This window comes from Aquisalimonas asiatica (assembly GCF_900110585.1).
GTDB lineage: Bacteria > Pseudomonadota > Gammaproteobacteria > Nitrococcales > Aquisalimonadaceae > Aquisalimonas > Aquisalimonas asiatica.
Map to the genome: position 1 here is coordinate 230687 of NZ_FOEG01000003.1, position 115343 is coordinate 346029.

Sequence of the window (115343 nt, forward strand, 5' to 3'; positions counted from 1 at the left end):
CGGGAAGAACAGTTCTGCTTCAGTCACGCGGTCGGTATCCGGATCCATGAAAACGCCCCCGGCAACGGCAACCCCGAGATCACGCTCAGCGGCGTCGGCAAGCGTCCACTTCCCGGCAATGCCCACCAGGTCGTGGTCAGCCCCGTCAACGCGTTCCCGTTCCCCTTCCAGGGCGATCTCGACGCCGGGGTGGACGCCGTAGGCGAGCACGGCGGCGCGGCGGTCGTTGCCGCCGGACTGCCGGCTATACCAGCCTTCCACGTCGACGGTACCGGGAGCTGCCACACCCGTGTCATCCACCACGTAGTGCCCTCCGGCAGCGGACCCGGTGACGGGGACAAGCCCCAGAATGGCCAGCAGCCAGCCGTTGCGCCGTGTTGTGGTCATGCGTCCCCCATCCCGATCCCAACGTCGATGCACAAGCATACCGCGATCTGCAAGCGGCCCGGCCCATCGGAACACCATGACCGAACGTGAACCATTCATCAAAACGGGAACAATATGTCCATTAATTGTATACAGTGCTTGTGGCCATGCTATAGGGTTTCGGCAGACACGGCTCGATGCTCCGAAGCAACGATGGATCAGTGCCATGCGCTTTACCAGCACGCTCACGCAACGCTCAATGACCTGGAAACTGGTGCTCGCGATGGGTGCGGTCATCGTCATTACCGTGGCGATGGCCGTTGCCATGCAGTACCGGCTGTTCGGCACCATGCTGGAAGACCGGGTCACCGATACGGAACTCCCCGCCATCCTCGACAGCGTCAGCAACGACGTGGGACGCCAGCTGGAGGGGCCGCTCGGCGTGGCCCGGGGCATGGCCGAGAACACCTTCATTCGGCAGTGGCTGCGCGACGGCGAACCGGAATCCGGGCGCGAAGCGATCACCGACTACCTGGGCCACCTCCAGGACGACCTGGGCGCGGTGAGCGTCAACATCGCCTCCAAAGAGACCGGGCACTACCTGGAGTCGGAGGGGATTACGCGCCAACTGGAGCGGGGCGACCCGGACCACAGCTGGTTCTATGACTTCATCGACAGCGGGGCGTTTGAACGCCTGAGCATCGATGTGGACCTCAATACCGGCGTATACACCCTCTACGTGAACTACCGCATCGACTTTGACGGCGAGCCCGGCGGCAACGCCTCGGTGGGCTATCGCCTCGACGAGATGACGGATCTGGTCGCCGACACCCGGGTCGGTGACACCGGCCGGGCATTCCTCGTCGACGGCAGCGGCGACGTGTCCGTACACCCCGATGGTCGCGAGGCGTCCGGGATTCCTCTCGCCGAGCAACTGGGCATTTCCGACGCCGATGCCCGCAGCCTGCTCGACGGCGACGGTTTCCGCTCCATCGAGGTGACCGACAGCGCCGGCGAACGGCAGATCATTGCGGCGCGCACCCTGCCGGGCATCGACTGGATGGCGGTGGCGCGCATTCCGGCGTCCGAACTCTACAGCGAACTCAACCAGGCAGTATCGTGGGTCGCCCTCATGGGCGTGGCCATCATCAGCGCCGGCCTGCTTGCCGTGGCGGTTCTGATCCGGCGCATGGTGGGCCCACTCCGGCAGCTGGCGGGGACCCTGCGGCAACTGGGCGGCCAGGGCGGTGATCTGCGCACGCGGCTGGATGACAGCCGCACGGACGAGATCGGCGACCTGGCGCGCGGGTTCAACGCCTTTGTCGCGGACCTGCAGGGCATCGTCGACCGGGTGGCACAACGCAGTGACGATCTGCAACAGGCCGTCGCCACCGTGTCGGACCAGATCAATCAGGCCGCAGACCACGCCGCCCGGCAGGCTGAGCAGACCAACGAAGTGGCCACGGCGGTCAACGAAATGGGCAGTACGGTCCAGGAGATCGCCCGCAACACCAGTGAGGTGGCGCAGCTGGCCACGGAGACCAACCAAACCGGCGAGCAGGGACGACAGACCGTCGCCGAGAACGTGGCGTCCATTCAGGCACTCTCCAGCACCATGCAGGACGCCGGTCAGGCCATGAACGGGCTCGCCACCGAGGTGGACTCCATCACCACCGTGCTGGACGCCATCAGCGGCATCTCCGAGCAGACCAATCTGCTGGCTCTGAACGCGGCCATCGAAGCAGCCCGCGCCGGTGATCAGGGCCGCGGCTTCGCGGTCGTCGCCGACGAGGTCCGCACCCTGGCCCGGCGCACCCAGGAATCCACCGGGGAGATCCGTGGCACCATCGAGCGCCTGCAGTCCAGCGCCAAGTCGGTGTCACGCTCCATGGACGACGGCCACACCATGACCACGCGCTGCGTGGACCAGAGCGAGCGCAGCGGGGAAGCACTCAGGCAGATCGGCGACCGCGTGGGCACCATCAACGACATGACCCACCAGGTGGCATCGGCAACGGAAGAGCAGACCTCCGCCACGGAAGAGATCAACCGCACCATTACCAGCATTGCGGATCTGGGGCGCCGCACCAGCACCGTCAGCGAGACGTGCCGCAGCGAGTGCGAACGCATGCAGGCCCTGGCATCGGAACTGGAGCAACTGATGCGGCGGTTCCGGACATGACCCGCGGACGGGGTAGCGGTCGCCGTCAACCGCGGCAGGCGCTATCATGGCGCCCATGACAGGCACCAGCCCCGAACACTGCACGGCCTGCGGCCTGTGCGAGACACGGACACAGGTCGTGCTGCCCGACGGCCCGGCCCACGGCCTGCTGGCCGTGGGCGAGGCGCCCGGACATCAGGAAGACGTCACCGGGGTGGGCTTTGCCGGCAGCGCCGGGCGCACACTGGACCGGGTTCTCGCGGAACACGGCCTCGGCCGCGATGCCTACGCACGCACCAATATCGTACGCTGCCGCCCGCCGGACAACCGCCGACCTCGCCGCGCCGAAATCGATGCCTGCAGCCCCTGGCTCACGGACACGCTGCGGACGTTCACGCCCGGCGTGCTGCTGGCCGTGGGCCACACCGCCACGAAACATCTGCTGCCGCACTGGAAGGACAATCACCTGGGCCGCATACGCGCGCTGCTGGCACAGCAGCCTTCCGCGGACGCACTGCCGTGCTACCAGGGGGTGCCGGTGGTGCCCATGCCTCATACGTCGGGGCTGTCGTGGAACCAGAAGCAGCCGGACGGCACACCGGTCAGCCACCTGGGCCGGTCGGCGGTGGCACTGGCGGTGACACTCGCCTCCCGGTCCGGGCGCTGAGTCCGGGGTATCAGACCGCCGCGCCGTAGAGTTCCCACGGAAAGGTGCGATCGCTCAGCACGGCGCCGCTCGCGGTGGTGAACCGCGCGGCGATGGCTGCACCGCTTTCGTCATCCGCATCAAACGCCTGGCGCGGCGGTGTCCGGGGGGCGTCCTGTTCGGGGAGTTTCATGCCCCACATTTCGGGCTGGAAAAAGCCGTTTACGAAGCTCATATCGATACCTCCTTTCATCGACGGCGTACCGTTTGCCAATACGTGTCGAAGGGTGTTGATGCGATCCACATCAAATGGCCCTTTTGGGGCCTTTCCGTGTCTCCTCCGAATCCGGTGAAGACAGGAACAAAGATACCGATGACCAACCTTTTCGGAAACGGCCTTTATCGAAAATCATTTATGCCGAAAAGGGTAAAAGGTTAGTAACTCTGCACGACTGCGGTCGGGTTACTGATGCGGGACTGCTCCTGCTCCCAGGGCGGCACCGGCTTGAATTCCTCCACAAGAAAATCCACGAACGCACGAATCTTGCGGGCCAGATGCCGCCCCTGGGGAAACAGCACGTAATAGGATGAATTCTCCTGCACGTAATCCGGCAGCACCTGAACCAACCGACCACTGCGGATGTCCGGCGCCACCAGCCAGGTGGACAGGCGCGCCACCCCGACACCGGCCAGTGCGGCCTCGTACAGGGCGCTGGCGGTGCTGGCGCGGAAGTTGCCGTCCACATGGATACGGCGCGGACGTCCATCCTCGCCGTCGAAATCCCAGTCGTTGAAACTGGAGACGTGGTAGAGGGTGAGGCAGTTGTGATCCTCCAGGTCCTCCGGGCTCGAGGGCAGCCCACGGCGCTCGATGTAGTCAGGCGACGCCACGATGACGCGGCGGTTCACCGCCAATTGACGGACCACCAGCGACGGGTCGTCCACCTGCTCCTGGAGCATGATGGCCACGTCGACGCCCTCTTCAAGCATGTTCACCGGGCGGTCCGTGAGCTCCAGCTCGATGTTGACGTCCGGATTCTCGCGCAGGAACCGGTTGATGCGCGGCAGCACCTGAACGCGCGCAAACGCCGCGGTGGCGGTCACCCGCAGCGTGCCGCGCACTTCGCCCTGGAGCGACCCCACCACCTCCTCCGCCTCCTGGATGGAGGCCATGATCTCCGAACAGCGCGTGTAGAAATCGCGCCCCACCTCGGTAAGACTGATACGCCGGGTGGTGCGATTGAACAGGCGGGCACCGAGCCGGTCTTCCAGGCGTCGAATCTGCTTGCTGACCGCGGACGGTGTCATGTGAAGATCCCGCGCAGCCGCCGAGAAGCTTCCCTGCTCGACGCAGCGGACGAAGATCATCATTTCCGATGACTGGTCCATGAACTTCTCCTCCAGATTTATTCTCTCAGTTCACGCCATTTTTTCTATGGTCGCTATTCCTGGCGCACTTCCGGCAATGCTAATCTGGGCCCATGCAATCGAGGCGAGAAACAGGACGAGTTCCGCCACGTAATTTTCTCGCTCCTGACAACAGGCTTCAACATCGCGGGCGTCAACGCGCCGCGATGCCTCCCCCTGCTTCGCCCGATGGCGAAGCACTCTTCAAGAGCCCACCCGGGCTCTTTTTTTTGCCCGGGACCGCGTCAATCGGACACGGTCATGGGACAGGGAAGATCCCGCTCGTCACAATTATTGCCGTCTCCGGCACGGTCCACCACCAGGAAATCGCCAACGCGGTCCAGCGCCAGCATGGGATGATGCCACACGCCAGCGTGGAAATTGACACCCTGCTGGCCGTTGGTCACGAACGCGCGAACATCCTCGGCGCGGATGCACTCTCCCGCCGGCGCCACCACCACCACGAATCGATCGCCATTGATGGGCATGAATGCCTGACTGCCCTGGGGGTGGCGCTCCAGTAGCTCGAGACTGATGGGAAAGCGATAGGGCTGGCTGCGGAAGATGCTGATGATCGGCCGCGCGTTGTCGCCGAGGATCTGCACCTGCGCCTGGTCGTGATAGCGCTGCGTGTTGCCTCCATTGATGGGAAAGGACTCCACGCGGTCATCCACCTGGATGACGTCGCCAAACGGCGCGAACGCCTCCCGGGTCAGTGGTGCAGCGGTGAGCGTCAGCATGCCAGCCTCCTCAACTGCCGGATTCCACGGCCCTGGCCGCGTTGTCGGCGGCAGCACCGGCAGTGCCCGCATGGGGATGCACGGAGGCCCAGTGGCGGGCGATGTCGACCCGGCGACTGACCCAGACCCGGTCGTGGGCTTCGACATGATCCAGGAACCGCTGCAACGCCCGGAAGCGTCCGGGCCGGCCGATCAGCCGCGGATGCAGGCCGATGGAGAGCATTTTCGGCGCTTCGGCGCCCTCGTCGTAGAGCACGTCGAAGGCGTCGCGGATATAGCTGAAGAACTGGTCGCCGGAGTTGAAACCCTGGTTGGTGGCGAAACGCATGTCGTTGGTATCCAGGGTATAGGGCACCACCAGATGCGGCTTGCGCTCACCCGCGCTGGTCTCGACTTCGGTCCAGAACGGCAGGTCGTCGCCGTAGTAGTCGGAATCGTAGAGAAAGCTGCCGTTCTCCACCACCAGCCGGCGGGTGTTGGGGCTGTCGCGCCCGGTGTACCAGCCCAGGGGTGTCTCGCCGGTGAGCCGGCGCAGGGCCTCGATGCCGCGCTCCATGTGGGCGCGCTCCGTGGCCTCGTCCATGTCCTGGTAGTGGATCCAGCGCCAGCCGTGGCAGGCGATCTCGTGGCCCAGTTTGACGCAGGCGTCCGCCACTTCGGGGTTGCGCTCCAGGGCCATGCCTACACCGAACAGGGTCAGCGGCAGGTTACGCCGCTCGAACTCCCGCAACACCCGCCACACGCCGACCCGGGAGCCATACTCGTAAATGGACTCCATGCTCATGTGGCGGTCGGCGTAGGGCTGCGCGCCGATGATCTCGGAGAGGAAGATCTCGGAGTAAGGGTCGCCATGGAGCACGTTGCTCTCGCCCCCCTCCTCGTAGTTCAGCACGAACTGCACGGCCACACGGGCCTGCCCGGGCCACTGGGCGTGGGGCGGGTTACCGGCGTACCCGCGCATGTCGCGCGGGTAGGTGTCGCTGTTGCTCGCGTTGGCCATGCCTGTCTTCTCCTCCTGCGCGTTCAAGCGGTCGCCGCCGCAGGCCCCGGGCAACGGTCGTCAGCCGTCTCCGGCGCCACTTTGCGCACGCCGCTGGAAAATCGATTTGAAATCCGGTGTGCCCTCGCTGCCGCTCTCGAACCGCAGCGAGCGCTCAATGTGTTCAAGATGGCCGGCCATCCACTTGCGGGCCTTGTCCTTTTCCCCGGCCTCCAGAAGATCCAGCACTTCGCCATGATCACCGCAGTCGCAGCCGATGCTGTCGGTGGAGCCATACACGGCGATCACCAGCGACGAGCGCAGGGCGAGCTGGCCGATGAACTCGCTCATGGGCTCGTTGCGCGCCACCCGCGACAGCCGCGTGTGAAAGGCTGCCGAGAGCTGAATGGCCTGGCGCTGCTCGCCCCGACCCTGGGCGTGGCGCTCGTCACGCACCAGCTGGCGCAGCTCGGCCAGGTCTTCTTCCGTCATGTTGTCGGCCACGGCGTCCATGAGCGCACACTCGACCATGCGCCGGGCACCGAAGACGTCCCGGGCCTCCCCCGGCGACGGCCGCGCGACGCTGGCACCGCGGTTCGCCTGGATGGTCACCAGGCGCTCCAGTGCCAGCCGCTGCAGCACCTTGCGGATGCCGGTGCGGCTGACATCGAACGCCTCCGCCAGCGCGTCTTCCGGCAGGCGGTCACCGGGCGACAGACGATGCTCAACGATCGCCTCGCTCATGGCGCGGTAGATCTCCTCGTCGCGCCGGCTGTCCCGTGACTTTGCTTTGCGGCGATTGCCCATGGCGGTGATATTGTCTCTGGACATGGTGGCCTCCCTTGTAACACCTTGTCTGGCTGCCCGATTTCCTCCCGCGAGGATACCCGGACTACTCACTGAAGTATACTTAACATGTATACAATACACCAGTTAAACACCAGGGCCACCGTGTCGCCTCGCGGTGCGCCAGGCACCTGTTCGCCCGGCGGTGAGCGCACGGGGCGCGGCGGAAACGACGCCGCGCCCCGTACCGTCAGGCGCCGCGTCAGAAGCGCAGCTGCATGCCCGCCCCCACGTTGTGACCCTCGTCATCGATGTCGTCGATGTCATCCATGAAATAGGTGGCGTAGGCGGTGGCCATGTCACCCACCGGCAGCTCGTAGCCTACGGCCCAGGTGTTGCGGTCGCCGCCGTCGTTGACTTCTCCGTCACCAGGCTCCTCACCCCCACCACCAAGGCGCGAGCCGTCAGAGAACGCGTAAGAGGCAAGCACCTGCCCCGGCCCGGCGTCCACACTGACGCCAGCGGTGACCGTGTTCATGGAGAAGTCGTCCGTGTCCAGGTCATTGTCGATGTGCTGGTACTGCCCGTAGAGCTGGAAGGTGCCGAAGTCGTACATGCCACCAAGCAGTGCAGCGTACTGCGTGCCGCCCTCACCTGAAGAGTTGAAGTCCAGGCCGTAATCAATGGCATGGGCCGCTGCCGTGCCGGTGAAACCGCCATCGCGATACACCAGGTTGGCGCCGACCCGATCATCACCCCGGGAGTCACTCTCCTCGTCCCCGAAGCCGTACATCACGGTGAAGGTCATGCCGTTCACGGTCGGTGCCGTGTACTGGACGGTGTCGCTCCAGCCCGAGTCGCCAACCAGGTGTGCAAACTCGGGGCCACCCGCGTAGGTGTGGTAGTTGGCCGGGGAGAACTCGAACGAGCCGCCGAACGGGTTGGTGAACGCCATGGGCAGGAACAACGGCGCGGTCACGCGGCCGCCGCGCACCGTGCCGTACTCCGTCTCCACGCCGACGTTGGCGTTGCGGGCGAAAAAGACGTCGCCGTCGAACCGGCCCTGCTCGGCGGAGTCGGGGCGGAAGAAGGCTTCCAGGTCACCCACCACGGCCACGTTGTCGTTGACCTGGTGCCGGGCGGAGATGCCCCAGTAGGAGGTGTCCTTGCCGCCCGCGCTGAGTTTGCCGGTCCAGCGGTCTTCATCCAGCGGGTTCTGGGCACCACCGTAAACGTCGATGATGCCGTGGACCTCCACTTCCGTGTCGGCCTTGGCCATGCCCGCGGCCAGCACCAGCGCCGCGGCGCCGGAGTAGCGAACCAGTGTGTTTGTTGTCGTCATTGTGTGCTCCTCCCGAAGTCTCTCGTTGTGGTGTGCCCGGTTCGCCGCACGGCGGCGGGTGTTGCCGCCATGTTTTGCGAACCGCAATGGTATTCGATCATGTATACAACTTTGGGCGCAATACTTAACGACACTCGGTTGCGATGCATCGCACCATGGTCCCGGGGCGTACGCACTACCCGCCCCGGCACGGGCCACTTACTGCTCCTGAAGATCCCGGTACCAGCGCTCCACCTTGGCGCGCTCCTCTTCACTCATGTCGGTGGGGTTGCCGGGAGGCATGCTGTGGTTACCCACGGCCCGCGCGATGCTGCGGGCCTGGCGCTCCAGGTCCTCCTCGTCCTCGAAGGCAATACCACCGCTCGAGGCATCGACTGCATGGCAGGCCAGGCAATGATTCTCGGCGATCTCCCACACCACGTCGGTCTCCACCGGCCCGTCCACTTCGACGCTGTCGTCGGTATCCGGCGCGGTACGCTGCTCGGGCATGGTGAGGAAGAACGCGCCCAGCAACAGGACGAAGCCGACCGGCAGAATCCAGACCTTCTTCTCCGGCAGGTGGCGCACGTTGAAGTAGTGCCGGATGGCCACGCCGCCCGCCATGATCAGCGCCAGCACCACCCAGTTCCACTCGTGGGCGTAGGTGCCCGGGTAGTGGTTGCTGATCATGATGAACAACACCGGCAGGGTGAGGTAGTTGTTGTGCCGCGAGCGGGTCAGGCCGGCTTTGCCCTTGGCCCCGTCCGGCGCCCGCCCCTCCTTCATGGCATCCACCAGGTCGCGCTGGTTGGGGATGATGACGAAGAAGACGTTGGCCACCATGATGGTGCCGATGGCCGCACCCACGTGGATGAACGCGCCACGGCCGCCGTAGATCTGCGTCATGGCGAAGCTGAGCAGCACCAGCAACACGGCGATCACACCCGCCAGTAGCGCCGGCCGGTCCCCCAGCGGCGACTTGCAGAGCTGATCGTAGACAACCCACGACAACACCAGCGTGGCGATACCGATGCCGATGGCCACCGGCACGCTCAGGTCAGCGACGCGGCTGTCGATGAGATAGGACTCGGCGCCCATGTAGTAGACCAGCACCAGCAGCACGAAGCCGGAGACCCAGGTCATGTAGGCTTCCCACTTGAACCAGTGCAGTGTCTCGGGGAGCTTGTCCGGGGCGACCTTGAACTTCTCCAGGTAGTAGAACCCGCCTCCGTGCACGGCCCAGAGATGGCCGGCGATATTGTCGCGATTGCGCTGCGCGGCCCGGTCCAGATGGTTCTCGAGCCAGTTGAAGTAGAACGAGGCACCGATCCAGGCGATGCCGGTGATGAAGTGCGCCCAGCGAACCAGCAGTTCCAGCCAGGTATGAATATGGCTTTCCATTCTCTCTCCTCCACCCGGGGCCGCGGGCCGGCACCGGCAGCCCCGGGCGGGCCGTCCGGCGACGGAGCGCGGATGCGGGTCAGCTGCCCCGGTACGTGCTGTAGCTGTAGGGGGACACCAGAAGCGGAACGTGGTAGTGCTCGCCGGGACTGGCGATGCCGAAGCGCACGACCACGTCATCAAGGAATGCCGGCTCGGGCAGCTCCACACCGCGGGCGCGGAAGTAGGCGCCGGCGTGGAACTCCAGCTCGTACTGCCCGGCGGTGAAGGCCTCGCCTTCCAGCACCGGGGCATCGCTGCGGCCGTCGGCGTTGGTGGTCACCGTCTTGAGGTGCTGCCGCTCGCCCGCGCTGATGCGGTAGACGTCGATCCGCATGTTGGCGCCCGGGGCCCCGTGGGCGGTGTCGAGTACGTGTGTTGTCAGGCGTCCCATAACGTTCTCTCCGAGATCGTTGGCAAAAGTGACAGAGGCCAATATATCCACGTTTGTATCCAATCGCAATATACAATCGATACTGCACCGCACCGGGGCGTGGCGCCCCATCGCGGCGCACGAGCCAGGGCATGGCACTTGATACAATGTACACAGTTACGTATACATACATTCAGACACATGACGCAGACAGCGAGGACGCAGACCATGGCCACGGACTCCACCCCCTTCCCGACGCCGCCGCGCGATCTGGACTACGACACGTTCATGGAGCGCTTTGCCGGTGTGTACGAACACACCCCCTGGATCGCGCAGGCACTCTGGCAGCGGGGCCTGGATGACCGCCACGACACGGTGGACGGGCTTGCCAGCGCCATGGCCGAGATGCTCGACGAGGCCGCGGACGCCGACAAGCTGAAACTGCTGCGCGCCCACCCGGAGCTGGCCGGCAAGGCCGCCGTGCGCAAGGAGCTCACCGAGGAATCCACGGGCGAGCAGGCCGGCGCGGGGCTCGATGAGTGCACGGAAGAGGAATTCCAGCGGTTCATGACGCTCAACGAGCAGTACAACGCGCGCTTCGGCTTTCCCTTCATCATGGCCGTGAAGGGCTACCACCGCACGGACATCCTGGCGGCGTTCGAGCAGCGGGTGAACAATGACCAGGACACGGAGTTCCGCACCGCCGTGGACCAGGTGAACCGCATCGCCCGCCTGCGGCTGCAGGCGATTGCCGAGGAAGGGTAAGCTGAGGCGGAGGCGTCGACCCACAAGTGACGATCGGCTCGCCCAGAGCCGGAGAGGTCGCCACAGGTGCCGGTCGGGTGCGCCGGTCACGGACCGTCCGCGGCCTGGACGATTCGGCTGTTCGGGCTTCGATCCGGGGGGGCCGATCGGGTACGCCGGTCACGGACACGCTGTGAACCCATCCATGGGCGCTTGACCGCGGCCGTCCGGGCCGCGGACAGTCCGTGACCGGCGTACCCGATCGGCACCGGGGGCACAGGAGGCACATGTGCGACATCTCAGTCACCGCCGACACGCTCGCTTAGAGGGAACACCAGCCATGCGCATCCAGGTCATCAACCCGAACACCAGCGCCCACATGACCGATGCCATCGGCGATGCGGCGCGCGCGGTGGCCGGTCCCGGCACGGAGATCCTGGCCGTGAACCCCGCCGACGGGCCGCCCTCCATCGAGGGGCACTACGACGAGGCCATGGCCGTGCCGGGCATGCTGGCGAAGGTGCACGACGGGGAACAGGCCGGCGTCGACGGCCACGTGATCGCCTGCTTCGGCGACCCCGGACTCATGGCGGCCCGTGAGGTTGCGGCCGGCCCGGTCATCGGCATTGCCGAGGCGGCCATGCACATGGCCAGCCTGATCGCGCCGCGGTTCGCCGTGGTCACCACCCTGGATCGCACCCGCATCATTGCCGCCCACCTGGCGGAGCAATACGGCATGGCGCGGCACTGCTGCGCCATCCGCGCCACCGAGATTGCCGTGCTGGAGCTGGATGATCCCGCCTCCGACGCCCGCGCCCGCATCACCGCCGAGTGTCGCGCCGCCATCGAGCAGGACCGGGCCGAGGCGCTGGTGCTGGGCTGCGCCGGTATGGCGGATCTGCCGCGGGCACTGTCTGATGAGCTGGGCGTGCCGGTGATCGATGGCGTGGGCGCCGCCGTCAAGCTGGTGGAGAGTCTGGTGGGCATGGGGCTTGGGACCAGCAAGGCGGGGGATCTGGCGTACCCGGTGGCGAAGACGTATACGGGCGATCTTGGGCGGTTTTCGCCTTAGAGCCGGGATGGATGGTGGACCTGAAGGTCCACCCTACGTGGGGCGCGGCGTCGGGTGGGGCCTGGATGCGACCGGGTTGGTGGACCTGAAGGTCCACCCTACGGTCAACGGTCACCGCGGTGTTGCGGGTGGGCCGTAGGGTGGATGTTTACATCCACCGATACCGATGCCTACGGATGCCGATACGCGGCGGCGGCGCGGCGACGCCGGGCGGGGGTCATGCCCCAGTAGCAGGCGACGGCCACCACCTGCAGTGCAATCAGCAGCGCCCAGATCCCCACGTGGGCCTCCTCCGGCGTCCTGCCCGCCGCCTGTCCCAGATCCAGCAGCCACCCGTAGGCCGCCTGCAGCAGGAACGTACCCAGGAACACGCCCAGGGTGTAGGTGGTGCTGAGACGCCCCAACATGGACCCGGGGAACGTGCGCGCGAACACGGCATACAGCACCATGCCCGAACCACCGGTGACACCGAACAGGAACCAGGTCGCCTGGGTCACCGCCTCACCCTGCAACAGCACCCACGTCTGGACGAGCGGAAACAGCGACATGGCGATACCGGCGGTCACCGCCACCTCAATGCGGAAGCGCAGCATCCAGCTCGCCAGCGCGCCGAGCCCCACCCCGCCGAAGATCAGGGCGACGCCCACCACCGACACGCTCATGGCCGCTTCACCACGGCTGTAGTCCATGGTCTGGCGCAGAAACGGCATCAGCCACAGGGTCTGCATGGCCAGGAACATGGACTGATTGAGAATACCCAGAGGCAGGATCGACCAGTAGCGCGGGTCGGCCATATAGCCGAAGAGACCCGGCCCGTCCGCACTCTCCTGCCCCGCCGGCGTCCTTGGCGGCTCGGGCACCAGCAGCCAGAGCAGCACCGTCAGCACCAGGGCGATGGCACCCAGCACGCCCATGATCTGCCGCCAGTCCAGCACATACAGAAGCGCATCCAGCGGCGTCCCCACCAGGACGACACCGAGACTCCCCACGGAGGCGAGCAGCCCGTTGAACAGCGGCACCTGCGCCGCCGGGAAGACCTCGGCGATGGCCTTGTAGCCGGCGGTCAGGCTGGCAGCCAGACCGATTCCCAGCAGCACGCGCCCGGTCATGAGCCCCGCCAGCCCCGCCGCCAGGGCGAAGACCGCTGCGCCCACGGCCGCGACAATCAGCAACAGACTCTGGGTGCGGCGGGGGCCAATCCGGTCAAGGAGGTAGCCGACCAGGGGCTGGACCAGCGCGAACGCCAGAAAGAAGCTGGCGGTGACCGCCCCCACTGCCGCGGACTCCAGCCCGAACCCGCTGGCCAGCTTCTCCTCGAAGGCGACGTTGACCCCGCGAAGGACGTAGGACAGCAGGAATCCCGCCGCGAACAACGCGAACACCAGATACCGGCGGGGATGCGCGGCGCGCCCCGTTGTCACGAGCCCCCCACCCTGGTGGACGCCCGGTTCCGGGCTGGTTGTAACGGCGTCGTATACATTGACATCCCTTCCTGCTCTGCATGAATAGTGGCGTTTCCATGCGGTCAGCCGCAACCCCGTGGACCGGCTCGGGGCCGTCCGGCGTGCCCTGGACAGGAGCACGGAAGGGGTTGCATGTGTACTCAACTTTGTTAAATTTCTAGATACTATTTTGTATACAGTTTGCGAAAGCCGGCATGCCGACCGGTGACACAACAATGCCAGGAGGAGACGTCATGCCTGACCAGGACGAGACGCAGCACCGGTCCGACAGCACCACCGCCGACCCCGCCACGGAGCAGGTTCGCGACCCGGACGTAACCCCACCGCTCAGCAAAGCCATTCCCCTCGGCCTGCAGCACGTCATGGCGATGTTCGCCGGCAACGTGACCCCACCCATCATCATCGCCGGCGTCATCGGCGCCACTACCGGCGAGACGGTGTTCCTGATTCAGGTGGCGCTGTTCGTCGCCGGTGTCTGCACCCTGCTGCAGACCCTGGGTGCCGGCCCCATCGGCGCACGCCTGCCCATCGTGCAGGGCACCAGCTTCGGGTTCATGCCGGTGGCCCTGCCAATGGCCAGCACCTTCGGCTTGCCCACCGTCCTCGGGGCGGCCTTCATCGCGGGGCTGTTCCAGATCGGCCTGGGGGCCATTCTCAAGAAAATACGCCACTGGTTCTCACCCGTGGTCACCGGCATTGTCGTGCTGCTGATCGGTATTTCGCTCATGCCGGTGGGCCTCAACTATGCCGCGGGTGGCGGTGACGGCTCGGCATCCGACTACGCCTCTCCGGCCAACCTGGGCATGGCGCTGTTCGTGCTGGTGGTCACCGTCATCGTGCACCAGTACGGCAAGGGCATTTTCAAGGCGGCATCCGTTCTGGTCGGTCTGGCCGTGGGGTATGTCACCGCCATCGCCCTGGGCATGGTGGACTTCTCCCCGGTGGCCGAGGCGAGCTGGTTCGCCCTGCCCCAGCCCTTCGTCTACGGCATGCAGTTCGAGCTGGCGGCCATCGTCGGCATGGTGCTGATCATGTTCGTGGTGGGGCTGGAGACCATTGGCAACATCACGGCCATCACCGTGGGCGGTGCCGGCCGGCAGCCCAAGGGGCGCGAGCTATCCGGCGGCGTGATGGCGGACGGCGCCGCCACGTCGTTCGCCGCAATCTTCAACACCCTGCCGAACACGGCCTTCGCCCAGAATGTGGGCCTGGTGACCCTCACCGGCGTTGTCAGCCGCCACGTGGTCACCATCGGCGGCCTGTTCCTGATCGCCCTGGGGCTCGTTCCCAAGCTTGGCGGGGTGGTCTCGGCCATGCCGGAACCGGTGCTGGGCGGTGCGGCCGTGGTGATGTTCGGCATGATCGCCTCCGCGGGCCTGAAGATCCTGCAGCGCTGCGAACTGGACCAGCGCAACCTGCTCATCATCGCGGTCGCCATCGGCCTCGGCGTCGGCCTCCCGGCCACCGAGGAGATCGCCGACACGCTGCCCGGCCAGGTGGGCGTGCTGCTGAAGTCCGGGCTCGTGCCGGCCGCCATCGCCGCCCTGTTCCTGGATGCGGTGCTGCCCCGGGCCAAGGGGCAGGGGTATGAAGCACCGGAGGCGGAGCAGGCATCGGACGACGACGCCCCGGCCGACGATGCACCCGCCGGTAGCGAAAACCGCTGATCCGCCAACGCGCCCGGCGCCTGCGCGCCGGGTGAACTCCCCTTGATCCACGATCCGCACGGCGCGCCTCAAGCGTGCCGTGCGGGCAACCGTATGCAACACCCGCCTGAACAGGGAGACCGAACATGTCCGACCAACTGCGTGACAGCGCGATCGAATACCACCGCCAGCCCCGCCCCGGAAAGCTGGAGGTCACCCCCACCAAACCCCTCGCCACCCAGCGGGACCTGGCGCTGGCCTACTCCCCGGGGGTGGCGTCGGCGTGCGAACTGATCGTGGAGGACGCCAGGGAAGCGGCATCTGTCACCGCCCGGGGCAACCTGGTCGGTGTGGTCAGTAACGGCACCGCGGTGCTCGGGCTGGGCAACATCGGCCCGCTGGCCTCCAAGCCGGTGATGGAGGGCAAGGGCGTGCTGTTCAAGAAGTTCTCCGGCATCGATGTGTTCGACGTGGAAGTGGACGAAGCCGACCCCGACCGGCTGGTGGACATCATCGCCAGCCTGGAGCCCACCTTTGGCGGCATCAACCTGGAAGACATCAAGTCGCCGGAGTGCTTCGAGGTGGAAGAGCGCCTGAAGGAGCGCATGAACATCCCGGTGTTCCACGACGATCAGCACGGCACCGCCATCATTACCGCCGCCGCCGTGCGCAACGGGCTGCGCCTGGTGGAAAAGGACGTCGGCGAGGTCAAGCTGGTGTGCTCCGGCGCCGGCGCGGCCGCCGTGGCCTGCCTGGAGTTGCTGGTGGGCATGGGTATCCGGCAGGACAACATACTGATGCTGGACTCCCGCGGTGTCGTGCACACGGGCCGCGAGGGCCTGCACCCGCGGCAGCGGGCGTTCGCCAGGGACGTGGACGCGCGCACCCTGGCCGAGGCGATTCCGGATGCGGACATCTTCCTGGGGCTGTCGGCACCGGGCGTGCTGAGCCGGGAGATGGTCGCCGGCATGGCCCGTGACCCGCTGATTCTGGCCATGTCCAACCCGATCCCGGAGATCCTGCCGGAAGACGCCCAGGCCGAGCGGCCGGACTGCATCATGGCCACGGGTCGCTCCGACTACCCGAACCAGGTCAACAACGTCCTGTGCTTCCCGTTCATCTTCCGCGGCGCCCTGGACGTGGGTGCGACCACCATCAACGAAGCCATGAAACTGGCCTGTGTCGAGGCCATCGCCGATCTGGCCATGGAGGAGTCGTCCGACATCGTCGCCAACGCCTACGGCGATACCAGTCTGCACTTCGGCCCGGACTACCTGATCCCGAAGCCCTTCGACCCGCGCCTGATCGTCCGGGTCGCTCCGGCCGTGGCCCGCGCCGCCATGGAAACCGGTGTCGCGGCGCGGCCGATTACCGACTTCAACGCCTACCGGCGCCAGCTGAATACCTTCGTGTTCCGTTCCGGCCTGGTGATGAAGCCGGTACTGGAGCAGGCGCGCCAGAAGCCGCGGCGGATCGTGTACGCCGAAGGCGAGCAGGACCGCGTGCTGCGCGCGGTGCAGGTGGTCGTGGACGACGGTCTGGGCGAGCCCATCCTGGTGGGGCGACGCAAGGTGGTGGAGATGCGCATCGAGCGCCTGGGCCTGCGCCTGAAGATGGACAAGGACTTCGAGCTGGTGGATCCGGAGGACGACCCGCGCTACCGGGACTACTGGACCCTCTACCACGGCATCATGGAGCGCAACGGCGTCACCCCCGACCAGGCCCGCACCATCGTGCGCACCCGCAACACGGTGATTGCCGCGCTCATGGTCCGCCGCAATGAGGCCGACGCCATGATCAGCGGCGTGGTCGGGCGCTACCACCAGCACCTCTACCACATCGAATCGGTGCTCGGCCGGCAGGCGGGCTGCAACAACATTGCCGCCATGAACGCGCTGATCCTGCGCAAGGGGACGTTCTTCCTCTGCGACACCTACGTGAACAGCAACCCCGGCGCCGAGCAGATCGCGGAGATGGCCGTGCTGGCGGCGGAAGAAGTCCAGCGTTTCGGCATGACACCGAAGCTCGCCCTGCTGTCCCACTCCAGCTTCGGCTCCTCCGACGCCGACTCCGCGGACAAGATGCGCACGGCGCTGTCGCTGATCCGGGAGCGGGCCCCGGCCCTGGAGGTGGAAGGCGAAATGCACGGTGATGCGGCGCTCTCGGAGGAGATCCGCGAACGCATCTTCCCCAACTCCACACTCAAGGGCACGGCCAATCTGCTGATCCTGCCCACGCTGGACGCGGCGAACATCGCCTTCAATCTGCTCAAGGGCGCCAGCGACGGCGTCTCCATCGGGCCGATCCTGCTGGGCGCCGCCGAGCCGGCGCATATCCTCACGCCGTCGGTGACCGTGCGGGGCATCATCAACATGAGCGCCGTCGCCTGCGTCGAGGCCGGAATGCGCGACGCCGCACCTGCCTGACATCCAGCTCCCCCCGCCTCGCCGGGCGGGGGTCGAGTCGCCCGATGCTGGTGCGGATGCACCAGGATGCGGCACCATCCCCGTGCTCCCGGGCCGCCCCCTCCCGCGCAATCGCTGGCTGAAGCTGAGCGTCAGTTTGTGAACGATCGTGGCCCGATTTGTGCACACAGGAAGTCGGTACAGCGTCTGGCTACACTCAGGGCCGGGGGCATGATCCACACACTGCGGGGGCACACATGAATCAATGGCTGGATAAACAGTTCGGTTTCACGGAACAGGGCAGCAACTGGCGCCAGGAGACGGTGGCGGGGGTCACCACATTCCTGGCCATGGCCTACATCCTCTTCGTCAACGCATCCATCCTGTCGGTCGCCGGTATGGACTCGGGCGCGGTATTCGTCGCCACCGCCCTGTCCGCGGCACTGGCGTGCATCATCATGGGCCTGTGGGCCAACTATCCCATCGCGCTGGCACCCGGTATGGGGCTGAACGCGTTTTTTGTATACACCGTTGTACTGGGAATGGACGTTCCGTGGGAAACCGCGCTGGCCGGGGTGCTGGTCTCCGGCATCCTCTTCCTGATCCTGACCCTCAGCAAGGTGCGGGAGAAGATGATCAACGCCATCCCGCTGCAGCTGAAGATGGCGGCGGGCGCGGGCATCGGGCTGTTCATCGCCTTCATCGGCCTGCAGAACGCCGAGATCGTGGTGGAGTACGAAGCAACGCTGGTCACTCTCGGCGATCTCGGTGAACCGGCGCCGTTGCTCGCCATTGCCGGGGTCATCATTACCGCCGCGCTCCTGGTCCGCCGCCTGAACGGCGCGGTGTTCTACGGCATTATCATCACCTCGGTCCTCGGCATGCTCATCGGCTTCGTAGCACCGCCCGAAGCCATCGTGGACTCGATCCCGAGCCTTGCGCCCACCTTCGGCGTGGCCATCGTTCACCTGCCGGATATTCTGCTGGCACCGGAGCTCTGGCTGGTGGTGTTCACCTTCCTGTTCGTGGACATCTTCGACACCGCCGGCACGCTGATGGCGGTGGCGAACCAGGCGGGCTTCATCAAGGACAACAAGCTGCCGCGGGCCAGCCGCGCCATGGGCGCCGACTCCACGGCCACGGTGGTGGGCGCGGTGCTCGGCACCTCCACCACCACGGCCTATATCGAGTCGGCGGCGGGCGTGTCAGCAGGCGGACGCACCGGGTTCACCTCGCTGGTGGTGGCGGCGCTGTTCCTGATCAGCCTGTTCTTCTCGCCGCTGCTGGAGATTTTCCTGGAGCACCCGGAGCTCACGGCCCCGGCACTGATCATCGTCGGCGTGCTCATGGCATCCGCGCTGGGCAATATCGACTGGAAGGCGCCGGAGTTCGCCATCCCGGCGTTCGTGACCGTGGTCGCCATGCCGCTGACGTTCAGCATTGCCACCGGGCTTGCCATGGGCTTCGTGCTCTACCCGATCACCATGATCTGCTGCGGGCGCGCGAAAGAAGTGCACCCGCTGGTGTACGTGCTGTCGGTGGTCTGCCTGATCTACTTCATCTGGGGCGCCTGAGTCAGCCCACGGGCTGACAGGCACCGGCCGCCGGATCGAACAGATACCGGCGGCTTTCCACCTCCAGCAACAGCCGGCCGTCGTACCAGACCAGGGGCTCCTGGTACGGCGGCCGCTCCGTCTGCTGGGCGTCGTCATCGGCGACGCAGCGGTCCACCGGCAATGCCGTGGTTTTCACCGTCTCATCCAGGCCATTACGGTCAACGATGCTGATGGTCTGGCCTTCTGCCGGCCCTTCCAGAATGAACGCCACGTAGCGGCTTTCATCACTCCACTGCCACAGCCCCACGGAGCCGCCGTACTGGAACGCCGCCGGGTACCAGTGGCCCTCCTCCAGTGACTTCAGCCAGCCAGCGCCGTGGGCGGCGCCGGAGGTGGTCACCGCCAGCCACTCGCCATCGGCGGACAGGGCGGCATCGAGAATGCGCTCCGACGCGCCGAAGGACGCGTCCGCGTCCACGTTGATCTGCGACGGGATACTGGCGCGCTCCGCCAGGGTCTCACCGGCAGCCGTCTGTACCCGCTCTTCATCCACGGACAGGGGCGCCTGCCGCTGACTCTCCTCGTCGGCCGTGACGCTGTCGCCACGGTCCTGGCCTGCACAGGCCGCCAGCCCGAGGGCTGCAAGCATGGCCGCACCGGCCCCGATTGTTCGTCCTCTGATCACAGCAGCTCTCCCGTTCAGTCTGTTGCCATGCGCGCGGGCAGCAGCCCGCCGATGTTGTCGGTCACCTCGTCCGCGGCGTCCCGCACCAGCGGGCCGAGCGTATCCAGCACCGTGTCCGGCAGTCGTACGGCCAGCCCGGAGATGGAGATGCCCGCGATCGCCTCACCGTACTCGTTGAAGACCGGTGCTGCCAGGCAGCGCATGCCGGTGGTGCTCTCCTCGTCGTCCACGGCCCAGCCCCGCTCGCGGGTTCGCGCCAGATCCGCGAACAGCGCATCCGCCGTGGTCAGCGTAGTGTCCGTGAACGCCGGCAGCCCCTTTTCCGTGATGATGGCGCGCACGTCCTGCTCGCTGCGCTCGGCCAGCAGCGCCTTGCCAATACCGGAGGCGTGCATGTGACCACGGGTCCCCGGGCGGAAGAACGCGCGGATCGGCTTGTGGGTCTCGATCTGGGACACGAACACCACGTCGCTGCCGTCCTGGATGGCCATGTTGGAAGTCTCGCCGCTGGCTTCCATGAGCCGTCGCATGACCGGGCGCCCGGCCTCCAGGTAGTTGGTCCGGCGCAGGAAGGCACTGCCGATGCGGAATGTCTCCACGCCGATGGACCAGGTCTGCGCCTCCTCGTCGAAGGTCACCATGTCGCGCTGCTGCAGGGTGACCAGCAGGCGGTAGGCGGTGGTCGGGGCGATACCGGCATCCAGTCCGATTTCGGTCAGGGTCATCTCGTCCTGCTCGGCCAGCAGCGCCAACAGGCGCAGGCCGCGATCCAGGGCCTGCACCGTGCCGGTGGCGTCCTGTGGCCGGTCGCTTCGCGGACGGCCGCGCTTGCGTCGGCGTTCCCGATCGTCAGCCATGGTCATGTCCCCCTTTCATGTGGAACGGGATTTTTCGCGGACCATCAGCAGCGCGGCCCCGAAAAACGCGTTTTTCTCGTTGGTTCAACACTCTACTCATTTTCTTGCTTTATTGAAATAGTTTTCCGAAAAAATTGGAAATCTTTTCCATTCCTCTAACATGGAGTCAGAAACAGATCGGAGGAGACGTCATGGAAAACCAGAACCCCGTATTCATCCCGGGGCCGACGAATATCCCGGAGCGCCTGCGCAAGGCGATGAGCGTGCCCACCTGGGATCACCGCTCGCCGGAGTTCGGCCGCATGTTCGTGCCGCTGCTGCAGGACCTCAAGCAGCCCTTCGGCACCACCCGGGGCGACGTGGCCGTATTCACCGCCAGCGGCACCGGCGGCTGGGAGACGGCCATCACCAACACCCTCTCCCCCGGCGATACGGTCCTGGCGGCGCGCTACGGCATGTTCTCCCACCGCTGGATCGATCTATGCGAACGCCACGGCCTGGACGTGAAGGTGATCGACTGCGGGTGGGGTGAAGGCGCCCCCATCGCCGCCTATCGCGACGCGCTGGCGGCGGACACCGATCACCGCATCAAGGCGGTGCTCAGCGTCCACAACGAGACGGCCACCGGCGTGCGCAGCGACGTGGGCGCCGTGCGCGAGGCCATGGATGCAGCGGACCACCCGGCCATGCTGTTCGTCGACGGCGTCAGCTCCATCGGCTCCATGGAATTCCGCATGGACGACTGGGGCGTGGACATGGCGGTGGCCGGCTCCCAGAAGGGCTTCATGCTCGCCACCGGGCTCGCCATCGTCGCCGCCAGCCCGAAGGCCCAGGCGGCCATGGAGACGGCGCAGCTGCCACGTTGCTACTTCGACCTGCGCGACATGCTCGCCGCCGGCGGCAAGGGCTCTTACCCCTACACCCCGGCCATCGGCCTCATCGAAGGGCTGCGCGAGAGCGTGAACATGCTGCTTGCCGAAGGCCTGGACAACGTTCATGCCCGCCACTTCCGCATCGCCGAAGGGGTCCGCCGCGCCGTGGCCGCCTGGGGCATGGAAGTCTGTGCGCGGCACCCGGAGCTCAACTCCGACACGGTCACCGCGATCATGGTCCCGGACGGGTTCGACAGCACCGAGCTGGTCAACTATGCCAACGAGACCTACGGCGTGAGCTTCGGCATCGGCCTTGGCCAGGTCGCAGGGCAGCTGTTCCGGATCGGCCACCTGGGACAGATGAGCGACGTCATGGCCCTGTCCGGCATCGCCACCGCCGAGATGGCCATGAAGGACCTGGGCTACCCCATCGAGCTGGGCAGCGGCGTGGCCGCAGCTCAGGAGTACTACCGGGCGAACAGCGCGGTGGCCCAGCGCAAGACCGCCTGATCCGGGCCCGTCCACGGGCGACAACCAGGGAGTTGCCAGCCATGTACATACCCAGTTTCGACGATGCCAGGGTTGCCCACGAGCGTATCAAGCCGTGGATCCACCGCACGCCGGTGCTCACCAGCGAGACGCTGGACCGCATGAGCGGCGCCCGGCTGTTGTTCAAGTGCGAGAACCTGCAGAAAGCGGGGGCGTTCAAGGTGCGCGGCGCCACCAACGCGGTGTTCAGCCTCACGGACGAGGAAGCCGCCCGCGGCGTGGCCACGCACTCCTCCGGCAACCACGCCCTGTCGCTGAGCCGCGCCGCCGGCTGCCGCGGCATCCCGGGCACCGTGATCATGCCCGAGACGGCGAGCCGCGCGAAGATGCGCGCGGTGGAGGGCTACGGCGGCGAGATCATCACCTGCAAGCCCAGCCTGGAGGCGCGCGAGCGGACGCTGAACGACCTGGTGGAGCGTACCGGTGCCAACTTCGTGCACCCGTACAACGACCACCGCGTCATCGCCGGCCAGGCCACCTGCTCACTGGAGCTGAACGAGGACGCCGGCCCCCTGGATGCCGTGGTCGCACCCATCGGTGGCGGCGGCATGATCAGCGGCACGTCGCTGACCCTCTCCAGCATCGCGCCGGATACGCGCATCTACGCCGCCGAACCGAAGAACGCGGACGACGCCTACCGCTCCTTCAAGGCGGGCCACATCATCGAGGACGACGCCCCGGACACCGTTGCCGACGGGCTCAAGGTCTCTCTGCGCGACCTGAGCTGGCACTTCGTCTCCAGCTACGTCACCGACATCCTGCTGACCACCGAGGAGGAGATCATCGACGCCATGCGGCTGGTATGGGAGCGCATGAAGATCGTCATCGAGCCCTCCAGCGCGGTTGCGGTGGCCGCCATTCTCAAGAACCCCGACGTATTCCGCGGCCAGCGGGTGGGCGTGATCCTCACCGGCGGCAACGTGGACATGTACAAGCTGCCCTGGCTCGCGAAGTGAGCCCCGCGGCATCCCCATAAGGAAGAGGAGAAACGCCATGAGCACCAATGTCCCCGCCCTCGTGGGCACCCCTGTTGAAGACGTTCTCACCCCCTGCCTGCTGGTGGATCTGGACGCCTACGAACGCAACGTCGAACGGATGGCGAACTACATCAACGGCCAGGGGCTGCGCCACCGGGCGCACGCCAAGACGCACAAGTCCCCCAACATCGCCCTGGACCAGATCGCCCACGGCGCGGTGGGCGTGTGCTGCCAGAAGGTCAGCGAGGCCGAGGCCATGGTCAACGGCGGCGTGCGCGACGTGCTGGTCTCGAACCAGGTCATCCAGCCCGCCATGATCGACCGTCTGGCTGCCCTCGCCCGCCAGGCACGCGTGCTGGTGTGCGTGGACGACATGGACAACATCGACCAGATCAACGCCGCCGCCCTGCGTTACAAGGCCCCCATCGAGGTGCTGGTTGAGGTGGACGTGGGCGCCGGCCGCTGTGGCGTGGCCCCCGGCGAAGCCGCGGTGCCCCTGGCCAAGCGCATTGCCGCCTCCGAGGGGCTGCGCTTTGCCGGCCTGCAGGCCTATCAGGGCAAGGCGCAGCACGTGCACGACTTTGACGAGCGCAAGGGCAGGATCGACGAGGCCATTGCCGCGGTGAAGCACACCGTGGAACTGCTCGAAGCCGAAGACCTGGCCTGCGACATCGTTGCCGGGGCCGGCACCGGCACCTACACCTTCGAGGGCGAGAGCGGCGTCTACAACGAGCTCCAGTGCGGCTCCTACGTCTTCATGGACGCCGACTACCAACGCATCAAGATGCAGGACGGCCGCCACATCGACGACTTCGAGAACAGCCTGTTCATCTACTCCACGGTGATGAGCAAGACCAAGGCGGACAAGGCGATCTGCGACGCCGGCCTCAAGGCCCAGAGCGTGGACTCCGGCGTGGCAGTGGTGTTCGGGCGGGACGACATCGAGTACATCGGCGCCTCGGACGAGCACGGCGTCATCAAGGACCAGGACAACGTCCTGCGCCTGGGCGAGAAGCTCAAGCTGGTGCCCGGCCACTGCGACCCGACGGTCAACATCTACGACTGGTACGTGGGCGTGCGCAACGGTCGCGTGGAGTGCCTGTGGCCCATTACTGGCCGCGGCATGTGCCTGTAACGGCAAGGAGCGAGACCATGCAGATTGTATCCGAAAAGGCGGTAAAGGCGGCGGTGAGCCGTGCCGACGCCTTTACCGCGGTGGAATCCGTCTTCGCCGCCATGGCCACGGGGCAGGCCTGGAACTTCCCCGTGGTCCGCGAGGCCATCGGCCATGCCGACGCCCTGTACGGCTTCAAGTCCGGGTTCGATCGCGACCACATGGCGCTGGGCGTGAAATCCGGCGGCTACTGGCCCGGCAACGCGGCCCGGGGGCTGACCAACCACCAGTCCACCGTGCTGCTGTTCGACCCGGACACCGGCCAGCCCCGTGCCCTGGTGGGCGGCAACTATCTCACCGCCGTGCGCACGGCAGCGGCCAGTGCCGTCTCCATCCAGCACCTGGCACGCCCGGATGCGAAGACCCTGGGCATCGTCGGCGCCGGCCACCAGGCGCCCTTCCAGCTCCGTGCCGCCGTGGAGCAGCGCCCCATCGAGCGGGTGGTGGCCTGGAACCGCAGCCCGGAACGGCTGGAAAGCCTGCGCGAGGCGGCCCAGGCCATGGGCCTGCCCTTCGAGGCGGTGGACCGGGACACCCTGTGTGAGCAGGCGGACGTGATCATCACCATCACTTCCTGCTTCGAACCCCTGCTCACCAGGGAGCAGATCCGCCCCGGCACACACATCGCGTGCATGGGCACGGACACCGCCGGCAAGCAGGAGATCGACCCGGCCATCCTCGCCAGCGCCGAGGTGTTCACAGACGACCCGACCCAGGCCGCCACCATCGGCGAGTGCCAGCACGCGGTGGCTCAGGGGCACATCCACCGGGATGCCATCCGGCCCGTCGGCGGCGTCATTGGCGAGCCCGGCAGCTTCCGCCGCAGTGCCGAGGCCATCACCGTGTTCGACGGCACCGGCGTCGGCCTGCAGGACCTCGCCGTGGCGCGGGTGGCCTTGGAGCGCGCCGTGGAAGCCGGCACCGCAGTACGGATCGACCTGTAACACCCGGAAACACCCTTCCCCTTGGCACAGGGACGTGCCGCCTGTTTCCCACCTCCCTTGTATACCGGCCCCTGGCCGGTCGCAACCGCGTGCCTGCACCGGACGCCCCCTCGGAAACCACCCCGTACCACCCCTGTGATCCGGCGGCAAAAACCGCTCGTCGGTCATGCCAAACCGTCGTTGTAAAGGGGTTGCCTGTGCCTGTGTATACATGCTTTTATGACAATTTAGTACACAATTAAAAGCATCGACTGTGAACGATGCGAACCGAAGACAGACAATACCTCGGAGGAGAGCCATGAGTTCCCCGGATAGCGCAACACAGACGGCCGCGGACGGTCGACCGGCACAGGGCGGGCTGGACACTTTTTTCGGCCTGACCGAGAACGGCACCACGGTCCGCACCGAGATCATGGCGGGCATCGCCACGTTCCTCGCCGGCATGTACATCATCGTCGTCAACCCGACCATTCTCAGTGACGCCGGCATTCCCTTCTCCGCGGGGCTCACGGCCACGGTCATCATCAGCTTCCTGGGCAGCCTTGCCATGGGGCTGTACGCCCGCAACCCGATTCTCATCGCGCCCGGCATGGGCATGAACGCGCTGTTCACCTATACCCTGGTGGAGGGCGCCGGCGTGCCGCTGGAGATCGCACTGGGCTGCGTGTTCTGGTCGGGGGTGATCTTCGTGATCCTGGCGGTGTTCAACGTACGCCAGATCATTGTCGACGCCATCCCGGCGAACATGCGCTACGCCATCACCTGCGGCATCGGCCTGTTCATCACCTTTATCGGGCTGAAGAACGCCGGCTTCATCGTCAGCGACCCGGCAACGCTGGTGAGCATGGCGGATCTCGGCCCGCCCGTCCTGACCTTTCTTGCCGGGCTGGCGCTGACCGGGGTGTTCGTCGCGCGCAAGATGCCGGGAGCATTGGTGCTCGGGATCATCGCCACCACGCTGCTGGCCATTCCGCTCGGTCGCGCCTGGGGGGAAGACACGGCCGTTGTCTGGGACGGCCTGGTCGCCGGCCCGGACTTCAGTTTCATGTTCCAGGTGGACGTCATCGGCGCGCTGAACTACGCCTTCTGGCCGTTCATCTTCGTGATGCTGTTCACCAACTTCTTCGACGCCCTGTCCTGCTTCATGGGGTTGTCCGAAGCGGCCGGGCTCAAGGACAAGGACGGCAACCCGCGTAACCTGAAGCAGTCCATGTCCGTGGATGCCTTCTCATCGATCATTGCCGCCCCGCTCGGCACCAGCGCGGCGCAGACGTTCATCGAGTCCGGGGCCGGCGTGGCCCAGGGCGGCCGGACCGGGCTGGTGGCCGTGACCATTGCGCTCCTGTTCCTGCCGTTCCTGTTCCTGCCGTTCCTGTTCCTGTCGCCGCTGCTGGAGCTGGTTCCGGCCATTGCCACCTCCACGGTGCTGGTGCTGGTGGGCCTGTTCATGCTGGCGCCGGTGAAGAAGGTGGAGTGGGAGCGCTACGACGAGGCCATTCCGGCGTTCCTGGCGGTGATTCTGATGCCGCTGACGTACTCCATCACCATGGGCATCGCCTACGGCTTTCTCAGCTACGTGGTGATCAAGGTACTCACCGGCCGCATCAGCGACGTGAAACCGGCCATGCTGGTCGTTGCAGCATTGTGTGTACTGATGCTGGCAACGGTGTAACACTGGAACGGAACTTGTATACAGAAACCCTGTGCGGTTTGCGGCAGTCAACACTGTGAGTGCCGCAAACCGTGGGAGCAACGGGAGAGTCATGAACACCGCAAGCCACAACCCGTACGCCCTGCGCGGCACCCTCATCGACTGCGACGCCGTCGCCGGTACCGCGGTGGGCAATGAGACCCTGCGTGTCATCGAGGACGGGGCACTGATCATCGAAGGCGGCCGCGTCACCGCGCGCGGCCCGGCCGCGGACGTGCTGACCGGCGACCGGGCGCATCTGCCTGTACACGACTACAGCGGCCGCTGGCTGCTGCCTGGCTTCATCGACAGCCATATCCACTACCCGCAGACGGACATCATCGCCAGCTTCGGCTCCCAGCTGCTGGAGTGGCTGGAGCGCTATACCTTCCCGGCGGAGGCAAGCTTTGCCGACCCCGACGTGGCCCGGGAGACGGCGGATTTCTTCCTGCAGGAGCTGTTTCGCAACGGCACCACCAGTGCCAACGTGCTGGGCACGGTGCACGCCCATTCGGCCGACGCCATATTCGAGGCGGCCCGGCGCCAGGGCATGCGGCTGATTGCAGGCAAGGTGATGATGGACCGCAACTGCCCGGAGGCCATTCAGGACACCCCCGAGAGCGGCTACCGCGACTCCCGCGAGCTGCTGGAGCGCTGGCACGGCGTGGACCGCCTGCGCTACGCCATCACCCCGCGGTTTGCGCCAACCTCCAGCGACGAGCAGCTGCGCAGAACGGCGGAGCTGGCCCGTGAATTCCCGGACGCCTACTTGCACACGCACCTGGCGGAGAACCGCAACGAGGTGGCCTGGGTCAGCGAACTGTTCCCCTGGGCGCGGAGCTACATGGACGTGTACGACCAGTACGGCCTGGTGCGCGAGCGTTCCGTGTTCGCCCACTGCATCTACCTGGATGACGCCGACCGCCGGCGCATGGCGGATACCGGCGCCGCCATCGCCTTCTCGCCCACGTCGAACACCTTCCTGGGCAGCGGCCTGCTGGAGTACCGGGACGCCCGCGCCACGGGTATCCGCGTGGGCCTGGCCACGGACGTGGGCGGTGGCAGCAGTTTCAGCATGTTCCGCACCGCCAGCGAGGCGTACAAGGTGTCGTGCCTGAACGGCACGCCGCTGTCCGCCGCCAGCCTGCTGCACCTGGCCACCCGCGGTAGCGCCGAGGCGCTGGATATCGCCGACCGGGTGGGCAGCCTGGACGCGGACAAGGAGGCGGACATCATCGTCGTGGACCCGGCCGCCACGCCGCTCACGGCGCGGCGCACCGCCCCGGCGACCCTGGAAGAGAGCCTGTTCGCCCTGCTGATGCTGGGCGACGACCGCCATATCGAGACCACCTACGTGGGCGGCCGCATCGTCCACGAACGGAACTAGGGCCTGCCCGGGTTCACCCCGGGCAGGCGCTATAATGCATTGAAGTGCGAGGAAACCCCCATGTCAGATCCGATCCGCTTCCTGCTCGGCACCGATGAACGGGCCATCCGCGACGCCGACCCGAACATGACGGTGCTGCAGTGGCTGCGCACCCGCGCGGCGCAGCCCGGCACCAAGGAAGGCTGCGCCGAGGGCGACTGCGGCGCCTGCACTGTGGTGGTGGGCGAACCCGCCGCCGACGGCCGCATGCGGTACCGTGCCGTCAACGGCTGCATCCTGTTCCTGCCGGCCCTGCACGGCAAGCAGCTCATCACCGTGGAGCACCTGCGCCAGCCCGATGGCGCCCTGCACCCGGCGCAGCAGGCGCTGGTGGAGTGCCACGGCTCCCAGTGCGGGTTCTGCACCCCGGGCTTCGTGATGTCCATGTTCGCCATGTACCACAACGAGGACCGGCCCAGCCGCCAGCGTATCCAGGACGTGCTCGCCGGCAACCTCTGCCGCTGCACCGGCTACCGCCCCATTCTCGACGCCGCCGAGCACATGTACGACCTGGGCAATGGTGATGCCTTCAGCGCCCATGAAGCGGACACCGCGCAACGTCTGACCGCCCTGCGCGGCGACGCCACGCTGCACGTCACCGGCTCCGGGCGCGATTACTACGCGCCCCGCACCACGGATGCCCTGGCGGACCTGCTGGCGGGCCTGCCGGATGCCACCATTCTGGCCGGCGGCACCGACGTGGGGCTGTGGGTCACCAAGCAGCATCGCAAGCTCGATACCCTGCTCTACACCGGCGACGTGGACGAGATGAAGACCGTGCGCGAGGATGACGACTGGATCGACATCGGCGCCGCCGTCACCCACACCGACGCCATGGACCTGATCGGCCGGCACTACCCGGACTTCGGCGAGCTGCTCCGGCGCTTCGCCTCGGTGCAGATCCGCAACTCCGGCACCCTGGGCGGCAACATCGCCAACGCCTCCCCCATCGGCGACTCCATGCCGGTGCTGATCGCCCTGAACGCCGAACTCGTCCTGCGCCAGGGCAGCGGCCGGCGCACCCTGCCCATCGACCAGTTCTTTCTGGACTACCGCAAGACGGCCATGGCCGCGGGCGAGTTCGTCGAGCGCATCCGCGTTCCGAAACCGGCAGCGGGCTGGCAGCTGCGCTGCTACAAGCTCTCGAAGCGCTTCGACCAGGACATCTCCGCGGTGTGCGCGGCGCTCAACCTGCGGCTGGACGGCGACACGGTGCAGGACGTGCGCATCGGCTTCGGCGGCATGGCGGCCATTCCCGCCCGGGCCGTGCAGACGGAAGCGGCACTGCGCGGTCAGCCCTGGAGCGAGGCCTCCGTGGCCGCCGCCGGCGCCGCACTGGAGGCCGAATTCAAGCCCATGTCCGACATGCGGGCCAGCGCCGACTACCGCATGCTCACGGCCAGGAACCTGCTGCGCAAGTGCCACCTGGAGACCACGAATCACCCGGCACCGACACGGGTGCTCGACCATGAGGAGGCGCAGGCATGAACGGGCGCACCTTTCCCGAGTTCGACAACGCCAGCCGCACGGTGCACAAGCCGCACCCCCACGACAGTGCCCACAAGCACGTCACCGGCGAGGCGGTGTATACCGACGACATCCCCGAGCCGCGCAACCTGCTGCACGCCTACGTCCGGCTGAGCAACACGGCCCATGCGCGCATCACCGCCATGGACGTCTCCGCCTGCCGCGAGGTGCCCGGCGTCGCCGCGGTCATGACCGCCGACGACCTGCCGGCGAAACGGGACGTGGGGCCGGTCTTCCCGGGCGATCTCGTCTTCGCCGAGGACACCATCAACTACTGGGGCCAGGCGCTGTTCGCCGTGGCCGCCGAGGACCTGGACACCGCCATCACGGCGGCGAAACAGGCCACGGTGGAGTATGACGAGCTGGAACCGGTGCTCAGCATCGACGACGCGCTGGAGAAGGAGTCGTTCGTGCTCGACACCAAACGGTTCGACAAGGGCGACACCGACTCGGCCCTGGCACAGGCAGCCCACCGGCTGGACGGCGAGTTCGGCATCGGCGGGCAGGACCACTTCTACCTGGAAGGTCAGATCGCCATGGCCGTGCCCCAGGAAGACGGCGACATGCTGGTCTACAGCTCCACCCAGCACCCCTCGGAGGTACAGCACCTGGTGGCAGCCGTGCTGGGCATCCCCGACCACGGCGTGGTTATCGAGACGCGGCGCATGGGCGGTGGCTTTGGCGGCAAGGAGACCCAGCCCGCGCACATCGCCGCCGTCGCCGCGGTGCTGGCCCAGCGCACCGGGCGCCCGGTAAAACTGCGGCTGGACCGGGATGACGACATGGTGATGACCGGCAAGCGCCACGACTTCAAGGTGCGCTACGACGTCGGCTTCGACGACACCGGCCGCATCCAGGGCGTGGACTTCATGCTGGCCTCGCGCTGCGGCATCTCGGCAGACCTCTCCGGCGCCGTGAACGACCGCGCCATGTACCACGCCGACAACGCCTACTACCTGCCGAACACGCGCATCGTCTCGCACCGCTGTTACACCAACACCGTGTCCAACACCGCGTTCCGCGGCTTCGGCGGCCCCCAGGGGATGATGGCCATCGAGTACGTCATGGACGAGATCGCCCGCCACCTGGGGCTGGACGCCTTCGAGGTCCGCCGGCGCAATCTCTACGGTATCGACGAGCGCAACGAGACGCCCTACGACCAGATCGTGGAGGACAACATCCTCCCGGAGCTGTTTGACGACATCGAGCAAAGCGCCGAATACGCCGAGCGGCGCCGGCGCGTGGACGCGTTCAACGCCGAAGGCGGCGTGCTGCGCAAGGGGCTGGCGGTGACGCCGGTGAAGTTCGGCATCTCGTTCACGACCACCCACCTCAACCAGGCCGGCGCGCTGGTGCTGGTCTACACCGACGGCAGCGTGCAGCTCAACCACGGCGGCACGGAGATGGGCCAGGGGCTGTACACCAAGGTGGCGCAGATCGTCGCCGAGGAGTTCGGCATCGACCTGGAGCGGGTGCGCATCACCGCCACCACCACCGGCAAGGTACCTAACACCTCCGCCACGGCGGCCTCCTCGGGCACCGACCTGAACGGCATGGCGGCGCAGAATGCGGCGCGCGCCATCAAGGGGCGGCTGACCAAGCTCGTCAGCGAGACGTGGAACGTGGATGCCGAGGATGTGGCCTTTCGCGACGGGCAGGTTTACATCGGCGAGGATGCTATCTGCACCTTCCCGGAGCTGTGCCAGCGGGCGCACCTGAACCGCGTCCAGCTCTCGGAAGCCGGCTTCTACGCCACCCCGAAGATTCACGTGGACAAGGCCACGCTCAAGGGCCGGCCGTTCTACTACTTCGCTTACGGCATCGCCTGCGCCGAAGTGCTGGTGGATACGCTCACCGGCGAATACCGGGTGGTGCGCACGGACATCCTCCACGACTGCGGCAAGTCACTGAACCCGGCCATCGATCTGGGGCAGGTGGAGGGCGGCTTCGTCCAGGGCATGGGCTGGCTGACCACCGAGGAGCTGGTGTGGAACGACAAGGGGAGCCTGACCACCCACGCGCCGTCCACCTACAAGATTCCGGCGGCCAGCGACATGCCCGTGGACTTCCGCGTGCGGCTGCTGGACTCCGGCTACAATCGGGAGAAGGCCGTACGCCGCTCCAAGGCCGTGGGTGAGCCCCCGCTGATGTTGGCCATGTGCGTCTACCACGCCCTCAAGGACGCGGTGAACAGCATCGCGCCGAAGGGCACCCGGGTCCGCCTGGACGCCCCGGCAACGCCCGAGAAGGTGCTGCTGGCCATGGAGCACGCCCGCGGGCTCGGTCGCGATGCCAGGGCCCCGGCGGGCAGCCTCGAGGAGGTGGACGAGTGAAACCCTGGCTCGACGCCATGAACCGCTGCGTGGCCGACGACGTGCCCTGCGTGCTGGTCACACTGGTGGGAACGGAGGGCTCGTCGCCCCGGGAGTCCGGGGCGAAGATGCTGGTCACCACGGACGACTCCACCGGCACTCTGGGCGGAGGCACCGTGGAGCTGATCGCCCAGGAGCGCGCCCGGGAGATGATCGGTGGCGGGATCACCACCGTGTCGGAAGAGGACTTCACCCTCAACGACGCCCTGGACCAGGCCTGCGGGGGGCGCATGCGGCTGCTGTTCGAGCCGTTTCTGCCCTCCCCCCTGACCATCGCCATCTTCGGGGCGGGGCACGTGGGCCGCGCACTGGTGGACGTGCTGGCCGGCATTCCCTGCCGCATCCACTGGGTGGATAACCGTGACGGTCAGTTCCCGGAACACCTGCCGGAGCAGGTGCGCACCCACGCTCCCGACGACCCGGCCAGCCTGGTGCCGGAACTCCCGGCCGGGACCCTGCTGGTGGCCATGACCCACAGCCACGACACCGATCTGGAGATCCTCAAGGCCGCCCTGCAGCGCGACGATCTCGGCTTCATCGGCACCATCGGCTCATCCACCAAACGCGGGCGGTTCATGAACCGGTTACGGGATGCCGGCCTCGGACAGGCCGCAGAGGAGCGCCTCACCTGCCCGGTGGGCCTACCCGGCATCGGCGGCAAGGCCCCGGGGCATATCGCCGTCAGCCTCGCCGCGCAGTTGCTGCAGGTGGCCGGGGAGTAACCCCGATTATCCCGCCTCGTGGTTGGTGGACCTGAAGGTCCACCCTACACCCCTCCCCTCGTCAATACGCACGCCGTCCATCCGGTGTGTCCGGCGTGACCTTCCCGTGTAGGGTGGACCTTCAGGTCCACCATCAGGACAAAAAACCCCGCCGAAGCGGGGTTTTTTACGTCCGGCAGGGCCACCTCCCGGTGGCCCTTTATCCGGGCCTAATCCTGCCCCGGCGACTGCGGGCCGACGGCATCGTCGGCCGGGCCGTTGCCGTCATCCAGCCCGTAACCGGTGAGCCAGTAGAAAGCGAAGAAGGCCGCCAGGATGAGATACCCGAGGGCGAAGTCAGGCGCGCCCATGAAGGTCATCTCCTCGGCGTGCATGATGCCGATGAACGACAGCAGCGCCGCGATACCGGCGAAGATCGTGGCGCGGAAGAAATCCTTGTCGATGATGAACACGGTAATCGCGCCCAGGATGATGCCGGTGAACATGGCGCCCTCGGCCATGGGAGCAATCCCCTCGGACACGCCGGCCATCACCTCGGCGGCGTCATTGCCGAAGTTGGTGGCAATGTAGTTGCCCAGGTAGGGCAGCATGGCCAGCACGATGGCCGGGAAGTAGCGCATGTCACTGCCACGGAATGCCGTGGAAATCATGGACAGCCCCACGAACACCAGCAGCGGCGCCACCACCGCCGTGGGGATGATCTCCGCCAGGGCGGCAATGAGGCCAAACATGGCAGCAAACAGATAGACCACGCCGTTGAGAATGCTGTAGCCACGCCCGGCGTTCATCCACTTGGCACCCACCGAGGCGATGTACACGGTGGTGGGGAACGGGCCGCCGAACACAGAACCCAGCATGGTGCCGACTCCGTCCACGGCCATGCACTCGCGCACGTCGTAGCGGTCGCCCTCGGCCTCCATGGCCTCGACGTTGTTCATGGTCTCGATGGCGTTGTAGAGCGTGATGGGCAACACCACCGTCAGCAGGCCGGCCATGGCACCGAACAGGTACGTGAAGCCCTGGATCCAGGTGAACTCCGGCAGGATGGGATAGAAGCCGAAGTGCTCCATGCCCTCGGCCACGGAACTCACCTCGGCCTGCCCGAGTAAGTACGCCAGCGCAGTGCCGATGATGATGGCGAACAGGGACGCCGGGATACGAAACGGCATGTGCACCTGGCCGACGATGCCGACGATGATGATGCCCAGCACCAGAATGCCGATCACCGGCATCTCGAAGGTGGTGAACAGCATCTGCCCGGCGATGAAGGTCAGGGCCACACCGGCCAGCGCCCCGAGCATGGCGGCGCGCGGCAGGTTGCGCTTCACCCAGGCGCCGAGCAGGCTGATGCACACCTGCACCAGACCGCTGAAGAAGCAGGCGGCGACGGCGATTTTCCATGCCATTTCGGCGTCACCGGTGAATTCGTAGGCGGGCAGGATCACACCGAACAGGAACACGAACATGATCGGCGTGCTGATGCCGTAGGATAGCGCCGTGACATCAGTACGCCCTTCCTTGCGGGCAACCCTGGCGGCGTACCAGGCGTAGTAGAAGTTGCCCACCAGCACCGCAACGGCCGCGCCCGGAATCACCTTGCCGAAGATGATGTCCGCGGGAAAGCCGAAGCCCAGCAGGGTGATGGCAATGATGACGAAGTTGGCGATATTGTTCTGGAACAGTGCGAAGAAGGCGTTGGTATCCTCCTTCTTGAACCACGGATAATGCCCCGGTACTGAAGCCATGGGTGCCCCTCCTTCCTCCGGCCGCCGTCGCTTGCGGTGACGTGGGTACGAATGGAAACGGCTGCTTTGCGCAGCTCATTTGTGACCAACTGTATACAAGCTTATTCTTCAAGAACAAGTATTTCGGATACAGTAAATGACCGCAATTGTGTGCGCAATGCCCGGGCATGACACTGTTACACTAGACTGAGAACACGGGAAGACCTGTTGTGACGGGCGTCACGGGAGGATTGGGTGCAGAAGGGGATCGGCGCGCCGTGCCCGAGAAACCGGCTGATGGTCACCGGCCGCTGCAAGCACGGCAGACACCTGGGTCGGGATTACTGCTGGATGTGATTGTGCGCCTCCACGTACCGGCGCAACGTTCGTTTCAGACGCGCCGCACGGGCGTAGTCCTCACGCGCCTCCGCCGCCGCGATATCGTCGGCGATCATGATCCTGACGCGCTCTTCTCCTTCCGGCGTCTGCACCAGGAACCAGCCCATTTCCAGGGCTGCCATCATGGGCAGATGCTCGTGTTCGGCAATCGCCTCCACTTCCTCTTCGGTGAGGTCGGACATGGCGATGCAGTCTTCAATGGTCAGCACGGTTCAACCCTCCCTGTTGAGCTGGAAAGGGCGAAAAGGCCTCCGCCCCACCCCTCCAGACACGGGTTACAGAACTGGCAGGACACCCGCCGGTGCCAATACGTTGTCGGCAGTCGACAGGCTCACTCCTGAGTGTAGACGTGCCACGAGGGCGTGCGACGCACGGACAGACGAACTGCAATCGCCTCCCTCAGAGCACCCGCATAACGCCGCCGACCACGACGCAGCGCCTGCCCGCAGCCGCGCATCGCATCGGTGACCGTTGTCCAGGAATACGCGACGGTGATCAGCCCCAACAGTTCCCACCAGTTCGAGCAGTAGATCTGCGCCTGGGCCGGGCTGCCCTCGAAATCCCAGGGTCCGCGGTAGATCACATGGGGCATGACGCGCTTCTGGGTCCGGGCCGCCTTGGGGCTGACCGACCCGCCGAAGATCCATCGCTTTCCCGACCGCAGCGCGTCCACGGCCGAGAACAGGTAGATCCGGTTGCGCTCGTGCGCGGTGAGCGCATGGCGAATCAGCCAGAAGCAGGTGATCTCCGAGGCGTTGCCCCGGGCCAGGTAGCGCTGGACGTCAGGGCGGGTGCGCACCGACTCGGGCATCATCTGGTAGTAGCGCAGAGGACCCCGCGCGTTGATGATGTAACCGCCCACCATACGGCCGTTCTTGTAGAATGCCCTGACCGTGTCGGCACAGAGAAAATAGTTGATATCAATGGGATTTTTGCAAAGTTTCCCAAAGTTGAAGAAGAATTCACGAATGCTTTCAGGGTCTCTGAGCAGAGCGCTTTCCATTGGTATACGGTCCTCTTTGGGATCTGTTCGTGCCCACGTCACCGGTGCGGATTCGGGCGTCACGCGTTAAAGAATAGTCAACTTTCCGGAACTTTCCCGGTGAGAACCTCTGCTGACGCGGGTTACAGGGCTTGACGAGCCGACGACTGTGGTAAGGTCTTCGCGTTGTGCTCTGCGTGGAGATAACGATCATTCACCCATGCAGACACGGTCCACTTTCTTCAACGATTCAACGGCGGTGAGAGGAGCACGCCACAGGACCTTTGACATGGAAGCACCGGTTCGGGCACATCATGTTTAATCAAAAATCGACGCTTGACCCTCAGCGGCTCCTGGTCCTGCGCACGCTGCTCGTGTTCACGATCGGTGGTTGCCTGTTCTTCGGGGGAATGAACATCGCCCGCGGGGTCTACCCACTCGCGGCGGTGGAGCTCGCGATCGGCCTCTTCTCGCTGTGGTTGTTCTTCTGGATCACCCGCAGCCCGGCTCCCGAACGCTGGCTGCTGATCTATCTGGTACTGTTCTTCAGCACCATGATGTTGGCAATCGCCACACCCGCGGCGTCGGCAACCGTTTTCGTCTGGGTCTTTCTGATACCGCTGATTTCGCACCTGCTGCTGGGGCGCAAGCGTGGCCTGATCATCGCGGTGGTGTTCCTTGCCCTGTCGGCAGCCATCTACTTCTACCGCGTGCACGATCAGCCCCAGTTGATGACGGCACTCGCCATCGCCAACGTGGTGCTGTGTGCGCTGGTCCTGATGGCACTGTCCTTCGCTTACGAACACGCGCGGGAGAAGACCGAGCAGCAGCTCCAGGCCCTGGCCACCACCGATTCGCTGACGGGTCTGCCGAACCGCGCGGCACTGCAGCCGGTACTCGCCCGCACCCACGCGCAAGCCGCCCGCGACGGGACGCGCTTCGCCCTGCTGTCAATGGACCTGGACCATTTCAAGGCACTCAACGATCAGCAGGGGCATGAAGCGGGGGACCGTGCGCTGGTGGCGTTCGCCGAGCTGCTTCGCGCGCGCCTGCGCGCCAGCGACATGCCCTGCCGCTGGGGCGGAGAGGAGTTTCAGGTGCTGGTGAGCGGAACCGACCGGGACGGCGCCGTGCGCATCGCCGAGGAAATCCGCGAGGCGCTGGAGTCCACCAGCCTTGCTCAGACGGAGGCAGGCGCCCAGGTCACCGTCAGCATCGGCATCGCGGTGTACCCGGACGACGGCAGAGCCATCCCGGACCTGCTGCTGACCGCCGACCGGCGGCTCTACCAGGCCAAATCCCGGGGACGGAACCAGGTGGTCGCATCGTAATCGGAGCATGGTTAGCGCCGTCCACCAACGGCACCAGGGTGTATGCCGCAGTCGCCGGGGACCGGCTTACGGTAGGCACGCGGGCGGGAAACCGCTCGTAGAATCAGCCGCGCCGGGCGGCGATGCGGATACGCAGCCGCAGCAGCGTCCACCCCACGGAGACAGCCGCCGCCGGCCACGCCAACATGCGCAACGCCTCGTGCCACGCCACCCCGTTCGCCAGGATCGCCTCCGGTGCCGTGAGCCGCAGCGCCATGGACGCACTCAACAACGAGAACGTGATCACCAGTGCAAGGTAATACGCCTGTCTTCGCTTGAGGCCAAGCAGGGCAAAGGCGACAAGGTGCACGAGAAAAACGACCAGTAGCAGGCCGGTCAGCATCGGGGGCATCGGGGGCATCAGTGGCTCGCCGTCCGGGCGGCGCGCGGCCCCCTCTGCGCCGCGCAGGGGCACGCACACCCGCGTGAATTCCCGCCATGATCGCATACTCGATGCGCATTGCGGGAGACTCAGGGGCCGTGCACAGGAAGCGCACCCGGCGACGCCGGCCGCTGGAATGGTACCTTGACCCAATGGCGTGACTACGTTATTAATCAATTGACCAATAACAACAACCGGGTATCGAGGGGCCCATGGCGACAGACACATCCACCCAGGCTGTACTGCTGGCGGACGATGACGATCTGACCATTCTCGGCACTGCGAGCCAGTGGCTGGCTTCCGGTCGCAATGTCGCCATCGCCCGTGTCATCCAGACCTGGGGCTCATCTCCCCGGCCGGTGGGCAGCATTCTCGCCGTGGACGACCGCATGCACATGATCGGCTCGGTCAGCGGCGGTTGCGTGGAATCCGCCGTGGTCCAGGAGGCTCAGGGCGTCATGCTGGGCGACGCCCCCAAGGTGCTCGAATTCGGTGTGACCAACGAAGAGGCCTGGAGCGTCGGGCTCGCCTGCGGCGGCACCATCCGCATCCTGGTAGAGCCCCTCTCGGCGGGAACCGCGTGACATGAAACAGTCCACCATCGAGACGCTACAGCAGATTCGCGCCGCCAAACGCCCGGCCGTGCTCGCCACCCGTCTCACGGACGGTCACGAATGCATCATCGATCCGGAGCAGCCTGACGGCCTTGGCCCTGCGGCGCGGGACGCGGTGCTGACCGACCGCAGCTGCCCCGTGGAAGCCGATGGCGAGACGTGGTTCCTGCAGGTGTTCAACCCGCCGCTGCGCATGCTGATCATCGGCGGCGTGCACATCGCCCAACACCTGAGCACCATGGCCCGGCAGGCGGGTTACGACGTCACCGTGATCGATCCGCGCGCGGCGTTCGCCTCGCCGGAGCGTTTTCCGGGCACGGCACTCGACCACCAGTGGCCGGACGCCGCCATGGCCGCCCTCGCCCCGGACCACCGCACCGCCGTTGTCGCCCTCACCCACGACCCCAAGATCGACGACCCGGCCATTCGCGCGGCGCTGGAGAGCAACGCCTTCTACGTGGGAGCCCTGGGCAGCCGCAAGACCCACGCCGGCCGCCGGGACCGGCTGCAGTCTGCCGGCATGGATCCGGCCGTGCTGGATCGCATCCACGCGCCCATCGGGCTCGACATCGGCGGGCGTTCGCCCGCGGAGATCGCCCTGAGCATCATCGCCGAAGTGACCCAGGTTCTGCGCCGGGGGGGTGCCCGATGAAATTCGGCGAATGCCTCCTGACGGAGGCCCAGGGCGGATTGCTGGTGCACACCATCAAGGTGGGCGGCAAGCGCTGGAGCAAGGGCCGGCAGCTCTCCGCAGACGACATCGCCGCACTGCGGGCGGCGGGCGTCGATACGGTGACTGTTGCTCACCTGGAGCCGGACGACACCCACGAAGACAGGGTCGCCGATGCCCTGGCGCGGGCGATGGCAGGCGACGGCGTGGAGGTGGGGCGGGCGTTCACCGGCCGCTGCAACCTGTACGCCGCGGAGGACGGCGTGGCGGCCCTGCACTTCGAGCGTCTGACCGCCTTCAACCACCTCGACGAAGCCCTGACCGTGGCCACCGTGCAGCCGTTCGAACAGGTCCGTGCGGGGCAGATGCTGGCCACCATCAAGGTGATCCCTTTCGCGGTGCCTGCCGCCCTGCTGGCGCACGCCCTGGAGCACCTGGACAAGCCCGCGGTCCGGGTCGCCCGCTACCACCGGCGCCGTTTCGGCCTGCTGATGACCCGCCTGCCGGTACTGAAGGACTCCCTGCTGGAGAAAGGCGAACGGGGCATCCGCCAGCGCCTGGCCGGCCTTGGTTGTGAGCTGGCAACGGTGCAGCAGTGCGACCACAACGAGAATGCCATTGCCGAGGCACTGCAGGCCATGGCCAGCACGCCGCTGGACGGTATTCTCGTTCTGGCCGCATCCGCCATCACCGATCGCCGCGATGTCATTCCGGCCGCCCTGACGGCTGCCGGCGGCAGCATCGAGCGCTTCGGCATGCCCGTGGATCCTGGCAACCTGCTGCTGCTTGGAGGAATCGGCACGCTACCGGTGGTGGGCCTGCCGGGATGCGCACGGTCACCGAAGATCAACGGGCTCGACTGGGTCCTGCGCCGCCTCGCCACGGACCTGCCACTGAACGCCAGCGTCATTGCCGGCATGGGCATCGGCGGGCTACTGCAGGAGACCAGTGAACGGCCGCAACTGCGCGAACCCGCCGCGACGGCGCAACGCAAACCCGGGGTGGCGGCGGTGGTCCTTGCCGCCGGTCACTCCCGGCGCATGGGTGACACCAACAAGCTGCTTGCCACCTGGCAGGACAAGGCGCTGATCCAGCACGGCGTCGACACCGCCCTCGCCTCCGGGGCCCGTCCGGTCTACGTAATCACCGGCCACGAGGGTGATCGCGTCGCCGGCGCACTGACCGGCCGCGATGTGGTGGTGGTCCACAACCCCGAGCACGAGGAGGGGCTGGCGAGTTCGCTGCGGGCGGCGGTCCGTGCCCTGCCGGAGTCCGTGGATGCCATGCTGGTCTGCCTGGGCGACATGCCGCGTGTCACCCCGGCCGACCTGGATCGCCTGATTGCGGCATTCTCACCGCAGGAAGGCCGGGCGGTGTGCATTCCCACCCACCAGGGCAAGCGCGGCAACCCGGTGCTGCTCGGGCGTCAGTTCTTCCCGGAAATCGCTGCCCTGGAGGGCGACCGCGGCGCCCGGGCACTGATCCGGGACAACGCTGAGGTAGTGGCGGAAGTTCCCGTGGACAGTGCCGGCATCCTCATGGATATCGACACGCCTGCCGCACTCCAGGGGCTGGACGATCACCCAGCCCCCTGAGCGCCCGGGCCGCGTTACTGCAGCCCTTCCACGATCATGAACCGCGCATCGGCAGCATCGCTGCGAAGCGCCCGCGCGGCCTGATACTCCGGTGAATTGAAGCAGGCTTCGGCCTGTTCGACGCTGTCGAATTCGATGATCACCACGCGGCCCGGCGGCTCCGCCCCTTCCAGGCCCACGCGCCGCCCTCCCCGGGCAAGCACCCGCCCGCCGTAAGCCTCTATGGCCGCAGGCGCGCGCTGCGCGTACTCCTTGTAGGCCGCTTCATCATCCACATCCACCAGCGCAAGCCAGTATGCCGTCATGGGTTGTTCTCCTCTTCCTGACGTTGAATCGACCGGCAGGCGGCCCGTTGATGTCCGGACTGCATCACCTGCACGGCCATGCTACTATTTATCAATTGCTCATTTTTGATGCGAGCTTACCGGGCCGCCGGAAAAACGCAAGGGCGCAGACCGGTCAGGACACGGCGTGGTAGTCGCGGAAATGCTCCCGCAGCGTGGGTGGCGTGCCGCGCAGGAAAGCACGCACCACGCGGGTGACATGCAGATCGAGATCGTCGGGGAACGGCAAATGGTAGATCCACTTGCGGATGCCCATGTAATAGATGCTCCCGTGCATGCTGGTGGCCAGCTGCACCTCCTCTTCCGTCAGCGGTATCTCGTCCGTGCCCGGAAGCCCACTGATCTCACGCAGCTCGCGGCACACGGGCTCCAGCAGTTTTTCGCGGACGATGGCGAGATAGCGACGGTTGAGATCGCCACCGGCCAGACCGGCCAGCATGAAGATACGGACCTGCTCGTAGGTGAAAATGGCCCGCGTGTACTCCTGATAAAAGCGGATCAACCGCTCCTCCAGGGACAGGGAGCGGTCAGCGAGAAGATCGTCCCAGCGCGGCTGCCAGCGCTGGAAGAACGTCTCCTGGTAGACACGCTCAATCAGGCTTTCCTTGCTCGGGAAATAACGATACAGAAGCGGCTGAGTAATCCCCAGGCGTTTTGCCAGTTCACGGGTCTGACCCTCAAAGCCGACTTCCGCAAAAAAGCGGATCGCTTCATCGACAATCTGCCGCTCACGATCCTGTGGGTCGAGCCGCTTTTTCGAACGGCCTTTCACGGCCGTCGTTCCGGAGCCTGCATCACTCACAGGAAACACCCCTTTGCAATTTGTTCACACCCCGGAGCAACAAGTGGCCTGGCGCATGGCCCGAGCCGCAGCGCGCGTCGAAAACACTGCCGGCCCCCTCTCGCTGGCGCCTTGCGACACCGTGCGAACGTCCTCCTGTTCTGGCTCCTGCCGATCTCTGATGATAGCACGCACCACCCTGATCGCTCCATGAAAGCGCCCTTTCCGCGCCACACGAAAGGCCCGGCAATACCGGCCTGGGCGGGGCACAAAAATCGCCTGAAACCCGTACATCAGGGAAGGAATGATGACCGAAAATAACACCGATTCGATTCAGGAAATGCAACCCGATACGCTCATTGATGTGGCCGGCACGTTCGGAATCGATCAGCATCTCGAGGTTCCGGCTTTCAGCCGTCGCACGGGCCACGTGCCGGCGCTGGACGCGAGTTATCATTTCGACTCCGATACCACTCTGGCGATTCTGGCCGGATTCTCCCACAATCGCCGGGTGATGGTGCAGGGATTTCACGGCACGGGGAAATCCACGCACATCGAACAGGTGGCCGCCCGCCTGAACTGGCCCTGTATCCGCATCAACCTCGACAGCCACATCAGCCGCATGGACCTGATCGGCCGCGACGCCATCGTCCTGCGCGACGGCGTCCAGGTGACAGAGTTCCGCGAGGGCCTGCTGCCGTGGGCACTGCAACGGCCGGTGGCGCTGGTCTTCGATGAGTACGACGCCGGCCGTCCGGACGTGATGTTCGTGATCCAGCGGGTGCTGGAAGCCGAAGGCAAACTGACCCTGCTGGACACCAACCGCGTCATCACCCCGCACCCGGCGTTCCGCATGTTCGCCACCGCCAACACCGTGGGTCTGGGTGACCCGAACGGCCTCTACCACGGCACCCAGCAGATCAACCAGGGCCAGATGGACCGCTGGAACATCCTGGCCACGCTGAACTACATCGACCATGACACGGAGGTGGAGATCGCCCTGCGCAAACTGCCGCACTGGCGCACCACCGAGGGCCGGGACGCCGTCTCGCGCATGGTCGCCACGGCGGCGCTGACCCGCTCGGGGTTCATCAACGGCGACATCTCCGTGCTCATGTCGCCGCGCACCGTCATCACCTGGCTGGAGAACACGGACATCTTCGGCGACCCGGCGTTCGCATTCCGGGTGACGTTTCTCAACAAGGCCGACGGGCTGGAACAGGAAACCATCGCCGAGTACTACCAGCGCTGCATGGGCGCGTTGCCGACCCCCGCAACCGGGGGCATCCACCTGAAACCCGCCGGGACCGGTCATGGCTGACCGGTCACTCCGCTTCGCGAGGGCGCAGACGGCCGTTGCCCGGGCGCTGTCCGGTGATCCGCGGCTCAAGGTCACGCTCGACGCCACCCCGCCCGCCGATGCGCCCCGGGAGGCGCTGGATGCGGTCCGCGGCCTCGCCGATCTGGAGGCGCTCAAGCGCCGCCACCACGGGCACGCGGCGCACGCCCGCCATGCCCCGTCGGCCGCGGCGGCGCGCGCGGTATACGACTGGGCCGAGGAGGCACGGCTCTCGGCGCTGGCGGGGCGTTCGCTGCTGGGCGTCACCCGCAACCTGGACGCGGCACTGGAACAGCGCTGCCGCGAGGCCGCCCCGGAGACGGCAGCCGCGGACGTGGACACGCCCCTGGCCCTGGCCGCCGGCCTGTGGTTGCGTGAGCAGCTCACCGGGCGGTCCCTGCCGCCTACGGCGGCCCGCATTGTCGGCTGCCGCCGGACGCGTATCAGCGCCGCCCTGACACCGCTCGTGCCGACACTGAACAGGCTATTGCACCAGCAGGATGCCTTCGCCGCGACGGCGGCCCGGCTGCCCGCCGCCCTTGGCATGCCCGTGGGCGACAACCCGGAGACCCCGCTACCCCGGGACGACGCACCGGGGGACGAGGACGACGATACGGGCACTGCAATGCCCGCGGCTGGCTCACCAAACCCCGCCGATGCCGCGGACCAGGAGACCGCGTCCGGCGACCGGGCGGAGTCCACCGCCAGCAACGGGCCTGCACTGGCGGCACCGGAGACGGAGGACACCGGATCACCGGACCCGAACGGCATCGGCGTTCGCGAAGCACCCACCGAACGCCCGGGCACATACCGGGTGTATACGCGCGCGTTCGACCGCATCACCCGCGCCGGGGATGCACTGGAGCGTGCCCGCCTGGAACAGCTCAGCACCCGGCTGAGGCAGGGCGACGCCGAGGAACACACCACCATCATGCGGCTTGCGCGCCGGCTGGAGCGTGCGCTCATGAGCGAACAGCGGCGCCGCTGGGTCTTCGACCAGGACGCGGGCCTGCTGGACGCCACCCGTCTTGCCTCCGTGGTCGCGGACCCCACGCTACGCCTCCCCTTCAAGCGCGAGATCACCACGCCGTTCCCCGACACGGTGCTGACCCTGCTGCTGGACTGCTCGGGGTCCATGCGCGGGCGCCCCATCCGGCTGGCCGGGCTGTGCGCCATGGCGGTGGGCGAGGCGCTGGCACGCTGCGCCATCAAGGTGGAAGTGCTGGGCTTCACCACGCGCGCCTGGGACGGCGGCGCATCCGGTGCCGCCTGGGAGCGCGCGGGCCAGCCGGCGGCGCCGGGCCGCCTCAACGATCTGCACCACATCATCTTCAAGGAGGCCGACGCGCCTTGGCGGCGCAGCCGGCGCAACCTCGGACTGCTGCTGCAGGATGATCTGCTGAAGGAGAACATCGACGGCGAGGCGTTGCAGTGGGCGCATCAGCGGCTGCTGCGCCGGCGCGAGGCGCGGCGGGTCCTTCTGGTGATCTCCGACGGACTGCCACGGGACGGCTTGACCCGGCGCGCCAACCCCACCGGCTTTCTGGAGGCCCATCTTCGTCATGTCATCGACCATATCGAGGGGCACTCCCCGGTGGAGCTCGCCGCCATTGGCATCGGTCACGACGTCACCGCCTACTACCGCAACGCCGTCGCCATCCCGGCCGCGGACCGGCTCGGCGCCGCCATGACCGGGCAGTTGCTCGCGCTGTTCACTGGCCGCCGCCCGTCAGCGCAGGAACAGTAGTAGCAGGATCAGCACCGCCAGGCCGACACCGCCGTAGATCAGCCAGGTGTTCCCGCCGCCCTCGCCCTGCGTGGCCGCACCGGCCTCATCGTCGGCCCCCGCCTCAGCCTCGCCACTGGACAGGCGCGCGTTCAGCGCGCTGAAGAACTGATCCGCATACTTGCGCGCGGTGCTCTGAACCAGCCGCGAGCCCAACTGCGCAAGCTTCCCGCCCAGCTGGGCCTGGGCCGTGTAGGTCAGCCGCGTACCGCCGTCGGCGTTATCCTCCAGGGTCACCGGTGCGGTGAGCTTGGCGAACCCGGCGGCCCCCTTGCCTTCGCCCACGATGGTGTAGCGCTGCGCCTCCTCCACATCCGTGAGCGTGACCGTGCCGTTCAGCGTCGCCTTCACGGGGCCGACCTTGGCGGTCACGGTGGCATCGAACCCGGAGCCGTCGTCCGTCGGTGTCAGCGCATCACAACCGGGAATGCAGTCACGCAGCACGTCGGGGTCGTTGATGGCCTGCCAGACCGTGTCGCGGTCGGCCGGGATGTCGTACTCACCACGGATATCCACAGTGTGTTTCTCCTCAGTCGGTTCAGATCAATGCCAGCGTCAGCAACGGGAACGTGGCGACCATGATCAGGGTGACCAGCATGATCGCGACAAAGGGCAGCACGCCGACGAAGATGGACTCCACGGACACGTTCGGATCGTTCAACGTCGATTTCACCGTGTAGATGGAAATTCCGAACGGTGGCGTGAGCAGCCCGATCTCCACGGCAATGACGGTGATGATGCCGAAGTGCACCAGATGGAAGCCGAAGTCCTGGGCAATGGGGACGGCAATGGGCGTCATGATCAACAGGATCGACGTGGAGTCGAGAATCATCCCGAGCAGCAGCACGATGATCACGTAGATCAGCAGGAAGCCGTAGGGGCCGAAGCCCGCGTCCTGCACGAACATGGCGATCTCGGCCGGCATGCCCACCATGGCGAGCATGCGGCTGTAGAAGCTCGCGGCGATGAGCAGGATGAGAATGCCCACGGCCACGCTGCCGGTCTCCCACAGCACCTGCCAGGCGCGGGACGCATTCAGGCTGCGCCGGGCCAGCGCCAGGACCAGCGCCCCGAACGCGCCGACACCCCCCGCCTCCGTGGGCGTGAAGAAACCGGAGTAGAGCCCGCCCAGCACCAGCGCCACCAGCAGCAGGATCGGCACCAGCTTGACGCAGATCTCGCCCAGGCCCATCACGCGCTCCGCTTCCCGCCCGTGCGCCGCTTTCAGCTTCTCGGCCATGTTGTAGACCAGGTTCGGCGCGAACCGGGCCAGCAGCAGGATCATGATCACGAAGTTCACCGCCAGCAGCAGCCCCGGCAGCACCCCGGCCAGGAACATGTGGCCAATGGAGACTTCGGCGAGAATGCCGTAGACGATCAGCAGCAGGCTGGGCGGGATCATCATGCCCAGCACCGAGCTGCCCGCCACCGTCCCGGCGGCGAACGCCTTGTTGTAGCCCAGCCGCGCCATTTCCGGCACCGCCACCTTGGTGAACACCGCGGCGGAGGCGATGGAGACACCGGTGACCGCTGCGAAGACCGTGTTGGCGGACACCGTGGCGATGCCGAGCCCGCCGCTGATGCGGCGCAGGAGCGAGGCGGCCACATCGAAGGTGTCCCGCCCCACGTTGGATATACTCACCAGCAATCCCATCAATACGAACAGGGGAATGGTGGCGAATATGTAATTGGAGATGCCGTTGTACGCGGCGATGTACATGAGGTTGAAGGCGAGATCGATGTTGTCCCGCACCAGCCACACGCCAACAAAGGCCACGCTCATCAGGGCGACGGCGATATGCAGCCCCATGATGACCAGCACGAACAACAGGGCGATCAGTGTCAGCCCGAGGCCAAGGTCCGTCATATGACGTCCGCCCTCCCTTCAATGAGCCGGCGGACGTTCACCGGAACCAGTGCCAGACAGGCGAGCAGCGCCAGCGCGGAGCCAAGCACCACCAGCCCCCGGAACGGCCAGGTCTGCATGGTGAACTGCCCCCGCACGCCGAAGTACTGCCCGCTCACCCAGGCATCCACGAACTGACCCCACGAGGCGGTAATCAGCAGGGCGAACAGGGTGGCGCCGATCAGCAGATAGAGGATCTCCAGCGCGCAGCGCACCCGGGGCAGACGCTCGGCCAGCAGGTTGAGCACGAATCCGGCCCGGGTCAGGCGTCCCGACACCACCGCCCACGCAAGCTGCAGATAGACAATGGCCACCACCGAACGGCCGGCAAACTCGGCCACCCCGGTGATCGGCATGTTGAGAAAGTTGCGGCCGACCACATCGGCGACAATCAGAAACATGAGAAACACGATCCAGACCGTCCCCAGCGCCCCGAACACCATGGGGATGTAACGGAACAGACCGGCCTCGATGCCTTCTCCGCCCTTGATGGTCTCGCGGAGTTCTTCATCAGTGCTGCCCACGGCGCACCCCCGGATCGACGAACCCGAAAGGTGCACCGGCCCCGCCGGCGCACCTTTCAGCGGTGACGGCTTCAGCGGACGATGGCGTCCCAGTCGCGCAGCGGCTCTTCGCCATGCTCGCGCAGCAGGTCGAAGTACGCCTTGAGCAGGTCTTCGGCATCGTCGCCGCCCATGTCGAGCCAGTCCTCGACAATGCTCTCGGGCAGGCTCTCCACCCAGCGCTCCTTCTCGGATTCAGGCAGCTCACTGACGTTCAGGCCCTGGTTCTGCATCTTCTCGAGCGCGTCGTCCATCTGCTCGGTCACGTACTCGCCGTGGCGCAGGGAAGTCTCCTTGCCGGCCTCGAGAAAGGCCTCCCGAACCTCTTCCGGCAGGCCTTCGTAGAAGTCCTTGTTCACCGCCACGCTGCCGAAGTACATGGCGCCGATGCCCACGCGGGTGAGCTCCGGGGCCACTTCGTAGACCTGGGTGGGCTCGATGCCGGTGGCAAACGAGAGCGCCCCCTCGGTGACACCGGTCTGGATGTTGGTGTAGTAGGTGGTCAGCGCGCCGTCCACCGGCGTGGCGCCGGTACCGGAGAGCCAGTTGGCCGAGGAGCCCGGCGCGTTGATGCGCATGTTGCGCAGGTCGTCCAGGCTCTCCACCTGGCTGGTGGCGTAGATGTCGTAGCTGTCGGTGATCAGCGAGGACAGGTGCACCATGTTCTGGGATGCCCAGCTGTCCACAAGCGCACCCACTTCGGTATTCAGCTCGTCAAAGATCTGGACCAGCAGTTCGTGATCCTCGGTAGCGAACGGCGTGTAGTAGGTGACGTTCTGCAGGGGCATGTCGGAGCCCTCCCAGACCGTGCCGACCATGCCCACGTCAACGATCCCGTCACGCAACGAAGTGCGCGTATCACCGAAGTCGAACAGCGTGCCACCGTAGGACTCGCGCCAGTTGATCCGGTAGTTGCCGCCGTTGTCCTCGAGGATGCGATCCACTTCCGGCTGGAAGACGTTCTGCATGGCCCAGACCCAGATGTTCTGGGTGGGGTGGCTGGAGCCGATCTCGACCCGGATGGTCTCCGTGGCCGCGGCGGTGCTTCCCGCCATCAGGGCGCTCAGCGCAAGCGCGCTGAGCCCGGCGGTCTTTCGCGAGTGGATGATTCGTTTCATGGTGTCTCCTCCGTCTCTCTAATCACCGGCGTGATGCCGGCCTTTTATAGTTTCCGTTGCACGCCGTCAGCGCCCGTCCGGATCGGGGACCTTGCCCAGGGCGGCGAGCACCCGCTCCGGCGTGAACGGCATGCGGGTGACCCGGCCGCCGAAGGGCCGGATGGCGTCGTTGATGGCGTTCATGACGGCCGCCGGTGCCCCCGCGGTACCGGCTTCCCCTGCCCCCTTTGCGCCCAGCTCCGATTCCTGGGTGGGCGTCTCCACGTGGCCGATCACCATGTCGGGCATTTCCGATGCCATGGGCACCAGGTAATCGGCCATGTTGGCGTTCTCGAGCTGACCCTCCGCGGAGTACACGCACTCCTCGTACAGCGCACCGCCAAGCCCCTGCACGATGCCGCCGCGGATCTGTTCGTCCACCAGCTGGGGGTTGATCACCCGACCGCAGTCCTCGATGCACCAGTGCTTGAGCGGCTTGACGAAGCCCGTCTCCACATCCACTTCCACCAGGCTCGCCTGGATGCCGTTGGTGAAGGCGAACGGGTAATCGCTGGTGATGTAGTGGCGGGTGGCCACCATCTCCCGGTCCAGATCCTTGGGCAGGGTGTCGCCGCGGAAGTAGACGATGCGGCCGAGCTCGGCGAGCGGCATGCGCTCTTCGCCGGTGGCTCGATCTTTGACCGCGCCGTCGATAATGTCCAGGGCTTCCGGCGTCGACTGCAACATGGCCGCCGCCACCTGCAGGATGTTGTCGCGCAGTGCGCGGCCGGCACGGAATGCGGCCGCCCCGCCGATGCCCGCGCCCCGGGACGCCCAGGTGCCGCCGCCGTAGGGCGTGGTCTGGGTGTCGCCGGTGATCACTTTCACCGTCTCCATGGGCACGCCGACACTCTCGGCCACCACCTGCGCGAGCATCCCTTCCGTGCCCTGGCCCTGCTCGGTGACGCCGGAGAGCACCACCAGGGAACCATCGGGGTCCATGCGCACCGTGGCACCGTCCTGTGCCGAGATGCGCGCACCACCGATGCCGTACATGAAGGGACTGGGGTTGGTCAGCTCGATGAAGCTGGCAATGCCGATGCCGCGGTAGACACCCTTACCGCGCAGCGCCTCCTGCTCCCGGCGCAGACCGTCGTAGTCCATGAGGTCCAGCAGCTTGTCGAGGCTGGCGTGGTGAGACAGCCCCTCGAACCTCATGCCGCTGGCAGCGGTGTAGGGGTAGGCGTCGTCGGGCACCAGGTTGCGTCGGCGCAACGCCACCGGATCCATGCCCAGCGCCTCCGCCGCCAGGTCCACCATGCCCTCGGTAACCGCGCAGGCAATGGGGTGGCCCACGGCACGGTACTGGCACATGGGCGCCTTGTTCTGCATGACCACCGTGGTGGTGGCCTTGTAGCCGGCCAGGTCGTAGGGCCCGCCACAGAGGTTCACTACCTGGTTGCCCTCGATGGCGCTGGTGCGCGGGTAGACGGAATAGGGACCGATACCGGTGAGGTCGTCGATCTCCAGGGCAGTGATCCTGCCGCTGTCATCCACGGCCATGCGCGCCTTCACCCGGTGATCCCGGGCATGGATATCGGAGGTGAACGACTCCAGCCGGTCGGCGATGAACTTCACCGGCCGGCCCATGACGCGGGAGATGGCGGCGGTGGCCATTTCATCGGGGTAGATGTGCACCTTGATGCCGTAGGAGCCGCCCACGTCGCCGCAGATCACCCGCACCTTGCCCTCGGGCAGATCCAGGTGCTTGGCGAACGACGACTGGATCATGTGCGGCGCCTGGGTGGCCGCATAGAGGGTGAGCTGGTTCTCGGAGCGGTTGAAATCCGCCAGGATGGAGCGCGGCTCCAGGCACACGCCGGTGTGCCGGCCGGTATGGAAGGTCTCTTCCACCACGTGCGCCGCGGACGCGAAGGCGTCGGCCACGTCGCCGGACTCATGGGTGCGGGTGAACGTGAGATTGTCGCCCAGTTCCTCGTGCAGTACCGGCGTGTCCGGATCCAGGGCGGTCTCCATGTCCGCCACCACCGGCAACGGCTCGAAGTCCACCTCCAGCGCGGCGGCGCCGTCCTCGGCCACGGCGCGGCTCTCGGCCACCACCGCCGCCACCGGCTCACCCACCCACATGGCCCGCTCCACGGCCAGTGCGTGCTGCGGCGCGGACTTCATGCCCTTGAGATGATCCAGCGTAGCCACCCAGGGCGTGCAGACATCTTTCAGATCGTGCCCCGTGAACACGCGCAGCACACCCGGGATCGCTTTCGCGGCGTCGGCATTGATGCCGTTGATGCGGGCGTGGGCGTACGGGCTGCGCAGGTAGGCCACGTGCACGGTGCGCGGCAGGTGGACGTCGTCCACGTACTGCCCCCGCCCCTCCACCAGCTTGCGGGCATTGGGGCGCGGCACCGTCTTGCCGATATAACTGTTGGGTCGATCGACCTGGTTGAGATCAATAGTCATTCCGAGCCTCCTCCCGCCTGGGTGGCGCCTGCACGGGTGCCTGCGGCCATTTCCACTGCGTCGACGATCGCTTCGTAGCCGGTGCACCGGCAGTAGTTGCCGGAGATGTGCTCGCGGATCTCCTCGCGCGAGGGCTGGCCGTCGCGGGCGAGCAGGTCCGCCGCGGTGATCAGCATGCCCGGCGTGCAGAAGCCGCACTGGAGGGCGTTTCGCTCCACGAACGCCTTCTGCAGCGCCTCCAGGGAGCCATTGTCGGAGAGCCCCTCGATGGTCCACACCTCCGCACCATCCGCCTGGGCCGCCAGCATCAGGCAGCCGCGCACCACGTCGCCATTCACCTGCACCGTGCAGGCGCCGCATACACCGTGCTCGCAGCCGGTGTGCGTGCCCGTGAGGCCCACATCCAGGCGCAGGAAATCCACCAGGTGGCGGCGTGCGTCCACGCGGCGCGCGACGCGCTCGCCGTTGACGGTGACCGTCACATCCACTTCATGCGCAAAACTGTTGTCGCTCATGCCCGCTCCCCTTACTGCGCCCGCAGCGCGTTGATGGCCCGCTGCAGGATGACCCGTGCCAGATGGCGCTTGGTTTCCGGCCCGCCGGTCAGATCGCCCGGCGGGTCGAGGTCATCGTCCAGCGCTTTCAGTGCCGCGCTCACGTCGCCCTGCTCCAGCGCCCGCGCGGCGCCCTCAGCCGGCACCGGTGCGTCGCCGACCCCGAAGTAGACCACCCTGGCTGCGCGCAGGGCGTCGCCCTGCACGTCCGCGGCGAGAACGATGCCGACGATGGCGTAATCCCCGTGCCGGCGCACCAGCTCCTGCACGGTCTGGCGCCGTGTGCCGGCCTTGGGAATCTCGATGGCGGTGAGCAGCTCGAAGGGCTCCAGCGCCGTCTCGTACAGGCCAAGGAAGAAGTCGGCGGCGGGGATGCGACGCTCGCCCCCCTGCCCCTGCACCACCAGCTCGGCATCCAGTGCCACCACGCAGGCGGGAAACTCGGCGGCGGGGTCGGCGTAGGCCAGCGAGCCACCAATGGTGCCGCGCGTCTGGATGGCCGGGTGGGCAATCAGCGGTGCCGCCTCGGCAATGGCCGGGGCGTGCGCGGCCACCAGCGGGTCGCGCGCCAGCTCGGCGTGGCGGGTCATGGCGCCGATGCGGATGCGGTCACCGCTCTCGGTCACCCCGGCAAGATCGGGCACATGGTTGATGTCGATCAACGCAGGCGTATCCGCGAGGCGGAGCCCCAGGCCCGCGATCAGGCTCTGGCCTCCGGCGAGGATCTGGGCCTCCTCGCCCGCCTCGGCCCACAAAGCGAGCGCATGCGGCAAATCCTTCGCCCGCGCATAGGCGAACTGGGCAGGTTTCATCAGCTTCTCCTCCGACCGACGCCGCCGATGGAGCCCCCATCTGCAGCGGGTAACGATGTTGTTGTTTATCAGATGCTCTCTTAATCAAATGATAAATACAAGCCGAAATCAATGCTGCGCCGAAGCATCGGTTGCGGGGCTGTCGATTTCGCGCTCCGCCGCACGACGAGCAAGAAACGGCAGAGGAGACACAACCATGCGTTACATGCTCATCCGCAAGGCGGACCATCACACCGAAGACGGCGTGATGCCGTCGGAGGCGCTGCTCAAGGACATGGCGGACTACAACGAGCGCCTGCTGCACGCGGGCGTGCTGGAGGGTGGTGACGGGCTGCGACCCAGCCGTGACGGCTACCGAATCCAGTTCCGCGACGGCGAGCCCACCGTCACCGACGGCCCGTTCACGGAATCCCGTGAACTGATCGCCGGATACACCATTCTCGACGTGGATTCCCCCCGGGAGGCGCTGGACTGGGCGATGCGCTGGCCCCGCTCGGACGGCGACGGCAACGTCACCCTGGAACTGCGGCGGTTCTTCGCCATGGAGGATTTCGACCCCGGTCCTGCCACAGACCAGCACCGCGCCCTCGGTGACCAGCTCACACGGTTGCCCACGGCCATGAACGTGCACGTGGTCTTCCCCGGCAACTGCCGGGAAGCCATGACGTTCTACGCCGATGTCACCGGCGGCAGTGTCGAGGCCATGCTCACCTTCGGCGAGACGCCCGCCGCCGCGGACACCCCCGCCGACTGGCACGACCGCATCATCCACGCCTCGGTCAACCTGCGGGGCCGGCGCATCATGGGCGCCGACATGGCCGGCGACTGCTATACGAAACCCCAGGGCGCCCGGATTCACCTGGAGTTCGCCGACCCGGCACGCGGGGAGGCCGTGTTCAACCGGCTGGCAGACGGCGGCAGCATCGTCATGCCCTGGGAGCAGACCTTCTGGGCGCACCGTTTCGGCATGGTCGACGACCGCTTCGGGATCGGCTGGATGATCAGTTGCGAAATCGACCACTGCACCGACAACACCGGGAGGGACGCACCATGAAGTACGTGGCACTGGTGTACTACCAGGAAGGCATTATCAACGCCATGAGCGAAAAGGAGTGGCACGATCTGAACCAGGAGTGCATTGCCGGCGTCGAGCGGTTCAGTGCACAGGAGAAGTACCTGGGCGGTCAGCCCCTGCAGCCCACGGAGACGGCCACCACCGTGCGCGTACGCGACGGCGAGGTGATCGTCTCCGACGGGCCATTCGCCGAAACCAAGGAGCAGCTCGCCGGCTTCTACCTGCTGGAGGCCGCCGACCTGAACGAGGCCCTGCAACTGGCCAGCCGTATCCCTCCGGCGCGCTTCGGCAGTATCGAAGTGCGCCCGACCAGGGAACTACCCCCCAAGGACGAATGAGGATAACGACAATGACCTACGTTGACGGATTCGTGGCCGCGGTACCCACCGCCAACCGCGAGCAGTACATCAAACACGCCAGCGACGCCGGCTCCGTTATCAAGGAATACGGCGCTCTGAAGGTGGTGGAGTGCTGGGGCGACGACGTGCCGGACGGCGAAGTCACCTCCTTTCCCATGGCGGTGAAGTGCAAGCCGGACGAGACGGTGATCTTCTCGTGGATCCTGTGGCCCTCCCGCGCCGTGCGCGACGAGGCCATGCCACGGCTGATGAAGGACGCCCGCCTGCAGCCCGAAGTGAACCCCATGCCGTTCGACGGCAAACGGCTGATCTACGGCGGATTCGAGATCGTGGTGGAAACCTGATCTGCTGCAAGGTCGGTCGTCCACTGCCGCCCGTTCTACATCTGCCGGAACAGGTGCACGAACGGGCGGCTCACGGTGAGGGACTCCGGACGGCCTCTGAGCGTCAGGCTCAGCCGGCCGCCGAACTCCCGGTGTACGGCCTCGACCACACTGGCGTTGACGATGGTGCCCCGGTGGATCTGCCAGAACCGCTGCGGATCCAGCTGATCCGCCAGGGCCTTGATGGGCGTGCGGATCATGACCTCATCGCCGGCCGTGACCACGCTGGTGTACTTGGCGCTGGCGTGAAAATAGAACACCTCGTTAACGGCGACGAGCTGCACGCGCTCGCCCAGCCCGGCGCGGATCCACTGCAGGTACTCGGGCTCCTTCGGCCCCTGCAGCCGCTCCAGCAGCGCCGACAACGCGGCGGGGTCGTGGGTCGGCGCCGACGGCCGCCGCAGCCGCTCCACCGTGCGTGCCAGCCGCTCCGGCGTCACCGGTTTCAGCAGATAATCCACCGCCTCCTGCTCGAAGGCTTCCACCGCATAGTGATCGAAGGCGGTCACGAACACCACGCGACACTGCGCGGTCAGCCGCTTTGCCACCTCCAGCCCCGACAGCCCCGGCATGCGGATATCGAGAAATGCCACATCGGGCCGCTCCCGCTCCAGCAGCTCCAGGGCCTCGGGCCCGTTGCGGGCAATCCCCGCCACGTCCAGCTCCGGCCACGCGGCGGCCAGCTGGCGCTGCAGATGGGCCGCCAGCTCGGCCTCGTCGTCGGCAATAACCGCGGTTACGCTCATGCCCCCTCCCGCGGCAGCTCCAGCCGTGCCAGCACGCCGCCATCGGGACACGCCTCAATGGCGAGCCGCGCCCGCTGCCCGTAAAGGGCCGCGAGGCGCTCACGCAGATTGGCAAGGCCCACACCGGTGCCGCCGCCGGTGTCAGACAGCCCCTGGCCGGTATCGCGGACACTGAGCCACAGCACCCCGGCCTCCACGCCGGCGGCAACGTGCACGGTGCCGCCCGCCACCAGCGGCTCAATGCCGTGTTTGATGGCGTTCTCCACCAGGGGCTGCAGCAGCATGGGGGGCACGGGCTCGGCCGCCAGCGCATCGGGGACCTCCAGGGTGTAATCCAGGCGCTCGCCCATGCGGATGCGGTACATGGCCAGATAGCTCTCCAGCAGCCGGATCTCGTCGCCAAGCACGGTGCGCGGCTCGCGGGCGTGGACCAGGGCGTAGCGAAGGTAATCGATCAGATAACCGAGCATGCGCTTGCCGCGCTCGGGGTCGGTGTCCACCAGGCTTTGTACGTGGGCCAGGGAGTTGAACAGCATGTGCGGCTCGATTTGCGCCCGCAGCAGGCGCAGCTCGGTGGCCGCACGGTCGCGCTCGGCTTCCACACGGCGCAGCTCCTGCTCCTGCAGGCTGGTGCGGGCGCGCAGCAGGCGCTCCCGGCTGAAGAAATAATAGCCGGCGATGCCCCCGAACAGCAGCGCGATCACCACCGTCTGCAGGAAGACGGTCACCGGCGCCCGGGCGCGCTCGTCCGCGACGCCGGTCACCAGCAGAGCAAGCAGGACGCCGGCCAGCGCCCCGATCAACACGGCAGTCGCAACCCCGGCAACCAGACGCCCGCCCTCCAGCCGCCGGAACGGCACCAGCTCGAGCATGACGAAGATGCTGAGCCCGATACACTGGGAGAACGCCATGTTCACGGCCAACGTGCCGCCATAGCCGATGGTGGTGAGAAACGCCGCGATCAGACTGTTGAACACCAGCGTCCAGAGCAATCGCCAGTGGAGGCGCATGCCGCCCCAGCCGGAGAGGCCTTCGGACCCTGCGTTGCCCTGTTTGCCTGTCACGCGTGCCTCCTATACCGGTTTCAGCACCATAAGCGAGAACGCGGCCAGCGGTAAAACCACCGCAACGATGCCGAAGCCCATCCACAGCGTCGACAGCTGCCGGTACCGGACGGGGATCTCGCCCCCGCTGGCGAAGGCGCGGGCCATGCGCGCCTGCGCCACCTGGATGGGGATAAGAACGCCCACCCAGATCAACCCCGTCGCCAGGAACAGGGTCTGCCCCCAGTCGAGCCACGGCGTATCCAGGCTCCAGGGCCCGGTGAACACCATGGCATAACCGCTGCCGCCGAGCAGCAGAACCCCCGCCGTGGTGAACAGGATATCGGTGAGCGTCACCTGGCGCTGGGCAAAGGCCAGCACCAGCGGGTCGCGGCTGCGGTCGGCCATGGCCTTCCACCAGGCGGTCACCATGATATTCCCCAGCAACAGCACGGCGCCGAGGATGTGCAGCAGCTTCAGCAGATTGTAGGCCTCCATCGTCACGCTCCCTTCCAGTTCCCGTGAAAGCCCAGCGGCACCGGGTACGGCAGGCGGGCCTGCGCCACCGGCCCGTCAGCCAGGGCCCCGGCCCGGAACACGGACAACAGCGATACCTTTTGTTGCAGGTCCAGCGCCGTGCCGATCAGCCAGCCGTCGCTCTCGCCACCCTCACCCGGCACGAACACGTGCTCCTCGGTGATCACGCTGGCGCCGAAGTCGTAGTGCTCGGTCACACCGCTCTCCATGTCACGCCGCATCACGCCATTGGAGAGCGGGTGCCCCGCCGTTTCGGTGCGCACCGTCGTATAGAGCTGGCGGTAGCGCTCGCCGGTGCGGCGCGGATCCACACGCGGGAACTCGGTCTCCTCGGTCATGATCTGCTGATCGATCCGGCCGTTGCGCGTATCCAGGCGCACCAGCGCGGTGTGGCCACCGGCATGGGGAATGTCCTCGCCGCGCATGAGGCCGCGGGCGGCCCGGGTGACGAAATCGGCGTTGTCGTAACGGGTGTAGTCGAAGCGGACGACGCCGCTGCCGTCCTCCCAGGCATTGCCGACGTGAAAGTGCATGCCGGCGGGCAGATCGAACCAGCGCCGGCGCCCCCAGTCGCTCTTGTCGATCACCAGCACCTGCATGGCGTCGTCGCCATACCAGCGGTGGCTGTCCACGAAACTCTTGCCGCTGCCGAAACGCTCCGGGTCGAGCCGGAACGGCGGCAGCAGGAACACCAGGTGCCGGCGGGTAATGGCGAAATCGTGCACCATGGGCGAGGCGTCCAGCGCCACCACGTCGGCCCGGCGCAGTGTCCCGGACGGCGCAATTTCGTAGAGCACCAGCGCGCCGTCGCCGGGGACCACGCCGAAGTTCCACAGGGTGCCGTCGGTGTCCACTGCCGGGTGCGCGGAGAACGGCGCGCCCGCCAGGTCATCACTCCAGGTCACCCGGTCGCCGGTGGCCAGAGTTTCCGGGTCCACCTCCCAGGCCGAACCTCCCTCCCACAGGGCCAGCAGCCGATCGTCGAAGGGCAGAATGTTGGTATTGGCCACGTTCATGGCATCGGGGCTGGCTGCACGCTCCGCATCCGGAAACACCGTGCCGAAGGCCGGGCGGCGGAACGCCCCGGCACGGGTCTCGGCCATGTACTTGGGCGTCTCCACGAAGCGCGCGTGGTGGCTGATGCGGCCGTCTCGAAGGCGGTAAGCGTGAACCATGCCGTCGCCGTCGAACCAGTGGCTGTAGCGCCGGTCACCCAACGCGTGCCGTGCGGGCCCGTTGCGGTAGAACGTGCCTGTCAGGGCCTTCGGCAACCGGCCGTCCAGCTTGAGTGACAGGGTGTGCAGCTCCTCGGCACGGGGGTTCTGAAACCCAACGTGCCAGTCCGGCATCGCGGCCTCACCGGCGAGTGCGTGGGTCACTGAGCCGGGCAGAACCAGTCCGGCGCCGCTCAAGCCCATCAAGCGCATGAAATCCCTGCGATTCATGATGACCTCCTCATCACGGCCGGTTGAGACGAATGGACATGTCCACGGCATCGCCGTCCACCGTGAATGCGGCGTCGCCGAAATCCGGAGGCCCCATCCCGCCCGATGCATCCCGGCTGAAGCCCCAGGGCTCACGGGGCATGCCCGCGAGGTTGGTGTTCAGTTCACCGTCACCATCCAGATCCTGGAACGCCGCAATGGCGTAGTCGCCGTCGCTCAGGCCCGTGAAGGTGAGCACGACGCGCTCGCCGTCCACGGCCTTGCGCACTGCCTCCACGGCTCCGTCGCGAGCGTCGAAAGTCGCTTCGTCACCGTAGAGGGCCACCATCAGGTGCCCGGTATCCGGCTCGACGTTCTCGACGGTGACTCGCAGGTCGGTGGCGTGGGCAGCGGTGAGTCCCAGGCCCAGAATCAGACCGATGGTGGTGCGTGTCGTCTTGATCATGGCGTCCTCCGCAATGGGCTGGCTGTGTTGGTGATGCCAGTCTCGCGGGGTGATGGTGCGAAGGCGCGGGTTATGCGACGGGATGCGGCAGGCAGCGATGGACTGCACGTGCGCAGGATGAACGGGGTCATCCCGCGCACGCGGGCCGGCTTCTACCTGCTGGAGGCCACGGACCTGAACGAGGCCCTGCAACTGGTACGGCGGATTCGAGATGGTGGTCGAGCACTGACGGGCGCGACGGCCGTGGGCCCGCCAGCGGTCAGCGTGGCCGCAGCGTGACCAGGCGGATCGTGTCGCTCACCAGATAGCGATCGCTGAGCACGGTCAGTGGCGCACACGCGAGAATCGGATCGAGGTCCATGGTCAGGTCGGCGCCGAACGCCCACCTGGCCCAGGGCTGCCAGAGGCGGGTCAGCGCCCGCCGCCAGGGCCGTCGGGAGCCGGTGTACTCCAGCAGGCGGATCTCGCCATCCGGGCGGCAGACGCGGGCCATTTCCCGGAGCACGCGGACACGCTGCTCCGGGGGCATCACCAGCAGCACGAAGCTGCCGACGACGGCGTCGAAGGCGTCGCCGGCGAACCCGGTGTCGCCGAGATCCCCGGCCACCAGCTCCACCGGTACCGGTGCGCGGCGGGCACGCTGCTCCGCCCGCACCAGCATGGCCGGACTGAGGTCCACTGCCGTGACGGTACAACCCTGCGGGTAGAAGGCGAGGTTCTGCCCGGTACCGACACCCGCTTCCAGCACGTGGCCGCACAGTCCGGTGCACAACTCCCTGCGCAGGCGGCGGTACCGCAGCCACTCGAACGGCAGATCCACCAGATCGTACAGCGGCGCGATCCGGCGGTAGCGCGTCGACACGCCGGCCCCCCTGTCCTCTGGTGTATGCGCCACCGGCCTCAGCCCGCCAGCGGACGCGACGGCCCGAACCGCTCGTAATGGCGGCGCTCCGCGGGCACCCCCAGGGCGGCCAGCCCCTCGTCCACGGCGGTCATGAAGCCACCGGGGCCCACGAAATAGTACTGGGCCTCGGACGCGGGTGCGTACCGGGCCAGCAGTGAGCGATCCACGCGCCCGATGTGATCCGCGCCGGCATCGCTGCCCGCCTGCTCGTAGACGGTAACCGCGCGTATGCGGTCGGGGTGTCTGGCGCACAGGGCCCGCACGTCGTCGGCCAGCGCATGGTGGTCGGGGCTCAGGGCCGCGTGGATATAGACCACCTCACGCCCGTGCTCCAGGGCGTGGTGTGCGATGGGCAGCAGGGGCGTCTGCCCCACCCCGCCACTGACCAGCACCACCGGATCATCGCCGGGGACCAGCGTCAGCTCGCCGGCCGGGGGCAGCAGGTCCAGGGTGTCGCCCACATCCATGGATTCGTGCCAGTGGCGGCTGACGTAGCCATCCGGTTCGCGCTTGATGGAGACCCGGTAGCTGCGGCCGTTCGGGGGCGCGGACAGGCTGAAATGGCGGTAGACCGGCTCGCCGTCGATGACCAGCCGCATGCCGACGTACTGTCCCGGCTCGAAGTCCGCCACGGGTCCGCCGTCTTCCGGCTCCAGCTCGAACGACGTGATCACCTGGCTTTCCTCGCGCCGACGGGCCACCCGGAAGCGCCGCAGGCCGCGCCAGCCGCCGGTGCGGCTGGCGAACGCGCTGTAGTACTGCGCCTCGGCGGCAATGAGCAGATCGGCGAGCTCCTGGTAGAGGGCGCCCCAGGCGTCCGCCACCTCCGGTGTGACCGCATCACCGAGCTCCTGCGCCACCGCGGCAAGCAGGCACTCACCCACGATCGGGTACTGCTCTGGCTGGATGCCCAGGGAGACATGCTTGTGCACCGCCGTTGACAGTGCCTCGCTGGCCGCGCCCGGCGTCTTGCGCAGCTGCACATACGCCAGCACCGCCTGCGCCAGCGCCCGCGGCTGGTCGCCGCTGCCCTGGTGCTTCTGGTTGAAGAAGGCCATGACCTCGGGGTAGCGCTCGAACATCAGGGGGTAGAACCGCTGCGTGATCGCCTCCAGATGCTCGGCAACCACCGGCGCCGTCTGCTCAATGATCGCCTCTTGCGCGTCGGTCAACATCGTTCCTGCCTCATTCCGCGACTAAACATGTAGATCACACTCTACATTTATGGTGGCGGGTTTCGTCTTGATCGATGTCAAGGGAATAGCGGCGCTGGTGGGCCTGAAGGTCCACCCTACGCGGGCGACGCGCGCGCCTGTCCCGTCCCGCCGTGTTGATCTTCATCAAGGCCGCCGAGCCGGCCACCAACTAGCCTCCACGGACATGCTGCAGCTCGGAGGTCCCCATGGCCCACTCCCCGAACACCGACTGGTCGCCCGAGTCGGACGCCGTCCAGCGCGATCAGCGCGCCGCCTACGACAGCATGCGTGAACGGTGCCCGGTTGCATACAGCCGAATGATGGGCTGGACCCTGTTCCGCAACAGCGACGTCCGGCACGTCCTGCATGAACACGGGACGTTCAGCAACCGGGTGTCACAGCACCTGTCCGTGCCCAACGGCATGGACCCGCCCGTGCACACGGCCTACCGGCGCATTGTCGAGCCCTACTTCGACGAGGCCGCCATGGCTGCGTTCGAGCCCACTTGCCGCGCCATTGCCAGCGATCTCGCCGGGCAGCTTCACGCGCAGCGGGACGCGGACTTCATGCAGGCCTTCGCCCAGCCCTTCGCGGTCCGGATCCAGTGCGCGTTCCTGGGGTGGCCGGAGTCCTTCCATGAACCGTTGCTGCAGTGGACGCAGCGGAACCTGGAAGCCACGGGCGCGCAGGACCGTGATGCGCTCGCGGAGATCGCCGACACGTTCCGGGCGTACGTCTTTGCGATGATCGAACGGCGCCGGGAAGGCTCCCACGGCCCGGATGTCACCAGCCGGCTCATGGCAGAGCAGGTGGATGGCAAGCCGTTAACCGACGAGGAAATCGCATCCATTCTCCGCAACTGGACCATGGGAGAGGTCGGCACACTCGCGGCGGCACTGGGCATTCTCGTGCACGGAGTGGCCACCGATACAGATCTGCAGGCGCTGCTACGGGACAACCCCGAGCGCATCGAGGACGCGAACGAAGAGCTGCTGCGCCTCCACTGCCCGCTGGTCACCAACCGCCGCCGGGCCACAGCCGCGACGGATCTCCACGGCCGTGGCATCGAGGCGGGCGACACGCTGACGCTCAACTGGGTGGCGGCGAACCGTGACCCCGACGCCTTCGAGGCCGCGGAGCAGTTCCGCATCGACCGGGACCAGTCCGCGAACCTGGTCTGGGGCGCCGGCATCCACGTCTGCCCCGGCGCGCCGCTCGCCCGGCTGGAGATGCGCGTGGTGATGGAGGAACTGCTGGCCCACAGCGAGGACATCAGCCTGCGGCCGGACACTCTGCCCGACCTGGCCCGCTACCCGGGCAGCGGATATGCAACCCTTCCGGTGCACCTCCGCTGAGCCCGGCCATCACCCCCCTGGCGCGCGCGGTGCGGCCACGGCCAGGCACGACGCCCGGCTGCCGTGCCGCGCCAGGGTCGTGAACGCCTCCAGCTCCATCCCGGCGTCGCGGATCTGTGCCTTGAAGGCGTCTTCGTAGGTCACCCGGCCGAAGTCGATACTGGTGATCCGTCTCAACAGCGGCTTCAGGGTTTCCATGGTGCGGGAGGGCGTCTGCTGGATGGTCTGGGTGAAATAGACGCGGCCCCACGGCTTCAGCAGCGTGCAGCAGTGGCGCAGCGCCCGTTCGGGCTCCGGCAGCAGCATGAAGCTCGCGGAGAAGTACACCGCGTCGTACGGGCCACCGACGTGATCGTAGACGGACTCCAGCCGCACCGCGACCCGGTCCTGGAGGCGCGACCGCTGCAGCGCTCGCTGCGCCCGCGCGATGTAGTCGCCGTCGATATCGATCCCGGTCACGTGCAGACGCTTGTCCCGCACCAGCTCCGCGTTCGCCAGCAACGCGCCCGCCGTGCCGATGCCCACGTCCAGCAGCGCGGCATCGTCCGGCAGGCGCGCCAGCACCGCCGCGTACCACCGCGCGGTCAGCCTGAGGATCAGCGTGTCGTAGATGACGCTTCTGATGACGCTCTCCCGTGACTCAACTGTATCAACCTTGACTGACGGGGCTGGCCCCGCCGACCTGACACTCTACCCTACGCTCTACTCCGTTACCCCGGTCCGGTACCATGCGCCCATGATCAAGACAGAACGCGGTGCACTGGGATTGTCTGCGGCGATGGCACTGGCACTGGGCGTGCTGGGGCTGGTCATCGCCTTCGTCTCCGGCTCCCAGGCCATCATGCTGGATGGTCTGTTCAACGTCAGCTACTTCGTCATCGCCCTGGCCACGGTGCGGGTCGCGCGCCTGGCGGAGATGCCGGACAGCGGCACGTTTCCGTTCGGCTACGGCTATTTCGAATCGCTCATCAACGCCGGCAAGGGGCTGCTGATACTCGGTATTTCAGCGCTGGCGCTGGGCGACTCACTGATCGCCCTGGCCACCGGCGGACGGGAGGTGGCGGCGGGGCTCGCGATCACTTACGCGGCGATCGCCACCACCGCCTGCGGCGCCACGGCCATGACGCTCCGCCGCCTCGAAAAGCGGCTGGCGAGCCCGCTGGTCACCGCCGACGTGGGCAACTGGGCCGTGAACACCGCGGTCTCCGCCGCCGTACTGCTGGCCTTCTGCCTGATTCCGCTGCTGCACTGGCTGGAGCTGCCCCGCTTCACGCCCTATATCGATCCGCTGCTGGTCACGTTGATCGTCATTCTCTGTATCGGTGTCCCGGTGCGCATTGCCGCGCGGGCCATCATGGAGCTGCTCAACCGCTCACCGGCAGAGGCCGTCCGCCAGCCGGTCCAGACGCAGGTGGAAGCAGCGGTGGCCGGGCTGCCCGTGGACGAGCTCCACGTCCGCATGGTGCACCCGGGGCGCACCCTGTACGTGCTGGTGCACGTGGTCCTGCCCGCCGATTACCGGCCTGACAGCCTGGCGGCGCTGGATGCGGTGAGGCGTGACGTGTCACAGGCGGTGCGCTCGGTGGCCCGGAAATCCATCGTCGACGTGGTGTTCACCGGCGATGCGGCCTGGGCACAGCCCTGGCCACCGGGCGGCTGGCCGGCGGATCACCCGGAGCACTGACGGCGCCTGAACGCACTCAGGCGTCGTCATCCGGCACGAACACCATGGTGCCATCCTCGAGCTGGTAGGTGGTCCCGGCGCGCACGCCCTGCCCTTCGCCGATCTCGCCGCTGGTCTCGTAGCGCTCCAGGGTCTCCATGGTCTCGGGCACGACCTCGCCGTCCTCGGCCACCTCGTCGGTCTCGCTCAGCTCACTGGCCGTGCTCTGGGCCACCATGATCAGCAGTACGACAATGATCACCAGAAACACGTCGATGACGTTGACCACGGACAGGATCGGATCGTCCGCGTCGTCGGCATCCAGAAACCGGCTCATGCGGTGCCCCCCTGTTGCTCGAGCCGCTTGAGGGCGGCGAGAAGCCAGCGGCGGCGCACGGTCAGCACCCAGAAGGTGATGGAGGCGGTAATGAGCGCCAGGATGACGGCGGCGAAGGCGACCACGAGCTGCTCGCCCACGGTGGCCAGGTCGCCGTCACCCAGCGCCAGCAGCGCCGGCCCCAGCGGGATCATGGTGGCGACCAGCCCGAGCATGGGCGCCGTGCGCGAGACCACCCGCAGGGGCTCCAGCTGGCGCAGGATGACCAGTTCCAGCTCCTCGCTGTCGGCCTTGCCCGCCCGGGCCTGGTAGTGCTGCAGGGGGCACGGTGCGGTGGCACGGCGCCGTTGCCAGGCCTCCAGGGCGAAGGCGCCCAGGGCGTAGAAGGCGTAGGCGAACAACGCCATGATGATCACCAGTACCGGGACGAGAAAGAGCCGCCCCAGTTCGTACATGCCCATTTCCAGTGCGGTCATGGTCCAGTTCCCTCCTGTTGCATGGTGAGAGCCCACTGGCGGCGCCCGCGCAGGGCCTGATGGAGCATTCCCGCCAGAAAGAGCAGGATCAGGGCACCGATGTAGACGAGGATCTGCCAGCGGGGTGCGCCGGCCTCTGCCGCCGGCTCCGGCTCGGCGACCGGCTCCATCACCTCGCCGGCGACGGTCACCGGCTCGGTCACGCCGCCGGTATCCGCCGGCGCGGCGGCGTTCATGCCGAAGCCCGCCGCGGCGTCGGCAACGAATGCCTCACGCTCGTCGCTGGTGCCGGTTTCACCGTGGTCGCTGGTCCAGGCCTGGTGCTGCTCCACCAGGGCCTCCACAACGGCGTCGTCCGGGGACCAGTGACCGGTGCGTACCGCATCCAGCATGCGTTCGGTGATGCGGGTGCGCGCCTCCGGGTTGTGCTGCTGGAACCACTCGTCCAGCCCCAGGTCGTAGGCGTCTTCCACGTAGATATCGAAGAAGCGCTCCCACTGGTCGTCGCGCACCATCTCCGGCGCCGTGGCCTGCCAGCCCCAGAGGTTCTCCACGGTGTCCTGCAGCGTGGTGGTGCCGGAGTACCCTTCGTCCACCATGCTCTGCAGCCAGCGCGGGTGGTGGTAGCGGGTGCGGATCTCCCGGGAGAGGAAGCGGTCGGCCCGCTCCATGCGCGCGTTGGCAGTGTCGCGCAGGTTGCTGATGTAGAGATCCGGCCGTTCGCCGCCGGCAGTCTGCGCGCCCAGGGATAACCCGCCCAGGTACTGGAACGGGTCATCGGAAGACAGCAGGCCGAAGACGTTGGAGCTGCGGGCGAACACGGCGGCATCCACGGTGGCCAGCTGCTGCGCGAACAGGTTGATGTCCGGAACGGTCTCGCCCCAGTACGCCGGATCGGGACCGTAGGCGTGCTGGAGGCGGTCCAGAAAGACCTCGCCCATGTAGTCCTCGTCCAGGGCATCGCCGTCGGCCCAGGCGTCCACGTCTGCCACGGCGCCGTCGAGTCCGGTGCCGTACTGGCCGATGTCCGAGGAGAAGGCGCGGGTGCGGCTCAACCGCGCCACGGCGTCCGCGTCCAGGTCGGCGGTTTCCAGTTGCCGGGCCAGGTGGCGCGTCATGGCACGCACCGGGTTGTCGGGCTCACTCAGATCCGCCACCTCGGCAGCCGCCCCGGCCAGCAGCTCCAGGGTGCCGGCAAAGGCGTCGCGGTAGAGCCCGCTGGGCTGCAGCACCACGTCCACCCGCGGTCGATCGAGTTCATCCCGGGGGATGACCTCGTAGCCCTCAAGACGCCCGCGGTCGCTCCACACCGGCTCCACCCCCAGCGCCGTCATCACCTGCCCTTCCATGACGCCGTGGTGGCGCATGACCTCCATGGCCCAGAGGGTGAACGCCAGCCGCTCCGGCGGCTCACCATGCTCGTCCCGGTGATCGCGGATCAGGCCCTCCATGAGCTCTGCGCCGGTCTCGTAGGCGGCGCGGGTGGGCACACGGGAAGGGTCGAAACCGTACAGGTTGCGCCCGGTGGGCAGGGAATCCGGGTTACGCATGGGATCGCCTCCCACGGAAGGCTCGATGAAGCCGCCATCCAGCGCGTGGATGAACGCGCGGGTTTCGTTCCGGGCGTCGCGCAGGGCGTCCAGGTCGTCGTGCCCCTGGTCCAGATGGTCGGCGACCGCGGCATCCACGTCGGCCTCCGGGGGGTCGCCGAGCAGATGGTCTTCCAGCAGGCGGTAGGGCTCGGACTCCACGACGGCGGTCTCGAAGTCGCCCACGAACAACTCGTGCCGGTCGGTTGCGGTGGCCTCGTAGTATGGATCGCCCAGCATCTGCATGACCGTGGCCAGCAAGTGTTCGTCGTCGGCCGGACGCCCGAGGGTGTGCAGGCCGATGGGCTCGCTCTGCTGCGCGAGGTCGTGGATGTAGTGGTGGACGGCGTGGGCGTAGTCGTGGAAGGCGCTGTCCAGATCCTCGTCACTGAAGCCCAGGTCGGCGTGGATATCCAGCGCCCGGCTGGTCTCGACGATCTGGTCCTGGACACGCTCGCGGGTGCGGCCGTCGTCCAGTTCCTCCCAGTCGTGGATCAGGTCGTGGAGATCGACCAGCTCGTGGTAGAGCGCCGCCGGAGCGAAGGGCGGCGTCTGGTGGGAGACCATCGTCGCCCGCGTGCGTCGCTTGGCGATGGTGGCCTCGGCAAGGTTGTCCACGATGTACGGATAGATGTGAGGGAGTTCGCCGACCACGACCTGGGGGTCGTCATCGGCGGCCAGGCCACGGGTCTTGCCGACGCCGAACTCTGCCGAGCCGTGGGTCCCGAAGTGGACCAGGGCATCGGCCCGATGGCCCTGGTGGAGCCAGGCGTAGCTGGCCAGGTAATCGTGGCTGAAGGGCAGATCGGTGTCGTGGTACTCCCCCTCCCGGTCCGGGTCGTCCGGCATGGCGCGGGGCGGTTGCGGCAGCACGGCCACGTGCCCGAGCTGCAAACGCGGGATCACGAAATGGGGCTCGCCCTCGTGCTCGACCACTGTGCGTGCGCTCTCCGGGTCCCCCCACTCCTCGGTCACCCGCTCACGCAGGGCGTCACTCCGGCTGGCGAACCACTCGCGGTAGGCGCTCACCGGGTAACGCACGGCCAGGTCATCCTCGACCAGGGCGTCCAGATCCGCATCCCGGTAGTAGGTGCCCACGAGCCGCTTGCCGGCATCGGTCATGGCGTCGGCGTCGACGAGGTCGACGCTGTAGCCGGCACCGGCCAGGTCCTGCACGGTCGCCGCCAGGCTCTCCGGGACGTTCAGGTTGGACGCCGAGAAGTTGGTCTCCCCGGAGGGGTAGTTGTAGATGTAGATGCCGAGCCGCTTGTCGGCATTGGGCGTGCGCTGCAGTTCCACGGCGTTGAATGCCCGCGTGACCAGCGTGTCCAGTTCCGGGCGGACGGCAACCACCTGGTCATCGCCCTGGCGTTCCGCGGCCACCACCGTGGGGTCCGTGATGCCCGCCATCTCCGCCATGGCGAAGTAGAATGGCGTGCTGCCCCGGGGAAAGCCGACATCATCGGCCCGCCAGGCTGCCTCCGGGCCGTCGCGGTAGATCATGCCCTGGAGCACCGGCACGTCGAGGGCCAGGAAGTCCGCGCGGCGCTCTTCCGGGTTGAGGGTGACACGGTAGAACAACAGTGCATCGATCGCCGACTCCCCGTCGGGCGCCACCACGTCCGTCATGGCCGGGCCACCGCTCACCGGCACGAAGAAGGGCACGGCCACACCGCCCTGCGCTTCGATGAGTTCGACGGTGGTGTCGATCCAGTCCGTGAGGGTGTGGCGGACATGGGTGTCGTGGATCGCCACGCCGATGACCGGGCGGTCACCGAAGTCGCCGTACCATTCCTCGTACGCGGCGAGATCCTCGAAGATGAGATCGTCATGGTCCGGGTGGTAGATGCCGTGATCCGGGTACCGGATGGGCTCGGGGACGGTGTCGTCGTGGCGCGCGAACACCGCCTTGTCCATATAGGCAAGGCCGTGCTCGAAATTGCGCTCACCACCCTCCAGCAGGTACGCCGCAATCCGTTCGGCGTCATCCCGCCCGAGGCCATCCGCCTCGACCGCGTCGCGGTGAACGACAACAACGGGGGTCCCGGCGGCAATCAGTTCCGAACGCAGGGCGTCGACACGGTCCGGGTACTGGATGGCGTGACTCGGGGCAAACACCACGGCCAGGTCCCGGTCACGGACCAGCGCCGGCTCGGGCTCGGCGGCCAGGTGCTCGATCAGCCCCGTGTCCACGTGGATACCCTGCTGCTCCCCGATCTGCTCGAACCGGTGCAGCAGCCCGGGGCGCACGGTGTCGTTGCCCAGCAGCAGAAGTCGCGGTGTGCCGGCGGCCACGGTGCCGGTAACCGCCGCCAGGAACAGGAGCGCCGTCAGGCGCAGACACCAGCGCCTGACGGTGAATCGCGTCGCCGCCATGCTCAGAACTCCCAGTTCACGGAGGTGTGGTAGAACCGGCCGCGGATCTCGTTGGTGTAGGCGTCGTCGATGTCCGCCAGCCGCTGGTCGGTGACATTGTCGATGCCGGCCCGGACGGAAAGCCCTTGGGCCAGCTCCTGGTTCAGGCCGAGGTGGAGCAGCGTGTAGTCACGCGTGCGGTCGTCCCCGCGACGCTGGGAGCCGATATACTCGGTGCGCACGTGGGCGGTGGCGCCACGCCACGCGACGGCCTCGGTGAGCAGGTTGAAGCGCTGCCGGGGACGCCCCTCCAGCCGCTCGCCGGTCCCGCGGTCCTCGGCGTGGAGGTAGGTGTAGTTGGCCCGCAGCAGCACGCCCTGGTCGAACCGGTAACCGGCATTCAGCTCCACGCCCTGGGTCCGCGCCCGGTCCACGTTCTGGTACTCGCGGACCTCCGGGTCGTCCATGCTGCCGCCATCACAGTTCTCGATGCAGCGGGTGTCGATGAGGTCCTTGATGTTGTTGCGGAACACGGTGAAGCCGTACTCGCGCCGGCCGTCGTCATGCTCGAGCCCCAGGCTGAAACTGTCGCTGCGCTCCGGCTCAAGATCCTGATTGCCGATGATCCGCAGCGGGATGGTGGTGAACCGGAAGTCGTAGGTGCCGGAGGAGCGACGCAGATCCGGCGCGCTGAAGCCGCGGCCGTAATCGGCCTTCAGCCGGGTGGTGTCGGTCAGGCTGTAAACGACGCCGGCGCTGGGGCTGATCTCACCGGAGTACTGGGTGTGATCGTCGGCGCGGGCACCGAAGGTGACGATCAGCCGCTCATCCAGCAGGTCGCTGCGGTTCTGCAGCAGCGCCCCGCGGTGGTTCACCGTATCGTCGAACTCCCGCTCGCCCTCGCGCTCGCGCCAGAAGCTCTCCCGGCGGAAGTCGGCACCCACCGTGAGCTGTTGCCCCTGCCCCCAGTAGCGGGTGGCGCTCAGGTCGATGATGTCGTCGGTATGCTCCTCTTCACGGTCCAGGTGCAGCGCCTCGGTCGTGCTACGGGAGCGATAGACATCGGCGCGGGCGTCCCAGGGGCCGGCCTCCAGGTCATACCGGGCACCGGTGCTGTAACGGAAGATATCGAGGCGCCGGGTGTCGTCCTCGCCGCGCCGCGCGCGACGCCGGTCGTCCACGCCATTGAAGAACACCTCGATCTCGTGGCCGGGTGCCGGCCGGTGGAAGACGCTGCCGTAACCGGTAATCGCCTCCCGGCCTTCAATCTCGTCGACACCCTCATCATCGGGATTCAGGGACCCGTTGCGATCCAGAACATCCAGGCTCAGCAGGGCACCTGTGTTCTCCCCGAGGGGGCCTGCGGTATAGAGCGACAGATTCCGCTCCTCGCCACCCGGGCGCGGATCGGTCGCACCCACCCGCGCCTGGACGCGGCCGGTCCATTCGTCATCCGGCGGCTGGACGATGACGTTGACCACACCACCGAGCGCATCGGAGCCGTAAAGCGTGGATAACGGCCCGCGGACCACCTCGATGCGTTCGATGGCCGAGGTGGGGATCTGTGTCAGGCGGAAATCACTGTGGCCGATGAGTTCGTCGGTATTGTTGATGCGACGGCCGTTGATCAGGATCAGGGTCTGCGACGGCTCGAAGCCGCGAATACGGATCTGGCTGCGGCCGTCCTGCTCGTTGTCCACGGCCAGTCCCGGCACGTCCTGCAGCAGATCGGCCAGGGAGGTCGCCGGTTTGCGCTCCACATCCTCACGGGTGATCTCCGTATACCCGGATGGCGCCTCTTCCCTGCGGATGGCGGAACGAGTTGCCGTGACCACCATGGGTTCAATGGCATGGATCGCGGGGGTGTTCGACGCGTCGCCGGCCTGTACTCCGGACACGAGGCCGAGCAGTAGTGAACCGGCCACCATGGGCGGCAGAATGCCTGGACGATGTCTCATGACTGCCCTCCTGGACGATCAGGTTATTAAAGATAATTATGTTATATCGTTGCTTTTTGTTGATTGAGTACCGGGAAACGGGGATGAGGAGACAACCCTCGGGTGCGAATTGCCCCACACCAAGGGCGATTACTGCGGAGTTACTTGGTGTAGTGCCGCTCCCGGGCCTCCTTGAGTTCCTGTCCTTCGACGCTCAACGTCGCCGTGGGACGCGCCAGCAGGCGCCGGAGACCAATGGGTTCACCTGTCTGCTCGCACCAGCCGTAGGTCCCCTGGTCGATGCGACTCAGGGCCTGGTTGATCTTGGGCAGAAGCTTGCGCTCCCGGTCGCGCAGCCGCAGTAACAGCGTGAACTCCTCCTCGGAGCTGGCGCGATCCGCATCGTCCGGGAACACGGGACGTTCCCTGAGTTCATTGATGCTGGCGTCGGCGGCTTCCAGGAGCTCCCGGCGCTGCTCCAGGAGAAGCTTGCGGAAGAACGCCAGTTGCTCGCGCCCCATGTATTCGTGATCGGGCATGTTCAGGAGTTCTGCCTCACTGATGTCTCCCGGCTCTCCGGACGGCACACTCATGTCGTGACGCCTTCTCTGGCGCTCTCGCAGGCGTCGAGGCAGAACAGGATCCGGGTAAAACCCGGGTCCTCGACCGGCGGGGAACGATGCACGAGGCCATTGCCTTCGTTGCCGGGGAAGCGGCTCCCCTTCATGACGCCCACCCACAGAGGCTCCAGCCGCTGCGCCGGCCCGAAACGCATCACCTCCTCGTTCGGGCGCCCACTGGCAAGGGCGCGACGGTCGACCTGGTCGTTGCTCAACCATTCCGTCGCCGGACCGCGATAGGTACACAGGAGTCGCAGGGTATTGCGATCAACGTGGAATCGCGGGCACATGGTGTCGCCCAGGGCCTCGATACGAATCCGCAGCGCGGATGCCCCTGCGACCCTCGCGAAGACGGCCGCAAGACCGGACATATCCCGAATCCAGTGCGCCAGCAAGGCGGCATCAAGGCCCGCCGCATTCAGAGCGCGCGTGAGCGCACGGCCGGTCTCCGTCACCGCGGTTGTCTGCTCAATGGTGTCAGCCCAGCCCGGGTCCACCAGGGTGTCGATTTCCATGTTCAGGGGATGAACCGAAGAACGACGCCAGATGGCCATGTTCACGCCGCTTGTCAGGACTTCATCCAGGACACCGCACGCCGTCCCCGTCACACACGCATGTCCTTCCTGCGGCGCCACTGCGCGCTTGTGCACCTTGCGAACCTCCATTGCCCGATCAGTCTCTTACCGAAGAACTCTTAGATTACGTTATAACATAACTCTAATCGATGATGCCAGGTTCAGGACCTCGGCACCGAGGGGCCGCATGACCCGGGCCCTTCTTGACCCGGGTTCGGGGAGAGAGAAGAATCGGATGCCACTCCGGCGCATTGCCGGTCCCGCTTCCGGAGACCTCACCCTATGCGTGTCTTCGCCAATCCCGTCGGCTCCGGGTCGCTGTGGTTCGACAACCTGGCCACGGCCGACGGTACCCCGGTGGCCTACGATCCGCAGGCGCGGGCGTTCCTGCCCATGCCGCCCTTCTGCGTGAACCGCGACGTGATCGGCTGCAACTGGATTGCGCCCGAACAGGGGGCATTCTGCCGCTCCTGCGCGATGACGGCGCTGGCGCCGGATCCGTCCGTGCCCAATGCCATTGCGAACTGGGCGCAGACGGAAGCCGCCAAGCGCTGGGTGCTCGACAACCTCGGGCGGTGGCACTGGTTCCGGCCGGAGGACCCGGGCGCGCGCCCCGTGTTTCACATGCTCGCGGAGGGGCCCACACCGGTGCAGATGGGGCACGCCGAGGGTGTGGTGACGATCAGCGTGGCGGAAGCGGACCCTGTGCTGCGCACGACCCGCAGAGAGGCACTGGAAGAGCCCTTCCGGACCATGATCGGCCACATGCGCCACGAGATCGCGCACATGCTCTGGTGGCGGCTCAGCCTGCGCACCGACTTCCTGGATGCGTTCCGCAGCGTGTTCGGTGACGAGCGCGCGGACTACCCCGCCGCGCTGCAGCAGCACTATCATCACGGCCCGCCGCCTGACTGGAAGCAACGCTTTCTCACCACCTACGCCTCCGCTCATCCCCACGAGGACTGGGCCGAGACAGCCGCGCACCTGCTGCATCTGACCGACATCACCGACAGCTTCGTGGCCGCGGGCCTCACCGCACCCGAGCTGCCCGGCGCCGGGTGGGACCCTTACGCGGAGCCGGACCCCGAGCGACTGATCCATGTGGCGGCATCCATCGCGGTCGGCGTGAACAACGTCAACCGCTCCATGGGCCTGGAAGACCTCTACCCCTTCGTGCTGTCGGACACGGCGCGCCACAAGCTCGCATTCGTGCACGACTGGCTCCGCCGGGGAGCGCAGGGGCGTTAGCGCACCGGGGGCGTACACGCTCCCCGCCCACTGGACGCGGTAATGTTATGTTGTAACTGATTTCGCCAGGACGACAGACGCCGCCCGGGAGGCCACCCCATGCCCCACCCTGTTCCTGTCACGGTCCTTACCGGTTTTCTGGGTGCCGGCAAGACCACGCTGCTGAACCACCTGTTGCACCACCCGGAACTGACCGAGACGGCAGTGATCATCAACGAGTTCGGGGCCGTGGACCTGGACCACTGGCTGATCGAGGGTGGTGACGAGGAGGTCGTCACCCTGGGCCAGGGGTGCATCTGCTGCAGCCTCCAGGGCGACCTGGTCGGCACCCTGCGACGACTGTTCCAGCGGGCGGCGCAGGGCGAGATACCACGCTTCCGGCGCGTCCTCATCGAGACCACCGGGCTGGCCGACCCGGGGCCGGTGGTGCAGGTCCTGCTGCGCGACCCGTTGCTCGCCACGGAGACCCGGCTCGGCGGGGTCGTGACCCTGATCGACGCCGAACACGGCGAACAGACCCTGGACGCCCACCCCGAGGCGCGCCGCCAGGCCGCCATGGCCGATCAGATCGTGCTGACCAAGACCGACCGGATCTCCCCGCAGGCGGCCGCTGTCGCGGAACAGGCGCTCGCCGCACGGGGGATCTCCGCACCGGTGCTGCGTTCCGACGCCTCGGGCCCGCCCGACCCTCCGGCGCTCATCGAGCACGGGCTGGTCGCCCGGGCGCAGGACACCGTCCGCGACTGGTTGCAGCTCGAAAGCCTGGTGCCGGCCACTGGTCCTGCCGACACCGTGTCGCCCCTGATGGCCGGCGGCCACCAGGAAGCCGCCCACCACGACCACATCACCGCGGTGTTGCTGGAGCATGGCGAGCCGCTGGGGCTGGCGGAGCTGGAGGCATTCCTGGATACCGCGTGTGACCTGCTGGGCCCGCGCCTGTTGCGGCTCAAGGGCGTCGTGCTGGCACGTACCGACCCCGAGCGACCGGTGGTGGTCCACGCCGTGCGGGGCCTGCAGTATCCACCGGGCCGGCTCCCCGCCTGGCCCCGGGATGTCTCCGGGACCGCCATCGTCTGCATCGGTGAGGGCATCGATGCCGATGCCCTGCGGAATCTCTGGGACTACGCCATCACGCGTGCCTGACGTCAGGGGTCTGCCTCCAGCGCCTCAGCGATGACCCCGGCGTTGTGCTCCATCATGCGCGTGTAGGTCGGCGCCGGGCCATCCTCGGGCGACAGCGCATCCGAGTAGAGTGTCGGGCCCACCGTCATGTCGCTCTCTTCGGCAATCCGGTGCAACAGCCGGGCGTCGGTCAGATTATCCGGCAGCAGCGCGGCGACCCGGTGTGCGCGCGCCTCGCGCACCAGTTCCGCCACCTCGGCGGCAGACGGTTCCGCTTCGGTGCTGAGGCCACGGGGCGAGAGAAACTCGATGCCGTAGGCGTCTTCGAAATAGCCGAAGGCGGCGTGGCTGGTCAGGATGCGCCGCCGCTCCCGGGGAACTGCGGCGAGCGTCTCCCGGATTTGGTCATCCAGCGCCTCAAGCACGTCCAGATACGCGTCGGCCCGCTCCGCGTACGTCTCGGCATGGTCGGGATCCACCGCTTTCAAGCCATCACGGATGTTGCGCACATAGGTCCTGGCGCGGGCGACGTCCAGCCACGCGTGGGGGTCTGTATCACCGTGGCTGTGCCCGTCGTCGTGATGGTGATCGTGAGCATGATCGCCGGCGTCGATGGCATCGACACCGCGGGAGGCGGTCACCACGCGGGCTGAGCCACCCGCTACGTCCAGCAACCGATCCATCCAGCCCTCGAATCCAAGCCCGTTGCGCACCACAAGATCAGCCTCGGTGATCTTCCGTGCATGCGCCGGCGCCGGCTCGAAGGCGTGGCTGTCGCCATCCGGACCCACGAGCGAGGTAACCGCGACCCGCTCGCCGCCCACCTCGCGGGTGATGTCCGCGACGATGGTAAAGCTTGTCACCACGCGCACCTCGCCAGCCAAGAGCGGCGCGCTCACAAGGAGCAAGAGCATCAGAATCGACAATCGCATCATCAGGCTTCCAGGTGGCGGCGGAGTCGCAGTCGAGTGATCAGTCCGCCGTGGGGGCCGAACAGCACGGAGATGGCGTAGCCCATACCGGCCACCAGCACCACCGCCGGCCCCGATGCGGCACCCAGGTGGTAGGAAAGCAGCAGTCCCGCCCAGGCGCTGAGCAGTGCCAGCGCCGCGGCGGCGGCCATGAGGCCGGCCACGGTCCCTGCCCAGTACCGGGCCGCCGCGGCCGGCAACATCATCAGGCCGACCGCCATGAGCGTGCCCAGGGCGTGGAACCCCGCGACCAGGTTGAGCACCACCAGCCCCAGGAACAGCCCGTGATACAGGCCCCCGGGGCTACCGCAGGCGCGCAGGTACTCCGGGTCCAGGCATTCGGTCACGAGCCCACGGAAGAACAGCGCCACGGCCACGATGGTGGCGGTGGCCACGGACGCCACGAGCAACAGCCCGGCATCATCCACCGCCAGCAGGTTGCCGAAGAGCACGTGGACGAGATCGGTATTCGAACCTCGCACGGAGATCAGGAGCACACCCACGGCCATGGCGATCAGGTAGAAGGCGGCAAAGCTCGCGTCCTCGCGCTGACCGGTAAACCGGTGGACGCCCCCTGCGAGCAGGGCGACCAGCAGCCCGGCCACCACGCCCCCCGCGGTCATGGCCGCAACCGAGAAGCCGGCAAGCAGAAAGCCGATGGCAACCCCGGGCAGCACCGCGTGGGCCATGGCGTCGCCCACCAGGCTCATCCGGCGCAGCACCAGCAGGACACCGATGGGCGCCGCGCCGAGCCCGACGGCCATGCAGGCGACAAGGGCCCGCGCCATGAACCCGAACTCGGCAAAGGGCAGGAACAGGAGCTCCACCATCAGGCAGCGGACTCCCGGGTGCATTCGGCGGCCGAGTCATCCCAGGCCTCGGCCATCTGTCGCGCCCGAAAGAGGTTTCCGGCGCGCAGCACCTGTGCTGTCTCGCCCCAGTCCACCGCCGTGCGGGCCATCAGCAGCGTGCGGGGAAAGTGGGCCTTCACCTGTTCCAGGTCGTGCAGTACCGCGATCACCGTCCGCCCCTCGCCATGCCAGCGGGACACCACGCGGAGCAGGTCGGCGGTCGTGCGCGCGTCGATGGCGTTGAACGGCTCGTCGAGCAGGATCAGGGCGGCGTCCTGCAGGAGCACACGGGCGAACAGAACGCGCTGGAACTGGCCCGCCGACAGGGATGCGATGGAGCGCCCCTCGAACCCGCTCAGGCCCACCGCCGCCAGCGCATCGGCCGCCTGACGGCGCTGGCGTGCCGACACACCACCGAAAACACCGAGCCGGCGCCAGAACCCCAGCTCCACCATGTCCATCACACGCACGGGGAACGTGCGGTCGACCTCCGCCTGCTGCGGAAGATAGGCAAGCGGGCCACCGGAGATGCTTCGCTCCACCCGGCCCGATTCCGGGCGCATCAGGCCGGCGATGGTCTTGAGCAGCGTAGTCTTGCCGGCCCCATTGGGCCCGACCAGCGCCGTCAGCGAACCCGCGTCGAAACGCCCGCTCACGTGGTGCACCGCCGGATGGCGGTGATAACACACGGTCAGATCCTGCAGTTCGATTGCAGCCATTGCCCGGCCCCTAACCCATTGCCCAGTACACGCTGCACCACAGCAGGGCAACCACCGGCAGGACGCAGACAAGCCGCGCCACGGCGGCGAGCCCCAGCGCGGTATGTTGCGGTACGACCATCCTGAAACCTCCTGCTAGTGTTGTGCGATGTTATAACGTTACTATTTCTGGTTCAACGCTTCCGTTCGACGCCAACGCCAAGCGAAGCGGAGTTTTCCGCGTTGCAGCAGTGAATCCACCCGGATATCAACTACTTTAAAAACAGAGGGCGCCCGGAACACCGCGCGGTTGGCCGTTCAGGGCGCACGATCATTCTCAATGACAACCAACGGGTGGGCCCTTTAATGCACAGACACACGCTTCTCATGATCGGCACGGCTCTGGCACTGGTCACCGCGCCGGCACTGGCGGAGGACATCTCCGCGGGGGAAACGCTTTACGCAGAGTCCTGCGCAAGCTGCCACGGCAGCGCCGGGCGGGGCATGGGAAGCTTCCCCTCCCTGACCGGCCGCAGTGCCGACTACATCGCCGAGCGTCTCGAGCAGTACCGCGCAGGCGACCGCGTGGGGTCGAACACCGCCTTGATGGCACCCCACGCCGCTGAACTCTCGGATGATGAGATCGCCAACCTGTCGGCCTATATTTCCGGGGAATTCCAGTAACGCCGGGCCGTTACCGCCGGCGTCATGGACGGGCCGAGACGCCCTGCCCCGCCCCGACCCGCCGGCGTGCATCACTGCAAGTCGCACGACAAAAAGAAGTCCAACTGTTGGAGGAGAACACCCATGATTCGCCATATCACCAAAGTATCGCTGGGAGCCCTTGTGGCTTCTGCCATGGTTCACGGTGTTGCGGTGGCCGACGACTCGGATGCCGACGTGCCGAGCCTGAGCTACGAGACCGTCATGTCCGACCTCTCGGACCCGTGGGACATGGCCTTTCTGCCCGATGAAACCATGTTCTTTACCGAGAAGTGCCGGGGCCTGTCAGTCCGGCTTCCCGACGGCGACGTCAACGCCCTGCTCGGCATGGAAGACACCGAAGACTACGCCAGGACCGCGGACGACCTGTTCTGCTACGGCCAGGCGGGCATGAACGGTGTCGCCATCGATCCGGACTTCGACGAGAACCGCTACATCTACGTCTATTCGGCATCGAATCTCGAGACGCCTCACACCAACCGCGTGATCCGGCTGACGGTCAACGACGACCTCACCGAGGTGTCGGACCGGGTCGACATCATCGAGGACATTCCCTACAAGCAGGAGGAGAGCGACCACCCGTTCGGCGATGCCGGCGCCCACAACGGCGGGCGCATCCGCTTCAGCCCGGGCGATGGCTACCTGTATGTCACCACCGGGGATAACCACAACGGTGAAATCCCGCAGGACCCCACCAGCCTGGGCGGCAAGGTGCTGCGCGTGGACCGTGACGGCGAAGCGGCGCCCGACAACAACGAGGGCGGCGATTTCGACCCGCGCATCTTCACCTACGGTCACCGCAACGTGCAGGGCATCGCCTTCCAGCCCGGCACCGACACGCCGTTCGTGGCAGAGCACGGCCCCTGGCATTCCGACGAGGTGAAGGCGCTGACGGCGGGCGGCAACGCCGGCTGGGATCCGCGCCCCAATGTCGCCGGCCGTGGTGACTGCCCCGACGACTACTGCGGCTACATGCCGAACCAGATGGAGGGCATGGACGCGGAGGAACGCATGGCCTACATGCCCATGACGGACCTGGAGCAGTACCCGGACGCCATCCGCCCGGCCTGGACCAATGACGGCCTCTCCCAGGGCATGTCATCCGCCGTGTTCCTCACCGGCTCCCAGTGGAAGGACTGGGACGGCCGCATGGCGGTTGGCTTCCTGGGTATCGGGTTCGGCGACACCGCCGAGGGGCACCGGATCGACGTCCTCGACATCGCCGATGACGCCCTGTCGGTGGAGGTTACCACCATGGATCTGCCCATGGGTCCGGGCCGGTTCCGCTCCCTTGTGCAGGGGCCGGACGGCAACCTGTACGTGGCCCGTGACGAGGGTGAGATCTACCGCGTCACCCCCGAGTAATCACGACCGGCCCGCACTGCCACGGGGCAGTGCGGGCCACCCTCAATAGCCCCTCGCCGGACAGTGCACCGATCACCGGGGATAGCCCGGCAGGTCGGCACCTCGCCCGAGCACACCCTCCAGGCTGGCACCCAGGCGTAGCAGGTGTGCCTCCCGCCACGGCCCTGCCAGAAGCTGAAGGCCCACGGGCATGCCGGCGACGCCGGTCATGGCCGCCGGCACGCGCACGGAACCGGCGGTATCCGTGCCCAGGGCGAGGCGGGCGCTGCCCTCCAGCAGCGACACCCCGGCGTCGCGCAGCGCGGCGTAAAGCCTCGGAAGGGAGTGCGTATCTGGGTTGCTTGCAGTCATTGCAGCAATGTATCAGAGGCGGCCCAGGCGTGCGCCGCCGGGACCGGCGCGCCCACAACGCCTGCAGAGACGCACCGGGCAGCGTGCCGGTTGCCCCTTGAACCGGAGAACCTGAATGCGAATGATTCTCATTGACAGACCGTTGCTGTCAGTAGAAAATGCGTCTCATTCGTGTTCAACCATCAGGGATCGACAGTGAACTCCGCAAGGCACCCGGTGTGCTTCCCGGCAACAGCGCTCGGCCTCTCCACCGCGATATGCCTCGCCACCCTGCCCTCGGTGGCCCTGGGGTCCACCGGTGAGCAGGCGGCCGTGACAGGCCTGGACACACTGGTGGTTACCGGGACACGGACACCCCGCCCCGTTCTGGACACACCCGTTCGGACAGAGGTGGTATCGAGGGAGGAAATGGCGCGCACCCATGCACGCAGCCTCGGGGACGCTCTGGAGAACGTGCCCGGTATCCAGCTCCGGGAGATTCACGGCAAACCGGGTGAATCCGTTTCCCTGCAGGGGCTGGGTGGCAATCAGGTGCTGGTCCTCGTGGACGGCCTGCCGGTCAGCGCCAGTACCGGCTCGACCGTGGACGTGACGCAGCTCGCGCTCACGGAAGTCGAACACGTCGAAATCGTCAAAGGGGCGACCTCAGCCCAGCACGGCAGCGCTGCCATGGGCGGGGTCATCAACGTGATTACCCGGGACGTCCAGCCGGGACTGTCCGGGATGGTCCAGGGCGACCTCGGCACCTACGGAGACCAGAATCCCTCCGGACGCTCGGTGGACGCCGCCAGACGCAGGGGCAGTGCACGGATGGACGCGGGAACGGACGCACTGCGCCTCCGCGTCGCCGCAGACCGGCGGGAAACCGACGGGGTCGACCCGGACACCAGCAGCTGGGGGCAGCCGGCGGACGCCGTCGACCGGGACCAGATCGATGCCCGGGCCGAGTGGCACCCCTCCCCTGCCGGCCGGTTCTACCTGCACGGAAGCCGATTCCAGGAGGATAGCGAGAGTCGCTATCTCCGGCAGCTTCCCGGGCAACAGATCCGTCAGCGCGGTGTCGAGGACGTGCGCCGTGACCGTGTCACCGCCGGGGGGCGATGGGGGTGGGACAACGGCGCCGGCATCCAGATCAACGGCATGACGGAGCGTTTCCGGAGCGACACCCTGAAGCACGCCGGCGGAACCTCCTTCGATGATCGCCGCGCGAAGCTCGACCAGGATCATGTCACCCTGCAGGCGGACTTGCCTCCCGTCGATAACCACTTCCTGCAAGTGGGGGGTGACCTGCGGCGGGAGACCCTCTCCCAGACCAAGGACGGTATCTCCGAGCTGGAAGGAACGGGAGGGGTCTCCCGGGGGAGTGACGAGCTGTATGTGCAGGACGACATCTTCCTCGGCTCGACGGTGGAACTGTTACTCGGCCTGCGCTTTCAGGATGACTCCGACTTCGGCAGTCACACGGCCGGCAAGGCCAATCTCCGCTGGCACGCCCTGAGAACCGCTGACTGGCACGGCACCCTGCGCCTCGGCTGGGGGCAGGGCTACCGTGTGCCCGACCTCAAGGAACGCCACTACCGCTTCGATCACAGCCAGCTCGGGTATGTGGTCCTGGGTAACCCGGATCTCGAACCGGAGGCTTCGGACAGCTACCAGTTGGGCTGGTCCATGGACTGGCGACAGCAGGCGTGGTTCGAGGTCAACCTGTTCCACAACCGGCTTCGCAATCTGATCCAGGTCGACAGCGGCAACGCCACCATCCGGGGAGACGGTGTTCAGGAGTTTCGTTACGCCAATGTGGACAGGGCCATCACACAGGGCGTGGAGACGGTAGCGAACGTGCGTGTCAGCCCGACCCTGGAATTGAACACCGGCTACACCTTTACCGATACCGAGGACCGCGAAAGCGGTCGTGAGCTCACCCGCCAGCCCCGTCACCAGGGACGCTTCGGGATCAACTGGCAGACCAGCGACCGGATCGACGTCAATCTGCGCGCCCGCTACCAAAGCAGTGAGCAGGTCGATAGCGAGCACGACGACAGCCGCTCGCCCGGATGGACCACCGTGGACGTCGGCATGAACCTCCGGGCGACACCCCGCCTGCACCTCTTCGGCGGTGTCGACAACGTCTTCGATACCCAGCGGGATTTCGGCGACCCGGACGATTTCCGCCCGGTTACAGGCGCGTTCGCCTATCTGGGAGCCCGTTACGAATTCGGCGGCGCGCATTGAAGGAGACCGGACATGGGCACAGCCGGCAGGTCCATCGACAAGGAGTTGACACCATGACAACGAGAACCAGCGCCACCACCGTCTTCTGCATCGCATGCGCCTCACTGCTCAACGGCTGCTTCGGCGGTTCGTCGTCCGGTAGCGGCGCGGGCGACGACAACGATGGCGTGCAGCCGGAGGACGTCCAGGTCCGCCAGTTCGACGCCAGCGACCACGATGAGCCGGTGCATGTGGACCTGAGCACCGGGGAGGTGTTGACGCTGAGCGCTGGAGAAGCCGCCGATTCCGAGGCGTGGGACATCGCGCTCCAGCGTCACCAGATCAGCCTCAACGGTGGCACCTCCGGCCCCGGACGGGTACAGGGGGCACTCCTGGACGGCCAGGCGAGTTTCTATAACGAGGACGGCACACCCAATGCCAGCGTATTCACCAACACCGGCGCCGCCGACACCCTCGACGCCCTGCTCGCCCCGGTGGACGCCGTCGACAGCGGCGACTGGGTCCTGGACAGCATCACCACCGAATTCGGTGACGACTGGTACATCTACGACTTCGCAACCGGCGAGTTCCAGCCGGACCCGGACAACGGCTGGTTGCTGCGCTCCGGGACCGGTGACAGCTACGCCCGGGTCCGCATTACCGAACTGGACTTCGATTCCCGGGCCGGAGACGGCGTCGAGCATTTCCGTTTCGAGTTCGACGTCCAGGTGCCGAATACCCAGCAGTTCACCGAAACCGCGGTGTTCACCGGCAGCCTTCCAGGCGGGGGCGGTGATCTCTGTTTCGACGTTGACTCGGACGCCACCGCCGATTGCTCGGGTGTCGACTGGGATATACAGATCGGGTTCCAGGGCCAGGACTTTTACCTTCGCAGCAACAGTGGCGTCAGTGGTGACGGCGATGGCGGTGTGTTCGGCCCGTTCCCATGGTCGGAGCTGGAGGCCTACGACAGCGCAACGGTCACGCCGTCAGGGGAATCCATCGCCGGTCACTACCAGCCGGATGCCAGCACCGGGATCTTCGACGCCTACAGCTGGTACGCCTACAACCTGACCGGGCAGCACCAGCTCTGGCCCAACTATCGCGTCTACCTGATCGACAGCGACCACGACGAGGACGCAGCGGCGCAGTATGCGCTGCAGGTCATCAACTACTACGACGGGACCGGTGACAGCGGCCACCCGGAGCTCCGCTGGCGCCAGGTGGATTAATCAGCCGACCTGGTGTCGAGCACCCTTCCAAGGCATGGCTCAGGAGGATCACGGCATGACACTGGACATCCAGGCCCGAACGGTGGCACACAGTGCCGCCCATCATCATGGCCGGGGCGATCTGGCAAACGCGTGGCAGAGGTTGCGGAACAGGGAACCGCGCGTGCGTATCCGTAATGCGGCCCATCGACTGGGCGTCACCGAGCTGGAGCTGCTGCTCACCGACCCGCCGCACCGCGTCCGCATGCTGGACCCGGAGTTTCAACGCATCTATACCGCACTGTCCCAGCTCGGCCCCGTCATGACGCTGGCACGCAATGACCAGGTCGTGCACGAAACCACCGGCACGGTCGGACAGTTCACGACCGGGAGCAACGGCAACGTCGGATTCTGCCTGGGGGAGATCGACCTGCGCGCGTTCTTCCGGCACTGGGCTTACGGCGTCGCGCTACGGGATGACAGTGCCAGTCGCAACAGGCGCTACAGCCTGCAGTTCTTCGATCGCGCCGGCGCTGCCGTCCACAAGGTCTTTGCGCTGGAAGAAACCGACATGGCGGCGTGGCACCGGTTGGTCTCCCGGTTCACCGCCGTGGATCAGCGCCCGGAGCTGGAGTTCGAGCGGCCATTATCGCGGTCGACAGACCGCGGTGGCGGCAACGTGGATGTCGAGGAGCTGGCTCGCGACTGGAGTGCCCTCACCGATATTCACGAGTTCGGTACCGTGTTGCGCCGTCACGGGATCTGCCGGCTCCACGCCGTGGAACTCATGGATGGCCGCTGGTGCTGGCAGCTGCCGGCTGACAGCCTGGAACGCCTGCTCCATGCCGTGGCGGACACTGCAGTACCGATCATGGCGTTCACGGCGAACCGCGGTCTGGTCCAGATATTCACGGGTTCCGTTCACCGGGTGCGCCGTAGCGGCGAGTGGATCAACATCCTCGACGAGCGTTTCCATCTGCATGCACGCACCTCCGAGATCCAGGCGATCTGGCGGGTGGTACGGCCTTCCGCCGACGGCGACATCACCTCACTGGACTGTTTCAACGCTGCCGGGGACCTGGTGCTTACCATTTTCGGAGAGCGCAGGCCCGGCCATCCGGAGCTCCCCATGTGGCGGGACCACATGCGGTTGCTGGAGGAGCGCTACCGTTGATCCGAACGGCACAACCCGTCGGTGCGCTTCGCGGGGCATGCCGGAATACGGGAACTGATGATGCCAGGCGCCTTCAGGGCGTACTATGGTGCGGACACGGCCGCCGCACGGATACAGCCCATGCCACCCTCCACCCCCCTGGTGTTCAAGGATATTGGCGTAGAACCGTCACCTGCAGAGGGTGGCCGGGCCAAGGCATCCGCCCGCGACCGCCTTCTCCGCGCGGCCGGGGAGCTCTTCTACGAACACGGGATCGGCGCGATCGGCGTGGATGCGATCGTCGAGCGGGCCGGTGTCGCCAAGATGACCCTGTATCGCAATTTCCGCTCCAAGTCGGAGCTGGTATGCGCCTGGCTCGAACGGCGCGATCAAGGGTGGCAGGCGCTCTTCGAGCGCACCGTACTGGCATCGGACCGGGAACCTGGCGACAAGATTCTCGCGATCTTCGATGTCCTTGAGGAGTGGTTCAACTCGGACGATTTCCAGGGGTGCGCATACATCAACGCCGACGCCGAGCGCGTTGACGCCGACGCGCACACGGTCATCCTTCGTCACAAGCAATCGATGCACGACATCTTTCGGACCCTGGCGAAAGAAGCGGGGCTCGATGCTCCCGAAAGCGTCTCCGAACAGCTCTTCCTGCTCATGGAAGGCAGCATGGTCACCGCCCGCGTTCAACGGTCGTCCTGGCCCGCAGCAGCCGCTCGCGCCGCCGCTGCCCGGATCATCGGGCAGTAACAGCCGATGGCCGGGCCACACGCCCCGCGGGCGGTCTGGTGCAACCCGCCGTTCTTCAAAGCCGGACCGGTTACCTTGTACGGGGCGCTTCTGCGTCGACGCCCGTGGGCAGGATGACGAGCAGACTGAGCAAGGCGATGCCGGACAGGATGATCAATACCGCCGTGTAGGCCTCGAGAAGATCAACGCCCAACCCGGCCAGAAGCGGCCCGGTCGCCGCCCCCAGAGCCACCGCGGTATAGACGATCCCCAGAAGCCGCGCCAGCGCGTCCTGACCGAACAGGGTCGCGAGGACGACCGGGGTCAACGCGATATAGGCACCGTAACCGGCCCCGATCACGACCGCGAAGACGACCAGCCAGGTGTAACTGTCCGCCGCCAGGAGCCAGATCAGGAAGCTTGCGCTGATCAGGGCAAAACACCCCTTGTACAGACCGAGCTGTGGCAGACGATCCCCCAGTGGGCCAACGATGAGGCGTCCGATGACACTGGACAGGCCGAGAATTCCCACCAGCCCCGCCGCGTGCACGGGTTCGATACCGGCTGCTTTTGCGGCTGCGGGCAAGTGCACGAAGGGTACGTAGAGAACAACGTTCAGCAACAGCGTTGCCAGATACACGCGAGCGAACCGTCGACTGCGCCACGCCCGCCCGGCCAGGGCCGCGCGCTTCGGCGCCCTTGCAGGCGCCGGGTACAGCAAGCCCGCCATCAGCAGCACCATGGCTACAACAACGGCATAGAGGTCATACACGCCACGCCAGCCGAAGAGCTCGATCAACCACGCGGACAACGGTGGCACCCCGAGCGTCCCGAGGCCGATTCCGGACACGGCGACCCCCAGGGCCATGGCCTGGGAGCGGTCGAACCAGCGGCCCACCGCCGCCACGACCGGCACGTAGATACACCCGACGCCGATACCAACCCCGAGGCCATAGGTCACATAGGCGTGGAGCAATGACGGCGCCCGCGCCGTACCTGCCAGCCCCAGCGCCATGATCAGCCCCCCGGCAATGAGCAGCGGCTTCGGCCCCACCCGGTCGGACAACGGTCCGGAGAGACACCCCAAACCAAAGAAAAGCAGCGAGGTAACGGAGAACAATCCGGCCGCGCTGGCGCTTTGGGCACCGAACTCCTGCGTGATCGAGGAGAAGAACACGCCGTAGCTGTAGGCCACGCCGAATGCGAAGAACAGCGCCACCAACGACAGACCGCAGGCGAACCAGGCGGTGGTGGAGTCGACCCCACGCCGGTCCGGTGCCGCCTCTTCCGGCGTGTTGTCGACAATGCTCATTGCCATTACCCCCCATGGCTCAAACCATGGGCATACGTTACTGACCGGTCTCCCTCATTTGCAAGTGCCTATTTCCGTTTCGATGACGCGGCCGACCGGGTCCCGTGCTCCTCAGCTTGTAAAGCGGATTACGAATCATTATCATTCGCGTCACATTTCATATCTGAACCGGGCTCCCTCAACCCCGCGTCGACCGGACCGACGCCCGGCTGCCGCAAGGCACGCTCACTCCACCATTCAGGGAGGACACAGCATGGAACCGCCCCACAAGGCGCGTATGCTTCCACTCATCTCTCTCTTTCTGGGTGTGAACCTACCGCTGACCACCTCCACGGCGTTAGCCCAGGACGAACAGGCTGCAGCGCTTTCGCCACTGGAGGTCTCTGCCACCCGTAGCCGGGCGGAGGCCGGGCAGACGCCGCAGAAGATGACGGTCATCGACCGCGAACAGATCGAGCAGCAGCTGGCCATCACCAGCGACCGCGGCCAGATCCTGAGCAACCTGATCCCCGGCTACTCGCCCAGCCGCCAGAAGATGACCAACTCCGGGGAGACGTTCCGCGGCCGCTCGCCGCTGGTCATGATCGACGGCGTGCCGCAATCCAATCCGCTCCGTGACAGCTCCCGCGACAGCTACACCGTGGACCTGGACATCATCGAGCGTATCGAGGTGATCCACGGCGCCAGCGCAGAGCACGGCCTGGGCGCCACCGGCGGGGTCATCAACCTCGTGACCAAGAGCGCCGACGGCGGCCCGGTGAACCAGCGGGTGGCGGCCAGCATCACCGCCGGCACCGACCTCTCCTCCGAGGGGCTGGGCCACAAGCTGGGCTATCAGAGCAGCGGCCAGAGGGAGGACTGGGACTACCTGCTGGCCCTGACCCGCCACGAGCACGGCGCCTTCTTCGATGGCGACGGCACGCGCGTCGGCGTCGACCCGGTCCAGGGGGACATTCAGGACTCCACCAGCTACGACATGTTCGGCAAGCTCGGCTACTGGCTGGACGAAAACCAGAACCTGCAGCTGTCCATCAACCGCTTCGAGATGCACAACGACGGCAACTACGCGCTGGTGGACGGCGACCGTGACGCGGGCGAACCAACCACCTCCCGGCGCGGATCACCTGACGGCCAGTCCCCCTACAACCGGGCAGCCACGGCCAACCTGACCTACTCCCACGGCAACTGGCGCGGCAACGAACTGGATGCACAGCTCTACTACCAGCGCTTCCGCGCCCAGTTTGGCAGCTCGCCGCACTTCCCCTACCAGGACGCGGACGGCAACGAACGCCTCGACCAGACCCGCAACGAATCGGACAAACTGGGGGCGAAGTTCACACTGCGCCGGGAGGGCCTGCTCAACAACCGGCTGGGGATCGCCACCGGTCTCGACCTGATACAGGACAAGACCCGACAGACGCTGGTACAGACCAACCGCGACTACGTCCCGGAAACCCGCTACCGCAACATCGCCGCCTTCCTGCAGGGGGAGTTCCAGCTGCTGGAGCCCCTCGCCCTGCACGCCGGCGTACGCCAGGAATACGCCCATCTGGACGTGGACTCGTTCAGCACCATCGATCGCGACGACGTCACCCAGGACAACGTGTCCGTAGGGGGCGGCCAACCCAGCTTTGACGAGACACTGTTCAACGTCGGCCTGGTCTACCAGGCAACGGATTGGGCCCAGCTCTTCGCCAACTACTCGGAAGGCTTCGGCATGCCGGACGTGGGCCGGGTGTTACGCGGCATCGACGAACCTGGGCGCGACGTGGACGAGCTGCTGGAACTCGACCCCATCGTCACCGACAACATCGAGATCGGCACGCGCATCAACTGGCACCCGGTCAACCTGGAGGTGAGCTACTTCCAGTCCAACTCCGACCTGGGGCAGCGGCTGGAGCAGCGGGACGGCGTCTTCGTGGGCCAGCGGGAGAAAACCGAGATCCAGGGCGTGGAAGTCAGCGGTCGCCTGCAGGTCAACGACAGCCACCGCCTCAACGCATCCTGGGCGCGCAGCCGCGGCAAGTCCGACACCACCGGCGACGGCCGCGTGGACACCCGGCTCACCGGCATCGACATCGCCCCGGAGCGCCTGAGCGTGGGCTGGGACGCCGGCTGGACACCCCGGCTCGCCACCCGGCTCCAGGTCAATCACTCGTTCAGCAAGCGCTTCAGCGACCAGCCCAACCCCAACCTGGACCGCTTCGACGGCCACACCCTGGTGGACGCCTCCGTCGCCTACCAGCTTCCGGCGGGCAGCATGCGCCTGGGGGTCGAGAACGTCCTGGACGAGACGTACTTCACCTACTATTCGCAGACCGCGCGGGACGGCGACGACCAGTACTTCCGCGGCCGCGGGCGCACCGTGACCCTGGGCTACAGCCTCGATTTCTAGGCCAAAGACTCCGGAGCAACCACGCCATGACCGCCTGCCGACAGCTCTACGAGGACCACGGCGACTGGCTGTACCGGTTGCTCCGCCGTCGCCTGGGCAACGCAGCGGATGCGGCCGACCTGGCCCACGATGCGTTCCTGCGCCTGCTGGCGCGGCCGCGCCGGTTCGACAGCTTCGATGGTGCCCGTGCGTATCTGAGCACCATGGCCAGGGGGTTGTGTGTGGACCTGTGGCGCCGCCGGGAGATCGAGCAGGCCTACCTGGAGACCCTCGCCGCCGCGCCGGTGCCGGTGGCGCCCTCGGCCGAGCAGCAAACGGCCGTCATCCAGGCCATCGCCGAGATCGATTCCATGCTCCGCACGCTGCCGGACAAGGCCGCCCGCGCCTTCGTGATGGCCATGGTGCTGAACATGACCGACCGGGAAGTCGGGCAGGCACTGGGGGTCTCCGACCGCATGGTGCGCAAGTACGTGGCCCGAGCCATGCTGCACTGCGCCGCCCTGGAGACAGACCTCCTACACGGGGAGCCGTGATCGACCATGTCCGGCCACGACACCCCCGCCACCGAGTCCGTGTCCCACGCCGCCCTGGAGGCCGCCGCGGAATGGTTCGCCCTGTTACGCTCCGCCCCCGCGGACAGCGACCTGCGCGCCCAGTGGCAACAATGGCTGGAGGATGACAACGCGCACCGGGAAGCGTGGCACTACGTGGAGGCCGTCGGTCGCCGATTCCAGGCCTTGCAGGGCACCACGGGCCCGCACACCACGGCGTCCACCCTGGACCGCGTTCGCGGACGCCGGGTCAGCCGGCGCCAGGCCCTGGGCAGCCTGGCGGGCCTGATCGGCACGGGCATGGTGGCCTGGGCCAGCTGGCGTCACACACCACTACCAGGGTTGGTGGCGAACTGGCAGGCGGACTACCGAAGCGCCGTCGGCGAGATACGCCAGGTACGGCTGGACGACGGCAGCCGCCTGTGGCTGAACACCGCCAGCGCCGTCAACACGGCTTTCAGTCCCTCACTGCGCCGGCTGCGCCTGGTTACCGGAGAAATCCTTGTAGAGACCGCCGGCGACCCGGGCCGCCCGTTCATGGTGGACACCGACCACGGCAGTCTGCGCGCCCTGGGGACCCGCTTTACCGTGCGCGGGAATCAGGACGCCACCCAACTGGTCGTGTTCGAGGGCGCGGTGGCCATCAGGCCCGACGGCACCGCCGGGGAAACCGTGGTGCACGCCGGTGAGCAGGCCCGCTTCAATAGGGATGGCCTACTCTCCCGTGGCACGGCCGACGCGACCCACGATGCGTGGTCCCGGGGCGTGATCCTCGCTCGCGACACGCCCCTGGACGAGCTCGTCGCCGAGCTGGCCCGCTATCAACGGGGTCATCTCGGTGTGGACCCGGACGTCGCCGGCCTGCGGGTTGTCGGCGGCTACCCGGCACAGGACACGGAGCGGTCCCTGGCCATGCTGGCCGACGTCCTCCCGATCACCATCCACCGTCCCCTTCCCTGGTGGACCACCATCAAGGCCGCCAACGACTCTCCTCCGTAACGCCCCGCGGTTCCGGGTTTGCCTTCCCCGTTCGATTCCCAGGACAGAAGCGCACGTCCCACGATCACCACCGACGAGGAGAGTCAACGCCGTGAACCCGTCCAAGCGACAGCCACGCCAACAGCGGAACGCCCTCACGCTGGCCGCCTGCCTGACCTGCGCAGCGGCGATAGCGCTCCCGATCCCGGCAATCGCACAGACCGAACCCGCGACCGAGGCCGCCCAGAGCGAAACCCGCAACTACGACATCCCCGCCGGCCCGCTGGATCAGGCACTCAGCCACTTCATCAGCACATCGGGCGTTTACCTGGCGGGGATCGCCGAGTTGACCGAGGACCGTCACACCCAGGGCGTGCGCGGCGACTACACCGTCCACGAAGCGCTGGAACGGCTGCTGGCCGACACGGGCCTCCGGTATCGGGAGACGGATACCGGCACTCTGGCCCTCGAGCGTGTTCCCGATACCGGGAGCATCCAGCTGGCACCAATCGGTGTCACGGCATCGACCCCTGGTTTCACGACCGAAGGCTCCGACAGCTACACCTCGAGTGAGGTCACCATCGGCCGCGGCCGTCAGCGCGTCCGCGATATTCCCCAGTCCGTCAGCGTCGTTACCCGGGAACGCATGGATGACCAGGCCGCCACTACCCTGGCCGACGCCATGGAACACACCGCAGGCATGACGGTGGAGCGATCCGGCCCCAACGCGTTCAACTTCACCTCCCGGGGGTACCCCATCGGCACGCTGCTGATCGACGGCAGCCCGATCCGCAACCAGCTCGGCGTCCGCGATGTGGGATTCGATACCGCCATCGCGGATCGCGTGGAGGTCCTGCGGGGCCCCACCGGCCTTCTACAGGGCTCGGGGGAACCCAGCGGCAGCATCAACCTGGCGCGAAAACGTGCCCTGGAGACCCCCGGCGTTGACCTGACCGCGTCGGCCGGCTCCTGGGACGCCTACCGGGGTGAGCTGGACGTCACGGGTGCCATCGACGAGTCCGGCCGCCTTCGTGGGCGGGCCGTGCTGGTCTACGACGACCGCAACTCCTACATCGACCACGTCTACGCCACCCGCAGGATGGGCTACGGCACCCTGGAATACGACCTGTCCTCCGCGGCGACGGCATCCGCCGGGTTCATCATCCAGGACGGCGAATCGCGCTCCCACTTCGGCATTCCCAACCGCTCGGACGGCGAGCTGATGGACGTCAGCCGCTCCACCTACCTGGGCGCCCGCTGGGACCGCCGGGATGAGCGCATCGAGCGCTACTTCGCCGAACTCGACGTGGCGCTGGACAATGGCGCGGACCTGCACCTGCACGCCAGCCACACGGAACGGCGATCGGAGATGATGCAAAGCAGCGCCGGCTCTTCGTTCGTGGAGCCCGGCTCCAGCACCGCCGAGTTCTTCCAGTGGGCGGAAGATGCCACCTACCAGGATCAGTTCGTCGACGCCTACCTGACCACCCCCGTGGACCTGCTGGGCCGGGTTCATCAACTCACGGTCGGCGCCAGCCACCGCATCAGCGACCACCAGTTCGACTGGGGCTCCGGCGACCCCCAGTACATCGAGCGGGACATCACCGCCCCGGACCGGAGCACCCCCCGACCGTCGTTCGAGTTCGCGCCAAGCGCCGACAACAAGACCGATGAGACAGGTCTGTACACCCAGGGGCGCTTTCATGTCACCGACTCCACAGCAGTCATCGGCGGGGGACGACTGACCTGGTGGAACACGCGAGACCGGCTGAACCCGGACAACAGCTACCGCATCAACCGGGAGTTCACGCCCTATGCGGGCGTGATCCAGGACATTTCCCCGGCGCTATCGCTTTACGGCAGCTACAGCAGCATCTTCCAGCCGCAGACGGCGCAGGATGCCGACGGCGACAGCCTGCAACCGCGCACCGGCAACCAGGTGGAGCTGGGCATCAAAGGGGAACACTTCGGCCAGCAGCTCAACTGGCACGCCGCGGCATTCCGGATCACCGACGAGGACCGCGCCGTGGCCCACCCCGATACGCCCGGGGCATCGGTGGCTGCCGGCAAGGCGCGCAGCGAAGGCGTGGAACTGGAGATCGCCGGCGAGCTGCTCCCGCGCTGGGACATTACGGCGGGATACGCCTACACCCGAACGGAATACCTGCGGGACCCGGATCAGGAGGGGCTTGCCCTCTCTCCCGAGACACCGCGACACAACCTCAACCTGTGGACCCGCTACCGCTTTTCCGATAACCGGGACCGGGGCTGGCGGGTGGGCGCCGGACTGCGTACGACCAGCGGCGTCTATGCCGAGAGCGGCGACACCCGCTGGTCCCAGGGTGGATACACGCTGGTGTCGGCCATGGCCGGCTACCGCTTCAACCCGCACCTGGATCTCGCCCTCAACGGCAGGAACCTCACCGACCGGAAGTACTACGCCCGCGTGGCCGGCAACACCCGTGGCAGTCATTACGGGGAGCCGCGCAACGTCATGCTTACCTTGCGGTACACGCACTAACCCGCCCAGGACGATGCCGGCCCTCGGGTGGCCGGCATCGTCCTGGGCACACGTGGAGAATCCGCTGGTGCGGTTCCCCTTTTTCGTTCCCGAGTGGCAACAACCCTGACAACCCATTCAGCCGAAGCACACGTCCCAGGGGGGAACCATGCCAGCGACCCACTCGACCGCCGCGGGCCGATCTGCGCGCAAACGCAGTATCATTGCATTCGCCGTGCTCACCATCGGCCTGCAGCCCACACTGCCGTCCTACGCCGAGACCCAGGACTCCGCGACACAATCCACCCGCCAGTACGCCATCTCTGCCGGTCCGCTCGGCGAGGTGCTGAATACCTTCGCCGACCAGACCGGCCTCCTCCTCTCCGGCGACGCCAGCCTGACCGACGGCAAGCACAGCGCTGGCCTCCAGGGCAGCCACACCCCGCGCGAGGGACTGGACCACCTGCTGGCCGATACCGGTCTGCAAGCGCGTTTCACGGATGCAAGGACGGTTGCCCTTGAACGCAGTACGGATCGGGCCAGCGTGCAGCTGGATGCAGTGACGGTTCATGGCACCCTCCAATCACGCTACGAAAGCAGCTACGCCGACACCCTGCTGCGCCTGCCGCGAGACGTGGAAGACACCCCGCGCATCATCGATGTCATACCGGAGCAGCTATTGCTGGACCAGCAGGCGCGGGAAATGGCAGACGCCTACCGTTTTGCGCCCAATGTGATCAGCGGCGACGGTTTCGGGGGCACGCTGGAGGATTACTTCATCCGTGGCTTTCGCCGCAGCGAGAACATCTACCGCAACGGCGTCCCGCTGAACTACAGCGGGCGCATCGACCCGGCCACCGTGGACAGCATTCAGGTGCTGAAGGGCCCGTCGGCCGATATCGGCCGCATGCCACCCGGCGGCCTCATCAACGTGGAAACCAAGCGCCCCGAGTACACCCCCAGGGGCTCGGTCAGCACCATGTTCGACGAGCACGGCCAGCGCCGAGCCGTGGCGGACCTGACCGGGCCGGCGGGTGACAACTTCGCCTACCGGGTGACTACGGCCGCTGAGGACAGCGACACTTTCCGCGATTCCACCGTGGACCGCCAGTTCATCTCCTCTTCCCTCAGCTGGCTGGGGAGCAGCGGCATCAGCCTGGACCTGAACCACGAGTACTCCCGCGATCGCCGCGATCTGGACCGGGGCTTCGTTACCGTGCCCAGGGCCAACTCCCGCCGACGCATCGCCAGCGGCTCGCCGGACAAGCGCTTTGACGACCCCGGCCTGAACGAGCGGGACGCGGAGTATCACCTGGTGGAACTGGACCTGCACGTGCCGCTGGCCGACCCCGCGTGGGCGGCGGAAACCAAGCTGCTCTATGTACGGGAGACCAGCGACGACATCCGCGTCGAGGTCAATGATGTTTCCGAGAGCGGCGAACTCACCCGCACGGTCACCAGCAACCAGGACCGTGAGCGGGCCACCGCCTTCGCCCGGCTGCAGCTCACCGGCGAACTGGACTACCGCATCCCCACCCGGCTGGCCATCGGTACCGAGTTCCGCCAGGACGACCTGGATCATACCTTTGCCGCCGGGGCGCCGCAGACCGGGGGAACCGTCCGCAACCCCGGCTCTCACACCATCGTCAACGACATCGACAACCCCAGTTTCCTCTCCGACCAGGAGACCACGCAGCGCAACTATGGCATTTTCGCCACCACCGCCTTCGACCTGACCGAGAACCTGGCCCTGGATCTCGGCTTGCGTTACGAGGCGTTCTCCGGGACCCACGAGGCCGATCTGGCTGTAACAGGCGAAAGCACCCGCAACGATCCCTCCACCCGGACCAAACTCACCAAGGGCGCCGGTCTGCTGTGGCAGGTGGCACCGCAACTGGCACTGTTCACCAACTACGCCGACACCTTCGAGCCGCAGAGCCTCTCCAGTGGCGACAGCCGGGTGGTGAGCATGCCGCCGGAGGAAGGTCGGCAGTACGAGATTGGCGTCCGCTGGCGCTCCCCGGAAGACGGCTACCACGTCACCACATCGGTGTTCGATATCCGCCAGGACAACGTGGTGGAAACCGTGGACGGCGATCCCCAACTCACCGGTGAAGTGTCCTCCCGCGGCGCGGAAGTCTCCGTAGTGGCCGCCCCGGCGCAAGGGTTCAATCTGCGCGGCGCCGTGGGCGTGCTGGACACCGAGATCAACAGCAACAACGCGACGACCCACGGCAACCGGCCTGGAAACGTCCCCACGCTCACCGGCCACATCTGGGCCAGCTACGAGATCCAGAATCCCGACAGTCCGCTACGCGGCCTGGGCATGGGCGCCGGTCTCACCCACGTGGGTGACCGCTACGGCGACAACGCCCACACCTGGAGCCTGGGCAGCTACACCCTGGTTGATGCCGGGCTGTGGTACTACCTGCCACTCGGCGAGCGCACCCGCCTGCGACTGGACGCCGGGGTGAAGAACCTCACGGATGAGCGGCATTTCACCGCCTCCGGCGGCAACTTCCGGGTCGCCCCGGGCGCCCCGAGAACCGTCTTCGGCAGCGCACGGCTGGAGTTCTGATTGCTTCCCCCGAGCCGACAACGACTCTGGCCCTGCTGCGCTCTGGTGCTGGCGGTTCTGGCCGGAGCGGCGCCTGACGCCCGCTCCGGCCTGGCCGACGACAACGCCGTGACCCGGGCCGGTGACGCCTTCGGTTTCACCGTGGGCACGAACTCCGTGGGCCTGTACAGCGCCAGCTCCACGCGTGGATTCAGCCCGATCCGGGCGGGTAATGTACGGTTGAACGGGCTGTACTTCGACCAGCGCGGCACCCTGCCCGGCACCCTGGTGGACACCAGCGCCATCCGGGTTGGCCTGACCGCCTTCGACGAACCGCTGCCCGCACCCAGCGGTATTGCCGATTACCGCACCCGACGCCTCCAGGGGGGCTCCACCGGGCGGGTGCGCTTGGCCCGGGAGAGCTTCGGCTCCCCGGTCGCCGAGGCGGACGTACGCGTTGGCCGGGCCGACGGCGCATCGGTGACCGCCGCCGTCCGCCACGCCCCGGATGCCCGTCAGGACGGTGGCAGCAACTACCGCATGCTGGACGCGACCCTGGCCCCGACGCTGCGGTGGGGGCAGAGCAACGAAGCCGGCCTGCTCCTGTCCCGGCGCCAGTACCGCAGCTACGAGGAAGAGCTGCACTACTACCCGGAAGGAAATACCGCCCCGCCCGAGATCCGCCGACGCAAGCAACGACAGCAGTCCTGGCACCGTAACGACGGCGTCTCGGAAGTGCTCGGTGGCTTTCTGAGCACGGCACCAGCGGCAGACTGGCAACTCCGCGGCGGTGTATTCCATGCCGCTGCCCGTCGGCCTGCGTCCTACTTCGAATACCTCACCGAGGTCACGCCGGACGGCCTGGGCACCCCCATGGTCCGTCGTTCTCCGGAACAGTCGGATCGTGCCTGGTCGGGCGAGACCCAACTGAGCCGCGACCTGATCGGGGAATCGTTCTCCCTTCGCCTCACCGGCCTGGTCCGGTTTCGCTCCGCCACGACCCGCTCCGGCGCGCCCAGCTTTGCGCAGCTGGACGAGGACCCCATCGCCATCGACGGCATGCCACCGGATTACGCGGAGCCGGACTGGCAGAGCACACCCACCGACCGCGACCGCGTTCAGCAGCTCGGCGGCGGACTCGCTGCGCAGCTGGCCTGGCGCGACCGGGTCCGGCTGAACGCCGGCCTGCAGCGGGCGGACTATCGCAAAACCGTCACCTTCGGCACTGGCGAGCGCTCCTCGGTGGAGTCACGGCCTCTGCTCTGGAACATGGGGGCGGCCGTGCGGCTGAACCGGACACTCACCGGGTACGCCGGCGTCACCCGCGGGCTGGAGGAAAGCGGCTCGGCCCCGTTCACGGCCAGGAACGCCAATGCCGTGCTGCCGGCTGCACGCACCCGACAACAGGACGCGGGCCTGGAGTGGCAGCCGTCCCCGAACCTGCAGGTGATCGCCGGCGTGTTCCGGATCCGACGCCCCTACGCCGGCCTGGACACCGACGATACCTACCGCTTCCTGGGCGACCTGGAAAACGACGGGGTGGAGATCTCCGCCACGGCCAACCCGATTCCGGGGCTGACGGTGGTGGCCGGCGGGCTATACCAGCGCCCCCGGCGCGACGATGACCAGCCACTGCTGGGCCAGGCCAGACACCAGCTCGACCTCTCCCTGGACTACGCCCTGCGCTCGGTGCCCGGCCTGTCCATCAACAGCCGCCTGAGCCGAACGGGTGGCTACCGCGCCGGCCGTGACGGCCAGCTCCGCCTGTCGCGCACGGATCTGGACCTCGGCGCCCGCTACCGTCTCTGGGACGGCAGCACCCGCGCGAGCCTGAACGGCCGGGTCATCAACGTCCTCGACAACTTCGCCTGGAATGCCGCCAGCGACGGCGGCCTGGACCACTCCCCGCCCCGGACATGGGAAATGGCGCTGACCGTGGACTTCTAGGTGACTGAAACCTCCTGTGAACGGGGCTGTCGCTTTTTGACGCATCGACGGGACTCGGCTATATTAATGCGATTAATTCCTATTCGCGTCACAAGCCGGGATACCGAATGCGTGCAGCCAGCCCGGGCACGGGGCAACCCGTATCCAGCATTTACCTGGAACACCACTCCTGGCTACTCAACTGGTTGCGTCTGCGTCTGGGCTGTGCGGATACCGCCGCAGACCTGGCGCAGGACGCCTTCCTGCGGCTACTCCAGAGACAGCATCAAGGCGACCATGCTCGTCGGCCCCGCGCCTACCTGACAACCATTGCCCATGGCCTGGTGGTGAATCACTGGCGTCGCCGGGACATCGAACGCGCCTATCAGGAAGCACTTGCACAACGCCCCGAGCCCGTCACCCCCTCGCCGGAAGAGCACCATCTGATCCTGGAGGCCCTGTACGAGATCGAGGCCATGTTCCGCACCCTGCCCGGACGCGTGCGGCGCGCCTTCCTGTTGTCCGTGCTGGACGGCCTGACATACCGGGAAATCGGCAACGAACTGGGCGTTTCCGAGCGCATGGTGAAAAAGTACATGGCCCAGGCAATGCTCCAGTGCCTGACCTTCCGGGACTAGAGCCTGCCCATGTCCGACTCTCCCCCCCACACATCCCTGCGATTCGAGGTGCTGGAACAGGCTGCCGAATGGTTCGCCACCCTTCGTGCCGAAGACGCGACCGAGTCGGACCGCGCGCGGTGGCGGGAATGGCTTCAGACCAGCTCCGAGCACCAGCGGGCGTGGGCGCGGGTGGAGGCCATGGAGCAGCAGTTCCGCCGGCTTCAGGGAGAACCGGTGGAGGCCACCCTGAATGCGGCCGGTGCCACCCGCCGCCAAGTTCTCAAGGGGCTGGCGGCAATGGCACTCGGCGGCCCGTTGCTCTGGGCCACGGTGAGGCACGCTCCGTTGGCGGAGTGGACAGCAGACCACCGCACGGCGGTGGGTGAGGTCCGCGAGGTCCAACTGGCCGATGGCACGCGGCTGTGGCTGAACACCGACACGGCCGTCAACATCCGGTTCGACCATCAACAGCGGACCGTGGAACTGGTCTCCGGCGAGATCCTCGTGGAGACATCACCCGACCTCCGGACGCCCCCGCGGCCGCTGCAGGTCTCCACCTCGCAGGGGACTCTGCGTCCGGCCGGGACCCGGTTCTCCGCCCACGACCAGGGCGACGCCATCGCCGTGCGTGTCGAGGCCGGCGCCGTTCACCTGGCACCCACGAGAGAGCCCGGCACCAGCAAGCGGCTGGAGGCCGGCAAGCAGGCCCGGCTGACCGACAGGCGCGTGGAGAGCCCGGAGCCGCTGGCCGCCAACCTGGGCTGGCATAACGGCGTATTGCGGGCCAACGGCATGCCCCTGGGCGACTTCCTGGACCAGCTCGGCCGCTACCGGCCCGGCTACCTCGGTTACAGCCACGAGGTGGCAGACCTCACCCTGATGGGCGTCTACCCACTGGACGACACCGACCGCGTCCTGACGGCCCTGGAGAACGCGTTGCCGATCACGGTGCGGCGCACCACCCCCTGGTGGGTCCGGGTGGACATACACCGGACATGATCTGCCGGTTCCCCTTTTTCGTTCCTGCTTGGCAATCCCCCTGACAACCCAATCAATCCAGACACCCTTTGCAGGGGGGGGCCATGCAAGCGAACCAGTCATCCGGGGAACGTCAGCCCATCCTCAGGCTCAGCGCAATCGTGTTGGCATTGCTCGCCGTCAGCCTGCAGCCTGCCCTGCCGGCAAGCGCCCAGACCCAGGACGCCGCGACGGAGTCCACCCGCCAGTACGCGATCGCCGCCGGCCCGCTCGGCGAGGTGCTGAATACGTTTGCCGACCAGGCCGGCCTGCTGCTATCCGCCGACGCCAACCTGACCGACGGCAAACACAGCGACGGACTCCAGGGCAGCTACACGCCGCGCGAGGGCATGAACCGCCTGCTGACCGGCAGCGGACTGCGGGCCCGGTTCGTGGACGGAGACACCGTGACCCTGGAGGCCGCTCCGACGAGCGGCGCGGTCCAGCTTGAGCCGTTGGGAGTCGTTGCCGCGACGGAAAACCCCTGGGGGCCCGCCGACGGCTTCGTGGCCCGTCGCAGCGCCACCGCCACCAAGACCGACACGCCGCTGGCCGAGACACCGCAGTCCGTCTCGGTGATGACGCGGGAACAGATTGAGGCGCAGGGAGCCGACTCCCTGGACAAGGCCATCCGTTACACCGCCGGTGCCTTCTCCCCCGGCGGGGGCAATAGCGGAACCGCCGGGACACTGCTGCATATGCGCGGTTTCCATTCCGGTGGTGCCAGTGGTGGCGGCGGTAGTCTCTACCTGGACGGTCGCCGATTCCCGATCAACTCCATCACCGGAGCGCAGGAGCCCTTTCTCTATGAACGTATCGAGGTACTGAAAGGCCCGGCCTCCGTTCTCTATGGCCAGGCGCGCCCGGGCGGCATCATCAATCTGGTAAGCAAACGCCCCACCAGCGAGCCACTGCGGGAAATCGGCCTGCAGGTGGGGAGCTGGAACCGGCAGCGCGCCACCGTGGACGTCGGTGGCCCGGTCACCGAGGACGGCAGCGTGGGCTACCGCATCACGGGGTTAATGCAGGACAGCGACACCATGATCTCGGAGATTCCCGACGACCGGAAGGCGGTGTCGGCAGCCGTGGACTGGCACGCCACCGACCGTACCACGCTCACGTTCCTGGCCTCGCTCCACGACAGTGAGACCGCCTACAACTACGGCAAACCGTACGACGGCTCCGTGCAGCCCAACCCCAACGGCCGGATCGATCGGGACCTGTTCGTCGGCGAGCCCGGTTTCGACGGCCTGGACGCGACGCGTTACACCCTGGGATACCGGCTGGAACACGCGTTCAACGACACCTGGACCGCCCGGCACAACCTGCTCTGGTATGACACCGAAACCGACTGGGCCTTCCACTCCATCAGCAACCGCACCGATGACACCACCCGGCGGCTGGTGGACCGCAGCGTCCAGCACCGGATCGACGAGGAAAACGGCGTAACCGTCGACAACCACGTGCAGGCGCGTTGGCAACACGGCCGCTTCCAGCATACCAGCCTGCTGGGCGTGGACTTCCGCAACTCCGAGTTCCGGCAGCGTGTGTGGGCCGGCACCAACCAGCCGCTGGACGTCTTCAACCCGGAATACGGCCATCAGCCAACCCTGAGCGATGACGTCGCGCGGGCCACCAGCATCGACTACAGCCATCTGGGCATCTACGCCCAGAACCAGGTCACGTTCGATGATCGCTGGGTCTTCCTGCTGGGCGGCCGCTGGGATGATGCGGAGCTCAAGGACCGCCAAACCGCCGCCGACGGCAGCCGTGACCGGCAGACGGCCGGAATCAGCGATTTCACCTGGCGCACCGGCCTGATCTACCTGTTCGACAATGGCCTGGCGCCCTACGCGAGCTATAGCGAATCGTTCGAGCCGGTCACCGGCGCAGACGCCTCCGGCAACCGCTTCGACCCCACCACTGGCCAGCAGTACGAAGTGGGGATCAAGTACGAGCCGGACGGCTACAACGCCTCGCTTACCGTGGCGGCGTACGAACTCACGCAACAGGACGTACAGACAGCGGACCTGGACAATCCCGGGTTTTCCGTGCAGACCGGTGAGGTGCGATCTCGCGGCTTCGAGGTGGAAGGCCGTGCCCACATCGGCAACAGCCTGGATCTGATCGCCGCCTATGCATACACCGACAATGAAGTCACCGAAAGCAACGATGATGACCTTGGCAACACTACCGCAGCGGTGCCAAAGCACACCGCCTCACTCTGGGCCGATTACTACGTTCTCGGCGGCCCGGCGCAGGGCCTGAGCGTGGGTGGCGGCATTCGCCACGTGGGGCGGACCTTCAACAATGACAACACCGCCAGGGTGCCCTCCTACACCGTCTACGACGCCGCCCTGCGTTACCGGATCGACCGGCTGCGGCTCAGCGTTCACGTCAATAACCTGTTCGACAAGAATTACGTGGAAGCCTGCACCTTCGCCTGTTTCCACGGCGACGAACGCAATTTCACCCTGGGCATGAACTACGACTGGTAGCCACTGCCCGCGGCCCCTTGGCTGATCGGCGTATTGCCAGGGGGCCGGTATTTCCCGATGGCCCGTAAGGATCAGCCCTCCAGCCAGCGCTCGAAGGCCTGTGCCTGCTCCTCGACGGGCGCGTAGTACACCAGCCGCAGATGACGGTCCTCATCGACGGTGAGGGTCATGTGCTCCAGCTCCACGGTTCCGAGTCCGTCGAGGGAGAACGCCCGCACACCACGGCACGGCGCACTCATGTCATGCCGGTGCCACCAGGACCGGAACTCCGGCACCGCATGCCGCAGATCCGCCACCAGCGCCTTGATGGCACTGTCGTCCGGGGCCCGGGTGAAATCCCGCCGAAAGCTGGACAGCATATGCGGCGCCTGCGTCTCCCAGTCGTGAAACAGGGTGCGCGTGCGTGGATCCATGAACAGCAACCAAAGCAGGTTGCGCTGCTCCGGCGGGTGAGCGGAGAAACCGAACAGCCGGTCGGCGGCCGGGTTCCAGGCGAGGACATCCCAGCGCAGGTTCAGCACGTACGCGGGGCGAGGCGCAAGGTCTGCCAGCAAGCGATGAACCAGGGCCGGCAGGGTGCACCAGGTACGCGCCTGCTCGGTCGGCGGCCGCTGGTGCGCCAGCAGGTAGAGGTGCCGCCGTTCCGTGGCATCCAGCCGGAATACCCGCGCCAGGTTGTCCAGAAAGGTCGCGGACACACCGATGTCGCGCCCCTGCTCCAGCCAGGTGTACCAGGTGACCCCCACCCCGGCGAGCGCGGCCACTTCTTCCCGCCGCAGGCCCGGCGTTCGCCGCCGCCCGCCCGCGGGCAGGCCCGCGTCTTCCGGCGAACGACGTTCGCGGCAACGACGGAGGAATTCCGAGAGTTCGGTTCGGGTGCGCCTGAGATCCTGAGTCGAGGTCATGCATTTACCACTGGTAATAGGATAAATGGATAAATTGTAACAGTCTTTACAAGTCCGCAGCATGCGCTTGCCGCCGTTTGTTCCAGCGGTTCCAGTCACACCACCCGGAGAAAGCGCATGCTCGATAACCGCACCCTGTCCATTACCCTGATCGCCATCGGGGCGTTTGCACTGGGCATGGCATCCTACGTCACTGCCGGACTCATCCCGCTGATCGAAGCGGATTTCGCCGTGTCGGTCGCGCTCGCGGCGCAGCTGGTCACTGCCTTTACCCTCGCCTACGGGCTGGGCTCCCCCCTGGTGGTTGCCCTGCTTCCTGCCCATTGGCAGCGCACCGGACTCATGCTCTCCCTCCTGGTCTTCGTCATCGCCAATGCCGGCAGCGCCCTGGCTCCGGATATCACGAGCCTGATCCTCCTGCGGGCGATTGCGGGAACGGCGGCCGGGGTCTATCTGGCCATCGGTATCGCGGCAGCGGCGACACTGGCCGGCGCGCAGGGCCGGGGAAAAGCCATCGCCATGATCATGGGCGGCATGGCCAGCGGCACGGTACTCGGGGTGCCGGGCGGGTTGCTTCTGGCCGAGCGACTGGGGTGGCAGGCGGCGCTGTGGCTGGTGGCCGCGCTCGGTCTGGCAGCCTTGCTGGGCCTGCTCGCCAAGCTGCCACGTCTGTCTCAGCCGCCGGCGGAGCCCCTGGGCCGCAAACTGCGCATTCTGGCTGATGGGCGGGTGCTCGCCGTGCTCTCCGTCTCGCTGCTGGCGGCCGTTGCCAGCCTGGGCATGTATACCTTCATCGCCCCGTTCATGACCGCACCGGAGCACGGTGGCGTATCCTCCGTTACGCCCTACCTGTGGGTCTGGGGCATTGGCGGCGTCGTCGGCAGCTTTCTGGTCGCCCTGGCAGCGGACCGCATCCCGGGACCACGCCTGGCGCTGGGCATCATGGTAGCCCTGGCAGCGTCGCTGTTCGCCCTGCCACTGTCCGCCGCCGTTCACCCCTGGATCACGCTGGCACCCATTGCACTCTGGGGGGCCGTGGGATGGGCCCTGCAAGTCCCCCAGAATGGTGAATTGCTGCGCCTGCGCCAGCACACCGGCGACGGTGACCTGGCCGTGGCGCTGAACGAATCCGCCCTGTACCTGGGCAGCGCGCTGGGTGCCGCCGTGGGAGGACTGGCCTTCGCCATGCAGATGCACTCCCGGACACTGGCCATCGGCGCTGGCCTGATTGCCACCGTGGGCGCCCTGATCCAGATCGCCTATGCGAGAGCCCGAGCCTCGGAGACGCACAATGAAGCGAAAACCCCGGATGCACCGGACTCGCCCTGACCGTCTCCGGACCTCCGTTACCACGAGCGGCCTTGAACCGATGATTGACCCATCGAACGCGATAAACAATAATGAGAATGATTCGTATTCGTTGACCATTCATATCCATGTCGCACTCGTTGGCTCCGGCTGTCCGACAACACGCAGGGACGCTCTATCGCGACCACCATCGCTGGCTGCTGGGCTGGTTGCGGTCGCGGCTGGGTTGTCCGGAGCGGGCGGCGGACTTCGCCCATGACACCTTCTACCGTGTACTCACCCGCCCGCGTTCGGAGCCGGTGGAACAGCCGCGCGCGTTTCTCACCCGTATCGCGACACGGCTGATGATCGACGAAAGCCGCCGTTCGCGGCTGGAGCGGGCCTGGCTGGAGGCGCAGGCGGCGTTCATGGAGGAACACGGCACCGCCCCCTCCCCGGCGGATCTCACGGAACTGCTGGACACGCTGGAAACCGTCGCCCGTCTGCTGGAGGGGCTGCCGGACAAACCCCGCCGTGCCTTTCTCATGAGTCGCCTGGACGGCCTGCCACAGGCGGACATCGCCGCGGCGCTGGGCGTGACGGTGAGCATGGTGAAAAAGTACCTGGCCCGGGCGCTGCTGCATTGTCACCGGGCGCTGCAGGACGACACCCCATGAGCACACCCACCGCCGGACGGAACCCGAGCGGGGCCGCCATCCCCGATCACCTCCTGGAGGAGGCGGCCGAGTGGCGGGTCCAACTTGACGATCCGGCACTGCCCACGGAGACGCGCGAAGCGTTCCGGCACTGGCTTCAGCACCACCCCGCCCATGAACAAGCCTGGCAGGCCATCAATGCTACCTGGGACGCGCTGGCGGGCGTGGGCGGCCCCGGCGCCGGACAGGCGCTGGAGCACACCTTCGAGGAGGAACAGCGGGACATCCGCCGCTGGCTGGGCCGGAGCGCGGGCGTGCTGCTGTTGCTGCTGGCCCTGGCACCGCTGATCTGGCTTGTCAGCGGCATCCCGTCACCGGGCCACCTGCTCGCCGACCACCACACCACCGTGGGCGAAACACGCACCGTGGAGCTGTCCGACGGCAGCCGCCTGATTCTGAATACCGCCACCGCAGTGGACATCCGCTTCGACGAACAACGCCGGCAGATCCTCCTGCGCCGCGGGGAGATCCACCTGACGGCGGCGCAGGACGATCAGCGCCCCCTGGAAGTGGTCACCGACGAGGGCCGCGCGCGGGCACTGGGCACACGCTTCGGCGTCCGGCGCATGGACGGCGGCGGCGCCACGCGCGTCACCGTCCAGCACTCCCGCGTGCGGGTCTGCGCTGTTGACGGCAGCCATTGCCGGGAACTGCACCGTGGCCAGCAGTCGGAGACCGACGGCCACCGCGTCACGGCCCCGGTGTCCGTGGATCCGGATGCCTCCGCCGCCTGGACTACCGGCCGCCTGGTGCTGGACGACGCGCCCGTTACCGAGGTGCTGGCCGAGCTTGGCCGCCACCACCGGGGCCTGTTCCGGGTCGACCATGCCGCCCTCCGGGACGTCCGTATGTCGGGTGTCATCCCCCTGCACGACACCGACCAGGCCCTCCAGGCACTGGAGTCCACGTTGCCGCTGCGGGTTCAGCGCTTTACCCCATGGGTGATCCATGTCTCCCATGCGCGCTGACCGAGGCTGTCGGAAGGCGTTTCCGGCTGACTGTCCCTTTCCCGTTCTCGTTCGTCTCCCCCTGCAAGAGCAACCAACGCATGGGGGGTATCACACGATGCGGACAGCAAACCGCAGGATATGGGCAAGCGCACTGGCGCTGGCAGTGGGGGTTGTCGCCCCCGGAGGACACCTCCTGCTTGTCAAGTCGGTTCACGCGCAGGAGACGGAAGCCGAGCAGGCCGTGCACCGGTTCGACATCCAGGCCGGGCCACTGTCCGCGGCACTGAACCGGTTGGCGGAGCAGGCGGGGCTGACGCTGAGCTACGACCCGTCGCTGACGGCCGGGAAGCACACCGGCGGGTTACAGGGAGAACACACCTCTGCCGACGCACTGCAGCGGCTGCTGGCTGACACCGGTCTCACCGCCCGGTTCGATGGCGCCAGTACCGTCTCGCTGGAACGCAACACCGCCTCCGACAGCACCCGACTCGCTCCACTCGGTGTCAGCGGCTTCATGGAAGACCCATACGGTTCCGTTGACGGCTACGCCGCCCGGCGCAGCGGCACCGCCATGAAGTCAGACATCCCCATTATCGATACCCCGGCTTCCATCCAGGTGGTGCCAAGAGACGTGATCGACGACCAGAACGCCCAGAGGCTCGAGGACGTGGCACGCAATGTCAGTGGCGTACAGTTCGGTGGTTCCAACGGAAACCGGAGCGACAACGTCAACGTCCGCGGCTTTTCCACCGGCCGATTCGCCAAGGACGGCTTCCTGTCCGCCTCCACATTCGGTGACGCCGGATTCCTCAACCTGGCCAATATCGAACGCGTGGAGGTGCTCAAGGGCCCGGCAACCGTGCTCTATGGGCAGAACGAACCCGGCGGCCTGATCAACCTGGTCACGAAGAAGCCGCAGCCGGACCCCTTCTACGATTTCACGGGCACGTACGGCCGATTCGACTTCTATCGCGGTGAAGCGGATGTGAACCAGCCCCTGAATGAGGACGGCACGGTGCTGGCCCGGCTTTCCGGCGCCTACCAGGAGTCGGACAGTTTCCGCGACTACTTCCGGACCACACGCCGGGCCCAGATCGCGCCGTCGCTGCGGTGGCTGGCCTCGGACCGCACCACCGTGGACCTGCAGCTGGAGTACTACGAGCAGGATCAGCAGTCCGATCGCGGTGTGCCCGTGGTGGACGGCCGCCCCATGGCCCTGCCCCGGAGCCGCTACCTCGGCAGCCGGGATGACCGCGCCAAGATGGACGAGGTGCGACTCCACGCCGTGGTCGAACATGCGTTCCAAAACGGCTGGGAGCTGCGAACCCTGGCTCGTTACGCGGACACCAGTGCCCGGTTCCTCAGTTCACACCCCATGGGGCTGGAGCCGGACAACCGCACGCTCAACCGCCTGTTCTACGACATGGATCAGGAGTACCAGAACTACGGCCTGCAGACGAACCTGAGCCGCGAGCTGCGCACAGGCGCCGTCTCCCATCAGCTGCTGGTGGGGGCGGACGCCAACCTGACCCGCTTCGACTCGGAGAACCACACCGCACCCATTGACCCCATCGACATCCACAACCCCGACTACAGCGCGCAGCCAGGCGCGTACGACGACCCGAGTCTGCAGGACCGCCGGGTCGACTTCTACGGCATCTACCTGCAGAACCTGATGTCCTTCGGCGAGCACTGGAAGGTCTTGCTCGGGGCGCGCTACGACCAGGCGACCACGCGCTTCTTCCAGGACGGCGACACGGTGACGGACGAAACCGCCAGCGAGCTGTCACCCCGGGCCGGCGTGGTCTTCCAGCCCTGGGATCATTCAACGCTCTACGCCAGCTACACCACGTCGTTCCAGCCCCAGCTCTCCGGGGAGACGGCGTCGGGAGACGCGTTCGAGCCGGAGGAAGGCGAGCAGATCGAGCTGGGCGCAAAACGGGAGTGGCTGGGCGGCCGCGCCTCCACCACCCTGGCCGTATTCGAGCTCACCCGGACCAACGTCGCCACCGCCGACCCGAACAACCCCGGCGCGTCCATACAGACCGGCGAACAACGCAGCCGCGGTGTGGAGCTGGACGTGGCCGGCGAGTTCCTCCCGGGCTGGCGCACGATGGCATCACTGACCTATCTGGACGCCGAGGTCACCCGGGACAACACCTACGACACCGGCAACCGCCTGCCCAACGTCTCCCGCTGGAGCGGCAGCCTGTGGAACGTCTACGCGTTCCAGAGCCCGACGCTGCAGGGCCTGGAGCTGGGCGCCGGTCTCTACGCGGTGGGCAGCCGCACGGGCAACCTCGAGAACAGTTACGACCTCCCGGGCTACGGCCGCGTGGACCTGCTGGCGCGCTACCGGGTCAATCCCAACCTGCGCCTGTCGCTCAACGTGGACAACCTGCTGGACAAGGAGCACATCGAAGCCCCGGGGGGCTGGTCGGTTTACCCGGGCGCGCCGCGCACCGTCTACGCCCGGGTCGACCTGAACTTTTGACGACGTGACCAGCGACCCCCGCGTGACGGTTCCCCTTTTTCCGTCTCGCGGGGCAATGGGGGTAGGAGCACGCCGCTGGCCCCACTTTCCACAACACAGGAGATACACCAATGACGGACCGAAGCCCGCTTCGCACCCTGGCACAGACGACACTGGTTGCCGCCGGTCTGCTGGTTGCCAGCCAGAGCGTTGCCCATCAGCTCTGGATGGAACCCACCGACGAAGGCCTTGCGATGTACTACGGCTACCTGGATCGCAACCTGCGCGAAGTCTCCCCGGGCCGACTGGACGAAATCGTCGTGCCGCGCGCCGATCGCATCACGGACAGCGGCTCCGAGGCGGTGGCGATCAGCAACGAGGGCGATCACCTGGCCCTGGACACCTCGCCGGACGCCCCCGTGTTACTGGTGTTCGACAACGGCCAGGTCTACGAAAACGAGCGCGACGGCGAGACCGTCGGCACCCACTGGACCATGGCCACGCGCTACGCCCCCCAAAACGATGAGCCTGCGGAACCACGGCTGGACTTCGACATCGTGCCCACCGGCGAGCCGGGGGCCTTCCGGGTCACCCTGCACGGTGATCCCGTGGACAGCGGACACACCGTGCGGCTGTCCACCGAGTACGGTTGGACCATGGACCGCCGGACCGAGGACGACGGCGTGGTCACCTTCCCGTCACTGCCCTGGCAGGGCGTGTACGCCGTGGCATCCCGTCACAACGTGGCCGAGGCAGGCACGCGCGAGCGCATCCTCGCCGATGGTGGCACCGAAACCATCGACCATGACCGCCGCGGTTTCGTCACCACGCTGACCTTCCGCAAGACCGAAGGCCGCGAGCCATTGCCGCCGCTGCCGAAGAGCGCCCCGTACGAGGAAGGTGTCCGCGCGCAATAGGGAGCTGAACGGGTGACTGAAACGCTGCAACACACACCGGGTGCCGGCATCGGCACCCGGCTCCGTCGCGTCTGGAGCAGCCCGGCCCTGGGCGTTACCTCGCGCGTGATCGCCGCCATCGTCGGCGGCTTCGCACTGGCCAACCTGGGCGCCATCCTGCTGGCCGCGCTGCTGCCCATGGCCCGCGGCGAGGCGGTGGCCACCGGGGTGCTGTCCAGCTTCGCCATCTACACCGCCGCGGTGATCTGGGTGTTCGCCGCACGCAGCGCGGCGCGGGCCTGGCTGGGCCTTCTGGGCACGGCGGGAGCCTGCGCACTCATCGCCTGGCTGCTGATCGGAGTACTGCAATGAAAGGGGGCTTCCGCCAATCCATGGCCTGGGTGCACACCTGGGCCGGGCTGACGCTGGGCTGGGTGCTGTTCTTCATGTTCGTCACCGGTACCGCGGGCTATTTCGATACCGAGATCGACCGCTGGATGCAGCCCGAGCTGCCCATGGCCCAGCACGACACGCCGGCCACCGACGTGGCCGCCATGGGGACCTCCCTGCTGGAGGATGAGGCGCCCGACGCGGCACGCTGGGTGATCACGCTGCCCATCGACCGCAACGAGCCCTACCCGCGCCGCTTCTGGCAGGGCGCCGACCCGGAGGCAGGCGCCGTGGCCGCCAGCGGCAACGAACGCTTCGATGCCACCACCGGTGAGCCGTTCAACGCCCGCGCCACCGGCGGTGGCCAGCTTCTCTACCAGATGCACTGGCGGCTGCACTACCTGCCCCGCGCGGTCTCCGACTGGCTGATCGGTCTGGCCACCATGTTCATGCTGGTCGCCATCACCACGGGCATCATCATCCACAAGAAGATCTTCAAGGACTTCTTCACCTTCCGCCCCGGCAAGGGTCAACGGTCCTGGCTGGACGCCCACAACGTACTCAGTGTGCTCGCGCTCCCCTTCCACGTGATGATCACCTACTCCGGGCTGATCTTCATGGCGTTCGCCTACATGCCGCTGGTGATCGCCGCGATCTACGGCACCGACCCGGAGGCGCGGCAGACGGCGGCCCAGGAGGTATTCTCAGTGCCCGCCGTGGAGCGCAGCGGGGAATCCGCGCCACTGACGCCACTCGCCCCCCTGATCGACTCCGCCGAGGAGCGCTGGGGCCCGGGCGTGCTCCGCCACGTGGACATCCACCACCCCGGTGACCGCAACGCCGTCATCATCCTGCGTGCCAGCCACGCACAAGGCCCGGTGCGCAGCGGCGAGGAACTGCACTTCGATGGTGTCAGCGGCGAGCTGATCGATACCGTGCCGGCCATCACCTCCGCACCCCAGGCGGTGTGGACCACGCTGCTGGGCCTGCACGAGGGGCTGTTCGCCGGCCCGGTGTTGCGCTGGCTGTACTTCTTCTTCGGATTACTGGGCACCGCCATGGTGGGCACGGGGCTGGTGCTGTGGACGGTGAAGCGCCGTCAGCAGGCTGAGCGCAAGGCCGATGGCAGTCACCGCGGGCTTGTGCTGGTGGAACGGCTGAACCCGGGCATGGTCGCGGGGCTGTTCACCGCCGTGGCCGCCTACTTCTGGGCGAACAGGCTGATGCCGTCGGACTTTCCCGCACGGGAAGCCTGGGAAGCGCACGCGCTGTTCCTGACCTGGCTGGTGGTGCTGGTGGCCTCCGCCGCCCGCCCCCCGTCCCGGGCATGGCGTGAGCAGTTCGCGCTGGCCGGAGCGGCGTTCGCGTCACTTCCCCTGTTGAACCTGATCACCACCGAACGCCACCTGGGCGCCAGTCTGGCCGCTGGCGACTGGCCCCTGGCCGGATTCGACCTGACGGCACTGGGCCTGGGGGCGATACTCGCCATCGTCGCCTGGAAACTCGCCCGACGCGCGCATGCCCAGGACCGCGCCCGTGCAGAGGCAACGGCGAGTCACACCCACGTGGAGGCAAACTCATGATGACTGCGGGGCTACTCGCAAGCGCGCTCTGCGGCACACTCGCCGGCATGGCCGGGCTCAGCCTGGCCATGCCGCGACACCATCGCCAGTGCTACCCGGGGCAGGGCGCTCCACCGCCGCGACGGCAGACGTTGTTGTGGTGGGGGAGCTGGGCTGTGCTGGCCATGGCGTTGGCCCTGTGTGCCCACTTCGCAGGCACCGGTACGGGGCTGGTGTACTGGTTCGGCTTTCTCACCACGGCGGCGATCTGCGTGGTGCTGCTTCTGAGCTACGCGCCCGCACGGCTACCGGTGGTGGCGGGCAGCGCGTTGCTGCTGGCTTTGGTCGTCCCCGTGCTGGCGCGGTTTGTCTGATCTGCATCGGATAACGGCAGGTGGCGAACTCGCTGCTGCGTAGCGGCAAACAGCGCGTTGGCCAGCGCCGGTGCGAGCGGGGGGATGCCCGGCTCACCGACGCCGCCCAGGGGAGAGCCGATGTCGACGATGCCCACCGACACCGAAGGCACCTCGCCGATGCGCAGCAGCGCATAGTCATGGAAGTTCGACTGTTCGGCGCGGCCGTCGTGGATGGTCACTTTCTGGTTCAGGGCGGCGCCGAGGGCATCGACCACAGAGCCCTCCATCTGCGCCTCCACCTGGCCCGGATTGATGGCGCGCCCACAGTCGATGGCTACATGAACCCGTTCCACCTGGACACCTTGGTCATTGACCTGAGCCTCGACCACTTGGGCAACGTAGGAGCCATAGCTCTCGACCACCGCCAGGCCACGCGAGATCCCCTCTGGTGCCGGCTCGCGCCAGCGCGCCATCTCGGCGACCCGGTCGAGCACCGCGAGCATTCTCTCCTGCCCTTCACAGTGGCTTCGCCGATACGCCAGCGGATCGCGGCCCGCTGCCGCCGCGCATTCGTCCATGAAACTCTCGAAGAAGAAGCCGTTGTAGGTGTGGGAGATCGCCCGCCAGGGGCAGAACGGGATCGGCAGGTCGACCACCGCGTGCTCCACGACGAAGTTCGGAATCACATAGCGCATGTCCCACAGCCCGCCGAGCGAGAACGGATCGAAGTTGGCGAGGTTGCCCGTCGCCTGCGCCCGCTCCTCGGGATCGAAGCCGTATTCACGCCCCATCTGCGGCCCGGCAAGCCGGATGTGCATGGCCGTGATATTGCCGTCATCGTCCAGGGCCGCGCGGAAGCGACACATCATGGTTTGGCGGTACTGGCCCTGCCGAACATCGTCCTCGCGCGCCCACAGCACCTTGACCGGCCGACCATCAACGGCACGACTGGCGAGCGCTGCCTGAAGGGCGATCTCGCCATGGGTCTTGCGACCGAAGCCGCCGCCCAGAAAGGTGGTATTGATGAAGAGCCTATCAGCCGGCACCTGCATAGCGCTCTCGAGCGTCATGCGGATGACGTCCTGGCCCTGGGTGCCGATCCACAGTTCGGTGCGCTCCTCGCTGGACTCCGCCGTGCAGTTGATCGGCTCCATGCACATATGGGCTAGAAGCGGCACCGAGTATTCCGCCTCGACCACTTGCCCCTCGGTGGTCAGCGTCGCTTCGGCGTCACCACGCAGCGTGGTGACCGGCACACCGGTTCGATCCAGCCCCTCGCGGAGCAGCGCATTGATCTCCTCGGTGGAAAGCGTATCCGCCGCGGTCTGGGTGAAGGTGATATCCAGGGCATCGGCGGCCTGCTTGGCCTGCCACCAGGAGCCGGCCACCACCACCGCACCCCGTGGCACACGGACCACCGCTACCACGCCCGGCATCCCATCGACGCTGCTCTCGTCGATCCTCTCCACATCGGCAGAAAACACCGGGGCAAGCCGGACAGCGCCATACAGCATGCCGTCACGTTCGATGTCCACCCCAAACACGGCCTTGCCCGTCACCTTCTGCGGTGTATCGAGGCGCGCCACCGTGCGTCCGGTAAGCGTTCGTTCGTCGTCGGGGCGCAGGGTTGGCTCATCCGGTACCGGCAGTTGCATGGCATCTTCCACCAGATCACCGAAGGGAAGGCGACTCCCGGTTGCGGCATGGACGATGACGCCGTCCTCGGCCCGCAACGTCACAGGCGCCACGCCGAGTTGCGTGGCGCCCGCCTGGGTCAGCATCTCCCGCGCCTGGGCCGCCGCGCGGCGCAACGGATCATGCCAGAAGCGGATGCCGAACGAGCCCACGGAGCGCATTTGTCCAGTCGGATTGCGGTAGGGAGGCGCCGGCTGAGCCGGCATCTCGACCGCTATGTTCGACCAGTCCGCCCCCAGCTCTTCGGCAAGGATCTGGGCCTGGCCCGTGTGAGTCCCCTGGCCCATTTCGCTGGTGGGCAACACGAAGGTGACCTGCCCGCTCGTATCGATGCGGATAAAGGCATTCGCGATACCCACTCCTTCCCGCGGCTGCGCCAGTGCCGCTGACAACCGCAGTGGAACGATGAGCGCAGCGCCGGTGGCGACGGTCCCTGCCAGGAAGGCGCGACGCGTCATAGAGAAACGTTGTGGAGTCATTGTTCTACCTGTGCCTTGGGTATACGTGGATGGGAGCGGATCTCGTCAAACCTCGGAAGCTCGCTGAATGGCCGCCCGGATGCGCAAGTAGGTGCCGCAGCGGCACAGGTTGCCGCGCATCGCTTCATCGATCTCCGCATCGGAAGGACTCGGGTTGCGCGCCAGAAGCGCAGATGCGCTCATGATCTGCCCGCTTTGGCAGTAGCCGCACTGCGGGACGTCCAGCTCCACCCATGCCTGCTGAACGGGATGGGAGCCATCCTCGGACAGTCCCTCGATGGTGGTGACCGATCTCCCTTCGGCGCCCGCTAGCGGGAACACACAGGAGCGCACCGGCTCGCCATCCACATGCAGCGTGCAGGCGCCGCACTGCGCCACACCGCAGCCGAACTTGGTACCGGTGAGTTTCAATTCATCCCGGATCACCCAGAGCAGGGGGGTATTGGGCGCGGCGCTGACGTCGACGGTGCGCCCGTTGATCGTGAAGGCTGTCATAAAGGCTTCTCCTCGGCGTGGCCATGGTGAGTAACGCGGCCGGTATGCCGGCGCGTTCAGCCGCCTTCGCTACAAATAGCGTGACGATGACGACTGCACTGGCATTGAGTGTTAATCACTGGACGGGGAGAAGGCTTGCCATCATCTGCGTAAAACTGGCCCGATCCTGCCAGGTGGATGATGTTGCGAGATATGCCGTATCAGGTGCTGATAGGACGCTATTGGCGCTGGCGGATGAATGCCAGGAAGGCCCGCATGGCCGCACTGGTATGCCGACGGCTCGGATAGTACAGATACCAGCTCGGCAACGTCTTCTTCCAGTCGCCGAGCACTTCCACCACCCTGCCCTGCTCGAGATCCTCGCGGACATAATCCTCGAACAGATGCGCGATTCCCGAGCCGGCAATGGCGGCCTGGCGCTCGTGATGGGCTGAGCTGAGCGTCAACCGGCCCTGTGGCGCAATCTCCACGTCGTTGCCTTCCTTCTCGAACTCCCATGTTTCCATGGTGCCTCCGGGGAAGCGGCGGCGAATACAGTCATGCTGCAGCAGATCCTGCGGCGAATCGGGCCGACCGTGCCGTTGCAGGTAATCGGGCGAGGCCACGATGGCGTATCGCAAGGCGGGGCCCACGGGCATGGCGATCATGTCCTGGGCGAGTTGATTCCCGAAGCGCACCCCGGCGTCGAACCCCTGCTCCACGATATCGATGATCGCCGCATCACTGACGATCTCGACGTTGACGTCGGGATAGATCCTCATGAATTCGAAGGCCAGCGGACACAGCACATGGTCGGCGGCCGGCGCCGGTGCATTGATCCGCACGCTGCCGGAGGGGCGCTCGCGAAGCTGATTGAGATCGTCGATCGCCGTTCTGATGTCGTGGAGGGCGGGGCCAAGCCGCTCAAGAAGCTGTTCGCCTGCTTCGGTCGGCGCAACGCTACGTGTCGTTCGGTTCAACAGCCGGATACCCAACGCCTCCTCAAGCGTGCTGATCGATTGACTGATGGCTGACGATGAAACACCCCTTGCAAGCGCGGCGGCTCTGAAGCCACCGCAGCGCACGACGTCCTCGAAGATTTCCAGGCTATCCAGGCGTAGCGGCCGCATTGCAAAGCCTTACTTAATACGCTGATCCGTTTTCATTAGCTTATCCGCGCGCCCGATCTGCGTCACCCTTTGACAAAGTCGCAAGCATCAGAGACTCGAACGGGGTGGACAAAATGACTGGAATCACAATGAACCGCAGGAGGGTGATACTGACAGCGGCGTCGGTCGCGGCGGGCGTGGTCCTGCCGACCGGTAGCATCGCCTTTGCGCAGGATACTGCGGCGGCAGCGTCCACGGCCCAGGGGGTAAATGCGAGTGGAAATGTCGGCCATTACCGCTTTCGCGTCGGCGACATCGCCGCCACCGTGCTGAGCGACGGACTGATCGGCGGCCCCCCGCAGATCTACGCCAGCGACGCGCCGGAGGCGGAGCTGGAGGAGGTGTTGAGACAGGCCTTCCTGCCGACCGACCACATGACGCTGAATCTCAACACCCTGCTGATCGAAACGCAGGGGCGGCGAATCCTTCTCGAAGCTGGCGCCGGGCAGACCATGGGGCCGCTAGGTGGTCGTATCTTCGACAATCTGGCCGCCATCGGTTTACGGCCCGACGACATCGACATCGTGGTGATCTCACACACCCACCCGGATCATGTCGGCAACCTGCGAACGGCCGATGGCGGCAAGGCCTTTCCGCGGGCAACCGTGTTCGCGCCGCGGGCCGATTGGGACTTCTTCATCCGAAATGAACCGGACCTCTCCTACATGCCGGTGCCCAAGGATTTTCGTCGTCACTTCGCCGCCGCCATCCGCCAGAGTCTTGAATCGGTGACCAACGACATCGAACTGTACGAAGCCGGCACAGAAATCGTCCCCGGTTTGACCACGCTGCCGGCACTGGGCCACACCCCCGGTATGGCCAACTTCCTTGTTCACTCCGGGAGTGATCAGCTGCTGCTGACCGCCGATCTTGCCTATCACCCCATCGTCAATATCGATCACGCCTGGCTGCCCGGGCCGGATCGTGACAAGGAAACCGCCCTAGCTTCCCGTCGTCGCATCTTCGACATGGCGGCGGCAGACCGGCTCCCCGTTCTTGGCTTCCACTTCCCCTTTCCGGGCCTTGGCCGAATGCTCAAGACCGACACCGGCTATGCGTGGGTCCCAGCTGATTGGCAGTTCTGAGATGGGTGAAGCCGGCATCCATGAGAAAGCATATGGATTCACTCAAACACGCGGTCTGGACCTATGCCAGCCGCCACGCCAATAGCGACGGCCTGGCGATAACGCCGGTTCCGGGGTTACGCATGATGTGCCTTGAGGCACCTTCGGGTGACCTGCAGTCGGTGTACAAGCCGTTGTTATGCCAGGTTCTGCAGGGTGCGAAACGCTTGGTCGTGGGTAGTGAGGAACGGGTCTTCTTGGCCGGTGAGTCCGTGATGGTGAGCGCGGACATGCCGGTCGCTGGGCGGGTTGTGCAAGCGAGCCGCAGCGAGCCCTACCTGGCGATCGCGATCGAACTGGAGATGGCGAGCCTACGCGAACTTACCGCCCACCTTGGCAGCCCGGGCTCGCAGGGTCCCTCCGGGATGCCGGCGCTATTTGCCGTGGATACCGAGGCCGCGCTGGTGGATTGTGCCTCGCGGTTGATGCACCTGCTGGATCGGCCCGAAGCGGTGCCGCTGCTGCACCCAGGCATCATGCGGGAGTTAAACTACTGGCTCTTATCAGGCCCTCACAGCCATATCCTGCGAAC

General features: G+C 66.8%; 103 protein-coding genes (2 of these 103 running past the window's edge). 55 read left to right on the forward strand and 48 right to left on the reverse strand.

The window, feature by feature from the left end; genetic code table 11:
• On the reverse strand, positions 1–387 hold the 5' portion of the coding sequence (locus tag BMZ02_RS08910) for a hypothetical protein (protein WP_139209178.1). The gene continues 297 nt to the left of window position 1, outside the view; 387 of the gene's 684 nt are visible here — the first part of the coding sequence; it begins with the start codon at positions 385–387; the stop codon falls past the left edge of the window.
• 205 nt (positions 388–592) lie between these two features.
• Between BMZ02_RS08910 and BMZ02_RS08915 the strand changes: the two genes are divergently transcribed.
• Together BMZ02_RS08915 and BMZ02_RS08920 are read left to right on the forward strand one after the other, a co-directional pair.
• A complete protein-coding gene (locus tag BMZ02_RS08915) occupies positions 593–2548 on the forward strand; it encodes a methyl-accepting chemotaxis protein (RefSeq protein WP_171909870.1) in 1956 nt (651 codons plus the stop codon).
• A gap of 46 nt (positions 2549–2594) precedes the next feature.
• Positions 2595–3194, forward strand: a complete 600-nt coding sequence (locus tag BMZ02_RS08920) for a uracil-DNA glycosylase (RefSeq protein ID WP_245753992.1) — start codon at positions 2595–2597, stop codon at positions 3192–3194.
• Between the two features lie 10 nt (positions 3195–3204).
• On the opposite strand, the gene BMZ02_RS08925 is transcribed toward BMZ02_RS08920, so the two are convergent.
• From BMZ02_RS08925 to uraH, 8 genes are all read right to left on the reverse strand, one after another.
• Positions 3205–3408 (reverse strand): hypothetical protein, encoded by a 204-nt coding sequence (locus BMZ02_RS08925; protein WP_091642442.1) that lies wholly within the window; start codon positions 3406–3408, stop codon positions 3205–3207.
• Between the two features lie 200 nt (positions 3409–3608).
• On the reverse strand, positions 3609–4562 hold the full coding sequence (locus tag BMZ02_RS08930; RefSeq protein WP_091642445.1) for a LysR family transcriptional regulator: 954 nt from the start codon (positions 4560–4562) through the stop codon (positions 3609–3611).
• Between the two features lie 263 nt (positions 4563–4825).
• Entirely contained in the window at positions 4826–5320 is a 495-nt protein-coding gene (locus BMZ02_RS08935) for an ureidoglycolate lyase (protein WP_091642448.1), read from the reverse strand.
• A gap of 10 nt (positions 5321–5330) precedes the next feature.
• Positions 5331–6320, reverse strand: a complete 990-nt coding sequence (gene puuE, locus BMZ02_RS08940) for an allantoinase PuuE (protein WP_091642450.1) — start codon at positions 6318–6320, stop codon at positions 5331–5333.
• Positions 6321–6380: 60 nt separating this feature from the next.
• Entirely contained in the window at positions 6381–7130 is a 750-nt protein-coding gene (locus tag BMZ02_RS08945) for a GntR family transcriptional regulator (RefSeq protein ID WP_245753993.1), read from the reverse strand.
• Between the two features lie 217 nt (positions 7131–7347).
• Positions 7348–8427, reverse strand: coding sequence for a porin (locus BMZ02_RS08950; RefSeq protein WP_091642452.1), 1080 nt, complete (start codon positions 8425–8427; stop codon positions 7348–7350).
• Between the two features lie 198 nt (positions 8428–8625).
• Complete coding sequence (locus tag BMZ02_RS08955) at positions 8626–9807, reverse strand: urate hydroxylase PuuD (RefSeq protein WP_091642455.1); 1182 nt, start codon at positions 9805–9807, stop codon at positions 8626–8628.
• A gap of 79 nt (positions 9808–9886) precedes the next feature.
• Positions 9887–10240, reverse strand: a complete 354-nt coding sequence (gene uraH, locus BMZ02_RS08960; protein WP_091642458.1) for a hydroxyisourate hydrolase — start codon at positions 10238–10240, stop codon at positions 9887–9889.
• Positions 10241–10447: 207 nt separating this feature from the next.
• Here uraH and uraD point away from each other — a divergent pair, with 207 nt between their 5' ends.
• Positions 10448–10984, forward strand: coding sequence for a 2-oxo-4-hydroxy-4-carboxy-5-ureidoimidazoline decarboxylase (gene uraD / locus BMZ02_RS08965; protein ID WP_091642460.1), 537 nt, complete (start codon positions 10448–10450; stop codon positions 10982–10984).
• Positions 10985–11303: 319 nt separating this feature from the next.
• Complete coding sequence (locus BMZ02_RS08970; RefSeq protein WP_091642463.1) at positions 11304–12035, forward strand: aspartate/glutamate racemase family protein; 732 nt, start codon at positions 11304–11306, stop codon at positions 12033–12035.
• A 170-nt stretch (positions 12036–12205) separates the two neighbouring features.
• Here the strand turns inward: BMZ02_RS08970 and BMZ02_RS08975 are convergent, their stop codons facing one another.
• A complete protein-coding gene (locus tag BMZ02_RS08975) occupies positions 12206–13456 on the reverse strand; it encodes an MFS transporter (protein ID WP_171909871.1) in 1251 nt (416 codons plus the stop codon).
• A gap of 275 nt (positions 13457–13731) precedes the next feature.
• Here BMZ02_RS08975 and BMZ02_RS08980 point away from each other — a divergent pair, with 275 nt between their 5' ends.
• The 3 genes from BMZ02_RS08980 (at position 13732) to BMZ02_RS08990 (ending at position 19123) form a co-directional block, all read left to right on the forward strand.
• Complete coding sequence (locus tag BMZ02_RS08980) at positions 13732–15165, forward strand: uracil-xanthine permease family protein (RefSeq protein WP_091642469.1); 1434 nt, start codon at positions 13732–13734, stop codon at positions 15163–15165.
• Positions 15166–15290: 125 nt separating this feature from the next.
• On the forward strand, positions 15291–17570 hold the full coding sequence (locus tag BMZ02_RS08985; RefSeq protein ID WP_091642472.1) for an NADP-dependent malic enzyme: 2280 nt from the start codon (positions 15291–15293) through the stop codon (positions 17568–17570).
• Between the two features lie 236 nt (positions 17571–17806).
• Positions 17807–19123, forward strand: coding sequence for an NCS2 family permease (locus BMZ02_RS08990; protein WP_245753994.1), 1317 nt, complete (start codon positions 17807–17809; stop codon positions 19121–19123).
• A 1-nt stretch (position 19124) separates the two neighbouring features.
• On the opposite strand, the gene BMZ02_RS08995 is transcribed toward BMZ02_RS08990, so the two are convergent.
• Both BMZ02_RS08995 and bhcR read right to left on the reverse strand, forming a co-directional pair.
• Complete coding sequence (locus BMZ02_RS08995; RefSeq protein WP_091642475.1) at positions 19125–19754, reverse strand: hypothetical protein; 630 nt, start codon at positions 19752–19754, stop codon at positions 19125–19127.
• Positions 19755–19804: 50 nt separating this feature from the next.
• On the reverse strand, positions 19805–20647 hold the full coding sequence (gene bhcR, locus BMZ02_RS09000) for an HTH-type transcriptional regulator BhcR (protein WP_216110773.1): 843 nt from the start codon (positions 20645–20647) through the stop codon (positions 19805–19807).
• A gap of 191 nt (positions 20648–20838) precedes the next feature.
• Between bhcR and bhcA the strand changes: the two genes are divergently transcribed.
• From bhcA to xdhC, 9 genes are all read left to right on the forward strand, one after another.
• The gene (bhcA, locus tag BMZ02_RS09005) at positions 20839–22029 is read left to right on the forward strand and encodes an L-aspartate--glyoxylate aminotransferase BhcA (protein WP_091642481.1); all 1191 of its coding nucleotides are present in this window, start codon (positions 20839–20841) and stop codon (positions 22027–22029) included.
• 41 nt (positions 22030–22070) lie between these two features.
• Positions 22071–23024 carry a beta-hydroxyaspartate dehydratase BhcB gene (gene bhcB, locus BMZ02_RS09010; protein ID WP_091642483.1) on the forward strand — a complete coding sequence of 318 codons (954 nt, stop codon included), beginning with the start codon at positions 22071–22073 and terminating at the stop codon, positions 23022–23024.
• Positions 23025–23061: 37 nt separating this feature from the next.
• A complete protein-coding gene (locus BMZ02_RS09015; RefSeq protein WP_091642486.1) occupies positions 23062–24180 on the forward strand; it encodes a DSD1 family PLP-dependent enzyme in 1119 nt (372 codons plus the stop codon).
• A 17-nt stretch (positions 24181–24197) separates the two neighbouring features.
• A complete protein-coding gene (gene bhcD, locus BMZ02_RS09020; RefSeq protein WP_091642489.1) occupies positions 24198–25163 on the forward strand; it encodes an iminosuccinate reductase BhcD in 966 nt (321 codons plus the stop codon).
• Positions 25164–25461: 298 nt separating this feature from the next.
• On the forward strand, positions 25462–26835 hold the full coding sequence (locus BMZ02_RS09025; protein WP_091642492.1) for an NCS2 family permease: 1374 nt from the start codon (positions 25462–25464) through the stop codon (positions 26833–26835).
• Positions 26836–26926: 91 nt separating this feature from the next.
• The gene (gene guaD / locus BMZ02_RS09030) at positions 26927–28240 is read left to right on the forward strand and encodes a guanine deaminase (protein ID WP_091642494.1); all 1314 of its coding nucleotides are present in this window, start codon (positions 26927–26929) and stop codon (positions 28238–28240) included.
• Between the two features lie 60 nt (positions 28241–28300).
• Positions 28301–29767 carry a xanthine dehydrogenase small subunit gene (gene xdhA, locus BMZ02_RS09035; RefSeq protein WP_091642496.1) on the forward strand — a complete coding sequence of 489 codons (1467 nt, stop codon included), beginning with the start codon at positions 28301–28303 and terminating at the stop codon, positions 29765–29767.
• Positions 29764–32139 carry a xanthine dehydrogenase molybdopterin binding subunit gene (xdhB, locus tag BMZ02_RS09040; RefSeq protein ID WP_091642498.1) on the forward strand — a complete coding sequence of 792 codons (2376 nt, stop codon included), beginning with the start codon at positions 29764–29766 and terminating at the stop codon, positions 32137–32139. Before xdhA ends, xdhB begins: the two co-directional genes overlap by 4 nt.
• On the forward strand, positions 32136–32900 hold the full coding sequence (xdhC, locus tag BMZ02_RS09045; RefSeq protein WP_091642500.1) for a xanthine dehydrogenase accessory protein XdhC: 765 nt from the start codon (positions 32136–32138) through the stop codon (positions 32898–32900). The genes xdhB and xdhC overlap by 4 nt, the downstream gene beginning before the upstream one ends.
• Before the next feature lie 209 nt (positions 32901–33109).
• Here xdhC and BMZ02_RS09050 read toward each other — a convergent pair whose 3' ends face one another.
• The 3 genes from BMZ02_RS09050 to BMZ02_RS09060 form a co-directional block, all read right to left on the reverse strand.
• Positions 33110–34645, reverse strand: a complete 1536-nt coding sequence (locus BMZ02_RS09050) for a solute carrier family 23 protein (RefSeq protein WP_091642503.1) — start codon at positions 34643–34645, stop codon at positions 33110–33112.
• Between the two features lie 320 nt (positions 34646–34965).
• Positions 34966–35232 (reverse strand): hypothetical protein, encoded by a 267-nt coding sequence (locus tag BMZ02_RS09055; protein ID WP_091642505.1) that lies wholly within the window; start codon positions 35230–35232, stop codon positions 34966–34968.
• Between the two features lie 122 nt (positions 35233–35354).
• On the reverse strand, positions 35355–36026 hold the full coding sequence (locus BMZ02_RS09060; RefSeq protein ID WP_091642507.1) for a hypothetical protein: 672 nt from the start codon (positions 36024–36026) through the stop codon (positions 35355–35357).
• A gap of 293 nt (positions 36027–36319) precedes the next feature.
• Here BMZ02_RS09060 and BMZ02_RS09065 point away from each other — a divergent pair, with 293 nt between their 5' ends.
• Positions 36320–37336, forward strand: a complete 1017-nt coding sequence (locus tag BMZ02_RS09065) for a GGDEF domain-containing protein (RefSeq protein ID WP_139209179.1) — start codon at positions 36320–36322, stop codon at positions 37334–37336.
• Positions 37337–37439: 103 nt separating this feature from the next.
• Here the strand turns inward: BMZ02_RS09065 and BMZ02_RS09070 are convergent, their stop codons facing one another.
• Positions 37440–37823, reverse strand: coding sequence for a hypothetical protein (locus BMZ02_RS09070; RefSeq protein ID WP_139209180.1), 384 nt, complete (start codon positions 37821–37823; stop codon positions 37440–37442).
• 146 nt (positions 37824–37969) lie between these two features.
• On the opposite strand from BMZ02_RS09070, the gene BMZ02_RS09075 reads away from it, so the two are divergent.
• The 3 genes from BMZ02_RS09075 to BMZ02_RS09085 are packed head-to-tail and all read left to right on the forward strand — an operon-like array spanning position 37970 to position 40636.
• Positions 37970–38341 carry an XdhC family protein gene (locus BMZ02_RS09075; protein WP_091642515.1) on the forward strand — a complete coding sequence of 124 codons (372 nt, stop codon included), beginning with the start codon at positions 37970–37972 and terminating at the stop codon, positions 38339–38341.
• A 1-nt stretch (position 38342) separates the two neighbouring features.
• Positions 38343–39023 carry an XdhC family protein gene (locus BMZ02_RS09080; protein WP_091642518.1) on the forward strand — a complete coding sequence of 227 codons (681 nt, stop codon included), beginning with the start codon at positions 38343–38345 and terminating at the stop codon, positions 39021–39023.
• Positions 39020–40636 carry an NTP transferase domain-containing protein gene (locus tag BMZ02_RS09085; protein ID WP_091642520.1) on the forward strand — a complete coding sequence of 539 codons (1617 nt, stop codon included), beginning with the start codon at positions 39020–39022 and terminating at the stop codon, positions 40634–40636. Before BMZ02_RS09080 ends, BMZ02_RS09085 begins: the two co-directional genes overlap by 4 nt.
• Before the next feature lie 14 nt (positions 40637–40650).
• On the opposite strand, the gene BMZ02_RS09090 is transcribed toward BMZ02_RS09085, so the two are convergent.
• A complete protein-coding gene (locus tag BMZ02_RS09090) occupies positions 40651–40941 on the reverse strand; it encodes a DUF1330 domain-containing protein (protein ID WP_091642523.1) in 291 nt (96 codons plus the stop codon).
• A gap of 154 nt (positions 40942–41095) precedes the next feature.
• Entirely contained in the window at positions 41096–41752 is a 657-nt protein-coding gene (locus tag BMZ02_RS09095) for a TetR/AcrR family transcriptional regulator (RefSeq protein ID WP_091642525.1), read from the reverse strand.
• Between the two features lie 316 nt (positions 41753–42068).
• On the opposite strand from BMZ02_RS09095, the gene BMZ02_RS09100 reads away from it, so the two are divergent.
• Entirely contained in the window at positions 42069–43082 is a 1014-nt protein-coding gene (locus BMZ02_RS09100) for an AAA family ATPase (protein WP_171909872.1), read from the forward strand.
• Positions 43075–44847, forward strand: coding sequence for a cobaltochelatase CobT-related protein (locus tag BMZ02_RS09105; RefSeq protein ID WP_091642529.1), 1773 nt, complete (start codon positions 43075–43077; stop codon positions 44845–44847). The genes BMZ02_RS09100 and BMZ02_RS09105 overlap by 8 nt, the downstream gene beginning before the upstream one ends.
• On the opposite strand, the gene BMZ02_RS09110 is transcribed toward BMZ02_RS09105, so the two are convergent.
• From BMZ02_RS09110 to BMZ02_RS09140, 7 genes are all read right to left on the reverse strand, one after another.
• Positions 44830–45402, reverse strand: a complete 573-nt coding sequence (locus BMZ02_RS09110) for an SRPBCC family protein (protein ID WP_091642532.1) — start codon at positions 45400–45402, stop codon at positions 44830–44832. The genes BMZ02_RS09105 and BMZ02_RS09110 overlap by 18 nt on opposite strands.
• Positions 45403–45424: 22 nt before the next feature.
• Positions 45425–46753 carry a TRAP transporter large permease gene (locus BMZ02_RS09115; RefSeq protein ID WP_091642535.1) on the reverse strand — a complete coding sequence of 443 codons (1329 nt, stop codon included), beginning with the start codon at positions 46751–46753 and terminating at the stop codon, positions 45425–45427.
• Positions 46750–47316, reverse strand: a complete 567-nt coding sequence (locus BMZ02_RS09120) for a TRAP transporter small permease subunit (RefSeq protein ID WP_091642538.1) — start codon at positions 47314–47316, stop codon at positions 46750–46752. Before BMZ02_RS09120 ends, BMZ02_RS09115 begins: the two co-directional genes overlap by 4 nt.
• 71 nt (positions 47317–47387) lie before the next feature.
• On the reverse strand, positions 47388–48473 hold the full coding sequence (locus BMZ02_RS09125) for a C4-dicarboxylate TRAP transporter substrate-binding protein (protein ID WP_091642540.1): 1086 nt from the start codon (positions 48471–48473) through the stop codon (positions 47388–47390).
• A 66-nt stretch (positions 48474–48539) separates the two neighbouring features.
• Complete coding sequence (locus BMZ02_RS09130; RefSeq protein WP_091642543.1) at positions 48540–50933, reverse strand: xanthine dehydrogenase family protein molybdopterin-binding subunit; 2394 nt, start codon at positions 50931–50933, stop codon at positions 48540–48542.
• Positions 50930–51448, reverse strand: a complete 519-nt coding sequence (locus BMZ02_RS09135; RefSeq protein ID WP_091642545.1) for a (2Fe-2S)-binding protein — start codon at positions 51446–51448, stop codon at positions 50930–50932. The genes BMZ02_RS09130 and BMZ02_RS09135 overlap by 4 nt, the downstream gene beginning before the upstream one ends.
• Positions 51449–51459: 11 nt before the next feature.
• Positions 51460–52299, reverse strand: coding sequence for an FAD binding domain-containing protein (locus BMZ02_RS09140; protein ID WP_091642548.1), 840 nt, complete (start codon positions 52297–52299; stop codon positions 51460–51462).
• A 196-nt stretch (positions 52300–52495) separates the two neighbouring features.
• On the opposite strand from BMZ02_RS09140, the gene BMZ02_RS09145 reads away from it, so the two are divergent.
• Genes BMZ02_RS09145 through BMZ02_RS09155 form a run of 3 tightly spaced genes read left to right on the forward strand, consistent with a single transcriptional unit; the run spans position 52496 to position 54077 of the window.
• Positions 52496–53353, forward strand: coding sequence for a YciI family protein (locus BMZ02_RS09145; protein ID WP_091642550.1), 858 nt, complete (start codon positions 52496–52498; stop codon positions 53351–53353).
• Positions 53350–53712, forward strand: coding sequence for a YciI family protein (locus BMZ02_RS09150; protein ID WP_091642553.1), 363 nt, complete (start codon positions 53350–53352; stop codon positions 53710–53712). The genes BMZ02_RS09145 and BMZ02_RS09150 overlap by 4 nt, the downstream gene beginning before the upstream one ends.
• An 11-nt stretch (positions 53713–53723) precedes the next feature.
• A complete protein-coding gene (locus BMZ02_RS09155) occupies positions 53724–54077 on the forward strand; it encodes a DUF1428 domain-containing protein (protein ID WP_091642557.1) in 354 nt (117 codons plus the stop codon).
• A gap of 35 nt (positions 54078–54112) precedes the next feature.
• On the opposite strand, the gene BMZ02_RS09160 is transcribed toward BMZ02_RS09155, so the two are convergent.
• The 5 genes from BMZ02_RS09160 to BMZ02_RS09180 are packed head-to-tail and all read right to left on the reverse strand — an operon-like array spanning position 54113 to position 58332.
• Positions 54113–54862, reverse strand: a complete 750-nt coding sequence (locus BMZ02_RS09160; protein WP_091642560.1) for a LytR/AlgR family response regulator transcription factor — start codon at positions 54860–54862, stop codon at positions 54113–54115.
• Complete coding sequence (locus BMZ02_RS09165; RefSeq protein WP_091642563.1) at positions 54859–55926, reverse strand: sensor histidine kinase; 1068 nt, start codon at positions 55924–55926, stop codon at positions 54859–54861. Before BMZ02_RS09165 ends, BMZ02_RS09160 begins: the two co-directional genes overlap by 4 nt.
• Before the next feature lie 9 nt (positions 55927–55935).
• The gene (locus BMZ02_RS09170) at positions 55936–56403 is read right to left on the reverse strand and encodes a DUF2269 family protein (protein ID WP_091642565.1); all 468 of its coding nucleotides are present in this window, start codon (positions 56401–56403) and stop codon (positions 55936–55938) included.
• A 2-nt stretch (positions 56404–56405) separates the two neighbouring features.
• Entirely contained in the window at positions 56406–57887 is a 1482-nt protein-coding gene (locus BMZ02_RS09175; RefSeq protein ID WP_171909873.1) for a carotenoid oxygenase family protein, read from the reverse strand.
• 13 nt (positions 57888–57900) lie between these two features.
• The gene (locus BMZ02_RS09180) at positions 57901–58332 is read right to left on the reverse strand and encodes a DUF2141 domain-containing protein (RefSeq protein ID WP_139209181.1); all 432 of its coding nucleotides are present in this window, start codon (positions 58330–58332) and stop codon (positions 57901–57903) included.
• 72 nt (positions 58333–58404) lie between these two features.
• Between BMZ02_RS09180 and BMZ02_RS18990 the strand changes: the two genes are divergently transcribed.
• Entirely contained in the window at positions 58405–58611 is a 207-nt protein-coding gene (locus tag BMZ02_RS18990) for a hypothetical protein (protein WP_171909874.1), read from the forward strand.
• On the opposite strand, the gene BMZ02_RS09185 is transcribed toward BMZ02_RS18990, so the two are convergent.
• Together BMZ02_RS09185 and hmpA are read right to left on the reverse strand one after the other, a co-directional pair.
• On the reverse strand, positions 58592–59194 hold the full coding sequence (locus BMZ02_RS09185; RefSeq protein ID WP_171909875.1) for a class I SAM-dependent methyltransferase: 603 nt from the start codon (positions 59192–59194) through the stop codon (positions 58592–58594). The genes BMZ02_RS18990 and BMZ02_RS09185 overlap by 20 nt on opposite strands.
• A 38-nt stretch (positions 59195–59232) precedes the next feature.
• The gene (gene hmpA / locus BMZ02_RS09190; protein WP_216110775.1) at positions 59233–60408 is read right to left on the reverse strand and encodes an NO-inducible flavohemoprotein; all 1176 of its coding nucleotides are present in this window, start codon (positions 60406–60408) and stop codon (positions 59233–59235) included.
• A 230-nt stretch (positions 60409–60638) separates the two neighbouring features.
• Between hmpA and BMZ02_RS09195 the strand changes: the two genes are divergently transcribed.
• On the forward strand, positions 60639–61787 hold the full coding sequence (locus tag BMZ02_RS09195) for a cytochrome P450 (RefSeq protein ID WP_091642576.1): 1149 nt from the start codon (positions 60639–60641) through the stop codon (positions 61785–61787).
• A gap of 9 nt (positions 61788–61796) precedes the next feature.
• On the opposite strand, the gene BMZ02_RS09200 is transcribed toward BMZ02_RS09195, so the two are convergent.
• Positions 61797–62411, reverse strand: a complete 615-nt coding sequence (locus tag BMZ02_RS09200) for a class I SAM-dependent methyltransferase (protein ID WP_091642579.1) — start codon at positions 62409–62411, stop codon at positions 61797–61799.
• Between the two features lie 112 nt (positions 62412–62523).
• Between BMZ02_RS09200 and BMZ02_RS09205 the strand changes: the two genes are divergently transcribed.
• Positions 62524–63471 (forward strand): cation diffusion facilitator family transporter, encoded by a 948-nt coding sequence (locus BMZ02_RS09205; protein ID WP_216110777.1) that lies wholly within the window; start codon positions 62524–62526, stop codon positions 63469–63471.
• Between the two features lie 16 nt (positions 63472–63487).
• Here BMZ02_RS09205 and BMZ02_RS09210 read toward each other — a convergent pair whose 3' ends face one another.
• The 6 genes from BMZ02_RS09210 to BMZ02_RS09235 all read right to left on the reverse strand — a co-directional run bounded on the left by BMZ02_RS09210 (position 63488) and on the right by BMZ02_RS09235 (position 71429).
• Positions 63488–63787: a DUF2149 domain-containing protein gene (locus tag BMZ02_RS09210; RefSeq protein ID WP_091642582.1), complete on the reverse strand. Its 300-nt coding sequence runs from the start codon at positions 63785–63787 to the stop codon at positions 63488–63490.
• Positions 63784–64263 (reverse strand): MotA/TolQ/ExbB proton channel family protein, encoded by a 480-nt coding sequence (locus tag BMZ02_RS09215; RefSeq protein ID WP_091642585.1) that lies wholly within the window; start codon positions 64261–64263, stop codon positions 63784–63786. The genes BMZ02_RS09210 and BMZ02_RS09215 overlap by 4 nt, the downstream gene beginning before the upstream one ends.
• Positions 64260–68228, reverse strand: coding sequence for a cobaltochelatase subunit CobN (cobN, locus tag BMZ02_RS09220; protein ID WP_091642586.1), 3969 nt, complete (start codon positions 68226–68228; stop codon positions 64260–64262). Before cobN ends, BMZ02_RS09215 begins: the two co-directional genes overlap by 4 nt.
• A 2-nt stretch (positions 68229–68230) precedes the next feature.
• Entirely contained in the window at positions 68231–70165 is a 1935-nt protein-coding gene (locus BMZ02_RS09225) for a TonB-dependent receptor plug domain-containing protein (RefSeq protein ID WP_091642589.1), read from the reverse strand.
• Positions 70166–70305: 140 nt separating this feature from the next.
• Entirely contained in the window at positions 70306–70737 is a 432-nt protein-coding gene (gene dksA / locus BMZ02_RS09230; RefSeq protein WP_091642591.1) for an RNA polymerase-binding protein DksA, read from the reverse strand.
• On the reverse strand, positions 70734–71429 hold the full coding sequence (locus tag BMZ02_RS09235) for a DUF1826 domain-containing protein (protein ID WP_091642594.1): 696 nt from the start codon (positions 71427–71429) through the stop codon (positions 70734–70736). Before BMZ02_RS09235 ends, dksA begins: the two co-directional genes overlap by 4 nt.
• A 192-nt stretch (positions 71430–71621) precedes the next feature.
• On the opposite strand from BMZ02_RS09235, the gene BMZ02_RS09240 reads away from it, so the two are divergent.
• Both BMZ02_RS09240 and BMZ02_RS09245 read left to right on the forward strand, forming a co-directional pair.
• A complete protein-coding gene (locus BMZ02_RS09240) occupies positions 71622–72587 on the forward strand; it encodes a zinc-binding metallopeptidase family protein (RefSeq protein ID WP_091642597.1) in 966 nt (321 codons plus the stop codon).
• Positions 72588–72686: 99 nt separating this feature from the next.
• Positions 72687–73730, forward strand: coding sequence for a CobW family GTP-binding protein (locus BMZ02_RS09245; protein WP_091642600.1), 1044 nt, complete (start codon positions 72687–72689; stop codon positions 73728–73730).
• Positions 73731–73732: 2 nt separating this feature from the next.
• Here BMZ02_RS09245 and BMZ02_RS09250 read toward each other — a convergent pair whose 3' ends face one another.
• From BMZ02_RS09250 to aztA, 3 genes are all read right to left on the reverse strand, one after another.
• Positions 73733–74572: a metal ABC transporter solute-binding protein, Zn/Mn family gene (locus tag BMZ02_RS09250; protein WP_216110779.1), complete on the reverse strand. Its 840-nt coding sequence runs from the start codon at positions 74570–74572 to the stop codon at positions 73733–73735.
• A gap of 71 nt (positions 74573–74643) precedes the next feature.
• The gene (locus tag BMZ02_RS09255) at positions 74644–75510 is read right to left on the reverse strand and encodes a metal ABC transporter permease (RefSeq protein WP_091642603.1); all 867 of its coding nucleotides are present in this window, start codon (positions 75508–75510) and stop codon (positions 74644–74646) included.
• A complete protein-coding gene (gene aztA, locus BMZ02_RS09260) occupies positions 75510–76250 on the reverse strand; it encodes a zinc ABC transporter ATP-binding protein AztA (RefSeq protein WP_091642606.1) in 741 nt (246 codons plus the stop codon). The genes BMZ02_RS09255 and aztA overlap by 1 nt, the downstream gene beginning before the upstream one ends.
• Before the next feature lie 345 nt (positions 76251–76595).
• Here aztA and BMZ02_RS09265 point away from each other — a divergent pair, with 345 nt between their 5' ends.
• A complete protein-coding gene (locus BMZ02_RS09265) occupies positions 76596–76913 on the forward strand; it encodes a c-type cytochrome (protein WP_091642609.1) in 318 nt (105 codons plus the stop codon).
• 123 nt (positions 76914–77036) lie between these two features.
• The gene (locus BMZ02_RS09270; RefSeq protein WP_091642612.1) at positions 77037–78317 is read left to right on the forward strand and encodes a PQQ-dependent sugar dehydrogenase; all 1281 of its coding nucleotides are present in this window, start codon (positions 77037–77039) and stop codon (positions 78315–78317) included.
• A 72-nt stretch (positions 78318–78389) separates the two neighbouring features.
• On the opposite strand, the gene BMZ02_RS09275 is transcribed toward BMZ02_RS09270, so the two are convergent.
• Positions 78390–78668, reverse strand: coding sequence for an amidase family protein (locus BMZ02_RS09275; RefSeq protein ID WP_139209182.1), 279 nt, complete (start codon positions 78666–78668; stop codon positions 78390–78392).
• Between the two features lie 195 nt (positions 78669–78863).
• Between BMZ02_RS09275 and BMZ02_RS09280 the strand changes: the two genes are divergently transcribed.
• The 4 genes from BMZ02_RS09280 to BMZ02_RS09300 all read left to right on the forward strand — a co-directional run bounded on the left by BMZ02_RS09280 (position 78864) and on the right by BMZ02_RS09300 (position 84002).
• Positions 78864–80900 carry a TonB-dependent receptor plug domain-containing protein gene (locus BMZ02_RS09280; protein WP_216110781.1) on the forward strand — a complete coding sequence of 679 codons (2037 nt, stop codon included), beginning with the start codon at positions 78864–78866 and terminating at the stop codon, positions 80898–80900.
• Between the two features lie 53 nt (positions 80901–80953).
• On the forward strand, positions 80954–82111 hold the full coding sequence (locus BMZ02_RS09285; protein ID WP_091642617.1) for an HmuY family protein: 1158 nt from the start codon (positions 80954–80956) through the stop codon (positions 82109–82111).
• Between the two features lie 55 nt (positions 82112–82166).
• A complete protein-coding gene (locus tag BMZ02_RS18805) occupies positions 82167–83264 on the forward strand; it encodes a hemin-degrading factor (protein WP_171909876.1) in 1098 nt (365 codons plus the stop codon).
• A 120-nt stretch (positions 83265–83384) separates the two neighbouring features.
• Positions 83385–84002, forward strand: coding sequence for a TetR/AcrR family transcriptional regulator (locus tag BMZ02_RS09300; protein WP_171909877.1), 618 nt, complete (start codon positions 83385–83387; stop codon positions 84000–84002).
• Between the two features lie 70 nt (positions 84003–84072).
• On the opposite strand, the gene BMZ02_RS09305 is transcribed toward BMZ02_RS09300, so the two are convergent.
• Positions 84073–85293 (reverse strand): MFS transporter, encoded by a 1221-nt coding sequence (locus tag BMZ02_RS09305; protein WP_091642625.1) that lies wholly within the window; start codon positions 85291–85293, stop codon positions 84073–84075.
• A gap of 253 nt (positions 85294–85546) precedes the next feature.
• On the opposite strand from BMZ02_RS09305, the gene BMZ02_RS09310 reads away from it, so the two are divergent.
• The 9 genes from BMZ02_RS09310 to BMZ02_RS09350 all read left to right on the forward strand — a co-directional run bounded on the left by BMZ02_RS09310 (position 85547) and on the right by BMZ02_RS09350 (position 100335).
• Positions 85547–87688 carry a TonB-dependent receptor gene (locus tag BMZ02_RS09310; protein ID WP_091642627.1) on the forward strand — a complete coding sequence of 714 codons (2142 nt, stop codon included), beginning with the start codon at positions 85547–85549 and terminating at the stop codon, positions 87686–87688.
• A gap of 26 nt (positions 87689–87714) precedes the next feature.
• Positions 87715–88221, forward strand: coding sequence for a sigma-70 family RNA polymerase sigma factor (locus BMZ02_RS09315; RefSeq protein WP_091642630.1), 507 nt, complete (start codon positions 87715–87717; stop codon positions 88219–88221).
• Positions 88222–88227: 6 nt separating this feature from the next.
• A complete protein-coding gene (locus tag BMZ02_RS09320) occupies positions 88228–89238 on the forward strand; it encodes a FecR domain-containing protein (protein ID WP_216110783.1) in 1011 nt (336 codons plus the stop codon).
• Between the two features lie 91 nt (positions 89239–89329).
• Positions 89330–91738: a TonB-dependent siderophore receptor gene (locus BMZ02_RS09325; protein WP_091642633.1), complete on the forward strand. Its 2409-nt coding sequence runs from the start codon at positions 89330–89332 to the stop codon at positions 91736–91738.
• Between the two features lie 148 nt (positions 91739–91886).
• Positions 91887–94295 carry a TonB-dependent receptor gene (locus tag BMZ02_RS09330; RefSeq protein ID WP_091642636.1) on the forward strand — a complete coding sequence of 803 codons (2409 nt, stop codon included), beginning with the start codon at positions 91887–91889 and terminating at the stop codon, positions 94293–94295.
• A complete protein-coding gene (locus tag BMZ02_RS09335; RefSeq protein WP_139209184.1) occupies positions 94296–96221 on the forward strand; it encodes a porin family protein in 1926 nt (641 codons plus the stop codon).
• Positions 96222–96328: 107 nt separating this feature from the next.
• A complete protein-coding gene (locus tag BMZ02_RS09340) occupies positions 96329–96838 on the forward strand; it encodes a sigma-70 family RNA polymerase sigma factor (protein WP_091642642.1) in 510 nt (169 codons plus the stop codon).
• Between the two features lie 9 nt (positions 96839–96847).
• Positions 96848–97819, forward strand: coding sequence for a FecR domain-containing protein (locus BMZ02_RS09345; RefSeq protein ID WP_091642644.1), 972 nt, complete (start codon positions 96848–96850; stop codon positions 97817–97819).
• An 83-nt stretch (positions 97820–97902) separates the two neighbouring features.
• Positions 97903–100335 (forward strand): TonB-dependent siderophore receptor, encoded by a 2433-nt coding sequence (locus BMZ02_RS09350; protein ID WP_091642647.1) that lies wholly within the window; start codon positions 97903–97905, stop codon positions 100333–100335.
• A 71-nt stretch (positions 100336–100406) separates the two neighbouring features.
• On the opposite strand, the gene BMZ02_RS09355 is transcribed toward BMZ02_RS09350, so the two are convergent.
• Complete coding sequence (locus tag BMZ02_RS09355; RefSeq protein WP_091642650.1) at positions 100407–101240, reverse strand: helix-turn-helix transcriptional regulator; 834 nt, start codon at positions 101238–101240, stop codon at positions 100407–100409.
• 117 nt (positions 101241–101357) lie between these two features.
• Here BMZ02_RS09355 and BMZ02_RS09360 point away from each other — a divergent pair, with 117 nt between their 5' ends.
• The 8 genes from BMZ02_RS09360 to BMZ02_RS09395 all read left to right on the forward strand — a co-directional run bounded on the left by BMZ02_RS09360 (position 101358) and on the right by BMZ02_RS09395 (position 109888).
• A complete protein-coding gene (locus BMZ02_RS09360) occupies positions 101358–102569 on the forward strand; it encodes an MFS transporter (protein ID WP_091642653.1) in 1212 nt (403 codons plus the stop codon).
• A 107-nt stretch (positions 102570–102676) separates the two neighbouring features.
• On the forward strand, positions 102677–103204 hold the full coding sequence (locus tag BMZ02_RS09365) for a sigma-70 family RNA polymerase sigma factor (protein WP_091642655.1): 528 nt from the start codon (positions 102677–102679) through the stop codon (positions 103202–103204).
• A complete protein-coding gene (locus BMZ02_RS09370; RefSeq protein ID WP_091642657.1) occupies positions 103201–104211 on the forward strand; it encodes a FecR family protein in 1011 nt (336 codons plus the stop codon). The genes BMZ02_RS09365 and BMZ02_RS09370 overlap by 4 nt, the downstream gene beginning before the upstream one ends.
• A 97-nt stretch (positions 104212–104308) precedes the next feature.
• Positions 104309–106687, forward strand: a complete 2379-nt coding sequence (locus BMZ02_RS09375) for a TonB-dependent siderophore receptor (RefSeq protein ID WP_171909878.1) — start codon at positions 104309–104311, stop codon at positions 106685–106687.
• 110 nt (positions 106688–106797) lie between these two features.
• Positions 106798–107583: a hypothetical protein gene (locus BMZ02_RS09380; protein ID WP_091642662.1), complete on the forward strand. Its 786-nt coding sequence runs from the start codon at positions 106798–106800 to the stop codon at positions 107581–107583.
• 12 nt (positions 107584–107595) lie between these two features.
• Positions 107596–107934: a DUF3649 domain-containing protein gene (locus BMZ02_RS09385; RefSeq protein ID WP_216110785.1), complete on the forward strand. Its 339-nt coding sequence runs from the start codon at positions 107596–107598 to the stop codon at positions 107932–107934.
• A complete protein-coding gene (locus BMZ02_RS09390; protein ID WP_091642665.1) occupies positions 107931–109535 on the forward strand; it encodes a PepSY-associated TM helix domain-containing protein in 1605 nt (534 codons plus the stop codon). Before BMZ02_RS09385 ends, BMZ02_RS09390 begins: the two co-directional genes overlap by 4 nt.
• Positions 109532–109888, forward strand: a complete 357-nt coding sequence (locus tag BMZ02_RS09395) for a DUF3325 domain-containing protein (RefSeq protein ID WP_091642667.1) — start codon at positions 109532–109534, stop codon at positions 109886–109888. The genes BMZ02_RS09390 and BMZ02_RS09395 overlap by 4 nt, the downstream gene beginning before the upstream one ends.
• Here the strand turns inward: BMZ02_RS09395 and BMZ02_RS09400 are convergent.
• From BMZ02_RS09400 to BMZ02_RS09410, 3 genes are all read right to left on the reverse strand, one after another.
• Positions 109804–112044 (reverse strand): xanthine dehydrogenase family protein molybdopterin-binding subunit, encoded by a 2241-nt coding sequence (locus tag BMZ02_RS09400; RefSeq protein WP_091642670.1) that lies wholly within the window; start codon positions 112042–112044, stop codon positions 109804–109806. The genes BMZ02_RS09395 and BMZ02_RS09400 overlap by 85 nt on opposite strands.
• Before the next feature lie 45 nt (positions 112045–112089).
• Positions 112090–112539 (reverse strand): (2Fe-2S)-binding protein, encoded by a 450-nt coding sequence (locus tag BMZ02_RS09405; RefSeq protein WP_091642673.1) that lies wholly within the window; start codon positions 112537–112539, stop codon positions 112090–112092.
• A gap of 218 nt (positions 112540–112757) precedes the next feature.
• A complete protein-coding gene (locus tag BMZ02_RS09410; RefSeq protein ID WP_091642676.1) occupies positions 112758–113648 on the reverse strand; it encodes a LysR family transcriptional regulator in 891 nt (296 codons plus the stop codon).
• A 113-nt stretch (positions 113649–113761) separates the two neighbouring features.
• Between BMZ02_RS09410 and BMZ02_RS09415 the strand changes: the two genes are divergently transcribed.
• Both BMZ02_RS09415 and BMZ02_RS09420 read left to right on the forward strand, forming a co-directional pair.
• Positions 113762–114772 carry an MBL fold metallo-hydrolase gene (locus BMZ02_RS09415; RefSeq protein ID WP_216110787.1) on the forward strand — a complete coding sequence of 337 codons (1011 nt, stop codon included), beginning with the start codon at positions 113762–113764 and terminating at the stop codon, positions 114770–114772.
• A 32-nt stretch (positions 114773–114804) separates the two neighbouring features.
• A protein-coding gene (locus BMZ02_RS09420) for an AraC family transcriptional regulator (RefSeq protein ID WP_091642678.1) crosses the window boundary here: on the forward strand, positions 114805–115343 show its 5' portion. Its footprint extends 355 nt past the window's final position; 539 of the gene's 894 nt are visible here — the first part of the coding sequence; it begins with the start codon at positions 114805–114807; its stop codon lies beyond the right edge, outside the window.

Excerpts from the sequence above, each read along its gene's own strand:
- BMZ02_RS08915 (WP_171909870.1), top strand. The coding sequence starts at position 593 with ATGCGCTTTACCAGCACGCTCACGCAACGCTCAATGACCTGGAAACTG.
- BMZ02_RS08920 (WP_245753992.1), top strand. The coding sequence starts at position 2,595 with ATGGCGCCCATGACAGGCACCAGCCCCGAACACTGCACGGCCTGCGGC.
- BMZ02_RS08925 (WP_091642442.1), bottom strand. The coding sequence starts at position 3,408 with ATGAGCTTCGTAAACGGCTTTTTCCAGCCCGAAATGTGGGGCATGAAA.
- BMZ02_RS08930 (WP_091642445.1), bottom strand. The coding sequence starts at position 4,562 with ATGGACCAGTCATCGGAAATGATGATCTTCGTCCGCTGCGTCGAGCAG.
- BMZ02_RS08935 (WP_091642448.1), bottom strand. The coding sequence starts at position 5,320 with ATGCTGACGCTCACCGCTGCACCACTGACCCGGGAGGCGTTCGCGCCG.
- puuE (WP_091642450.1), bottom strand. The coding sequence starts at position 6,320 with ATGGCCAACGCGAGCAACAGCGACACCTACCCGCGCGACATGCGCGGG.
- BMZ02_RS08945 (WP_245753993.1), bottom strand. The coding sequence starts at position 7,130 with ATGTCCAGAGACAATATCACCGCCATGGGCAATCGCCGCAAAGCAAAG.
- BMZ02_RS08950 (WP_091642452.1), bottom strand. The coding sequence starts at position 8,427 with ATGACGACAACAAACACACTGGTTCGCTACTCCGGCGCCGCGGCGCTG.
- BMZ02_RS08955 (WP_091642455.1), bottom strand. The coding sequence starts at position 9,807 with ATGGAAAGCCATATTCATACCTGGCTGGAACTGCTGGTTCGCTGGGCG.
- uraH (WP_091642458.1), bottom strand. The coding sequence starts at position 10,240 with ATGGGACGCCTGACAACACACGTACTCGACACCGCCCACGGGGCCCCG.
- uraD (WP_091642460.1), top strand. The coding sequence starts at position 10,448 with ATGGCCACGGACTCCACCCCCTTCCCGACGCCGCCGCGCGATCTGGAC.
- BMZ02_RS08970 (WP_091642463.1), top strand. The coding sequence starts at position 11,304 with ATGCGCATCCAGGTCATCAACCCGAACACCAGCGCCCACATGACCGAT.
- BMZ02_RS08980 (WP_091642469.1), top strand. The coding sequence starts at position 13,732 with ATGCCTGACCAGGACGAGACGCAGCACCGGTCCGACAGCACCACCGCC.
- BMZ02_RS08985 (WP_091642472.1), top strand. The coding sequence starts at position 15,291 with ATGTCCGACCAACTGCGTGACAGCGCGATCGAATACCACCGCCAGCCC.
- BMZ02_RS08990 (WP_245753994.1), top strand. The coding sequence starts at position 17,807 with ATGAATCAATGGCTGGATAAACAGTTCGGTTTCACGGAACAGGGCAGC.
- BMZ02_RS08995 (WP_091642475.1), bottom strand. The coding sequence starts at position 19,754 with ATGCTTGCAGCCCTCGGGCTGGCGGCCTGTGCAGGCCAGGACCGTGGC.
- bhcR (WP_216110773.1), bottom strand. The coding sequence starts at position 20,647 with ATGGCTGACGATCGGGAACGCCGACGCAAGCGCGGCCGTCCGCGAAGC.
- bhcA (WP_091642481.1), top strand. The coding sequence starts at position 20,839 with ATGGAAAACCAGAACCCCGTATTCATCCCGGGGCCGACGAATATCCCG.
- bhcB (WP_091642483.1), top strand. The coding sequence starts at position 22,071 with ATGTACATACCCAGTTTCGACGATGCCAGGGTTGCCCACGAGCGTATC.
- BMZ02_RS09015 (WP_091642486.1), top strand. The coding sequence starts at position 23,062 with ATGAGCACCAATGTCCCCGCCCTCGTGGGCACCCCTGTTGAAGACGTT.
- bhcD (WP_091642489.1), top strand. The coding sequence starts at position 24,198 with ATGCAGATTGTATCCGAAAAGGCGGTAAAGGCGGCGGTGAGCCGTGCC.
- BMZ02_RS09025 (WP_091642492.1), top strand. The coding sequence starts at position 25,462 with ATGAGTTCCCCGGATAGCGCAACACAGACGGCCGCGGACGGTCGACCG.
- guaD (WP_091642494.1), top strand. The coding sequence starts at position 26,927 with ATGAACACCGCAAGCCACAACCCGTACGCCCTGCGCGGCACCCTCATC.
- xdhA (WP_091642496.1), top strand. The coding sequence starts at position 28,301 with ATGTCAGATCCGATCCGCTTCCTGCTCGGCACCGATGAACGGGCCATC.
- xdhB (WP_091642498.1), top strand. The coding sequence starts at position 29,764 with ATGAACGGGCGCACCTTTCCCGAGTTCGACAACGCCAGCCGCACGGTG.
- BMZ02_RS09050 (WP_091642503.1), bottom strand. The coding sequence starts at position 34,645 with ATGGCTTCAGTACCGGGGCATTATCCGTGGTTCAAGAAGGAGGATACC.
- BMZ02_RS09060 (WP_091642507.1), bottom strand. The coding sequence starts at position 36,026 with ATGGAAAGCGCTCTGCTCAGAGACCCTGAAAGCATTCGTGAATTCTTC.
- BMZ02_RS09065 (WP_139209179.1), top strand. The coding sequence starts at position 36,320 with ATGTTTAATCAAAAATCGACGCTTGACCCTCAGCGGCTCCTGGTCCTG.
- BMZ02_RS09070 (WP_139209180.1), bottom strand. The coding sequence starts at position 37,823 with ATGCGATCATGGCGGGAATTCACGCGGGTGTGCGTGCCCCTGCGCGGC.
- BMZ02_RS09075 (WP_091642515.1), top strand. The coding sequence starts at position 37,970 with ATGGCGACAGACACATCCACCCAGGCTGTACTGCTGGCGGACGATGAC.
- BMZ02_RS09080 (WP_091642518.1), top strand. The coding sequence starts at position 38,343 with ATGAAACAGTCCACCATCGAGACGCTACAGCAGATTCGCGCCGCCAAA.
- BMZ02_RS09085 (WP_091642520.1), top strand. The coding sequence starts at position 39,020 with ATGAAATTCGGCGAATGCCTCCTGACGGAGGCCCAGGGCGGATTGCTG.
- BMZ02_RS09090 (WP_091642523.1), bottom strand. The coding sequence starts at position 40,941 with ATGACGGCATACTGGCTTGCGCTGGTGGATGTGGATGATGAAGCGGCC.
- BMZ02_RS09100 (WP_171909872.1), top strand. The coding sequence starts at position 42,069 with ATGACCGAAAATAACACCGATTCGATTCAGGAAATGCAACCCGATACG.
- BMZ02_RS09105 (WP_091642529.1), top strand. The coding sequence starts at position 43,075 with ATGGCTGACCGGTCACTCCGCTTCGCGAGGGCGCAGACGGCCGTTGCC.
- BMZ02_RS09115 (WP_091642535.1), bottom strand. The coding sequence starts at position 46,753 with ATGACGGACCTTGGCCTCGGGCTGACACTGATCGCCCTGTTGTTCGTG.
- BMZ02_RS09125 (WP_091642540.1), bottom strand. The coding sequence starts at position 48,473 with ATGAAACGAATCATCCACTCGCGAAAGACCGCCGGGCTCAGCGCGCTT.
- BMZ02_RS09130 (WP_091642543.1), bottom strand. The coding sequence starts at position 50,933 with ATGACTATTGATCTCAACCAGGTCGATCGACCCAACAGTTATATCGGC.
- BMZ02_RS09135 (WP_091642545.1), bottom strand. The coding sequence starts at position 51,448 with ATGAGCGACAACAGTTTTGCGCATGAAGTGGATGTGACGGTCACCGTC.
- BMZ02_RS09140 (WP_091642548.1), bottom strand. The coding sequence starts at position 52,299 with ATGAAACCTGCCCAGTTCGCCTATGCGCGGGCGAAGGATTTGCCGCAT.
- BMZ02_RS09145 (WP_091642550.1), top strand. The coding sequence starts at position 52,496 with ATGCGTTACATGCTCATCCGCAAGGCGGACCATCACACCGAAGACGGC.
- BMZ02_RS09150 (WP_091642553.1), top strand. The coding sequence starts at position 53,350 with ATGAAGTACGTGGCACTGGTGTACTACCAGGAAGGCATTATCAACGCC.
- BMZ02_RS09155 (WP_091642557.1), top strand. The coding sequence starts at position 53,724 with ATGACCTACGTTGACGGATTCGTGGCCGCGGTACCCACCGCCAACCGC.
- BMZ02_RS09160 (WP_091642560.1), bottom strand. The coding sequence starts at position 54,862 with ATGAGCGTAACCGCGGTTATTGCCGACGACGAGGCCGAGCTGGCGGCC.
- BMZ02_RS09170 (WP_091642565.1), bottom strand. The coding sequence starts at position 56,403 with ATGGAGGCCTACAATCTGCTGAAGCTGCTGCACATCCTCGGCGCCGTG.
- BMZ02_RS09175 (WP_171909873.1), bottom strand. The coding sequence starts at position 57,887 with ATGAATCGCAGGGATTTCATGCGCTTGATGGGCTTGAGCGGCGCCGGA.
- BMZ02_RS09180 (WP_139209181.1), bottom strand. The coding sequence starts at position 58,332 with ATGATCAAGACGACACGCACCACCATCGGTCTGATTCTGGGCCTGGGA.
- BMZ02_RS18990 (WP_171909874.1), top strand. The coding sequence starts at position 58,405 with ATGCGACGGGATGCGGCAGGCAGCGATGGACTGCACGTGCGCAGGATG.
- BMZ02_RS09195 (WP_091642576.1), top strand. The coding sequence starts at position 60,639 with ATGGCCCACTCCCCGAACACCGACTGGTCGCCCGAGTCGGACGCCGTC.
- BMZ02_RS09205 (WP_216110777.1), top strand. The coding sequence starts at position 62,524 with ATGATCAAGACAGAACGCGGTGCACTGGGATTGTCTGCGGCGATGGCA.
- BMZ02_RS09210 (WP_091642582.1), bottom strand. The coding sequence starts at position 63,787 with ATGAGCCGGTTTCTGGATGCCGACGACGCGGACGATCCGATCCTGTCC.
- BMZ02_RS09215 (WP_091642585.1), bottom strand. The coding sequence starts at position 64,263 with ATGACCGCACTGGAAATGGGCATGTACGAACTGGGGCGGCTCTTTCTC.
- cobN (WP_091642586.1), bottom strand. The coding sequence starts at position 68,228 with ATGGCGGCGACGCGATTCACCGTCAGGCGCTGGTGTCTGCGCCTGACG.
- BMZ02_RS09225 (WP_091642589.1), bottom strand. The coding sequence starts at position 70,165 with ATGAGACATCGTCCAGGCATTCTGCCGCCCATGGTGGCCGGTTCACTA.
- dksA (WP_091642591.1), bottom strand. The coding sequence starts at position 70,737 with ATGAGTGTGCCGTCCGGAGAGCCGGGAGACATCAGTGAGGCAGAACTC.
- BMZ02_RS09235 (WP_091642594.1), bottom strand. The coding sequence starts at position 71,429 with ATGGAGGTTCGCAAGGTGCACAAGCGCGCAGTGGCGCCGCAGGAAGGA.
- BMZ02_RS09240 (WP_091642597.1), top strand. The coding sequence starts at position 71,622 with ATGCGTGTCTTCGCCAATCCCGTCGGCTCCGGGTCGCTGTGGTTCGAC.
- BMZ02_RS09245 (WP_091642600.1), top strand. The coding sequence starts at position 72,687 with ATGCCCCACCCTGTTCCTGTCACGGTCCTTACCGGTTTTCTGGGTGCC.
- BMZ02_RS09255 (WP_091642603.1), bottom strand. The coding sequence starts at position 75,510 with ATGGTGGAGCTCCTGTTCCTGCCCTTTGCCGAGTTCGGGTTCATGGCG.
- aztA (WP_091642606.1), bottom strand. The coding sequence starts at position 76,250 with ATGGCTGCAATCGAACTGCAGGATCTGACCGTGTGTTATCACCGCCAT.
- BMZ02_RS09265 (WP_091642609.1), top strand. The coding sequence starts at position 76,596 with ATGCACAGACACACGCTTCTCATGATCGGCACGGCTCTGGCACTGGTC.
- BMZ02_RS09270 (WP_091642612.1), top strand. The coding sequence starts at position 77,037 with ATGATTCGCCATATCACCAAAGTATCGCTGGGAGCCCTTGTGGCTTCT.
- BMZ02_RS09275 (WP_139209182.1), bottom strand. The coding sequence starts at position 78,668 with ATGACTGCAAGCAACCCAGATACGCACTCCCTTCCGAGGCTTTACGCC.
- BMZ02_RS09285 (WP_091642617.1), top strand. The coding sequence starts at position 80,954 with ATGACAACGAGAACCAGCGCCACCACCGTCTTCTGCATCGCATGCGCC.
- BMZ02_RS18805 (WP_171909876.1), top strand. The coding sequence starts at position 82,167 with ATGACACTGGACATCCAGGCCCGAACGGTGGCACACAGTGCCGCCCAT.
- BMZ02_RS09300 (WP_171909877.1), top strand. The coding sequence starts at position 83,385 with ATGCCACCCTCCACCCCCCTGGTGTTCAAGGATATTGGCGTAGAACCG.
- BMZ02_RS09305 (WP_091642625.1), bottom strand. The coding sequence starts at position 85,293 with ATGAGCATTGTCGACAACACGCCGGAAGAGGCGGCACCGGACCGGCGT.
- BMZ02_RS09310 (WP_091642627.1), top strand. The coding sequence starts at position 85,547 with ATGGAACCGCCCCACAAGGCGCGTATGCTTCCACTCATCTCTCTCTTT.
- BMZ02_RS09315 (WP_091642630.1), top strand. The coding sequence starts at position 87,715 with ATGACCGCCTGCCGACAGCTCTACGAGGACCACGGCGACTGGCTGTAC.
- BMZ02_RS09320 (WP_216110783.1), top strand. The coding sequence starts at position 88,228 with ATGTCCGGCCACGACACCCCCGCCACCGAGTCCGTGTCCCACGCCGCC.
- BMZ02_RS09330 (WP_091642636.1), top strand. The coding sequence starts at position 91,887 with ATGCCAGCGACCCACTCGACCGCCGCGGGCCGATCTGCGCGCAAACGC.
- BMZ02_RS09340 (WP_091642642.1), top strand. The coding sequence starts at position 96,329 with ATGCGTGCAGCCAGCCCGGGCACGGGGCAACCCGTATCCAGCATTTAC.
- BMZ02_RS09345 (WP_091642644.1), top strand. The coding sequence starts at position 96,848 with ATGTCCGACTCTCCCCCCCACACATCCCTGCGATTCGAGGTGCTGGAA.
- BMZ02_RS09350 (WP_091642647.1), top strand. The coding sequence starts at position 97,903 with ATGCAAGCGAACCAGTCATCCGGGGAACGTCAGCCCATCCTCAGGCTC.
- BMZ02_RS09355 (WP_091642650.1), bottom strand. The coding sequence starts at position 101,240 with ATGACCTCGACTCAGGATCTCAGGCGCACCCGAACCGAACTCTCGGAA.
- BMZ02_RS09360 (WP_091642653.1), top strand. The coding sequence starts at position 101,358 with ATGCTCGATAACCGCACCCTGTCCATTACCCTGATCGCCATCGGGGCG.
- BMZ02_RS09365 (WP_091642655.1), top strand. The coding sequence starts at position 102,677 with ATGTCGCACTCGTTGGCTCCGGCTGTCCGACAACACGCAGGGACGCTC.
- BMZ02_RS09370 (WP_091642657.1), top strand. The coding sequence starts at position 103,201 with ATGAGCACACCCACCGCCGGACGGAACCCGAGCGGGGCCGCCATCCCC.
- BMZ02_RS09375 (WP_171909878.1), top strand. The coding sequence starts at position 104,309 with ATGCGGACAGCAAACCGCAGGATATGGGCAAGCGCACTGGCGCTGGCA.
- BMZ02_RS09380 (WP_091642662.1), top strand. The coding sequence starts at position 106,798 with ATGACGGACCGAAGCCCGCTTCGCACCCTGGCACAGACGACACTGGTT.
- BMZ02_RS09390 (WP_091642665.1), top strand. The coding sequence starts at position 107,931 with ATGAAAGGGGGCTTCCGCCAATCCATGGCCTGGGTGCACACCTGGGCC.
- BMZ02_RS09395 (WP_091642667.1), top strand. The coding sequence starts at position 109,532 with ATGATGACTGCGGGGCTACTCGCAAGCGCGCTCTGCGGCACACTCGCC.
- BMZ02_RS09400 (WP_091642670.1), bottom strand. The coding sequence starts at position 112,044 with ATGACTCCACAACGTTTCTCTATGACGCGTCGCGCCTTCCTGGCAGGG.
- BMZ02_RS09405 (WP_091642673.1), bottom strand. The coding sequence starts at position 112,539 with ATGACAGCCTTCACGATCAACGGGCGCACCGTCGACGTCAGCGCCGCG.
- BMZ02_RS09410 (WP_091642676.1), bottom strand. The coding sequence starts at position 113,648 with ATGCGGCCGCTACGCCTGGATAGCCTGGAAATCTTCGAGGACGTCGTG.
- BMZ02_RS09415 (WP_216110787.1), top strand. The coding sequence starts at position 113,762 with ATGACTGGAATCACAATGAACCGCAGGAGGGTGATACTGACAGCGGCG.